The sequence below is a fragment of the Desulfosarcina variabilis str. Montpellier genome (assembly GCF_048565275.1).
Lineage (GTDB): Bacteria > Desulfobacterota > Desulfobacteria > Desulfobacterales > Desulfosarcinaceae > Desulfosarcina > Desulfosarcina variabilis.
Genome location: NZ_CP159846.1, coordinates 3,807,991 through 3,923,333 on the forward strand (window position 1 = coordinate 3,807,991; position 115,343 = coordinate 3,923,333).

At 52.6% G+C, this 115,343-nt stretch carries 92 protein-coding genes; 44 read left to right on the forward strand and 48 right to left on the reverse strand.

Going from position 1 to position 115,343, the window contains the following annotated elements:
• Positions 1-209: 209 nt before the first annotated feature.
• The 4 genes from Dvar_RS17185 to dksA all read right to left on the reverse strand — a co-directional run bounded on the left by Dvar_RS17185 (position 210) and on the right by dksA (position 4,221).
• Positions 210-1,295 (reverse strand): PAS domain S-box protein, encoded by a 1,086-nt coding sequence (locus Dvar_RS17185; protein ID WP_419662911.1) that lies wholly within the window; start codon positions 1,293-1,295, stop codon positions 210-212.
• A 21-nt stretch (positions 1,296-1,316) separates the two neighbouring features.
• A complete protein-coding gene (gene disA, locus Dvar_RS17190) occupies positions 1,317-2,378 on the reverse strand; it encodes a DNA integrity scanning diadenylate cyclase DisA (protein ID WP_419662912.1) in 1,062 nt (353 codons plus the stop codon).
• Between the two features lie 225 nt (positions 2,379-2,603).
• Complete coding sequence (locus tag Dvar_RS17195; protein ID WP_419662913.1) at positions 2,604-3,731, reverse strand: DUF418 domain-containing protein; 1,128 nt, start codon at positions 3,729-3,731, stop codon at positions 2,604-2,606.
• A 124-nt stretch (positions 3,732-3,855) separates the two neighbouring features.
• Positions 3,856-4,221, reverse strand: a complete 366-nt coding sequence (dksA, locus tag Dvar_RS17200; RefSeq protein ID WP_419662914.1) for an RNA polymerase-binding protein DksA — start codon at positions 4,219-4,221, stop codon at positions 3,856-3,858.
• 425 nt (positions 4,222-4,646) lie between these two features.
• On the opposite strand from dksA, the gene Dvar_RS17205 reads away from it, so the two are divergent.
• Entirely contained in the window at positions 4,647-6,065 is a 1,419-nt protein-coding gene (locus Dvar_RS17205) for a radical SAM protein (protein ID WP_419662915.1), read from the forward strand.
• Between the two features lie 103 nt (positions 6,066-6,168).
• On the opposite strand, the gene Dvar_RS17210 is transcribed toward Dvar_RS17205, so the two are convergent.
• Complete coding sequence (locus Dvar_RS17210) at positions 6,169-6,441, reverse strand: HU family DNA-binding protein (RefSeq protein WP_419662916.1); 273 nt, start codon at positions 6,439-6,441, stop codon at positions 6,169-6,171.
• Positions 6,442-7,151: 710 nt separating this feature from the next.
• On the opposite strand from Dvar_RS17210, the gene Dvar_RS17215 reads away from it, so the two are divergent.
• Entirely contained in the window at positions 7,152-8,960 is a 1,809-nt protein-coding gene (locus tag Dvar_RS17215) for a GNAT family N-acetyltransferase (RefSeq protein WP_419662917.1), read from the forward strand.
• 101 nt (positions 8,961-9,061) lie between these two features.
• On the opposite strand, the gene Dvar_RS17220 is transcribed toward Dvar_RS17215, so the two are convergent.
• The gene (locus tag Dvar_RS17220) at positions 9,062-9,913 is read right to left on the reverse strand and encodes a hypothetical protein (protein WP_419662918.1); all 852 of its coding nucleotides are present in this window, start codon (positions 9,911-9,913) and stop codon (positions 9,062-9,064) included.
• A gap of 18 nt (positions 9,914-9,931) precedes the next feature.
• Positions 9,932-10,660, reverse strand: coding sequence for a hypothetical protein (locus tag Dvar_RS17225; RefSeq protein WP_419662919.1), 729 nt, complete (start codon positions 10,658-10,660; stop codon positions 9,932-9,934).
• A gap of 228 nt (positions 10,661-10,888) precedes the next feature.
• Between Dvar_RS17225 and Dvar_RS17230 the strand changes: the two genes are divergently transcribed.
• The 5 genes from Dvar_RS17230 to Dvar_RS17250 all read left to right on the forward strand — a co-directional run bounded on the left by Dvar_RS17230 (position 10,889) and on the right by Dvar_RS17250 (position 14,799).
• Entirely contained in the window at positions 10,889-11,524 is a 636-nt protein-coding gene (locus tag Dvar_RS17230; protein ID WP_419656557.1) for a hypothetical protein, read from the forward strand.
• Positions 11,525-11,590: 66 nt separating this feature from the next.
• Positions 11,591-11,887 carry a CHC2 zinc finger domain-containing protein gene (locus Dvar_RS17235; protein WP_419656558.1) on the forward strand — a complete coding sequence of 99 codons (297 nt, stop codon included), beginning with the start codon at positions 11,591-11,593 and terminating at the stop codon, positions 11,885-11,887.
• A gap of 16 nt (positions 11,888-11,903) precedes the next feature.
• Positions 11,904-12,458: a DNA methylase gene (locus Dvar_RS17240; RefSeq protein WP_419656559.1), complete on the forward strand. Its 555-nt coding sequence runs from the start codon at positions 11,904-11,906 to the stop codon at positions 12,456-12,458.
• Complete coding sequence (locus tag Dvar_RS17245) at positions 12,449-14,125, forward strand: integrase (protein WP_419656560.1); 1,677 nt, start codon at positions 12,449-12,451, stop codon at positions 14,123-14,125. The genes Dvar_RS17240 and Dvar_RS17245 overlap by 10 nt, the downstream gene beginning before the upstream one ends.
• A complete protein-coding gene (locus Dvar_RS17250) occupies positions 14,122-14,799 on the forward strand; it encodes an ATP-binding protein (RefSeq protein WP_419656561.1) in 678 nt (225 codons plus the stop codon). Before Dvar_RS17245 ends, Dvar_RS17250 begins: the two co-directional genes overlap by 4 nt.
• 265 nt (positions 14,800-15,064) lie before the next feature.
• Here the strand turns inward: Dvar_RS17250 and Dvar_RS17255 are convergent, their stop codons facing one another.
• Positions 15,065-16,618 (reverse strand): TonB-dependent receptor, encoded by a 1,554-nt coding sequence (locus Dvar_RS17255; RefSeq protein ID WP_419662920.1) that lies wholly within the window; start codon positions 16,616-16,618, stop codon positions 15,065-15,067.
• 620 nt (positions 16,619-17,238) lie between these two features.
• Here Dvar_RS17255 and Dvar_RS17260 point away from each other — a divergent pair.
• The gene (locus Dvar_RS17260; protein ID WP_419662921.1) at positions 17,239-17,391 is read left to right on the forward strand and encodes a hypothetical protein; all 153 of its coding nucleotides are present in this window, start codon (positions 17,239-17,241) and stop codon (positions 17,389-17,391) included.
• Positions 17,392-17,587: 196 nt separating this feature from the next.
• On the opposite strand, the gene Dvar_RS17265 is transcribed toward Dvar_RS17260, so the two are convergent.
• On the reverse strand, positions 17,588-18,073 hold the full coding sequence (locus Dvar_RS17265) for a pyridoxamine 5'-phosphate oxidase family protein (RefSeq protein ID WP_419662922.1): 486 nt from the start codon (positions 18,071-18,073) through the stop codon (positions 17,588-17,590).
• A gap of 847 nt (positions 18,074-18,920) precedes the next feature.
• Between Dvar_RS17265 and Dvar_RS17270 the strand changes: the two genes are divergently transcribed.
• The 8 genes from Dvar_RS17270 (at position 18,921) to Dvar_RS17305 (ending at position 37,797) form a co-directional block, all read left to right on the forward strand.
• Positions 18,921-21,800 carry a hypothetical protein gene (locus Dvar_RS17270; protein ID WP_419662923.1) on the forward strand — a complete coding sequence of 960 codons (2,880 nt, stop codon included), beginning with the start codon at positions 18,921-18,923 and terminating at the stop codon, positions 21,798-21,800.
• Positions 21,801-21,984: 184 nt separating this feature from the next.
• The gene (locus tag Dvar_RS17275) at positions 21,985-28,356 is read left to right on the forward strand and encodes a HEAT repeat domain-containing protein (RefSeq protein WP_419662924.1); all 6,372 of its coding nucleotides are present in this window, start codon (positions 21,985-21,987) and stop codon (positions 28,354-28,356) included.
• Positions 28,353-30,215 (forward strand): hypothetical protein, encoded by a 1,863-nt coding sequence (locus Dvar_RS17280; protein ID WP_419662925.1) that lies wholly within the window; start codon positions 28,353-28,355, stop codon positions 30,213-30,215. The genes Dvar_RS17275 and Dvar_RS17280 overlap by 4 nt, the downstream gene beginning before the upstream one ends.
• A 2-nt stretch (positions 30,216-30,217) precedes the next feature.
• Positions 30,218-31,519 (forward strand): reverse transcriptase family protein, encoded by a 1,302-nt coding sequence (locus Dvar_RS17285; RefSeq protein WP_419662926.1) that lies wholly within the window; start codon positions 30,218-30,220, stop codon positions 31,517-31,519.
• 346 nt (positions 31,520-31,865) lie between these two features.
• Positions 31,866-32,096, forward strand: a complete 231-nt coding sequence (locus tag Dvar_RS17290; RefSeq protein WP_419662927.1) for a hypothetical protein — start codon at positions 31,866-31,868, stop codon at positions 32,094-32,096.
• Positions 32,083-32,403, forward strand: coding sequence for a type II toxin-antitoxin system PemK/MazF family toxin (locus Dvar_RS17295; RefSeq protein WP_419662928.1), 321 nt, complete (start codon positions 32,083-32,085; stop codon positions 32,401-32,403). The genes Dvar_RS17290 and Dvar_RS17295 overlap by 14 nt, the downstream gene beginning before the upstream one ends.
• 104 nt (positions 32,404-32,507) lie before the next feature.
• A complete protein-coding gene (locus tag Dvar_RS17300) occupies positions 32,508-32,738 on the forward strand; it encodes a type II toxin-antitoxin system HicB family antitoxin (RefSeq protein ID WP_419662929.1) in 231 nt (76 codons plus the stop codon).
• Between the two features lie 1,195 nt (positions 32,739-33,933).
• Complete coding sequence (locus Dvar_RS17305; protein ID WP_419662930.1) at positions 33,934-37,797, forward strand: DUF3857 domain-containing protein; 3,864 nt, start codon at positions 33,934-33,936, stop codon at positions 37,795-37,797.
• Positions 37,798-38,116: 319 nt separating this feature from the next.
• Here Dvar_RS17305 and Dvar_RS17310 read toward each other — a convergent pair whose 3' ends face one another.
• The 6 genes from Dvar_RS17310 to ilvY all read right to left on the reverse strand — a co-directional run bounded on the left by Dvar_RS17310 (position 38,117) and on the right by ilvY (position 42,268).
• Positions 38,117-39,574, reverse strand: a complete 1,458-nt coding sequence (locus Dvar_RS17310; protein ID WP_419662931.1) for a transglycosylase SLT domain-containing protein — start codon at positions 39,572-39,574, stop codon at positions 38,117-38,119.
• Between the two features lie 124 nt (positions 39,575-39,698).
• Positions 39,699-40,118 carry a putative transposase gene (locus tag Dvar_RS17315; protein WP_419662932.1) on the reverse strand — a complete coding sequence of 140 codons (420 nt, stop codon included), beginning with the start codon at positions 40,116-40,118 and terminating at the stop codon, positions 39,699-39,701.
• Between the two features lie 276 nt (positions 40,119-40,394).
• Positions 40,395-40,640, reverse strand: coding sequence for a glycosyltransferase family protein (locus tag Dvar_RS17320; RefSeq protein WP_419662933.1), 246 nt, complete (start codon positions 40,638-40,640; stop codon positions 40,395-40,397).
• On the reverse strand, positions 40,637-40,927 hold the full coding sequence (locus Dvar_RS17325; protein WP_419664127.1) for a glycosyltransferase family protein: 291 nt from the start codon (positions 40,925-40,927) through the stop codon (positions 40,637-40,639). Before Dvar_RS17325 ends, Dvar_RS17320 begins: the two co-directional genes overlap by 4 nt.
• Positions 40,928-40,959: 32 nt before the next feature.
• Entirely contained in the window at positions 40,960-41,322 is a 363-nt protein-coding gene (locus Dvar_RS17330; RefSeq protein WP_419662934.1) for a hypothetical protein, read from the reverse strand.
• 70 nt (positions 41,323-41,392) lie between these two features.
• A complete protein-coding gene (ilvY, locus tag Dvar_RS17335) occupies positions 41,393-42,268 on the reverse strand; it encodes an HTH-type transcriptional activator IlvY (RefSeq protein ID WP_419662935.1) in 876 nt (291 codons plus the stop codon).
• Positions 42,269-42,485: 217 nt separating this feature from the next.
• Between ilvY and Dvar_RS17340 the strand changes: the two genes are divergently transcribed.
• Together Dvar_RS17340 and Dvar_RS17345 are read left to right on the forward strand one after the other, a co-directional pair.
• The gene (locus tag Dvar_RS17340; protein ID WP_419662936.1) at positions 42,486-43,724 is read left to right on the forward strand and encodes a 3-isopropylmalate dehydratase large subunit; all 1,239 of its coding nucleotides are present in this window, start codon (positions 42,486-42,488) and stop codon (positions 43,722-43,724) included.
• Positions 43,725-43,742: 18 nt separating this feature from the next.
• Positions 43,743-44,219 carry a 3-isopropylmalate dehydratase gene (locus tag Dvar_RS17345; protein WP_419662937.1) on the forward strand — a complete coding sequence of 159 codons (477 nt, stop codon included), beginning with the start codon at positions 43,743-43,745 and terminating at the stop codon, positions 44,217-44,219.
• Here the strand turns inward: Dvar_RS17345 and Dvar_RS17350 are convergent.
• A complete protein-coding gene (locus tag Dvar_RS17350; protein ID WP_419662938.1) occupies positions 44,216-45,379 on the reverse strand; it encodes an ATP-binding protein in 1,164 nt (387 codons plus the stop codon). The genes Dvar_RS17345 and Dvar_RS17350 overlap by 4 nt on opposite strands.
• Before the next feature lie 415 nt (positions 45,380-45,794).
• Here Dvar_RS17350 and Dvar_RS17355 point away from each other — a divergent pair, with 415 nt between their 5' ends.
• From Dvar_RS17355 to Dvar_RS17370, 4 genes are all read left to right on the forward strand, one after another.
• Complete coding sequence (locus Dvar_RS17355) at positions 45,795-46,835, forward strand: hypothetical protein (protein WP_419662939.1); 1,041 nt, start codon at positions 45,795-45,797, stop codon at positions 46,833-46,835.
• A gap of 362 nt (positions 46,836-47,197) precedes the next feature.
• Entirely contained in the window at positions 47,198-47,848 is a 651-nt protein-coding gene (locus Dvar_RS17360) for an outer membrane beta-barrel protein (protein WP_419662940.1), read from the forward strand.
• Positions 47,849-47,896: 48 nt separating this feature from the next.
• Positions 47,897-48,082: a hypothetical protein gene (locus tag Dvar_RS17365; RefSeq protein ID WP_419662941.1), complete on the forward strand. Its 186-nt coding sequence runs from the start codon at positions 47,897-47,899 to the stop codon at positions 48,080-48,082.
• 37 nt (positions 48,083-48,119) lie between these two features.
• Positions 48,120-48,863 (forward strand): DUF4397 domain-containing protein, encoded by a 744-nt coding sequence (locus Dvar_RS17370; protein WP_419662942.1) that lies wholly within the window; start codon positions 48,120-48,122, stop codon positions 48,861-48,863.
• Positions 48,864-48,886: 23 nt separating this feature from the next.
• Here Dvar_RS17370 and Dvar_RS17375 read toward each other — a convergent pair whose 3' ends face one another.
• Positions 48,887-49,285, reverse strand: a complete 399-nt coding sequence (locus Dvar_RS17375) for a hypothetical protein (RefSeq protein ID WP_419662943.1) — start codon at positions 49,283-49,285, stop codon at positions 48,887-48,889.
• A gap of 131 nt (positions 49,286-49,416) precedes the next feature.
• Here Dvar_RS17375 and Dvar_RS17380 point away from each other — a divergent pair, with 131 nt between their 5' ends.
• The 5 genes from Dvar_RS17380 (at position 49,417) to Dvar_RS17400 (ending at position 57,280) form a co-directional block, all read left to right on the forward strand.
• Entirely contained in the window at positions 49,417-50,727 is a 1,311-nt protein-coding gene (locus Dvar_RS17380) for an ATP-binding protein (protein ID WP_419662944.1), read from the forward strand.
• A gap of 135 nt (positions 50,728-50,862) precedes the next feature.
• The gene (locus Dvar_RS17385; protein WP_419662945.1) at positions 50,863-51,579 is read left to right on the forward strand and encodes a response regulator; all 717 of its coding nucleotides are present in this window, start codon (positions 50,863-50,865) and stop codon (positions 51,577-51,579) included.
• 116 nt (positions 51,580-51,695) lie between these two features.
• Positions 51,696-53,252 carry an ATP-binding protein gene (locus Dvar_RS17390; RefSeq protein ID WP_419662946.1) on the forward strand — a complete coding sequence of 519 codons (1,557 nt, stop codon included), beginning with the start codon at positions 51,696-51,698 and terminating at the stop codon, positions 53,250-53,252.
• 169 nt (positions 53,253-53,421) lie between these two features.
• The gene (locus tag Dvar_RS17395; RefSeq protein ID WP_419662947.1) at positions 53,422-55,047 is read left to right on the forward strand and encodes an ATP-binding protein; all 1,626 of its coding nucleotides are present in this window, start codon (positions 53,422-53,424) and stop codon (positions 55,045-55,047) included.
• 217 nt (positions 55,048-55,264) lie between these two features.
• Entirely contained in the window at positions 55,265-57,280 is a 2,016-nt protein-coding gene (locus Dvar_RS17400; RefSeq protein ID WP_419662948.1) for a serine/threonine-protein kinase, read from the forward strand.
• Positions 57,281-57,558: 278 nt separating this feature from the next.
• Here Dvar_RS17400 and Dvar_RS17405 read toward each other — a convergent pair whose 3' ends face one another.
• Positions 57,559-59,613, reverse strand: coding sequence for a molybdopterin-containing oxidoreductase family protein (locus Dvar_RS17405; protein WP_419662949.1), 2,055 nt, complete (start codon positions 59,611-59,613; stop codon positions 57,559-57,561).
• A 580-nt stretch (positions 59,614-60,193) separates the two neighbouring features.
• On the opposite strand from Dvar_RS17405, the gene Dvar_RS17410 reads away from it, so the two are divergent.
• Positions 60,194-60,838, forward strand: a complete 645-nt coding sequence (locus Dvar_RS17410) for a methyl-accepting chemotaxis protein (RefSeq protein WP_419662950.1) — start codon at positions 60,194-60,196, stop codon at positions 60,836-60,838.
• Between the two features lie 2 nt (positions 60,839-60,840).
• On the opposite strand, the gene Dvar_RS17415 is transcribed toward Dvar_RS17410, so the two are convergent.
• From Dvar_RS17415 to Dvar_RS17450, 8 genes are all read right to left on the reverse strand, one after another.
• Positions 60,841-64,539 carry an ATP-binding protein gene (locus tag Dvar_RS17415; protein ID WP_419662951.1) on the reverse strand — a complete coding sequence of 1,233 codons (3,699 nt, stop codon included), beginning with the start codon at positions 64,537-64,539 and terminating at the stop codon, positions 60,841-60,843.
• 426 nt (positions 64,540-64,965) lie between these two features.
• Positions 64,966-65,955: an alpha-ketoacid dehydrogenase subunit beta gene (locus Dvar_RS17420; RefSeq protein WP_419662952.1), complete on the reverse strand. Its 990-nt coding sequence runs from the start codon at positions 65,953-65,955 to the stop codon at positions 64,966-64,968.
• Between the two features lie 14 nt (positions 65,956-65,969).
• Positions 65,970-66,935 (reverse strand): thiamine pyrophosphate-dependent dehydrogenase E1 component subunit alpha, encoded by a 966-nt coding sequence (locus Dvar_RS17425; RefSeq protein ID WP_419662953.1) that lies wholly within the window; start codon positions 66,933-66,935, stop codon positions 65,970-65,972.
• A 28-nt stretch (positions 66,936-66,963) separates the two neighbouring features.
• Positions 66,964-67,743 (reverse strand): SDR family NAD(P)-dependent oxidoreductase, encoded by a 780-nt coding sequence (locus Dvar_RS17430; RefSeq protein ID WP_419662954.1) that lies wholly within the window; start codon positions 67,741-67,743, stop codon positions 66,964-66,966.
• 10 nt (positions 67,744-67,753) lie between these two features.
• Positions 67,754-68,455 (reverse strand): GntR family transcriptional regulator, encoded by a 702-nt coding sequence (locus Dvar_RS17435; RefSeq protein ID WP_419662955.1) that lies wholly within the window; start codon positions 68,453-68,455, stop codon positions 67,754-67,756.
• 152 nt (positions 68,456-68,607) lie between these two features.
• Positions 68,608-69,936 (reverse strand): TRAP transporter large permease, encoded by a 1,329-nt coding sequence (locus tag Dvar_RS17440; RefSeq protein WP_419662956.1) that lies wholly within the window; start codon positions 69,934-69,936, stop codon positions 68,608-68,610.
• The gene (locus Dvar_RS17445) at positions 69,933-70,436 is read right to left on the reverse strand and encodes a TRAP transporter small permease subunit (protein WP_419662957.1); all 504 of its coding nucleotides are present in this window, start codon (positions 70,434-70,436) and stop codon (positions 69,933-69,935) included. Before Dvar_RS17445 ends, Dvar_RS17440 begins: the two co-directional genes overlap by 4 nt.
• Before the next feature lie 260 nt (positions 70,437-70,696).
• Positions 70,697-71,755: a TRAP transporter substrate-binding protein gene (locus Dvar_RS17450; protein ID WP_419662958.1), complete on the reverse strand. Its 1,059-nt coding sequence runs from the start codon at positions 71,753-71,755 to the stop codon at positions 70,697-70,699.
• 180 nt (positions 71,756-71,935) lie between these two features.
• On the opposite strand from Dvar_RS17450, the gene Dvar_RS17455 reads away from it, so the two are divergent.
• Positions 71,936-72,415 carry a PPC domain-containing DNA-binding protein gene (locus tag Dvar_RS17455; RefSeq protein WP_419662959.1) on the forward strand — a complete coding sequence of 160 codons (480 nt, stop codon included), beginning with the start codon at positions 71,936-71,938 and terminating at the stop codon, positions 72,413-72,415.
• Between the two features lie 11 nt (positions 72,416-72,426).
• Here the strand turns inward: Dvar_RS17455 and Dvar_RS17460 are convergent, their stop codons facing one another.
• The gene (locus Dvar_RS17460) at positions 72,427-73,413 is read right to left on the reverse strand and encodes a bile acid:sodium symporter (protein WP_419662960.1); all 987 of its coding nucleotides are present in this window, start codon (positions 73,411-73,413) and stop codon (positions 72,427-72,429) included.
• Positions 73,414-73,506: 93 nt separating this feature from the next.
• Between Dvar_RS17460 and Dvar_RS17465 the strand changes: the two genes are divergently transcribed.
• Entirely contained in the window at positions 73,507-74,331 is an 825-nt protein-coding gene (locus tag Dvar_RS17465; RefSeq protein WP_419662961.1) for a nitroreductase family protein, read from the forward strand.
• Between the two features lie 646 nt (positions 74,332-74,977).
• Positions 74,978-75,106: a hypothetical protein gene (locus Dvar_RS17470; RefSeq protein WP_419662962.1), complete on the forward strand. Its 129-nt coding sequence runs from the start codon at positions 74,978-74,980 to the stop codon at positions 75,104-75,106.
• 209 nt (positions 75,107-75,315) lie between these two features.
• Here the strand turns inward: Dvar_RS17470 and Dvar_RS17475 are convergent, their stop codons facing one another.
• On the reverse strand, positions 75,316-76,299 hold the full coding sequence (locus tag Dvar_RS17475) for a hypothetical protein (RefSeq protein WP_419662963.1): 984 nt from the start codon (positions 76,297-76,299) through the stop codon (positions 75,316-75,318).
• Between the two features lie 104 nt (positions 76,300-76,403).
• Here Dvar_RS17475 and Dvar_RS17480 point away from each other — a divergent pair, with 104 nt between their 5' ends.
• From Dvar_RS17480 to Dvar_RS17495, 4 genes are all read left to right on the forward strand, one after another.
• On the forward strand, positions 76,404-77,084 hold the full coding sequence (locus Dvar_RS17480; RefSeq protein ID WP_419662964.1) for a hypothetical protein: 681 nt from the start codon (positions 76,404-76,406) through the stop codon (positions 77,082-77,084).
• Between the two features lie 61 nt (positions 77,085-77,145).
• Positions 77,146-78,249, forward strand: a complete 1,104-nt coding sequence (locus Dvar_RS17485) for a GGDEF domain-containing protein (RefSeq protein WP_419662965.1) — start codon at positions 77,146-77,148, stop codon at positions 78,247-78,249.
• 234 nt (positions 78,250-78,483) lie between these two features.
• Entirely contained in the window at positions 78,484-80,694 is a 2,211-nt protein-coding gene (gene katG, locus Dvar_RS17490; protein ID WP_419662966.1) for a catalase/peroxidase HPI, read from the forward strand.
• Between the two features lie 220 nt (positions 80,695-80,914).
• Positions 80,915-82,027: an AI-2E family transporter gene (locus Dvar_RS17495; protein WP_419662967.1), complete on the forward strand. Its 1,113-nt coding sequence runs from the start codon at positions 80,915-80,917 to the stop codon at positions 82,025-82,027.
• Positions 82,028-82,116: 89 nt separating this feature from the next.
• Here the strand turns inward: Dvar_RS17495 and Dvar_RS17500 are convergent, their stop codons facing one another.
• From Dvar_RS17500 to Dvar_RS17575, 16 genes are all read right to left on the reverse strand, one after another.
• Complete coding sequence (locus Dvar_RS17500; protein ID WP_419662968.1) at positions 82,117-83,715, reverse strand: acyl-CoA carboxylase subunit beta; 1,599 nt, start codon at positions 83,713-83,715, stop codon at positions 82,117-82,119.
• An 11-nt stretch (positions 83,716-83,726) separates the two neighbouring features.
• Positions 83,727-84,275, reverse strand: coding sequence for a hypothetical protein (locus tag Dvar_RS17505; RefSeq protein ID WP_419662969.1), 549 nt, complete (start codon positions 84,273-84,275; stop codon positions 83,727-83,729).
• A gap of 191 nt (positions 84,276-84,466) precedes the next feature.
• Complete coding sequence (locus tag Dvar_RS17510; protein ID WP_419662970.1) at positions 84,467-85,339, reverse strand: 3-hydroxyacyl-CoA dehydrogenase family protein; 873 nt, start codon at positions 85,337-85,339, stop codon at positions 84,467-84,469.
• A 54-nt stretch (positions 85,340-85,393) separates the two neighbouring features.
• Positions 85,394-86,602, reverse strand: a complete 1,209-nt coding sequence (locus Dvar_RS17515) for a thiolase family protein (RefSeq protein ID WP_419662971.1) — start codon at positions 86,600-86,602, stop codon at positions 85,394-85,396.
• 334 nt (positions 86,603-86,936) lie between these two features.
• Positions 86,937-87,437, reverse strand: a complete 501-nt coding sequence (locus tag Dvar_RS17520; protein ID WP_419662972.1) for a hypothetical protein — start codon at positions 87,435-87,437, stop codon at positions 86,937-86,939.
• Between the two features lie 63 nt (positions 87,438-87,500).
• Positions 87,501-87,905, reverse strand: a complete 405-nt coding sequence (locus tag Dvar_RS17525; RefSeq protein ID WP_419662973.1) for a hypothetical protein — start codon at positions 87,903-87,905, stop codon at positions 87,501-87,503.
• 36 nt (positions 87,906-87,941) lie between these two features.
• Complete coding sequence (locus tag Dvar_RS17530) at positions 87,942-88,259, reverse strand: acyl-CoA dehydrogenase C-terminal domain-containing protein (RefSeq protein ID WP_419662974.1); 318 nt, start codon at positions 88,257-88,259, stop codon at positions 87,942-87,944.
• A 3-nt stretch (positions 88,260-88,262) separates the two neighbouring features.
• Positions 88,263-88,727, reverse strand: coding sequence for an acyl-CoA dehydrogenase family protein (locus tag Dvar_RS17535; protein WP_419662975.1), 465 nt, complete (start codon positions 88,725-88,727; stop codon positions 88,263-88,265).
• 118 nt (positions 88,728-88,845) lie between these two features.
• On the reverse strand, positions 88,846-90,678 hold the full coding sequence (locus Dvar_RS17540; RefSeq protein ID WP_419662976.1) for an aldehyde ferredoxin oxidoreductase family protein: 1,833 nt from the start codon (positions 90,676-90,678) through the stop codon (positions 88,846-88,848).
• A 14-nt stretch (positions 90,679-90,692) separates the two neighbouring features.
• On the reverse strand, positions 90,693-91,961 hold the full coding sequence (locus Dvar_RS17545; protein ID WP_419662977.1) for an iron-containing alcohol dehydrogenase: 1,269 nt from the start codon (positions 91,959-91,961) through the stop codon (positions 90,693-90,695).
• A gap of 11 nt (positions 91,962-91,972) precedes the next feature.
• Positions 91,973-93,646, reverse strand: a complete 1,674-nt coding sequence (locus Dvar_RS17550; RefSeq protein WP_419662978.1) for a fatty acid--CoA ligase — start codon at positions 93,644-93,646, stop codon at positions 91,973-91,975.
• A 24-nt stretch (positions 93,647-93,670) separates the two neighbouring features.
• The gene (locus Dvar_RS17555) at positions 93,671-94,435 is read right to left on the reverse strand and encodes an enoyl-CoA hydratase-related protein (RefSeq protein WP_419662979.1); all 765 of its coding nucleotides are present in this window, start codon (positions 94,433-94,435) and stop codon (positions 93,671-93,673) included.
• Between the two features lie 571 nt (positions 94,436-95,006).
• Entirely contained in the window at positions 95,007-95,786 is a 780-nt protein-coding gene (locus tag Dvar_RS17560; protein ID WP_419662980.1) for an SDR family oxidoreductase, read from the reverse strand.
• A 23-nt stretch (positions 95,787-95,809) separates the two neighbouring features.
• The gene (locus Dvar_RS17565) at positions 95,810-96,568 is read right to left on the reverse strand and encodes an SDR family oxidoreductase (RefSeq protein ID WP_419662981.1); all 759 of its coding nucleotides are present in this window, start codon (positions 96,566-96,568) and stop codon (positions 95,810-95,812) included.
• Positions 96,568-97,587 carry an electron transfer flavoprotein subunit alpha/FixB family protein gene (locus tag Dvar_RS17570; RefSeq protein WP_419662982.1) on the reverse strand — a complete coding sequence of 340 codons (1,020 nt, stop codon included), beginning with the start codon at positions 97,585-97,587 and terminating at the stop codon, positions 96,568-96,570. Before Dvar_RS17570 ends, Dvar_RS17565 begins: the two co-directional genes overlap by 1 nt.
• 1 nt (position 97,588) lies before the next feature.
• Complete coding sequence (locus Dvar_RS17575; RefSeq protein ID WP_419662983.1) at positions 97,589-98,377, reverse strand: electron transfer flavoprotein subunit beta/FixA family protein; 789 nt, start codon at positions 98,375-98,377, stop codon at positions 97,589-97,591.
• A 201-nt stretch (positions 98,378-98,578) separates the two neighbouring features.
• Here Dvar_RS17575 and Dvar_RS17580 point away from each other — a divergent pair, with 201 nt between their 5' ends.
• The 8 genes from Dvar_RS17580 to Dvar_RS17615 all read left to right on the forward strand — a co-directional run bounded on the left by Dvar_RS17580 (position 98,579) and on the right by Dvar_RS17615 (position 105,715).
• On the forward strand, positions 98,579-99,289 hold the full coding sequence (locus Dvar_RS17580; RefSeq protein ID WP_419662984.1) for a histidine phosphatase family protein: 711 nt from the start codon (positions 98,579-98,581) through the stop codon (positions 99,287-99,289).
• A gap of 58 nt (positions 99,290-99,347) precedes the next feature.
• Positions 99,348-100,553, forward strand: a complete 1,206-nt coding sequence (locus Dvar_RS17585; protein WP_419662985.1) for an acyl-CoA dehydrogenase family protein — start codon at positions 99,348-99,350, stop codon at positions 100,551-100,553.
• 179 nt (positions 100,554-100,732) lie between these two features.
• Positions 100,733-101,476, forward strand: a complete 744-nt coding sequence (locus Dvar_RS17590) for a TetR/AcrR family transcriptional regulator (protein ID WP_419662986.1) — start codon at positions 100,733-100,735, stop codon at positions 101,474-101,476.
• A 1-nt stretch (position 101,477) separates the two neighbouring features.
• The gene (locus Dvar_RS17595; RefSeq protein WP_419662987.1) at positions 101,478-102,545 is read left to right on the forward strand and encodes a phosphotransferase family protein; all 1,068 of its coding nucleotides are present in this window, start codon (positions 101,478-101,480) and stop codon (positions 102,543-102,545) included.
• A 51-nt stretch (positions 102,546-102,596) separates the two neighbouring features.
• Positions 102,597-103,463 carry an alpha/beta fold hydrolase gene (locus Dvar_RS17600; protein ID WP_419662988.1) on the forward strand — a complete coding sequence of 289 codons (867 nt, stop codon included), beginning with the start codon at positions 102,597-102,599 and terminating at the stop codon, positions 103,461-103,463.
• 6 nt (positions 103,464-103,469) lie between these two features.
• Complete coding sequence (locus Dvar_RS17605; protein WP_419662989.1) at positions 103,470-103,862, forward strand: DUF1330 domain-containing protein; 393 nt, start codon at positions 103,470-103,472, stop codon at positions 103,860-103,862.
• 12 nt (positions 103,863-103,874) lie between these two features.
• Positions 103,875-105,023 (forward strand): NAD(P)H-dependent flavin oxidoreductase, encoded by a 1,149-nt coding sequence (locus Dvar_RS17610; RefSeq protein ID WP_419662990.1) that lies wholly within the window; start codon positions 103,875-103,877, stop codon positions 105,021-105,023.
• Between the two features lie 53 nt (positions 105,024-105,076).
• Entirely contained in the window at positions 105,077-105,715 is a 639-nt protein-coding gene (locus tag Dvar_RS17615; RefSeq protein WP_419662991.1) for a CehA/McbA family metallohydrolase, read from the forward strand.
• Positions 105,716-106,078: 363 nt separating this feature from the next.
• Here Dvar_RS17615 and Dvar_RS17620 read toward each other — a convergent pair whose 3' ends face one another.
• The 3 genes from Dvar_RS17620 to Dvar_RS17630 all read right to left on the reverse strand — a co-directional run bounded on the left by Dvar_RS17620 (position 106,079) and on the right by Dvar_RS17630 (position 111,736).
• The gene (locus tag Dvar_RS17620; RefSeq protein WP_419662992.1) at positions 106,079-108,511 is read right to left on the reverse strand and encodes a hybrid sensor histidine kinase/response regulator; all 2,433 of its coding nucleotides are present in this window, start codon (positions 108,509-108,511) and stop codon (positions 106,079-106,081) included.
• On the reverse strand, positions 108,472-109,683 hold the full coding sequence (locus Dvar_RS17625) for an amino acid ABC transporter substrate-binding protein (protein WP_419662993.1): 1,212 nt from the start codon (positions 109,681-109,683) through the stop codon (positions 108,472-108,474). The genes Dvar_RS17620 and Dvar_RS17625 overlap by 40 nt, the downstream gene beginning before the upstream one ends.
• A gap of 460 nt (positions 109,684-110,143) precedes the next feature.
• Positions 110,144-111,736 (reverse strand): arylsulfatase, encoded by a 1,593-nt coding sequence (locus Dvar_RS17630; RefSeq protein WP_419662994.1) that lies wholly within the window; start codon positions 111,734-111,736, stop codon positions 110,144-110,146.
• Positions 111,737-112,127: 391 nt separating this feature from the next.
• On the opposite strand from Dvar_RS17630, the gene Dvar_RS17635 reads away from it, so the two are divergent.
• Positions 112,128-113,681: a phospholipase D family protein gene (locus tag Dvar_RS17635; protein ID WP_419662995.1), complete on the forward strand. Its 1,554-nt coding sequence runs from the start codon at positions 112,128-112,130 to the stop codon at positions 113,679-113,681.
• A 263-nt stretch (positions 113,682-113,944) separates the two neighbouring features.
• Here Dvar_RS17635 and Dvar_RS17640 read toward each other — a convergent pair whose 3' ends face one another.
• The gene (locus Dvar_RS17640; RefSeq protein ID WP_419662996.1) at positions 113,945-114,652 is read right to left on the reverse strand and encodes a 2'-5' RNA ligase family protein; all 708 of its coding nucleotides are present in this window, start codon (positions 114,650-114,652) and stop codon (positions 113,945-113,947) included.
• Positions 114,653-115,343 lie beyond the last annotated feature (691 nt).

Here is a 115,343-nt window from a genome sequence, read left to right on the forward strand (position 1 = left end):
TACATTCTTAATCCAAGAAAAAAGCGATTGATAGACTATCTCAATTGGTTCGAATACCCCAGGACTAAGAGCCTGTTTTGGACGTCTGGATCAGGCCCGATAACAAGGCGGAAAGTGGCTCAAAAGCGGAGCATATATGTAATATGTGAGCATTTTGAGACACTTTCCAACGCCGTTAGCGGGCCTTAGACGGATTTACCAAACAGGCTCTAAGAGGGTGGCTCACCACTGCCGCCATAATCATCCTTGCTTGACGATGAGGCCTCAATATCGAGAATTTTTTTCCCGTTTACATACTCCTTCGTGGCATATTGGGTGATATTTTGAAACTTATGAATAATCGTTGCCAATCGTTGCACATTGTTTTTCAGCAGTTGGTACAATCTGCTCTGACGTGTTGGTTCATCAGCGTCAGGGGCCAATTTTTCAGTGCATGTGAGCACAACCTGAAGGGGGTTGTTGAGTTCGTGCCCCACGGCACCGGCCAACTCCAGGATTGAAAGGAGTTTTTCTTTGGCAAGACGTTCCAGTTCCGCTTTCTTGCCTTGTGAAATATCCATGAAGTAACACAGCCCAGCGCGTTTGCCTTTATACTGGATGGACGTCGAGGTCTCCAGGATCCATTTGGTGTGTCCCTTTTTGTCGGTGATGCAGAACTCATAGGGAAACAGGCGCTTGGATTTGAGCATGTCAATGGCATTGGCTCGCACTTCCTCGCGATACGCTTGCTGCACGATAGACAGCGGATCGCTGCCGATCAATTCTTCTTCGCTGTACCCGGTAATTCGAATAAATTCAGGATTGACAAACCGTAGCTTGGCATTTTGGATGATGTAGCAGCCGATCAAGGCGTTGCGAATGCTTCGTTCGAATTCCTTGTCCGCCTGTTTGCGCCAGGTGATGTCACGAATGAACCCTTCGATTGATACGGGTTGCCCGGCATGATCCCGGACCACCGTCCAGCGATCGTGCATGACCAGTATGGACCCATCATTCTTCAAAAGTCGATATTCAATGTCTCCGCCCCGATTGTCAGGCTGTAAAGAGACTGCGCGGGCATGCTCCACTTTTTCTCGATCATCAGGGTGGATGCGCAGCAGAACGCTTTTGGGCGATAAGATATTTTTCCCGTGCTCTTCAATGGCATACAGACTGAAAAATTGGCTGTTAAAAAATGAAAACGTCTGCGATTCGATGTCGAATTGATAGATGGCATCCTGGGATCGATCCGCCAGCTGGATGAAATCCTCAGATAGCTGTCGGATCATGGTATGGTCTTGGATGATTGAAGGCATCGGTTCTAACCCGGATTCACTTCAGCGATACATGCTGCGGTTGCGTACATGCTGAATCCCTTCGATGATGGATTTCGCTCTTTTCTCTCCGATTCCCTCGACTTCGAGCAGAGCCTGCTCATCCGCCAGGCAAAGGTTGACCAGATCGTTGAACTGTCCGACCACATTGTCTACTGTACCCGGAGGGATTTTGGACACTTGATGCAGCAGGCGGTACCCTTTGGGCCGAACGATTAGATCATGCAGACTGGTTTCTCCGGTTGACGGCCAGCCCAGAATCTGGGCGATGCGCTCATGGTCGTCAGGCTTGACGGTTTTGAGTTTATCAATCATCCGGTCTACATCAAAGGGCTTGACCGGTTGGCGGCAGTAATCCTTGACGAACAGGTGTAACAGGGTGTCAACATCATCGTTGACGCTGTTGAGTCGCATGACCAAGAGGCGGCCCTCGCTCCCGGTTTCGACGACATAAGGCTCGGTTTCCTCGAGCAGGTGCATGATGCCGATGGCGTCGTTGATCAATTCAGTCACTTGGATCAGCTGCACCTGATCCAAAAACTCATCCCGTTCAATCGCCAAGGCTTTCTTGTCCAGATTGGACTTGTAGCGTTCCACCATACCGATGGTCTGGCTGATTCGTGCATGGAGGGTATTGATGTCGTTGATCTGGTACTTCTGGTTTTTAAAGTAGAGCGTGATCACCTTTCTGCGTCGTGAAATCGTCAATACGAATTTCGACGTCTGACGCGCCATGCGTTCGGCAGCCCGGTGGCGCATGCCGGTCTCAAACGTGGGCAGAGAAGGGTCGGGCGCCAGTTGCACATTGGCGGCAAGAATTCTGGAAACACTTTCATCCAGGATGATGGCGCCGTCCATTTTGGACAATTCGTAGAGTTTTTCAGGTGAAAAGCCAGCCCCGATGTAAAACCCTCCCTGAAGGATGTTTTCCTGGGCTGTGATATCGTCGAGAAAGACGATCAAGGCACCGAATTCGGCCTTAACGATTTCATCCAGCGCCCGACGCAGCAACGTACCCGGTGCGACCATCTTGATTTTGTCGATCATTTCCGGGGAGATTCTCATAAGGGGGCTTCCCATCCACCAATGGTGCCGGAGGTATCACTGGCACTAAAAATCAGTTGGTAAATCCGTATGGGGACTATCTTTGAATTGAGCAACATGCCGATCTCAAACAAAGATGATACCATCGGTGAACTCGATAACCCAGGAATTTTTTAAATTGTTGGCATATTTTCAATCCAGGTTGAATCGTGGCGTGAATTAAATTCAGGAATGCACAGTCGTTATTTACCGTCCTTGCTGCAACGGTTCTTGTTTAAGCCTCAAAAAAGCGCACATCAGCTCATTGACTGCCATTTCCAGGGGGCCCCGCCTAAAATGGCGCATCCACCTGTCAGCGAACACGATACCGGCCAGGATAAAAACCGCCGCAAAGCATAAGACTTGATTGCTGGAGGCCGCCTTGTGCTGGGTGACGACCCATTGGGACCAGGCGCAGCTGATTAAGATATGGGATACATAAAACGTCAAAGACAGGCGACCAAATGCCACCATGGGAGAGGGATGGTTGGACGGTTGTTGCCGTTCAGGCAGTAGCCGTAACAATGCGATCATTGCCAGGCCTGAGGCGCTGGCGGAAAAAAGAAACAGCGGCCCCACCGGAAAGGCTTCCGACTGGCTCAGTGCGCGCCACCAGGGCATTTCGATATCAATCCATCGACCCGTTATTGTTTCTGCGTTGAGAATTACCGAAAGAAGCTCCACGGTGATTAAAAGGATACTGCTGCCAATAAAAATGATTTTATATTTCCACCTCACCGGCAATCGTTCCAGCCGTCCGAGCAGCATGCCAATCAAAAAGAAGCAAAACCAGGGAAACACCGGGTAGTATTCGCCAAGAAAAAAATAGTTGACGATATGTGACAGCGGTTCCCGGGTGAAATATCCCTCAAAAAAATCCCCACCCTCGTATTCATAGAACGCCAACACACAGAAGGGGATGGAAATCGCCACCACCACCGCCAAGATTTTTTTCAAGTGGTTGGTTCGCTTTTCCAAAAGAAGGACCCCTGCCAGTAAATAGGTTGTATAATAATGGAGAATGTCTGCATTCCACACGGTCAGAAGAAGAAGTCCGACCATATATAGCAATGCGGCGCGGATAATCATGCGTCTAATCAGCAATGGTCTGGTGGTTTCCGGTGCCCGATCATAGGCCATCACCATCCCGGCACCGGTCAGCATGACGAACACCACTGCCGCTCGACCACATAAAAAAAGGGTAAAGGAATTCATCCACCAGGGCTCAAGCACCCGTATGTCCATGATTACCTGTGTGTTTACGACGATCATACCCATGATGGCCAATGCACGGGCGTGGTCGTAGGCAATAATTCGGTTTGGAAATTTTTCCATTGAGTACAACTTTGTTTAACAGACCGTTACCCCCACTGTTGCAACAGTGGGGGTAACCTCTGACAGAAATCTGTGCCGGACTTTCCTTTAAAGCAGAACCCGAAATTCTTCTTTTTTTTATGCGTCAATATCCAATGGCTTTTTCAAGGCGTTCGCGACGTCTTTTGCAGGCAATGCAAAAGCGGGTTACCGGCCTTGCTTTGAGACGTTCTATCGAAATGGGTTCTTCACAGTCTTCGCAGATTCCATAAGACCCGTCTTCAATTGCCTCCAGGCTATCCCTGATCTTTTTAATCAGCCGGCTTTCGCGGCTACGAATGTTATACCTGCTGTCCCGATCAATCTCCTGCGAGGCCCGATCCAGCGGATCCGGCTCATTCTCTTGGGTTGTTGTGACCAGTTCAAGGACTGTGGTTCCGGCGTTGTCCAGCAAGCGATCTAATTCATTTTCAAGTAGCTGACGAAAGTAATCCAAATGCTTTTGATTCATGACCCCTCCATAGATACTACCCAATGGTATACCGCCGTTGACATCAATGAATCGCAATGGTTCATGGCGGCCCTATTATGCTGTGTGTCATCAGCAATGATTGGGCCAATCTCCAGATCACACAGAAATTATCACCAATGTTCCAACTTTGGAGTTATATCTGAATCTATAGTGTTATGGAATGCACCGGATGGATAGCGATCCAATTCCTGTTTAAGAAAATCGGACCAGAAAGTTCCGAAAAGATGACCGGCAGGTTCTTTATGAAAATATTTAACGTATTGTAATAATTAATCATTGGAAGGATCTGGGGTCGCTTTTAGTTTGGTACGAGATTTGCTCATCAACTTTTCTCAATGTGAATGATCAGACGTTCCGGTATGATTTCGATAACACGTTTCTTAGGTAGTGTTTGAGAAGAAAGCATGTCATCAACCAATCAAGAAATGGCCAACCGAAAAGCGTATGCTGCGGTCTACGATTCAATGCAATGGCTGACTCCGCAAACGACGGCGACGGCCATTGAAGCAAGAGAAACCCTTGTTGGATCCATTTTCCGTTTTCCAGAATCCAAATGGGCCTTTTCCAATACCAAACTGTTTACCCATGCACTTTCCCCAGGGTGCTGGCTGTGCGGACAGGGGAAATGGTCCTGCCTATTTATCAATGGTATTTGCAATGCCGGCTGTTTCTATTGTCCATCCTCCCAGAATGACCCCGGGGTTCCCATGACCAACACCATTGCTTTTGAAAACCCAATGGATTACGCCGATTATGTCAACCGGTTCAACATCCAAGGGGTCAGCTTCAGCGGGGGCGAGCCGTTCTTGACCTTTGAACGGGTCCTCTCTTTTTTGGAAACCCTGAAGGCCTGTGTCGATCATCCCGTTTATACCTGGATCTATACCAATGGCATTCTGGTCACGCGTGACAAACTCGTGGCCCTGCGGGAGAGGGGGCTTGATGAAATCCGTTTTGATATCAGTGCCGATCGTTACCGGTTGGATGCCCTGGAAAAAGCCTTGGGTGTGATTCCGCATGTTACGGTGGAAATCCCGGCAATTCCGGAAGACCTGCCGGTGAGTAAAAAAGTCATCGTCGCGCTTGATCAATTGGGTGTGGATTATCTCAACCTCCATCAGATCCGCTGCACGCCTTATAACCGCGAGCGTCTTGCCGAAAGAGGCTACACCTTTCTGCATGGCCCCAGCGTAACCGTGCTGGACACCGAACTGGCGGCTCTGGAATTGATCCGGTATGCGTTGGATCGATCCATAACCCTGCCCATCAATTATTGCTGTTTTTCCTATCAGCACCAATTCCAATCGACGGGGGCCAGGAGACGCAGTGCTGAATTCATAAAGGCCGACTACGAAGACATCACCCCCACCGGGTTTATCCGGCGGCTGACAATCAGCGGCGCGGCAAAGGCCATTGCCGGGATCGGCAACACGCTGGCTGCCCAAAAGGTTGATCCCTCGTCTTACAACCTGTCCGCCAAAAAAGATTGTCTCTTTTTTAGCGCCGGATTGTGGCCGCTAATCGATTTTTCCCAGGTTCGGCTCAAGGTCAGTTACAGCCAGGCGGTCGTCAGGAACAGCGTCAGTTATTACCATCCGTTCAAGGAAATGGTGCTGAACAACGGAAAAACCGTTGTTGTCGAAAAACAATCCTGCCTGGCTGGAGTCTGGCTTGACGGGGATCGGTTACATCGCTTTTGGCCTCTGATCAGATCTCAAGACGGCACCCGGCTATATAGTGATATAGAAGAACCAGCGCTACAGTGGTACAGTGATATTCTTCCTTTCGAGACGATTCGCCCAGGGTTAGCGCCATATCAATAATGATATTGGGTGGGGCCTAGCGGTAAAACCTATGAGGGGTAACGCTACAAACGTCCGATCGCCTTGTGCCACCGGACGTTTGGTTTTGCTTTACATCTCCTTGTCAGACCGTTTCCTTGAGTTTCTTGCCGGCTTTAAAGCGGACCACGTTGCGGGCGGGGATGTGGATCGCTTCACCGGTTACCGGGTTTTTGCCCATGCGTGCTTCGCGGTGGCTTGTCAGAAATGTTCCGAAACCGGTCAGCGTTATTTTGCCGCTTTCTGTTTTCAGGGCATCGGTGATTCCGTTGATCAGCGATTGGATCGCATCCTGAGCAGCCTGGATTGAAATTCCTGCATCTGTGGCCATTTGTTTGGTTAATTCAGTTTTGGTCATTTATTTTTCTCCAATGGGTTAATCGGTATCTGCATCATGTCTTTTCACTATGACCTTCCGAGTAAAAAGAGACCTTCTATTTCCTGTTAGTTTAAAAAACGGAACCTCCTGTTCTGATAATTTTCCGATGGCCAGGCAAATTCCTGCCTAAGAGCCTGTTTGAGAAGGCTGGATCAGGCTCTAAACAGGCGTTGGTGGTGTGGCTCGAATCATGCCACTTGTTTTTTATTCAGCAACGTATCGTTAAAACGTGCCATGCGTGGCACCGAATGTTCGCCCAGATGCTGTGCGGCACCAAACGGCGTTATCGGTGAATCAGTTTCTTGCACCATCTATTCCAATCGTCCGTCCACCTGCCGATTCTTCAAGGCTGCACGGGAAATTTAGGTAGTGCCCATCCAGAAATGGCCAATTTGCCCGATATCGGCGTTGCGCGAAAAATTTAATCCTCGGAATATTAGCTATATGCCTGTGGTTAAATTTTTCGGGCGCCTTGATCTCAACCAAATTTTCCTATTTCTGGATGGACACTATGTATGACACGGAAAGCCTGAAATTGTCTTGCTGGTTGTCATTGTCCGATATATTCTGAATGTTGCGCTGGTTTGAGTAATGGGTGAATGGAATAATAACAACCAAAGAGGTAACATTTCTGAAAAATGAAGGTCGATTTGAATTGGAAAGACCAGGTTTCAAGCCCGGATAAAGTGATGCAAAAAATCAAGCCGGGGATGAGGATTTTTATCGGCACAGGCGTGTCGGAACCCTTGACCCTGGTTCGCTATTTAAAAGAATCAGACGCCGGCAACCTTTTGGATCTGGAACTGTTCCAATTGGTGAGTCTTGGAGAAGCCATCGAGATAAACGCCCGGCACTCGAATAAATATCGACTGAAAACATTTTTTAGCGGGTGGGAAGCCCGCGAAGCCGTTTCTGATGGGTTCGCCGATTTCATACCCAGCCGCTATTATCAAATCCCCGCTGTATTCAAATCCGGCCAGATTCCCATTGACGTCGCCTTCATCCAGATTACACCACCGAACGAGGCCGGCTATTGCTGTCTGGGCGTATGTGCGGATGTGGCCCTGCCGGCGATCGAACAGGCCTCTTTGGTGGTCGGTGAAATCAACACACAAATTCCCTGGACCTTTGGGGAAACCTTCGTTCCTTTTTCAAAATTTGATATGATCGTCGAAAGCACTCAGCCACCAATCTATTTCGATCGATGGAAAGTTGATGAGACCTATAATCGTCTTGGCGCCAATGCCGCATCTCTGATCGATGACGGTAGCTGCATCGGATTCTCGGTGGGCCCGCTTTACGAGTCGTTGGGACGCCATCTCAAATCAAAAAGAGACCTCAGTATCCACACCCCGTTTTTTTTCGACAATCTGATGGATCTTGTCAATTCCGGTGCGGTCACCAACCGCCATAACCGTGTCTCTCCGGGAAAATCCCTGACATCCTATGCCATTGGCACCCGCAAGCTGATGCACTGGCTGGACAAAAATCCGCTGGTGGAATTCAGAAGCATCGATCAGGTATTCAATCCCATTCACATCAGCCGCAGCCCCAAGGTCGTGGCTGTGCTGCCGGCCCGCGAGATAGACTTGTCAGGGCGAATTACCCTGCATACCGGAAAAGGCAATGTGGGCTCAGGGCCCAGCGAAGTGGTCGATTTTTTCAATGGCGCATTGATATCCGAAGGCGGCCAGGCTATTTTTGCGCTTACCAGCCGCAACCGTGAGGGAAAATCCAATATTCTGATTTCGGTTCGCAACCAACCCAACCAGTTCAGCCTGTGGGAGTCGGTCACCACGGTGGTAACCGAATACGGATCGGTCAACATGAAAGGCCGTTCCGTTCGGGAACGTGCCCAGGCGCTGATCGATATCACCCATCCTGATGATCGATCGGAATTGGTGGCAGAGGCGAAAAAGAGAAAAATTCTCTACAACGATCAGATTTTTCTAACAGAAAGTGTTCATCTGTATCCGGCTGACATCCAATTTCGAAAGACGTTCAAGGACGCTACGCAGATCTGTTTTCGGGCCCTTAAACCTTCAGATGAAGAAAATATGCGTCAGTTTTTCTACCGGCTCTCCAACAAATCCGTAGAGTACCGTTTTTTTTACCCCATCAAAACGATGTTTCACTCAGATATACAGGAGTATGTCAACATTGATTACCGCTATTCCCTTTCGTTGGTCGGGTGTGTCGATCATCCCGATTATGATCGGATTATCGCTGAAGCGCGTTTTGACCGGCTCAGTTTAAAGACGCCATATGCCGAATTGTCGTTCATGGTCGATGAGCAATACCAGAATATGGGCATCGGTACCTGTCTTTGCGAAACACTGACGCAACTGGCCAAAGAACGGCAATTAAAAGGATTTACCGCGGACCTGTTGATTAAAAACAAAAAAATGCGCCATGTTTTCGAAAAGATGGGCTGGAACATAAAATCCAAACGATCCGGCCGAATCGAACGGCTTACCATGGATTTTTATAGTGTTTAAGATAATGTTTTTGGCAAGGCCAGAGGGAGGAAACTGTATAATCAATATCGCGACGACCGATAACGCAGTCCAAAAACATTATCTTGAATGCTATAGCGCCATTATTCACACACCATCGTAAAATAGATAAAATCGGTGCCATGGCGTTCATCCGCCGTGCTCTGGGGATCGGTGGCATTGTCCCTGACGACCAGATAGACATCGTAAGTGCCGGTCTGGAGAGATGAATCATTCTCTTCTCCTTTTAAAGAGAATACAACGTTTGGGAAAAGCTCAGAGGCATTAACGCCATCTTCCAAAAGATCTTCAACTTTATCTTCATCCTCTTGAACATAAAGCTTGTTATCGTTGGTCTTGCTGATGGTTACATACCAGCGATAAACCAGTGTGTCATTTTCACCGGGTGCCAGTTCTTCGGTAATGGCGGTAAATGCTACATTTTCAACATTTTTTGGCAGGGTAAATGTCTCACCGCTTACAACGGTTTCCAGTATGGTCTGGCCGGCGCTGAGATAACGAACCGCCACACTTGAAATAACCGGATTTTTAGCGGTCGGATTCTGGGTCAGGCGGAAAAGTTTCTGAGCATTTAAGCGCTTCTGACCGACCGTTATGCTGGCATAAATGGGGAGGTCGTACCATGTATTATCCCCTAAAGCGTCCAGTGGAATCGGGTAGTCAAGTTCCTGATTGTAGTCGGAAACGCCGATAGGTTCAAGTTCAGCATCATCGATGGCCCATTCAACCGTATTGGCCATATCCTGCTCAACCGCTTTGCCGCCTACCAGCATTCTCATGCTTACCGTATCACCCGGCATGGCTTCGGGATCTTCTACTTTTACGGCCAGGATACGCGCTTCTTTTACGAAATAAGGATCCAAAAGATCGCTGTTATCACAGGCACCCAGCAAAAACATCAGGACAATCAGCAACGGTAATGTGATTTTTTTCATTTCAAAACCTCCTTGGGGCTAAAAATCAACTTTTAGTCCCAGAAAAATGAGCGGTACATAAGAATCGATGGTAAGCGCATCTTCGCTCTCGGTATAATCTGTATTATATGCCTTGGCATAGGCATTATCCGTCTGCAGGACATTGCGTATATCAAGATAGGTACTGAGAACGAAGTTGTTGAAAATCCAGTATTTATCTATCCTAAAATCCAATCGCTGGTAGGGTTTCAGACGATCTTCGTTGATGGCGCCGTCGTATAGCGGATAGTAGGTGTCTGTATCCACATCATAAACCGTTTCCGTATCTGTAAGGTCCGTATACGGATTGCCCGAGGTATATTGATATTTTAAGCCGAAGGACCAGTAGCGATTGGGCTTGTAGCTTAACACCGTGGTAAAGTTGTGGGGACAGTCCGAATCAAAATAGCGTTCATCTTCGCCGGGACCGTCTTTTCTCTTTGAAACCGAGTAACCATATGAAATCCATCCGAAAAAATGATCCGTCATTTTATGGCGTAAAATAATTTCTCCACCATAGGCGTGGCCTTCGCCGACATTTCCATAACGGGTGGGATCGCTGTCATCGATACGCACCACCATATCATCAAAGCTTTTATAGTAGGTCTGAACATCAAGGGTAAGGATTGGGGTGAATTGATGCTCCACCCCTAAGACGCCGTGGATGGATTTTTCCGGTTTAAGACCTTCGGTGCCATAGGGCTCTACGCATTCATCATATAAAGGCATTTTGGAATAAAGACCCGTGGCTGCTAAGCGCTGGCGAATAGTGTAACGGAAGGTTTTACAAAATACAGTAACAAATTTATACCCCGCTGGCAAAGCTACCCCGCTGCTGTGCGATCCGGATATCCCGCCCGGGAATGAAATGGACATACCCCGCACTTTTGAAAAAATATCCCCCCTGTATTATGAAGTGAATCACCACAAAACACTAATAAACAGGAGGGATAAGCGATGCCGCCGACAGCGACATACAATGATATTAGAGCATATCAGGAAAAAGTAGAAAAGGATAAAATCACACCGCACAGCCTTCCGCCATGCCCGCGCTGTCAGGTTGAGTCCAGATTTTTCAAATTGCATGCATACCGCGAACGCCGGTTTTTGATTATCGTTGAGTTGCTTGTCGAAGCCGTGCTTTGCACATTGGTGCGCTTCAGGTGCCCGGATTGCGGAAAGACCATCACGTGCTATCCGGATTTTGCCATTGCTAACAAGCATTACACCCGCCAGAGCATTGAAAGCTTCAGCCGCGCCTATGTGCAAGATGATCACAAGACCTACGAAGATGCGGTAATGACCGATGATGGTGTCCCCGAACGGCCGGTCAGCGGCCAGGCCCTGGCACCATCGAGCGTCCATCGCTGGATCAGCACATTAGCCGATCTTACCTGCGATGGGATAAAAAAATCACTTCCAAAAAGCAGCGTTGCACAGTCTTTTGAAAATCTGGATCTGATACAAATCCCTGAAAGAAAGTACAAAACCCCCAAAAGGAAGCATTGCCTTTTTGTCTGCTGGTGGTTTTTCAAGACGGTGGCGTTTTTGAACAAATCGGATTTCACCGACTTTGCAATAACATCTGTGTGAACTTGATATACGGTGCCTTCATAACGCCCCAACTTGAACGGGCGAGCACAAAAGGAGGCTGCGATTATGGGTTCATACACGGATGGTTTTTTAAAAAGGCTGCGCAATGAGATCGATATTGACCAGATGATCCACACCTTGGCACTAGAAACGCGAACCGGTACAAACTACCTCCGGTTTCGCTGTCCGGTTTGCCACGGATTTCACACGGCGACCAACCCAAAAACCAACCTGGCTAGATGCTTCGAGTGCAAAATTAATTTTAATCCCATTGATTTGGTCATGGCGGTCACCGCCCAAAGCTTCGTGGAAACGGTTGAGTATTTGAAACCTCATCTGACCGATACCCGCACAAATGGATAGGAATCGGGTACAGAAAATGGCTCTGTCCAAAAGGCGCCTTTCGCAGCTGGAATCGGTGATTAAACAATATCGACAGGATTTTTATGCCGTTGGAAAAGCGCTCAGAGAGATCCGCGATGGCCGGCATTATCACAAGCTGACCTTTAACAGCTTTGAAAGTTATCTCAGGCGTCGATGGGATATGGGCCGCTCTACTGCCTACCGGCTCATTGAGGCCGCTGCGGTGATCGATAACCTGTCGCCAATTGGGGAGGTGTTGCCCAAAAACGAATCACAGGCCCGGCCCCTCACCCGGATAGATGCCTTTAGCCAAAGAAGGGTGTGGCGCGATTTTTTAGAAACCGGCCAAACGCTCACCGCGGTGAATATCAAAAAGTTCGTATCGGCTCACTTGGGTGAGCAAAAAACCAAAGCGGCCTTTCGCGAGGTCATCAGCACCGATTACCAAAAAGCCGTGCGTGCGATGCTCTGTCAGATCCGCATTGCGCAAAATGACGGCTGGAGAAAAACGTCACAAAAAACCGCTTTGTATTGGAACAATGTGATGAAAGAGAAAATATTGTGGCGATAGAGCAGGACATCTCAACGCTTTCTTTAGATGATCAATTCATGATCTTGCTGCATAAAAAGATTATGAACAAGACCGGTTCGGCCAAGCGCCGCGCCAAAAAGTATTATGTGGACCAGTATAAAAAAACAGGTATCATCCCCAAGCCACTGCTGCTTGCCGGCCGCGGCATCATGGAGGGCCGAAAATGCAGCGGACGGCCGCGTGCGCTGTCTTGTGACGTAAAAAACCGCTTTATTCAAATGGTCAAAGCCGCCTGTGATGCCGATGACGACAATTTTATCTACGTTACCCGAAAGGCGCGAAAGATCACGATCTTTCATCAATTTCTGGAAGAAGAATTTGAGAAAAAGATCTCCATACACGCCCTTTACCGTCTGGTTCGCCAGGAAAACCTGCATCTGTATTTGAAAAAGCCCGATTTTGATGAACTGCCGGCCAAGGGGTTTTTCAACCCCGAGGACATTTTTGATTTGGTGCAGGTTGACGGCTGCAGCTTTCAGTACATCAAAATCAAAGATGAAAACGGAAAGTGGCGTAAACCGCAGGTGATCGAATTTTATGATACCGGATCGCGGTATATGTTCGTATTGGAACTGTATTTTTCGGAAACCAGCCTCAATGCGCTGGATCTGTTTACCCGGTTTTTACTGTACGGGCCGTTTCCCAAAAAACGCATCCGGCTGCGTCCGGATCGCGCCAAAGGGTTTTTGAACCTGAAGCGGCCTATCCACGAACTGAACATCAAATACTCGCTGCCCGATGGATTTTATATGGAGCCGGACTTTACCGGCCCAAGGTCACCGAAGCACAAGGTGCATCTGGAGTCGAGCCATCGCAGTCTGCATCATTTTGAGATCCGTATCATTAAAAAGTTTGCCGACAAAATCTTAAAAACCGAACCGGGATGGGCCTTTAAAGGCAATAAAAAAGAGCCCATTGTCGTTACCTTTCTGGACATCAGCCTCGATCAGTTAAGACACAGCCGGATGCTTGAATTGTATCGCCGGCAGCACAATGAAAGCCTTCACCGATTTACCGAGGCCGGTAAATCGGTAAAATGGGTACCCAGGGAAAAGCTTGCGGCATATTTGTCGGATCAGGATACCCTGGCATTTGATCCGGATCACGTGCAGGGCTTTATCCGCTATGGATTTGATAAGCGAAAAGCCGTTGTCTCCACGCAAAAAACCATCACCTACGACAAACAGAAATATACCGTGGTTGTGGGGGCTGAGAAATTCAGTTCGCACAAAAGCACGCCCGTTCAGGTGTCTTGCTGCAACAACAAACTCTATATTTTTGAGCCCCAAAAAGACGGCGTTTTTTTGGGCGAGGCATTGTGCCAGCAGCGGTCGGAAAAACCCAAATCCGTGGTGGAAAAGTCAGAAAAAAGGCTGAAACAAAATGAGGTTGAACAGATTGCTGCATATCTTGAAGCCAGGCAAATGAGCGTTGATATGAAAAGCCTGATTGCCTGCTACCGAAACGGACTGACGTTTGATATCGCAAAGGCCGTCTTTGAAAACAACACGAAACGCTATGATCGGCTTGTGGCCAAGCTAGACGAGCCAGACAGAGCCGGTTTTGTGCGCTTCAACGCATTTGCCATCGATTATTATCGGTATCGGCGAAATCAGCTTGCACCGGGCAAGGCGAGTGGGCCATGAAAAAAAAGCGCAAAGAACACTTCATCAATGACAAGCGTCGGGTATCGTATCTGAGCAGCGTCTATACCCGCATGTACCGGGGCAAAAGCGTGTTGATTGAGGGCGCCTACGGCGCCGGCAAGACCCGCTTTTTACAATTGATCCAGCCGAAAAAATTAAAACCGGTTTGGCTCGAATCACTGGACAACAAACATGAAATCCTGGCATCAATCCTTCAGGAGCTAAATTATGAAGGTGTGGCAACCCATTGGCACACGTCCCGGAATCTGAAAAAAATCTGCAGCCTGACCGGTTTTTTTATTGTAATCGATGAGGCCAATGATCTGGATCGCCGGGTCTGGCCGTATTTTAAAAGAATTATTGATGCATACATCCCGATGGTTTTTGCAGGCTTGCCCAAGGTCAGAACGTATCTGGCCAGTGAACATCCGGATATTCTCAGCCGTTTAAAGGTACTGACGATTTATCCTATCATCGTTGAAGACTTTATTGCCGAGTATAAAAATTTTTCTTCGGAAGCCATTGAGCAGATATATGCCGCCACCGACGGTGATATGCGAAAATTTGAAGAAATCTGCATAGAATGCCAGGATAAGGCCAAGGAGCTCAAGTATAGCCTTGTGGATATCAATTTAGCCCTGACAGTCCTCACCGATCTTCCCTCCAACCATTGATCCGACTTTAGCCGATACCGATCCAACCCCCTTCATTTTAAGCTTTAACCCGAGGATCTGAACAAAATCCCCATCATTTAGATTGCATACTTCCGGGGGCTTTTGACCGGAATCAGTCAAAAAATGAAAAATGACAGAAAACCGAGCCGGTTTTTTGCATTTGGATGTCATCTTGTAAGAGAAGTAAACTATCGATATCTTAGGGGCATGCAAAATGCGAGCATTATTATTTTGCGAACATTGGCGTTACACTATTCGCCAGCGCTTAGGCTGCTTTTAAAAGCGTATTGTCGGTGAGTTGATAGTTTACACCCAATCGGGGATCCAGCAGGGTCTGTTTATTGTGGGAATCGTAAAGTGTGTGAATACCGGGCGTCAGGTTGAAACGGCCGATCTGGATTTCATCCATGATGAACATGGACGGGTAGAATAAGGCAAAATCCTCATTCAATATTACTTCTTCCTTATACTCGGCATTGGGAATTTCGCCTTCCTTTTGATCGACATAGGAATGGGAATCAATGTCGGCATCGTTAAATACCAAGCCGATACCCCCTTTCAAGCGATGTGAATCGCTGAGTTGATATTCGATTTTCTCATTCAGTTCCCAGGTATTGAAGTATTGTTTATAATAGGAGCGATCCCCTTCGTAAATGTAGGTATAGTTTGTGCCGACCATGGGAGAAAAAAGAGACCTGAAACCACCGCTTCGGTAGTCCCACTCACCAATCAGGTTTAAAAAGCGCTCTTTCCAACGTACGTGGTTGGAGGTTCTTTCAGATACGTGGTCAACATCGTCTTTCATTTCGAGGGCATCGCTTTTGCCCAGGACAATAATTTTGATATCATTGTTTTTGGCAAATTCGTGCCGGTAAATAGCCGACCCGTCATAGTAACTCGGATATTGGGCATACTCCAGGCCGGTATTATCGTCCACCGTATCTTCCATGGCTTTGACATATGTATCGATAAAACCGCGCTTCAGGCTGAATAAAAAACTGTCTTTTTCGCTGATGGGCCCTTCCAGCATGAAAGAGCTGGAAAGAAAACTCAGGTTGACATAGCCTCCAAAACGATCCGTACGGGGATCCTTGACATTCAGGTCCACCACGCCGCCCAAGGCATTCCCGTACTCGGCGCTGAAACCTCCGGCGATATAGTCAATGGATTCGATCAGCTCCGGTTCAATAATGCTCTCAAGCCCGCCAAAGTGATAGAATCCGCCGGAAATAGAATGATTGTTCACCTGAAAAAGGCTATCCTCCTGGGCAGATCCGCGAATGACGATGCCGTTGCCGTATCCGTTGAAAACGGAAATGGAATTCACGCCGGGCAGGCTGGTAACGCTGGATAGGACATCCCGGTTGGAGCCCGGAATCTGGGTGGCTTCTTCGACACTGAGTTGTTGATTGGAAACTTCATTGCTTATCTTTTTGCTACGCACGGTTATTTGGAAGGCGCTGATGGATTGGGGCACCAGACGCAACACCAAATTCTCTTCGCTTTGCGTTTCAATTTGAAGCGCCTGCTCAAATTTGTCATATCCCGGCGCAGAAACGATAATTCTGTATTTTCCCGGCTCAAGCCGGCACTGGAACTTGCCTTTTGCATCAGCGGTCAATGTCTCAATGATCTCTTCAGAGGAGGCGTTGCGAATATAGATGGTGGTACCTGCAACAGCCTTGCGGGTCCCTTTTTCCAGTAACATCCCGTTAACCGGCACGGGTTGAGAATCAAGCGGCAGGCTATCTGCAGCACAGATACCGGCGGTCAGCACAATAATCACAAGTATCAAAGGCATCATCTTTGTCATGGTCATCAATTCACTTTACGGATAAAGAGGTTAATTTTGAGTTGGCATGCGTTAGGGGATCTGTTTTCGCAGCAACGGATCGGGTAAACATATTTTGGGTGCAGATAAACGCCGTCATGGATTGCAGGTTTACGACGCTCTTTTTCACCTTGTCTTGTTTTATTAAAGACACATTCACCTCATCGTGCCTGTTTGAGAAGTCTGGGTCATGGTATGGGAATATCGATGGCTTTCCCCCCAGCATTGCAAAAGGGGGCGTTTGCGACCGGAACCATACAGGAGTGGGGAAATCGCGTCTGTAGAAAATTTGTACGAATTTGTAAGCAAATGTATTGAGCCTGAAACCAATGCTTTGTTCATGGTTACCCCAATGTTGCATACAGAAGATTGAGAAAAATTGCCAATTGCCATGGCCACCTTCTATGAGATACACCTGAGAAAAGAAAAAGTTCCATTTTTTAATTGGAATAACAAACCGGAAGGCATGAATTTTAGCAACTTTAAAAAAGAGAGATTCCGTTGTAATTCAAGATAGTAGGGCAAGGATTGTCACTGTGTTGAACCGATTTAACCCCAACTATTGAGGAAAAAGATCCACGGCAAATAGGGGGCAAAAGGAATGCAAAATGAATCTTTTTCTCGTTGAATCCAACGCTACAGCCGTGTATTGCCCGGGATTGGCGACCGGTATCGGCCAGGTGCCGGCTGAAACAGCCGCGCAGGAGATGGCCAGCGCATACCGGAAATTTTTGGCATCCACGAGGAATTGGAGCCAATGAAGCGCTTTGCTATCTAGTGTCGGTTCAGAAATAGGCCAATTTGGTTGAGATCAAGGCGCACGGCCCAATCTTAGCCCGGGTTTAACCACAGGCGCCCCACAGGAAGTGCCCTTGGGGTGCATGTGGTTGATATTCTGAGGATTAAATTTTTCACGCAACGCCGATATCGGGCAAATTGGCCATTTCTGAATGGGTACTATTTCGTCATCGGCCCCAACCGAACCGGCTCAAAACGCTCAAATCGAATGTCCCTGACGGTTCGGATATCAGCCCATAATGTCTTGTAACCTTTCGTCCATTTATATCGTTTCACCCGGTGGCGCCACACATTGATTTCTTGTGGGGTGGCCTTGCGCGATGGTTCCACCGTTCCATACAATCGAACGCCTGGCCAGGCGTCAAATTTACCTGTGAATATCGCCTTGACCCACAAACCGAGTCCCATGTGAACGGCGGAGATGCAGACCCGTGGATCGGCTTTGAGATTGCGGCTTGTCTGATCGGGGAACACATCGCTGTAGTATCCCGTGCAATCATCCTTCAGGATCAGGGAGGCATATGGGGCCATGTGCGGGCTGCCATCCGGGTTGACGGTCGCAAATGTAAAAAACCGACTCGATTGCCTGCTTTTTTCAAAATGCTCGACGATTTTTGGCCAACTTTGGATCAGGTTGTTAGACATGGGGGCGCTCCTCATTTTAGAGATTCACTTTAAAGTAAAAATCGTATGGAAAAGAAATAAAAAAATCGGAATTAATATATAGTAATTTTTTAAAAAGTCAAGCTATCGTTTCCCACTACCAGGGTAACCGCATTTGGATCGTTTTGATTTTTTTCGCGGGCATGGCCCGTTCCTAAAACCGCCAACAGCTTGGCCATGTGCGGTTTTTTGTAGGAGCTGGCCATGCCTGCGACCCTATTGTTGCAGAATTCGGTTCCAAATGCGGTCATCCTGTCCCACTGCTGATTTATTTTGGGCCAATCAAGCCGGAGAAATTCTCACCGAAAAAAATCTCACTAAACTCTGTTTGCTCTTGTTAAAATTCTCATTGGCTGTTATAATAATTGCCACTTTGAATTACTTGGAAGTTTATATGACTGTCATTGTAATATGTTACCATTGAATTGCTTTTTTTCGGAGAACAGGTCTAGCTATTGATGGGCGGCGTTGCGCCGTCTGAGCATATTGCATTACACTCGTCACAAGGAAGACTGTTTCAGACTCGCTGTCGCACTTATACCCCCCTCCGCGGCTGCGGGTCTGGCTCAACCCCGCCGATCGGGGTTCCGCGAGCCGCGGAGGGGGGTATAAGTGCGGCGAGTCGGTGAGCCTTCCATTGTCCCAGGTCATGTAGTAGACATCTTCTCCAATGCGAAGAGAGCTGTATGAAAGTCATTTCTGCAGCTCTTTTTTTTATGATCCATGCTCGTTATTTGCCCCATTGTTGCAACTTTGGGGAAGATCCCAGGAAAATTTTTTACCATAAAACGTGATCACGTCCGAAAGGACACGATCCTAAGGTGTCTTGATGTCCATTCAAGTCAATCTAGAAGATATTCAACATGCTTGGGATGCAAAGGATCCGCAGCTTCCCCTTTTGATTGATCGGCTGTCCCGACAGCATGATCAACAGCCGACTACGGCGCGCAAGGACACACCGACCTTTGACGCGTTTCTCTCCGTGATCAATAGTGAGATGTTCAGACGACAGTCAAGGGAGGAAAAAGCGCTCTATCGCATGGCGCAGATCAAGCTGCTGGAATCGGACCAGGCCGAAAGCCCTTTATCTGACCGGCTGCGGCTGCATGAAATCGTTCTGACACTCTGGCAGGACGACAGCTCATTTGCCCGCAGCTGCCTGTTTGAAGTGATTGCCAGCGTAAACCTGACCTATGGCCCCTGGCGGGCGTTGAAACGGATTTATAAAGAAGCCGAAGCCCAAGGCGATACGCAAATCATGGGAGCCCTGGCGGCGCGTTTTGACATGGCTGTTGCCAATCAAGACCATCAAGTCAGCCATAGGACCCTGGGCTACCTGTGCCGCCGGGCCTGGCGCTATCTGCGTCGAACGGCCGAGGGCCTGCCGGTCTTTTACGCCGAAGCGGCCGCCGATTATCTGGTCTGGTATACGGACCAAACCCGATGGAACAACACCTGGATCGCCAATCACATCTTGTTTCACGAACAGGGCCGCTACACGCGCAAGACCTTCTGGGTCGATCACCGCGCCAATCGGGCACGGATCAACAAACGTGCTTACGCCGAACTGTGGCGCCGCACCCCCAGACCGTTGTTTGCCTTGCTGGAGCGCGCCCGCAGTGAGCGGATCCGCGAGTTTGCCGTCCAGGCGCTTAAAGCCGATTTCAAAACAACCCTGCGTGACATCGAACCCGCCTGGGTGGCCCGGATCATCCGCATCAAAAGTGCGACCCTTCATGAATTTGCGGTCTGGATGCTCGAAAATGCCCCCCGCCTGGAGCAGGCAGCGTTTCAGCGGCTCGGGCTGCATGAGGCCGTGCTTTCCCTCTTTGATTCACCGGTTGGCAGTGCCCGTGTGTACGCGGCGGACTATGCCCGCACCCATGCCCGCGACCTTGGGTTGGATCACCTGATCCGTCTGGTGCACAACACCCACGAGGCGGTGAGAAAACTGGCCTTTGATCTTCTCTCGGCCAAGCATCCGCGCAAGGATGTGGGACTGGCCGCTTGGGGGAGAATCCTTGAAACCCGATACGGCCACGACTATGCGGCCAAGATACTCAGCCGGCATTTTGGCCCGCGCGATCTGACGCCGGCCTGGTTTAAAACCCTTTTGCTCTCACCCAATGCCAAAACCATCAAATTCGCCAAAGCGCTGTTGCCGCAGGTCCACCCCTTTAAAAAACTTGGCGCTGCTTTTTTTACCGGTCTTTTGCTTGATTTGGTTGATGTCTATCCGAATGACGAAGAGCGGGCCACCCATATGGCTGAATTTGCCCTGGACCAACTGGCCCGGTTCGATCTCGATGCCCTTGATGAGCAATTTTTGAAACAGATGTTTGTCCATCCCATGGCGCACTTGCACATGGCGGCATGGTTTGATGAAGGCCGGCTCAAAGCCGAAACGCTGGATATCGGTTTTTACAAATCCCTGGCCTGTTTTCCCGACTGGCAGAAAGATCCCTGGCTCAAGGCCCTAAAACACAAGAAAGACGCATGGAGGGCGGTGATCGAATTCAATGCAGAGCTTGCCGCGTGGGTGCGGCAGTGGCTCTCGGACGTCCGTAAATTTTCTCCCGATGATATCGGATTCGATTGGCTGATCGGGCTGGTGGGCCGTTCGGAGCCGGACTATCATCAATTTGCCGTCGACATGCTGATCAAAGCCTTTGCACCAGCTGATTTCGCCCCGTCTACAAGCAAATTGGAAGCCTCATCCGACACCGCCCTAGCCGGATGCGAGCGTTTGTGGGCCATGGCCACCGGCAAGGGAAAAGAAGATGATCCGATCCGAAAGTTCGCAGTGGCGTACCTACGGCGCCGGAATCCCGACATCTGCCTGGCTGAAACCGATCGGCCCGTGGATCCGGGGGATGAAATTCCCGCCGCCTTCTTGACCTTCGAACGCATAAAGCCGCTTTTTACAGATGATCGCCGGCTGCTCAGGGATCTGGCGCTGGAATACGCCCAATGGGAATTTGCCCGCTGGGATCCATCGCCCGAAGATTTGATCGCGCTATGCGAAGCGCCCGACCCGCGTATCCGTCAGTTTGTCGCCAAGGCGCTCTTTGCCGACGATACCCAGCAAAACAGCCGGTTCAGGCTGGATGCGAACCGGTTCTCAGCAGCGTCGGTCTATGCCTTTTGCGAATCCGCAGATGATGGAACCCGGCAGCTGGGCATGCTGCTGATTCGCAGCTATCCGCAATTCCAGGTCCCCGAGGCGTTGTTTTGTCTCACGGAAAGCCCGGACAGGCGGATGCGTGCCTTTGTCATTCGCACCATCTGGTCCCTTTACCGTCAAACAGGCATCACGTCCCATTGGCAGCCGCTGTCTGAAACCAAAAGTAAGGCAACACCGGATTCGCTTGGCCAAGCACCGACCGAGTCACCACGGCCGGTCAGACCGTTTGCCGGTCACGGGGAATTACGTGATTTTCTGAGGCGCATCCTTTTTGAAATTCCGCCGGCACGCTATCCCAGGCAAAAAGAAGCAGTGACCCTTTCAAGGCTCAAACCGCTGCCCACACGCAAAGCCAAGCTGGCCATGATCGATGTCATGCGGGATTTGGCCGTGGAAGACGAGGCCTTTGCCCGGGTGATACTGCCGCTGCTGGAAGAATTTATGCTGTCCAAGGGTAAAAGCGAAATGGCCGCCTGCCTGGTGGCGGTGACACGGATCAAGGTGAGTCATCAGGTGGCTCTTTAACAGCTACAGTTTCGGGAAATTTGCCTGACTCGTCATGCCGGACTTGATCCGGCATCCAGGGATTATCCGAACGCTGCATTTAGTGCCCGGCATATGCCGGAATGACGCAAAACTTGGAAAATAAGAGAATATGAGCCCGGATCATCTCATTATAGCCTGCCATCATTGCGGGACAAAAAACAAAGTGCCCAATAAGCACCTGCAGGACCGACCGCTATGCAGCAAATGCCAACTCCCGCTGCAAACCGAAGCGCTGACCGCACCCATGGCCGTTGGCGGCACACGCGAGAAATATCTTGCCTATCGCGGTGCGATCAAGGCCATTGCCGGACGGGACAAAGACCTGTTTTTTGTCACCCTGCACGCTGAAAAACAGCCCACCGGCCTGTATCGGTTGAACACCGAGAAGCATACGCTCAGATTGCAGTCGCTGCCCTGCGGCGCCACAGCATTGGCGGTGTCCTCAAACGCGGTTTTTGCCGCCGGAGCAACCGGTGCGATCTTTGACTGCAGCAGTGACGGCGAGCCTGCTTTGCTGGCCCATCCGTTTGAGACATCTCCCATCGCCCTGGCGCTTTTGGGTGAGGATCGGTTGGCGGTCATGTCCGACAATGCCATTGGTATTGTGGATTTCAAAACCGGAAAACTGACACAGACCCTGGCGCTGCCGGAAAACGAGCAGGGCACCTGTATGATCGCGGATTCCACCGGCTGTTTTCTGGTGGCGGGCACCAGTCAGGGAACGGTGCTGGTCTTCGAAGCAGAGACCCAGCCAAAATTTGAACTCAGCGATTCCGCCAAGCTGCACGGCGGTGCGGTGACGGCATTGCTCTTTGAAAAAGGCGAGACGCGGTTTCTTTCCACGGGCAGTGACGCCAGGCTTTTATCCACCCATGTGCGCGGAACCCTGGAAGCGATTGATCGCGGCAAATCCGTCGGGCATGACAAACCGGCGGTTGCCATGACGACGGGGCCCCACCGTTTTTATACGGCCTCAACCGATAAAACGGTAAAGGCTTGGGCGGATACGGGCCGTCCCGTAACCTTGAAAGAGGGGATGATCCGGCCCGTGGCCCTGACCACCGTCAATGTCTATTCGCGCTGCCATCTGGCCGTGGCCTGCAGCGATAATTCCATCCGGCTGTTTCTTCTGGATGATGACGGAAAACCGGGTGAGATCAAACTCAAGTATCAGGATGCGGTGGATCGGGCCAGGTATGAACTGGAACAGAAAGATCCCTTGCGGCGTGAGGCTGTTTTGGATGAATTGGCCGGTTACAACGACCGACCCTCCCTGAAGATTATCGCCAAGTGCATCAGCGCTGACACGGACGCAGGCATCAGACTCAAGGCCGCCACCCTCATAGCAAAATCCCGGCATCCCAAGGCCGCATCACTGCTGGAAGGTCATCTGGGACACCCGGACGAAGCTGTTCGCATGGCTGTGTTTGATGGCCTGGTGACCCATTTGACGGAAAACCCGTTAAGGCCGGTGGATCTGGCGTTTGCCGCCGGCAAGGTGGATGTGGGTATTGCCGCCGTGGATCACCTGGAGAAAATGGCGGCCAGGGACGATAGGGCCCAACAGCGCCTGGAAGCAGCGCTTGATCTGGAACTTTTCGAGGTGAGAAAAGCCGCCCTTTTCGCCATCGAAAAAATTCTTCCCGCAGACTCGCCCCAGGCGGATATGCTGGCTCTGGGATCGCAGCACTGGGATATGCGCAAGCTGGCCCTGATCCGCTTTTTTAAGCGCGGCATGCTGAAAGATGCATTGGTGCAGGCCGCCTTGCGCAATTTCATGGAAGATGAGCGCCCGGAGGTGAGACAAACCGCCTATCTGCTCAGCCTGTTGACCGTTCCCAGATTGGCCAACCATCTGCGCGGCATTGATGCGGACCTGCACCGCCGGCTTTTTGAGATTGAAACCGCCGACCAAATCCAGACGCCTGATCTGCCGGCACCGCCCAAGATCCAACCCAAGCTGACCGTGGCAGACCGGCAGCCGCTTTTCAAGGCCATGGCCTGCAGGGCAACAGACATCTGCCTGGCCGGCGCATACGCCATGGCCCTGATCGGCGACGAACGGGCCTTTGGCCTGCTCATGCAGCTCAGCCGTGAAACGGACGCCGGCATGCGCTGCGATGTGTGCCGGGCGCTTATGCATCTGGGTGATCCGCGGGGCATCAAGCGATTGCGGGTCATGATCCATGATCCGGCCGCCGATGTGAGGGATGCTGCTTTTTCCGCCCTGGCCGCCCTGCATGCCAAGCATCCCCTGGCCGCCGTGGATGCGGGGTTTGCCACCCAATTTGAAGATGTGCGCCGCCGAGCGCTGGACATCCTCATCCAGGTCGTGGCCAAAAATCCAACAAAGCCGGACCCATTTGCAAGAGATCTTTTGCAAAAGGCCTTGAACGACAATGCCGTGGCCGTGCGCAGTGAAGCCTTCAAAGCGGCCCTCAACCTTCAGATCGCGGGCGGACAGGCGCATACCTTAAGCTTTGTGCTGCACAGTGTTCACAGCGACATTCGCAGAAATGTGCTCATGGAAGTGATCGCTGAGAAGAAAAACGCCTGGGCCGCTGCTTTGCTGACCGGGTTTTTCAATGATCCGGATGAAACCTTGCGCGCAGACGCCTTTGACGATGCCGTGGACAAAAAGAAAAAAACACCGTTGGCGGTGTTGACGGCGGGCATGGATGCCGAGTTTGAGGATATACGGCTGAAAACCATAGTTGAACTGGTCAAGCATCAGGATAAGCCCGCCCGCAAAATGCTGCTCAAGGCCTTGAACGATAAAAGCAAGCCGGTTCGTCAAAAGGCCCTGGAGAATCTTTTAAAAAAAGGCGTGAAAAAAGTCCTTTCCAAGGCATTTGCCAGCGACTACCTGGATGTTCGCAGCCGGGCCGCGGAAATTGCCGCCGGCTTCGGCGACCCGGATGCGCTGCAGCCACTGCTGGATCTGTTGGCCGAAAGGCAGCCGGAAGAGACCGAGGAGAAAAAGGCATGGACCGACACCATAAAGACCGCGTTAAGCGGCCTGGGTCGGTTGGGGACACCCGATGCCATCGACCCTGTGCAGCCGTTTTTGTCCCATGCAGACTGTGCGATCCGGTCCGCGGCCATCACGGCGCTGATCCGCATGTCCCGGCCTGGAAAGGAATCGGCGCTGAAACAGGCTATCAAACATGCGGATGCGCATGTTCGCCTGCGGGCCGCTTTGGGGTTGGCCTATTGCGGCAATCCCCTGGCTGAACGGCTGCTTTTTTCCGATGAGGCGTCCGGAACTATTTCAGACGAGGAACAGCTTACCGCAGCATTTATTTTGAGCGTGGCCGGCGGTGAGAATGCCAAGGCCGACGCCCATGAGAAAGACCATGGCAATTTCGACCGATTGCTGCTCTATCTGGACCATTCAAACCCGCACCTGCAGCAAACCGCCTTTCGACTGTTGATGCTGGCCGAATGGGAGGCCGGCGCCACAGGGGCTGCCGGTGAAAAAATCCCGCAACACTGTATCGCCTGTCTGGCGGCACTGGATCCAAAAATACGATTGGCTGCCGCCGGGGCCCTGACGCACATTGTGGATGATTTTGCGGGGTACATCGCCAAACAAATCAATGAACGAGAAAATGAAGCCCCTTGGACGATTCCAACAAAGAGCATCCAACTGTTGAGAGAACTGCTCTTTAACGCCCCCCTGCACGTCCGCGTAGAAGCCCTGCAAATCATGCTTAAGCTCAAAGAGAAAAAACAATCCCACTGGGAACAGGCCTGGACGGTACTTCTCAAGCGCTATCCCGAAGCGGTTGCCGCTGCCCGTGAGGGCAAGACATCTAAAAAGCCCAAATACAACCGCAAAAAACTGCTGCAGCTCGCCTTTGGCGCCTATGTGGGGCTGGTCCGGAACCAGAGCCGTTCGGGGGCCCAAAATGTTCTGCTCAACCGGTCGGCCATGCTGCGCATTGCCGACATGGCCGAAGGCGATGCATCCATGACGGCCGCCGCCAGGCCGGTTTTCATTCAGACGCTGGTCAGTCCCAACAAGGATGTGCGTCTTTTGGCCTTTGAACAGTTGGGCCGATTAGGCATGGACAACAAAGAGCGATGCGCCGAAGCCTTGCAGGTGGGACACAAGGACCTGGGCGTCCTGGGCCTGAAACTGCTGATGCAGGAAAGCGCCCGGCAGGTTGGACAGGCGCTGCTGGAAAATATCATCCTGATGAGAAAAGACGGGCTGGAGGTGGAAGCGGCCAAACTCCTGGCCGAACAGATGGGCAGGCCCGCTGTGGCGGAAAAAGCCTTGCAGGCCGTGTCCGAATCCTTGCGCAACATGGCGGTCAAATGGCTCATTGCCGACTATGATCAGGACCCAAAGGCGGTCAACGGATTGCGAGGCGCCACCCAAAGCCGTTTTTCCGCCATCCGGCTGGACGCCGCGTTGGCCCTTGGCGAGAAAAAAGATCAGACGGCCTTTGACACCCTGGCGACGCTGTTGGACAGCGCCAGGGAGGCGGCAGAACAGAAGAAACTGGTGCAGGCCCTTTTACGCTTGGGTGACCGGCGCACGCCGGATCTTCTGCTGGACCGGCTGGAAACGGACCCCATGGTCACGGCCGACAGCGATCTGTTGATCACCGCCGCCGGAAACTGCCGGCAACCGGAAACCGTTGAGCGGCTGATGACCCTGTTTAAGGCAGCCAAATATAAGAATAGCGCCTTTAACGCCGTGTTTACCATCAGCGGATTCGATCAGCAGGACTATCAATATCCCCGCCATGGGGATGTATTGGCCCGCCTGCTGGCCGCCACCATCCAGCACAATGAGAACAATCTCACGCGCAAGCTGATCAAAAGCGCACGGCTGGCCAGAGAAAATGACGTGGATGCCTCATTTTCCGTCCTGGCCCGGATTGCGGACAACGATGTGCGTCATGAGGCCATCGCGGCCATGGGATGGCGTCTCAAATTCCGCAAAGGCCCGGCCCAGCCGCTGCTCGACGCCCTGGACCATAAAGATCCGGCCACCCGGTTTCTGGCGGCCGATGCACTGGCCGGGGCCGGACGAACGGAAGGCATTCAGATTTTGCTGGCGGCAGTGGAACTGATGGATGATGTAAACGATCGCCGCCGCGCCGTGCGCCGGTTGGGTGAACTGGCCGACCAGCGGGCGCTGGATCTTTTGCTGCGTCTGGCAGGTGATGATGCGCATGCCCTGCAGGATGATGCCACCGAGGCCATTGGGCATATGGGCCAAACGGACCAGGCGGATAGAATTTTTGACCTGCTCCAGCGGGCATTGGCAACGGGTTACCGTTCCCAGCAGGAGATGGCGCTCAAAGGGCTGCGCTGGTTTGGAACCCAAAAGGCTTGGGCCCTGATTCGCGAGCAGGTGCAAAACCAATCGGATTTTTATCTTTGTCAGACCGCCATTGACCTTTTGGGAGAAAACAACGATGCCGCCACTATTGATCTGCTCTTAACGCTGATCAAAGACAGCGGCCGTTATCGATGGATGGCCGAGCGCGCCTATGGCAGCGCCCGAAAAATATTGGGTGACGATTCTCTGGAACCGGATTATGCCATGGTGCAGAGCCGTTTCCCGTCCGCTGCCATGGATTCACTGGAACGGGTTTGTGAAAAGGGCGAGCCGCAACATATCCTGGCGATCCTGCATAATTGTTCGGTCTCCATTCAAAGCGAGCTGGTGACCGGCCTGCTGCGAAAATCGCCCCTGCCGGTGGCGGCGGCCGCAGATGCTCTGGATGTATCCTTTGAAGCAACGGTTCGGGCCGCGGCCCAAATCGTGGGACGGGCCGCCACGGGCAAGCCTGAGGCAAAGACCCAATGCGTGGCTGCGCTGACCCGCTGGCTGGAAACGTGGCGGGCCAGACGGCAGGAGATGCTTGACAATGGCTACGATGATAAACCCCTGGTAGAATCCTTGACGCCTTGTCTGGAGCAGCTGATCTGGGCAGCGGGCCGCAATGATGCCGCCGAAGACATTTTGCTGGAGATGGCCACCGCCCACCTGGACGATGCGTATTTTCATCCCATTCGCAAAGCAGCCATCGAGGCCTTGGGCGCCTTGCGCCCCACTGAAAAAATTGCCCAAACAATGCAGGCTGTGGCGGTCGATGCCGAGCCTTCCCTGAGGCAGCGGGCGGCGGCTATTTTAAGCGGTTTTGAAAAAGACCTGATCCGCCCCATGGATCCAAAGCGGTTAACTGACCACCATAGCGTGGCCTGCCTGCAATCGCATCTGGATGAGGATACCCTGCATGCTGCCTTGGGCAGTGTGCATTACCAGGGCGTGGTGGTTCCGCTGATGATCAAGGAGAAAAACGTGGATGCCCTGAGCCGGATTGCCGGGGACTGCCATTTGCCTGAGGTTGAACGCTCCGGCGCCATCGAGGCCCTGGCCAGAATAGACGCTCCGGGTGTCCAGGCGGCCCTGATCGCCATTGGTGAGAACAAGCAAGAAGAGGAAGACTTGCGCAAATGCGCCTGGCGGGCGTTGAAGCGATTCAAGCGAGCACAGAAAAGAGCAATATGACAGAAGACCAAGACCAACACAACAAAGCGGACAGTACACCTGATCATACCATGGTGGATATGGGCTATCCGGGCAGCAGCGCCGTGGCGTCGCGTGGCAGTGCCGCCGACATTTCGCTCTTTACCGACACTCATCGTGCCCCGGTATCATTCAACGGCAAAATCAAGGATCCCATGCGGTTCCGTGAGGCTGCCGCCGCCCTGTATGCCATTGTGTCCAGCGATTACCGCTATGTCCCCAAGGATCGCAGCGCTTATCTGGCCTACTCCCGTCTGCGCCGTGAATCGGCGAATCTCAGCGCCTGGGAGGCCCAGCAGGCGTATTTCGACTGGCTGGCCCGTAATGATCCCACCGCTTTTCTGATTCTCGATCCGGTAATCTGCGTGCACCCGGACAAGATATTGCTTGAGGTGTTCAGCAAGGACGAGGGGGCCTATGCCTGTTTAGGGATCGGGATGGACGCGTTTCAAACCGATCAGGCCGCCGCATTCGGCACCACCAACATGGATTTCAGCCGTCATCTTTATGATGGCATTCAGAAAATACGCTCCCATAAAGAGACGTCCATTTCCATCGGCAGCGACGCCCTGACCCTGCAAGCCGGCGACGAAAAAGTGCTGGAAAAGAAAATCAGCCTGCCCGATTCATGGCTGCGCGGTTTTCTGCAGGTGCAGTCGGCGGCCACACTGCCCCATGATACCATCCGCATCGCGCCCATGGATGTTTACAACATGCTGCGGCACCTACGGCTGCACAAGGACGTCAAGAGAAAACGCCGCGCTTTACGCATTGAACTGGTTCCCGGAGCGTATCCGCGTCTGGTGCTGGAGCCGTGGGAGACGGCCATCGAGACGTCTCAAGAGATTTTTAAAGGCCGGCGATCGAAAGTGGTCCGGGTCTGGGGGCGGCGGCGACTGATGCTGATCCGCCGTTTGCTGCCCTTTGTGGATACCATTGACGTGCATCTTTGCGGCAGCGGCCTGCCCAGTTTCTGGGTATTCAAGGCGGGCGATGTTACCCTGACCCTGGGCCTGACCGGCTTTACTTCCGCCAACTGGTCGCGGGCCTTAGGTTTCGACTTGCTGCTGCCCAGAAAAGTCGAAGCCACGCAAGACCTTGAGGCGGTGCTGGCGCATCTTGAAACCGTGTGGCTGGATTCTTTCTCAGCCATTTCAACCGCCACCGGCCTTTCCGGTGCCACCCTGCTGAAAACATTGCAGTTGGGATGTCAGCAAGGGGCCGTCATGTACGATATCGCAGCGGATGTCTACCGCCTGCGACCGCTTTTGGGCCATACCATTGCGCTGGGTCGCCTTGAATTCAGAAACCAGCATGAACGCCGGGCCCATGATCTGCTTCACCGCAAGGGCGCGGTCACCATTGAATCCATCAATCGCATTTACGGTAGCGGAATTGAACTGACCGGCAGCGTCAGGGTCAGTGAAGACAAACGCGAGTACCGGCCCTTGATGCTGATCGACGACGACGGCCAGGTTGTCAACGCCCAGTGCACCTGCACTCACTACCGCAAAAAGGGATTGACAAAGGGGCCTTGCCCCCACCTGATCGCCCTGCGGCTCAAGCATGCCCTTGACGCCCTGAAACAAATGAAAAGCGGACAGATCTCCCGGGCGGTAACCATGGAAACCCGCACCTACTTCAAGCGCCGCGGACAACAGGAGAATGTCTGCCAGATCACATTGAACAAAGAACGCCTGAAAATCCGGTGGGGTACACAAGGCGAGGGCATGCGCGTTTCCAACGTGCATTTCAATACAGTGGATGAAGCTCGCAGCGCATATGGCGATCATGTGGCGCGTCTGGAACAAAACGGTTATTTGGATGCAACGGCAGGATGATTATGAAACGGCAATCTGATCCGGTTACCCTCTGGCGGGAAATTCGTAATGCAGGCGGCATTGATGCCTATATTGATGAGCAGTTGAAAACGCACGGCTACCTGGTTGAACGGCGCGCGACCGATTCCATGAGCAAGCGTGAACTGAGTGAGTATAAAAAAAGCCTCAAGGCGGAAGCGGCTGAGAAAAAACGGCTCAAAAAAGAAGCCTGGCAGGCTTACAAGCAGAATAATATTCTTCATCTGGGGGAGGGGATCTACTGGAACGATGCCGATACCGCTGATCGATATGATCTGCCCAAGGCAGCCGAACGGGCGGCTGAAAATGAACTGCCGGTGCTGGATTCACCGGCCGGGTTAGCCCGGGCGCTGGACATTTCCGTTGCCGATTTGCGCTGGCTGGCCTTTCACCGCGATGCCGCCACCCATATCCACTATTATCAATTCTCCATTCCCAAAAGGGACGGCACACAGCGTCCCATCTGGGCACCCTTGCCAAAGCTGAAAAACGCCCAGCGCTGGATTCTGCGGCAGATTGTGGAAAAACTGCCCGTGCATTCGGCCGCCCATGGATTTGTGCCCCTGCGCTCCACGCTGAGCAATGCCGCCACCCACACAGGCTCGCAAGTCATCATCAAAATGGATCTGAAAGATTTTTTCCCCACCGTTACTTTTCCCAGGGTCAAAGGCGTGTTCAGAAAAGCGGGCTACACCGAGCAGGTGGCCATCCTGCTGGCGGCCCTGTGTACCGAGGCCCCGCGCGAAAAGGTCGAGCATGCCGGCACAACCTACTACATTGCCATGGGGCCGCGCTGTTTGCCCCAGGGCGCGCCCACCAGCCCGGCCATCACTAATACGCTTTGTTTGAGCCTGGATCGGCGCATCAGTGCGCTGGCCCATAAAAACGGCTGGCGCTATACGCGCTATGCCGATGACCTGACCTTAAGTTTTCCCGTCAAATCCAAAAAGGCGCCGGCAACCGGCAAAATCGCCGGCCTGATCAAACGCATCGCGGCCGACGAGGGGTTTCTCATCAACCCCAACAAAACCCGATTTGTCAGGCCCTCCGGGTGCCAGCGGGTGACCGGCCTGGTGGTCAACGACGACCAGCCGCCACGGGTGCCGCGTAGCGTCAAGCGTCGCATCCGGGCCGCCATCCACAATCTTTCTCAAGGAAAAGAATTGAAAAACGGCGATACCCCACAAACCCTGATGGGATACGCCGCCTATATCTACATGAGTGAGCCTGAATTGGGCCGCAGGCTTCTGGATGCGCTGGGAAAAATCAATCGTGAGGCGTCCTGAGGCGCCTTTTTTTTATAATAATCCACGGTTCCATAAAAAATCATAAATTCCAATTTGGCGTCCTTCCGGTGTAAGCAGGAATCATGTGCTTTCAATAGGTTGTTGATGCCGGATCAAGTCCGGCATGACGCGTCAGGCATTTTTAGAGTCAATCAGAATTATGCGATCAGTCGTTAGCGGGTTGGTACGCTTACTGCGTTTTCTGTAGGAGCGGTCCATGGCCGCGACAAAGGATTTTTCATCGATTTGTCCCCCGCCCGTGCTCCGTGTGGGAGCATCAGTTCCTGTTAATTGATTCCTTGTGCTACACGTGTTATTGTACGTGTAGCATAAGGAGGTGCTTCCAATGCAAAAGAAACTTACAGTGACAATAGACGAAGAGGTCTACGAAGGTTTGCGAACAGTCATTGGACCGCGAAAAATAAGTCGTTTCATTGAAGATTTAGTTCGGCCCCATGTTATAAAAAAGGATATGTATTCTGCATATAAAGAGATGGCTGCTGATCAAATAAGGGAATCCGAAGCCCTTGAGTGGTCCGAAGGCACAATCGGAGATTTGGGCGATGAAGAGAGGTGAAGTATGGTGGATTAATTTCGAAGCTTCCACCGGGGGTGAAATCCGTAAGCAGAGACCTGCCGTTATCGTAAGCAATGATGCCGCCAATCATTATCTTAACAGAGTTCAGGTTGTTCCTTTAACGAGCAGTGTTGACAAGCTTTACCCCAGTGAAGCCTATGTGACGTTTCGAGGTAAAATGGCCAAGGCAATGGCAGATCAGCTCACGACGGTGAGTAAGAAGCGTTTAATCAATCCAGCCGGGTCGATCTCTTCCATTGAGATGGAAGGCATAGGCAAAGCCATCACTACCCAACTCGACCTTTAAGCCAGAACCGGTAAGGATTGATACGGCCAGTAAGGTTGTTTTCAATCCGAATACACAATTGCTACATCAAGAGAAGAGATACTAAAACATGATACTATTTCATCATGAACAAACAAGCATTTCAGGATTCAGTAGATGATTATCTCGATTTCTGTGCTGAACGAGGTGAGGATCCTGAAAAGCCTTACTCTGGAATATTTGTCGTACGCGTTGAACCTGAAATACATAAAAACATTACCATTGAAGCCCGCAAAAAAGGAATGAGCCTAAATGTATGGGTTAAAAACGCTTTATCGAGAGCGTTAACCGACCACACCCAACCTCCGACTCCATAGGACCGCAAAAAGCGGGCGACCTCGGTTCCGGCAAATTCATCAATCCGCATTTCATGAACTTGACAATCTGACCCCAAATGAATTTTATAAGGAAGCGTTGTTCAAGGAAAAGCTATGGAGTGAATGATATGGTAAGTTGAACTGGGCATTGGATGCAGAACTTGAAGATCAGCACGATATGTGCGAGGCTTTCGCCGAATACCTTCACCGCCGGCATCCCAAGTCGGCCTGGCATACCCTTTTTGGGAAATAAAAAAGCGAGAAAAGAACTGGCCTGTGATTGCAGCGATACGGGCCGAAGACTTCGTTCGCCAACCCTCGCCCAAAACGTTTGCCGACTGTAAGCGGCCGTCGGCAGGATCAAGACTTGGCCTGTGGTATGCGAATCCCAGCTACAGTACCTGGAAAAAGGCGAACTGCCCTGGAAACAGAAGCATTGGCCCCTTCCGAATTCCGGCTTGGATGTACCACAATCAAAACGCATTGACCTGGCTATTCTTGAAAAAAAGCTTGAACGGTTATTGCATTCTGTTGGAGGTCTTGGACAGCCTGGAAGATAAACCGATCATTAAAAAAAGCATTGATCTGATGATGGCGCCCAAAAGAAGCAGGAATATTCTGTACAAAAAGTTCAATTTCTGATCTTTTGCTCTTGAGCCCCGCTAACATATCGTATATTGATTCAATCAACAATAAACGTCTGATTCAACCATCCGATTCCTCCGACTCTACCTGCACTCACATCGCCAGCGACAAATCAATGCCGATTCTGGAGCCATTTTTCTGGTAGCACATTCAGAGACTCATCATCCGGGGCATGTCATGTGTTAACACCCCATGGTTTGTTTATTTTACTTCCAAAGCAATCAAAAAAAGAGTCTATTTCATATTTTTGATTCCCCCTTTGATAACAGTAGCGTTGATTAATTCCATCGCGGACGTATTTTACCGTTTTTAGGGATTTTTATATTTAATTCCTCGAATGGACAAGGGATACGCATCCGAAGGTGTAAACTGCGACCGGAAGGCGGGCCACTGTCCGGGCCTCCTGCGATTGCAAAGGTAGACGCGTTAGGTTTGGGGAACGCTATGGTATCATATGAAATTGAATTTTTTGTGAGGAACCCTTCAATGCTATACGGCTTCTCCAGAAGATGGTACCTTGGCAGGCACTATTAACTTTGAAGGTCATATAATGAAAAGACATTGTACGTTACTGCTGGCTTTATCCCTGTTCCTGATCCCCCGGATGCTGGGCGCTGAAAACACGCAGGTTGAATGGCGGCCCGTCAACTATGAACAGGCAATGGCACTTGCGGCCGGGGCCGATGCCCAGCATTATCCCAATTCCGATGTGGTGGATCTGGTGCGCAATGCCTTTGTGAAATACCAGGCCGACGGCCGTTTTGACAAATATTATGAGCTCTACGCCAAAATTTTAAGTGAAAAGGGCCGCAGGGAATTCAGCAGTGTTTCCTCATCCTTTACCATTCCTTACAATCAAACCGAATTTAAGGTGGTTGAAGTCATTCGCCCGGACGGCCGACGGGTTGCCGTTGACCTGGAGCGCAATTCCCGGGTAACGGTTGAACAATCCCAGATGGACACCAATATCTACAATCCCAACAGCCGTGTCCTGAGCGTGACCCTTCCCGAGGTGCAGATCGGGGACACGGTTCACTTCATCATGTACGACCGGTTTGCCAGGGTCAGGGTGCCCGGCACCTTCAGCGATTTTGTGACTTTTGAAGGTGAACGTCCCATTATTCGTGCAGACTATACCGTGGCGGCGCCCAAGGCCCTGCCCCTGAAAAGCATTGCCCTCAAATCCGAGATTGAGGGAAGCGTCAGTTTTACCCAGCAGCATATAGGTAACCAGATCATCTACCGGTGGACCGCCCGTGATGTGCCCAGGGCCTTCAAAGAACCGGATATGCCGCCCCTTTATACCCAGGCTCAGCGTCTGCTGGTCAGCACGGTCAAAGACTGGCAGGCGCTTTCCCGGTGGTACTGGCAACTGTGCAAACCGGCCATTGAAGATGACACCCCAGAGATGGCGGCAAAAGTCCGGGAAATAACGGCGGGAACAGACGATCCCATGGAAAAAATGCGGCGCATATTCCGGTGGGTGTCCCAGAAGATCCGGTACCTGGGCATTACAGTTGAGGAAGAGGCCCCCGGCTATGAGCCCCATCCCGTCAGCATGACCTTTAACAGCCGGGCCGGTGTCTGCCGGGACAAAGCCGCACTGCTTGCGGCCATGCTGCGCCTGGCAGGATTGGACGCCTATCCCGTGCTGATGATGAACGGGCCCCGCAAAGATGAGGAAGTGCCCCAGCCCTACTTCAACCACGCCATCACTGCAGTTCACCTGGAAGAGGGATCCTATGTGCTCATGGATGCAACCGATGAGAATACCAAGGAACTGCTGCCCGCCTATCTCAATAACCAGAGTTACCTGGTGGCCCTGCCCCATGGCGATATACTGCGCACAAGCCCGGTGGAACCGGCTGAAAAGAACATGATGCAAATCCGCTCCCATGGCCGGCTTAAGGACAACGACCTCCTGGTGGATGCGACTCTGGATTTTAAAGGGGTCAACGATAATGCCTACCGGGGTTTTTTTGCCCGCCTGAATGTCCACGAACGGCTTGGATTCTTTGAAAAAATTATCAAGAACAGCGCGCCGACAGCTATTTTGGAGGCGCTGTCCGTCTATCCGACCAACATGCAGGATACGTCAATCCCCCTCAAAGTAAGGCTCTCACTCCAAGTCAAGGACTATGGAATTGAAGCTGAAGATATGACCGTGCTGCCCGGCCTGCGGATGGGAGAGAGCTTTGGGATGCTCAATTATATCCTGGGGGATATGGGGCTGAAGCAACGCAAGTACCCCCTGCTGACCGGCCATACCTGCGGGGTGGATGAAACACTGGAAATTGATCTGCCGGACGGGCTGCAGGGCAAGATAACCCTGCCCGGCCCCGGTGAGGCCAGCCATGCTACCCACACCTGGCAGCAGAATACGGTCCTGACCGACGGACGGTTGATCAGCCACCAGCGGTTTACCCTTGATGTGACCGAATTCCAGCCCCCGGATTATGCGGCATTACAAAAAACCCTGGCCGCCGTGGCCGCTGCCAGGGCCGGAAAGACCTTGATCAGCACCCCGGCGGATCCCATCTCAGGCAACAATGACGCCGTTATTCTTGAAGATATCAACCGCTTTGAGGTTGAACCGGACGGGGCCTGGACCGAGATTAAAACACTCAAACTCAAGGTCCTCAACTATGCCGGGCGCAAGCGTTTCGGGGATGTGCACATCGCCTTTAATCCGGCATGGGATACGGTGACGGTTGAGCGGGCCGCCGTGACCACGCCCGACGGGCGTACTCTGGAAGCCTCGAAAAAAGAGATCAACCTGATGGATGCGCCCTGGGCCGGCATGGCCCCGCGCTACCCCGCATCAAAAATCATGGTCGTCAGCCTGCCGGGCATTACCGAGGGCTGCGTGATTGACCTGAAGGTGCGCAAAAAAAAGACCGGGCGCCCCTTCTTCAGTATCAACGAAAACTATATCGCCGACGATCGCCCGGGAAGCAGAACACGGGAGCGCCGTTTTTATCTTTTTGCCGACGGCGTTTTCGGCAGGGATGTGCCTGTGCATAACAAACGGGTCGAGATTGTGATGCCGGCCGACACGGCACTCCACGTCCTTGAGGTTGATCCGGGATCTGTGATCAAATCGGCGGTGAAGACCGGCCCGGACGGTTTTCGGGAATACACCTTTCAAGCCACTGATATGGCGGCACAACTGCCCGAAACCGATATGGTTCCGGGCTACAGCCGCCACCCGGTGGTGCATGCCTCAACTGGAAACCCGGAAGAATTTGCCCGAAAGCTGAACCGGATGCTGGTTGAAGCGGCAGCGCCTGATCCCAAAATAAAAACCCTCGCCATGGAACTGGTCAAAGGCATCAATGATAACAGGGACCGCATCCGCGTAATCCGGGACCATGTCTCTTTAAATGTAAACACCATTGATTGGGCCATCTTTGATATGCCCCGGATCTCTCCTGCTGCCGAAACTCTGGGGAGCGGCTACGGCAATTCCTGCGACCGGGCTGTCTTGCTTTTCAGTCTGCTGGAGGCGGCGGGACTCAAACCGGAGTTTGTGCTGCCGTCTAGCCTGCCGGAAGCAGGGTCCCTGAATCAGCCGTTTGTCAAAGCCCCCAGCCGGCAGATCTATGTTGATCTGCTGGTAAGGGTGAACACCCGGGACGGCTGGATTTACCTGGGAGACACGGACCACTACGCCGCCCTTGGTACAACCGGCTATGACGGCCACCCCGGCCTGAGACTCAAAAACGGCCAAAGAATCATGATCCATGGATTATCAGAAGATTATGCCAACCGCATCGAAACCCATGTGCAAGTGGATCTCGATTCAACGGGCAAGGTCCAAATGACCATTGAGCACCGCTACCGGGGGACAGCCTATGCCCGGATGAACAAGCGTTTCAGTGAACAGACGCCTGAGGAACGAAGGCGCTATCATGAGGAACTGATCTCCGCCCTGCGCATGGGCGCACGCCCGACGGAAAGCTATGTGACGGACTTTGACGTCTATCCGGGTGTCGAGCGCTTCTCCATTGAAGTGGATGATTTCGCTGCGCGCCAGGACGGGTTTGTGGCCCTGGATCTCCCTTTCATGGTTCGCGGAATCGAGGGTGCAGAGCGGGATGAACGGTTAAGTCCCCTTTTTAGAGACACGCCCGAATCCCTTAAAACCGAAATCTGTCTGCATATCTCCGATACCCTGAGCTTCACCCGGGTGATCCCGGCTGAAAAACGGGTAACCCGGGTCCCGGAGCTGGGCCAGATCACGATGACCCGGAATATCCGGGGGCAGGAGATGACCATTGAGCAACAGATTGATCTGGATGCAGGCGTGATCAACCCCCGGATCTATCCGCAACTGGTCAACGCCCGCCAGGAACTAGCGGATGCCGCCAACCGCACTTTAATTTTAAAAATTGAGGGGAACCGTCACCAATAAACAGGAGACGGCTCCTCAATGCCTTAGCGAATAAAATCTGAAAACTACTGCCCTCTCTGACTGATAAGGCCGATGCTCTTGAACCGTTTTGAATGTCCCGGTGATACCGCTGTTCCAAAAAAAATCAACGTTAAGGGGCAAAAATCGCATTGTTTTCGGTCAAGAGAATTAAAGGTCGGTTTGCAGGAACGAAAAAAGATGGGCGGTTTCCAGGCCATCATGATTACAGGGATGAAATGACTTCGACACCGGTGGCTATCAATTTGCGCGTAAATTCAGTCGTTTATTGGAAAATAGAGGATCTGTTCTGGATATAGACCTACAGGGAAGCGGCTTCCTTTTTCACTTCTCTTTTCAAGTCGAGTTTATCAATAATTAGGCGGTACGCCGTATAGTATTTATAAATGTTGCTTACATACTGCACCGTCTCTCTGCCGATCCGCCTTGCGGCAACAATTTCGACATTGCGAAACCAGATGTTTGGATCGAGCCCCACTTTTTTCGCTTCACTCCTCAGCCTCCTGACTTTTGCGGGTCCGGCGTTGTAACTGGCGAAGGTGAAAAGCATCTTATTCTTTTTACTCATTGATTCTTTTTCAAAGTATCGACTGTAAATAAATCTAAGGTATTTCGTGCCGGCATGAATGTTCGATTCCATTTTTTCAATGTCGGGAATGCCCACATTCGGATCTGCAGCCGTGCTGGGTAAAAGTTGCATGACACCGATCGCTCCCTCACGACTGCGTTTGTTTTGATCAATTCGGGACTCTTGATAGGCCAGTGCAGCAATTAAAAGCCAATCGAAATCGTATTGATCCGCGTATAAATTAAAATAGCCGACAGCCTCCTTAAATCTTTGAAATTCCCTTTCATTCAGAGAATTGCGGACCCATTTCGTGTTTTCGAGATAGCGCCTGAACAGGATGTTGCCGATCTGGGTTCCCTTTTTATGTGCTCGCATAAATCGATCGATCATTTCCTTTAATTCAGCGTTGTCCTTACGAATCGCCCATGCGATCTGCCCACCTGTTCTCAGCTTAATCTCTGGATGCACGGTCAGGTCCTTGAAAATTTGCACCCAGAATTCAGCTTTATGACTGTCAATGGGAATCATTTGGATCAGATTGGCGTTCATCATCTCCAAAAGATCCTCATCTTCGAACAATTCATCCGCCATCACCAATTTCATTGGCACCTTACCCGCTCTTTCAAACGCCTCGTTGAGACTCAAAAGGCTTTCATAGTAGCTGCTCGATTGCCTAACATGGATTTTTTTGCCCGATAAATCTTCGATTGTCAGGATGGGAGGCGCCAATGGTCCGGTAACGATGATTTCGTCAATGTTGGATAGATAAGGAACGGAGAAGTCAACTGTTTTGAGTCTTTCCGGCGTTACGGTTAGATTTCCGGCCGCAATGTCTCCCAGCCCCTCAACCAGTGCGGGTAACAGCCTATCCCGTTGGGTTGGAACGATAATGACCTTGATGTCCAGTACCTTCGTATTGATCTGCTTGTTCAGAAAATTTTCGAATTGTTTTAGCATCTCGTAAGTAAGGCCTCGCTGGTCGGCACCGTCGAGAAAATAGAATGTCTTACTGTACGGAACCAGGGCACGAATGGTGCGCCTTTCGATCATATCATTGAAATTTCCGGTCCACTTCTGTTTAAGTTTTATCAGTGATTCAGTTGCCTCAGTTACCGGAATGCCCGTGTTGGATATAAAAAGGATTAGTGCAATGACGTACCCAGTTAGTACCGTTTGTTTATGAGTGCGCATTTTTACACCTCAAAATTCCGATTTGCTGCCTTTCAGTCAGATTGTCAAATCCGATTGAAAAGATGCTCTGTTTTCATTGCTGGGGGAGCCCCAGATCTTGATGCCCAATGCCTGCGTTAAAGCGCTATCTCTTAACATTGGTATTGCAGTCATCAGTGGTTTTCAATAAAAATAATTTGTGAGCCCTTACTCGGGATGGATCTTTAACTGATCCGGTTCTTCTGCTTTGTGCAGCCATCGCGGGAGGGCTTTTTTTTCTGGAACCGCCTGGCCGATGAACGAGGTCGCATTCAATACCATACCTGCAAAGCGTCATGAAGGCCAGCACCAGTAAGATTTGGAAGATGGTGTAATACCCTCGGCTCTTTCCCAAAAGCTTTTCGGCACCTTCCAAAATGCCGTTGGCCAAAAGCGCAGGCATGGCACACAAAACTTCTGCCTTGGGAACATCCAGGCAGGGCTCGCATCGCACTTGCGCTTCGCCTTGACCGATCGAGGCTAAAGCCCGATCCATAACCCGAGTGCAGGCCGTACCCATGCCCATAGAATTATATTTTATGAGTTAAGATGACCGATAGCTGGGGGGGTAAAAGCATTGGATTTCAGCACAAAGCATCGACAATCGGTTTTATTTACAGCTTTGTATTTGTTGTCATCTTGGCGCCGAAATTCAATGGCTCTTTGCAGGAGATGGCTTGCCCAACTGAGAAGTAGATTTTGCATGCGATATGACAAAAAATATCTATCGCCACATGCAGGGAGCTCATCCTCGGGTACCCGGAAATGAAGTCGTTAATGTGTGCGATCGAGCGGGTATGACTCAGCCGCCCTTGCGCCGTCGCCGAAATTCGGCTGCTTCGGCACAGTCGTCAGCGGTCAAATCGGCCAGACGCGCCAGGATGGCGTCGTTGCCGGAGGCTGGGTAGTTGTCCAACTTGCCGGCGAGTTCGGGCAGCCGATAGAGGAAATTGCCGATTGTTTCAGGGCGGATTTGGCGCATGCTCAGGCCGTAACCGAGCAGGGTGAGAAAATGGGCGTTGATCTCCTGCTCGAACTGACCGATCATAGGCAGGGCCAGATAGGGCTTGGCTTGCCCAGGTGCAGGGCCTCCGTGATCAGGGTGAAGCCGGCCGTGGCCATAACCCCGCGGCAGGTGGCCACGTCCTGCAGAAAACCATTTCGGCTGGGCGGTTTGAAACACAGGTGGCCGTCGACGCCCTCGCGCCCGCTGCCGTAGACGACGAATTGCTCGCGGGGGAATTCCTTCAGCATATCGATGAATGATTCGAAACCGGAGGTCAGATAGACCAGGAAGTGTGACCCGGTCTCTGGCCTTAGGGCTCGCGCAAAAATAACTTCACATTTTCAGCGCCCATCCATCCCGCTCAGCGGTGTTGCGAAAACACGGAATATGCCTGATATTCCTTTGTCTTCGCGCCTTGCTGAGCGGGCGCCTGAACACTGACAATTTGTGAATTTATTTTTGCGCGAACCCTTAGCGCCAGGACCGCGTCGCGTAGAATGGGCGGGAAAATAAATGATAATTTCTTATCAGGCAGTATTTTAAGTGGTGAAATGATCGGCATCGAAACACCACGCGACGGCATCAAGATGCGCGCCTTTTTGTTGTCGTCCCATACACCTCGTGCATCTTGAAGAAGCTTTCCCATTCGATCATGGATTTTTGGCGCCTTCAATCTGCTTCTGTCAAACACGGTCCCGCATTTCTCACAAATCATTAAATTCATTCTGTCCTCCATTGAATATCGGTCAAGGCCCTTGCTGATGATGTTAAAATAGGTTTTGGGATTTACTGATTTACTCGTGGATCTGCCAAAAGGCCCGGATCAACCGAGAATTCATCCTGCGCTTCTGAATACAAATACCCACATCGTAAGGCGTCAGCGCAGGCTTTATCTTCAGCGGGGTGATACGGTTGCGAAGTGGACTGTTGTCGATGACCAGTCCGGGTACAATCCCCACCCCGCATCCTAAACTAACCATGGACAAGATGGCCTCGTTACCGGAGACCTGGGCATAAATGTTGGGTTTGATGTTTTTCTTTTTAAACCAGGCGTCGATTTTCTTGCGGGCCATGCCGCGCTCCGAGAGAATCATGGGAACGATATCCCAAGGGATGGGGCGTTGTTGCAAGGCATCGGAATATTCCCAGGTGACCTTGGGGGCGACCGCATCCAGGCCAACCTGGGTCAACATTTTGAATAGCAGGGGGTGGCGAGGTTCTTGGGGCTGGGGCGCGACAGCGATATCAACCTCACCGTCGATCACTTTCCTGATGGCAATCCCCGCATCCCCAGTTTGAAGACGGATATTCACCAGTGGATAGGCGGTTTTGAAAGCGCTGAGAAGATCCGGCAGAATCGTCAGACTGGCCGTCACCGAACAGTAGATGGTAATCTCACCTTTTAGAATTTGTCTGTCATCGGCAAGTTCATCCAAAACGGTTTGCCACTGCTGCAAGGCATCTTTTGCATAGTCTCTGAAAATCATTCCTGCGCGAGTCAGTTTTACCTGGCGGTTGTCCCGTTCAAACAACCGGCGCCCGACTTCGGCTTCCATACGCTGGATCTGCCGGCTGAGAGCCGACGGGCTGATGTGGCAGGCCTGTCCGGTGCGTCCGAAGTGAAGGCTCTCGGCTAAATGAAGAAACAGTTTTAGACTCTGGTGATCCACTTTACGCTCCTCAAACAGGCTCTTTAATATGGTTGTTGCAATATATGCAATATAATAATGCAAACATATCACTTTACGCAACATTAACTATCGATTAAATCATGTTTGTCAGCAAGTACCTGTTCGAAAAGAGAAACGATTTTTCAAAATTGCTTTGCTAATTGCCAACAGCCAACAGCCAACTGCTTAATTGAAGTAGGAAGGAGCATGAATAACCATGGGAAAAACAATCGTGGAAAAAATTCTCAGTCATGCCGCCGATAGCGACGATGGTGTTGCCGGTGATATCGTAAATGCCCGTGTATCCCATCTGATGACAAATGATGCCGTGGGAGAGCTGACGGTCAATGCCTTCACCGGCATCCGGAATGCCGCACCCTGGGATAAGAATCGGATTTCGGTAGTATTGGATCATTACATACCGGCCACTACGGAAAACGCCGCCCGTGTCCATAAGCTGCTCAGGGACTTTGCCCGTCGCCACGGTTTGCATCTTTTCGATCATAAAGGCGTCTGTCACCAGGTGATGGTGGAAAATTTCGTCCTACCCGGTGATGTAGTCATCGGCACCGACTCGCATACCTGCACGTATGGGGGCCTGGGGGCCTTTGCCACGGGCGTCGGTTCAACAGACGGCGCAGCAGCCATGGCTACCGGCAAGATATGGCTAAAGATACCAGAAACCATCCGTATTGAGCTGAAAGGGTCACTGCCGGATCACGTGCACGCCAAGGATCTTGTTTTATACCTGATCGGTCGTTTGGGGGCCGATGGCGCCACTTACAAGGCCTTGGAGTTTTCAGGCGAAGGCGCAGCCAGGATATCCAATGCCGGTCGCTTTACCATCTGCAACATGGCCATCGAAGCCGGCGCCAAGACCGCTGTTTTTGCGCCGGATGCGGTTACGCGAAGGTTTCTGGGACAACGCAGTGACCAAGGACTTTTTTTTGCCAGTGACCCGGATGCGGTCTTTTCCGATACGATTACAATTGATCTGGATACGTTGGTTCCTCAGGTGGCTTGCCCTTATTCCGTGGACCAGGTGGCGCCGGTAAATAAGGTGCAGGGACAAAAAATCGACCAGGCGTTTATCGGCTCCTGTACCAACGGTCGCATAGAGGATCTGCGAGTGGCCGCCCGCGTGCTCCAAGAAAAGAATGTCAACTCTCGTGTACGTCTTTTAATCGCCCCAGCATCTTCTGTCATCTATCACCAAGCGATGAGGGAAGGCTTGATGGAGATATTTCAAAAAGCCGGTGCAGTTATGTGCAACCCTGGATGCTCGGCCTGTTTCGGTGGTCAGGGCATGTTGTGGGAAAATGAGGTCTGTATCGGCACTCATAATCGAAATTTTGTGGGTCGTATGGGGCATAAGCATGCAGAAGTCTACCTGGCATCACCGGAGACGACAGCCCTTTCCGCCATTGCCGGCTGTATCACCAATTCCCCATCATAAAACAAGGAGACATTTAAAATGGAGAAAATAACTGGTAAGGCATGGAAATTTGGAGACGGCATCGATACGGATGTCATTATTCCGGCACGTTATCTGGTGCTGCCGATGGAAGAGATGAAGGCCTATGCCATGGCCCCCATCCAGCCTCGATTCGCTGCTGAGGTGATGCCGGGTGATGTGATTGTGGCCGGCAAGAATTTCGGTTGCGGCTCAAGCCGTGAACAGGCCCCGGCAGTTCTGAAAGCGCTTGGCATAAAGGCCATCGTGGCGGCCGGTTTCGCCCGCATTTTTTTTCGAAATGCCATCAATCTGGGACTTGTGGTGATGGAATGCCATGGGATCGGCGATCACATCAAGGAAAAGGACTCGGTCCACATAACACCCGAATCGGGCAGTATTTATTTGCCGGAGAAAAACATAACCTTTGGCGGTACCCGCTTACCGGGCTTCTTGTTGGATATTGTCGAGGCCGGAGGATTGATTCCACTATTTTAAAAAATAGCGTGCTTCAGCGGATTGACGACATCGTAATCCTTGCGGGGAATGCGCAGGGTCTCTGGGGTGCGGCAGGCCAGAATGTTGCGGGTGGTGGCAGCAAAGAGGGGGCTGACTTTTCTAAAATTGAGCTTTTTCGGATCGATCTGTTCCGAGGATTTGGCTTCGATCAGGTAGATGGTGTTGTTCATTTCAATCAAAAAGTCGATTTCAACGTTGTTCTGGTCTCGGTAGAAGAAAATGTTTTTTTTGCCCACCTCGGGATGCTTAAGCAGTTCCGTAAAAACGAAGTTTTCCCAGATACTGCCCTCGTGAATGTGTCCCTCCAGGGCTTTTGGGGTGCGAATGTTTAGCAGGTTGCAGAGAATTCCCTGGTCCGCAAAAAAGAGTTTGGGAGATTTGATCAATCGTTTGCCGAGGTTGGCGGAATAGGGCGGAAGCAGGTGAATGAGGCCGCTGGTTTCCAAGGTATTGATCCAGGACTTGACGGTTTTGGCGCTGACACCGACATCCTTGGCCATTTCCGCAAAATTGACCAATTGCCCCGCTCGAATGGCACAGGACCGCATAATACGCTGAAAGTCCAATAGATTTGACACGTTGATGATCTGTCTTAAATCCCGTTCAAGATAGGTCTGAATGTAGTCATCGTAAAACTGGGCCGCATCGATCGTTTCATAGGCCCAGATTTCTGGGTATCCGCCGCGCCACAGCAAATCATCAAGCAAGGGGAAAAAGCCTGAATGCCTCAATTCCCCAGCGCTGAGGGTCTGTAGGTGAAAAATACTCACTCTTCCGGCCAGCGATTCACTGACATCCTTCATCAAGGAAAAATACTGGCTGCCGGTTAAGATCCATTTTCCGAACTGCCCCCTGTCGGCATCAATACGAATTTTCAATTCTCTAAAAAGGTTGGGGGCATATTGAATTTCATCCAAAGTAACCTGGGGCGTGGCGTCAAACTGTCGTAAAAATGATTCCGGATTTTCTTGGGCGCTCTGGGCCACGGCGATCCGATCCAAGGTCACATACTCCGAATTGGGAAACAGCCTTCTTAGCAGTGAACTCTTCCCGGATTGGCGCACGCCGGTTAGAAGTAGGGCCGGTCGGGTTTCAAGGACGGCGGAAATTTTGTCTGATAAACTTCTGGGAATCCACATATCTCGAAATACAAAAAATAAAAATTAAGTTAATCAGGAGTTATATTCCTGATTAACTTATAATATGAATGCAGTTTTGTCAATCTATCGCATTAAGATCCTTTCTAAGCCCACGCTTGAATTGGCGGCTATCAAGAAATTCCAATATCCTATATTTCTCCGCACCTCGAAGACTTCAACATACTGATTCCTTTATGTTAAGTAGTCACCCGATCCCGCAATTGCAAAACCGGCACCCGGTTTGCAAAACCCTCCCCCCGGTATTCATAACTATTTATAATGGTAAAGAAAAATGTTCCCGGTCCGGTTGCCCAAAAAACAGCAATTGACACTCTATGATGTTGTTATTATAGTGTTTTTTTCTGTTGTTGGAATCGTTATTGCCTCTGGGGCCCCAGCACTGGGGGGCGACCGGGTGTATGACAATTTATACAAAGACCTGTCGACAATAGCAAACAACGGATGCAGCTCTCAGATGGTCGGGCTGGATGAAAACCTCGAATCGGTGGCTTCCGACTCCGACTATCGCCTGAATCTATCATTTGTCGGGCAACCGTTATCGGTGGGACTGACCAATGAACGCGTGGCCGGTCTTGAACTGACTGCCAGCCCGGTCGCGGCACTTTCCATTGAAGCCTTTGGCGGCCTTCCGCTGGATGCGGTCGATCGGAGAGGAATCGTCGAAAACCTTGTTTACGGCGGAAGAATCGGCACCCAGCACCTGTCCTTGGGCCAGATCGGGCTGTCGGTGATATACGATAATGCAGAGGACTACTCGGAAGAAATTACGGACATGGACCTGACGATCGGCCCATGGCTGGCAATTAACGGTTCTTCGAGGCATACGGAGAATGTATGGCGCGAACACCGCTATTCCGCCACACTTGGCTGGGAAGCCTTCACCCTCTCCCCCCTTTACGAATACTTTTTCATCGAAGACGATGCCTGCCGCATTGAGACGGAAAGCCACCGGTTCGGTTTTTTAGCTGATACCGATGAAACCATATACGTCACCGGAACGGACCTGGGGTGGGAGAAGAACGATCACCTCAATTTTGGTATCCGTACACGCCATTTCACTTATGAGCAACGGGATGAAGAGGCCCTATACTACGGTGGCCTATTCTCCCTGAAGGCGTCTTCTGGAAACAGCCTGAGCTTTGAAGTCGGCACTATGCAGGGGAAACAGCCCGAGACCATCTATTCACTGGTTCAGGCCGAAGCCACCATTAAGGACATCTTTGGTATAAAAGGCGGGTTTTGCGGTCTGACCGGCCGGTATATCGACTACGATCACCAGGTGCAAGATCGCACCATGGCCATTCATACGGCCGTAGAAACCGGATTGAGATTTCTCGGTGGACGCGTGGAAACCAAGCTGTCCGGAATCTACCAAGAAGATCCATATTTTGAGGATCATTTCGAGGGCATGCTGACGATCGCCTTTGTTCACTGATTGATACCAACCATGAAATAACAGACGCTGGTCTTTCGTAAAAGTCCATTCGCCGCAAAATAAATCCCAGCGATGCAACATTGGGGTTTACCTTGACGCCTCCAATCCTAAACCATCGGCAAAATCCAGACTCTCCAGAAGCGCTTTATGAGAAAAAATCCGTTTCGTTCCATTTTAAATGGTCATTAACGAGATAATAACAATCGATCCTGATCGATGCGTTGGCGCTCGATCGATACAAATGCTTACAAATTCATACAAAAGGTCCACAGACACCAAGGGGGAGATTGTATAATACAGGCGCATGAGATTTTTTAATGTGCGGATTGAATCATTAACCCCTCTAAAGATGGAGGTTCACGATGAAATGGTTCAAACAACTGGTTCTAGGAGCGAGTATCATTTTTATCTGGATGGCCGGTTTTACGCCCTCAGTCACGGCAGGACCGGATAGCTACCGCAATTATGGACAGATCCGGGCGGGGGTTTTCGATTTTTGCGGTGATCTGGACGATGACGATTATGACCGCAATGGGATTATTGCCGTGTCCTACGGCCGGAATTTGACGCCTTACCTGGTAGCGGAAGCCACTGTCGAAATGTTCAGCGCAGAAAAGGATGCCGACGGTCTTACCGAGCGGGGACATTATGATCGGGAGGATCAAATTGATGTATTTACGGTTCTGGGCACGCTAAAAGCACAATGGCCGGTGGGACCGGTGACGATATTCGCCGGCGGCGGGGCCGGTTACTATAGCGTGACCCTCGATTCGGAAATCGATCCGGAGTATCGAGATGATCGCGCTGAGCAGGAATGGGACGGTGTTTTCGGCCTGCATGCCGTAACCGGGGTCAACGTCGATATCTGGAAGCGGTTTTTCGCCGGTTTCGAGGGAATGTACCGCTGGACCGACGATGTCGATATTAATGAATCAATAGCGGGCATTCCCGTTCGTCTGGAGGGCGATCTAACCGGCTACGCCCTCACCCTGACCGCAGGTTTCCGTTTCTGAATCGGCGAGATATGAAGGTTTGAGCTTAAAATCGAAGACGATTATCTGGTGGAGGAGATAACCCGCTCTGAAAACGACACCTTCACTAAAATTCTCCGGCCGGTCAATGCAACGGAGGCGATCGTCGAAGGTATAGGAAGGAACCTGGGAGAAACCGTACGCATTGTTAATGATGATAAGGGTAATGAAATATTGACTTTTTCAGGGCTGCGTTTCAAACGTGTCGATGGCTAACTCCCAAGAGCATTGCAAACAAAAAGGAGTCAGTAGGATGAAAAATAAGATTTGCCACGTTCGGCAACTCATGATTATGGCCACTTTCTCAATAGCTCTATTCGCCTGCGGTAGTGACGATCTTGACTTGGATATTGGCACATCATCAACCCGGGTGAGAACTATTAACCTGTCTCCGGATACGCCCGAGGTAGATGTCCAATATAAACTGGTCGGGGCCTATGAGGTCTTTGTCGGGCTAAACTATAAGGAGGCCACCGAATATTCCGAGGTAAGAACACGGACGACCGTGACGTTTAAAAATCCCCGCGGGGATGAGATTGCCAAACTCGATGATCCGGATTTCGACCGTGACGAATACAATACGGTGTATTTGGTCAACTTGTCCGGCAATCTGCAAATCATTCAATCGGAAGATAGCCGGCACGGCAATTCATCCTCGGCCAAGGTGCGTTTCGTGAACGCCTGCGCCGATGCGCCGGCGGTTGACGTAAAAACCGATTCCCCTTTCGGAACAACACTGTTTGCCGATGATGAATTTAAAAGAATCAGCGATTATGTGCTGGTGGATCCAGGGGACTACCATTTCGTCATTACCGAAGCCGGCAACAATGTGGATGCACTGGCCATATTTGAACCGGTAACCCTATCGGCAAATAAAATCTACACGCTCATTGCCCTGGGAACACTTGATGATACGGATAGCTATGGCTTTGGCGCCACCATCTATGATGAAACAGGCGATGGAAATGAATCGATAGATCTTACCATTGCCCCCTGATTTTATTTATCTTCGGGAACTGGCTATCGATAGGTTCGAAACGAACTTAGAAACAGGCCGATACCGCCAAATAAAAGGATCAGAATGATGATCAGGTCAAAGGCGGACATGCCGCGCATTCTGAAATGGATACTGGTGATGATGCCGACTCCCAGCATGATCAGGGACGCAAGGGTCAGGCCCCAGCCAAGGACACTGCGGGCGTCGTAGAAAATGAAGCCGATGCCGAAAATCAAAGGGATCAGGGTCATGCCGCTGGTCAGATAAATCCCGCCCACTGAAAAAAGGCGGTGTCCCAGATGAAAACTGTAGGAAACATGGATGGCGTTCAGGAACAGATAGCCGCCGGCCACCATCATGGCCAGCCCGATGAAAAAACGACCCAAACCGCCACTGGTACCGCCGGCGCCCCGAAAATTCATAATAGTTCGACCCCTTATGATCTGAATTGTCGATTAATACAAATGTTTTATACGATAAAAAGCAAATCGACTTACCATCAATTGATCCTTTATTGCAATCATAACAATCGATGCCCTTTTGATGCAACGAAATGAAGCGAGTCTTTTTTTCCTTTTTTTTATTTATGGTTCTTTTCCTGGTGGGGTGGCATTTCGCCAGTCCATTGATTGTCAATATACCGCTACAAAAAGTAATCGATCAATGGGTTGCCCCATATTGGCGAGAGATGACCCGAGGGGATTTCCATCTTATTCTGGAAAACCTCAAGACCATGCCGCCCGATCAGTGGGCCGGACACATCGAGCACCTGCAACCGGAATTCGGATACCCGATCTTTCTGGATGACATCAGTAAATTGTCGTTATCGCCGACAGAGCTGGAACAGTTAATGAGCGGTAAGATCGTTGTAAAGGGGGATCCCGACTTTTTTTACCAGCGTGTGCCTGGCAGCGAGAAAGCGATCACCATGGGGCCCTTTCCGGAACTGAATTCCCCGCTATGGATCAATGCCATCGTGTGGGCCATTCTTATTTTTTGTGTCAGTCTCATGGCCATCATCTGGGCCTTGCCGTTCTGGGTGAAACTCAAAAAAATCATTGTCGCGGCCCAGGCCTTTGGACGCGGCGAATTCCATGCCCGGGCCAATCTTCCCCGAAGCGCCGTGCTGGCGCCACTGGCCGGTACCTTCAATGATATGGCCGAACGTATCCAAAGACTGATCAGCTCCCACCGGGAACTCACCCGCGCCGTTTCCCATGAACTGCGCACACCCATTTCACGCATTCGTTTCGGACTGGAGATGGCGAATACGGCCGACAGTGAACCGGACCGGCGCCACTATATGGCCGAGATCGGCCAGGATGTGGACGAACTGGAAGCCTTGGTGGCGGAGCTGTTGATCTATGCGCGATTCGACCGGGAAACGCCCGAGCTCGACCAGGAAGCGCTGGCGGTGGCACCCTGGCTGATCCAAACGGTCAACGCTGCCAAGAATCGATTCTCACAGGTGAGCATTTCGTGTCGTATTGAACCTGTGGCTAAGGATCTTGCAGCAAAAATCGCGCCGTGTTACATGGCCCGGGCGGTGAGCAATCTGATTGCCAATGCCGGTAGGTATGCCAAAAGTCAAATTGTCGTCAGCCTTGAGAAAAAAGATAATGCGTGTATGATCCACGTGGATGACGACGGCCCCGGCATTGCCGAGGCCGATCGCAAACGGATTTTCGAGCCTTTTGTACGCCTTGACGCCAGCCGCGACCGGGATACCGGCGGTTCTGGACTAGGGCTGGCCATTGTCCAGCGGATCGTCACCATGCATCGCGGGACGGTGTGGACGGAGACCTCACCGTTGGGTGGCGCCCGGTTTACGCTTGGCTGGCCTTGCCATATTTCTCTTGATTGACAAAAGCGCAACAGCTAAAAAACCGAATAACGAATTTTGCAATGATCGATCCCTTGTTACAACGATGAGAATCCGTTTCCATCGATATGATAACAACTTATTCGCTACATAAAGGAATAGAAAACGCAAGGTTTCATGATGACTCACAAACGTATCCTGCTGGTTGAGGATGATCGGCGTTTAGGAAAACTGATCCGCTCCTATTTGGCCAAACAGGGCTTTGATGTGTCCATTGAAAGAAGGGGCGATGCCGCACCGGCGCGGATCGTCGGGGAGATGCCGGATCTGGTCATTCTCGATCTGTTATTGCCCGGCCTGAACGGGCTGACCGTATGCCAACACGTTCGTTCGGAATACGATGGCCCCATTTTGATGTTGACCGCCCTTGAAGATGACATGGATCAGGTGGCCGGTCTGGAAATGGGAGCCGATGATTACGTGAAAAAACCGGTTGAGCCGCGGGTGCTGCTGGCCCGTATCCGGGCGCTGCTGCGCCGTTTTGAGAAAATTACGCCGGCTAAAGAGCCGGTATCCGAGCCAACCGATGAACTGGTATTTGGCCGGTTGACCATCAACCGAGCATCCCAGCGCGTTGAGCTGAATAAAAAACCCGTCGAACTGACCACCAACGAATTCAACCTGTTCTGTCTGCTGGCCGAAAATGCCGGCCGGGTTATGGAGCGCGGCACCATCTATCAAGTGCTGCGGGGTATTGATTATGACGGGCTGGACCGATCGGTGGATCTCACTATCTCACATCTGCGCCGAAAATTCGAAGACAATAACAGGCGTCCAACCCGTATCAAGACCGTCTGGGGGCAGGGGTATTTGTTTGCTCAGGATGCCTGGTAGAATTTAATAGAGGTGGGTGGGACCCCGTGAGGCGAATCTTTTTCTCCTTTTTTCTGTTTGTCATGATCTGCATGATGGTGCTGAATTTTTCCAGCTCATTGATATTTGATAATCTTATGAGAAAGTATTTGCTACCGGAACTGCCGATTTATTCGAGTCTTTGGCGCGATCGGTTCCGAGGGGGGCAGCATCTTCTCATGGAAGACTTCAATGCGCTCCCACCTGGAAAATGGGATGACTATATTGAGCAGTTGCAGCCTTTTTTCGTCTATCCCATGGCCTTGGCAGATATCGGCCAACTACCACTATCGCCGGAGGAGCGAAATCAGTTGATGGATGGCCAGATCGTTGTCAGGGAAGGCGCGACTATTTTTCATCAACGCATCCTTGAAAGTGACAAGGCCGTCACCATGGGCCCCCTTGAGAGGGAGAACAATGATCCAAATTTTTACCGGGATCTGACCAGTGGCCATTACCATCTTTTTATGGAAGACCTCAAGGCAATGTCTCCCGAGAATTGGAAAGGGTATATCCGGAACCAACAGCCCTATTTTGGCTATCCCATTTCACTGGACGATATGAGTCAATTGGCATTGTCGCCAACCGAACATGACGAGTTGAGAGATGGTTGGATCGTCGTCAAACATGACGAAGATGGTATGCGCTTTCATAGACGCGTGCTTGACAGCGATAAGGTGCTGACCATGGGCCCCTCTGATGGGATAGGCGCCTGGAATTATGTTATCATATGGTGCACCTTTTCCATCATGTTTGGCTCCATGGCACTAATCTGGGCACTGCCGTTCTGGCTGAGGCTTAAGAAAGTCATCCTGGCGGCCCAGGCCTTCGGCCGTGGAGAGTTCGATGCCCGGGCCAATCTCCCCCGAAGCTCCGCCCTGTCGCCGCTGGCCGCTACCTTCAACGACATGGCCGGACGCATCCAAAGGCTCATCAACTCTCACCGGGAACTCACCCGGGCTGTATCCAACGAACTGCGCACGCCCATCTCACGCATCCGCTTCGGACTGGAAATGGCCAATACGGCCGACAGTGAACCGGACCGGAGACTTTACCTGGCTGAGATTGGCCAGGCTGTGGACGAACTGGAATCGTTGGTGGCGGAACTGTTGATCTACGCGCGATTTGAACGAGAAACGCCTGAGCTCGATCAGGAAGAACAGTGCCTGGCCCCCTGGCTGATCCAGACGGTTAACACCGCTAAAAATGGCTTTTTACAGATAGACATTTCGTGTCGTATCGAACCTGTGGCAAAGGATCTTACGGCAAAGATCGCGCCGCGCTACATGGCCCGGGCGGTGAGTAATCTGGTCACCAATGCCGGCAGGCATGCAAAAAGCCAAATCATTGTCAGTCTGGAGAAAAAAGACCACATGTGCATGATTCATGTGGATGACGATGGTCCCGGCATTGCCAAGGCCGATCGCAAACGGATTTTCGAGCCATTTGTACGCCTTGATGCCAGCCGCGACCGGGACACCGGCGGTTCCGGACTGGGACTGGCCATTGTTCAGCGCATCGTCACCATGCATCGCGGAGCGGTGTTGATAGAGCCGTCTCCATTGGGTGGTGCCCGGTTTACGGTTCACTGGCCTTCTTCTATGTCTATTGGATCAGCAATGCACCTGCAATTACAACATTCAACGAGAAAATGATAAGATTGTAGGTTGGGTTGAGGAACGAAACCCAACTATAGACTATTAAAATGTTAGGTTTCGCAAGCTCAACCCAACCTACACGGGATGAAAACGGTTTAAATTATTGACATTGTTTATAAAGCAAATTCTTGGCGATTGATATTTTGTAACAATAGAGTGTGCGTCGATGAAGCGAGTCTTTCTTTCCTTTTTTCTGTTCGTCATGATCTGCATGATCGGGCTGAATTTTTCCAGTTCATTGATATTCGGTAATCTGGTGAGTAAGTATTTGCTACCGGAACTGCCGATTTCTTCGAGCCTTTGGCGGGATCGGATCCGAGGGGGGCTGCATCTTCACATGGAAGACTTCAATGCGCTCCCACCTGAAAAGTGGGATGAATATATTGAGCAGTTGCAGCCTTTTTTCGTCTATCCCATCACTTTGGAGGACATCGGCCAACTACCACTATTGCCGGATGAACGAAATCAATTGATGGATGGCCAGATTGTTGTCAGGGAAAAAGCAACGATGTTTTATCAACGCATCCTTGAAAGTGACAAGGCCGTCACCATGGGCCCCTTTGAGGGGGAGAAAGACGATCCAAAGTATTACCGGGATCTTACCAGAGGCCTTTATCATATCTTCATGGAAGATTTTAAAACAATACCTCCCGAAAATTGGAAAGGGTATATCCGGAATTTGCAGCCCTATTTTGGCTATCCCATTTCACTGGAGGATATAAGTCGATTGCCATTATCGCCAATCGAACACGAGCAGTTGATGGATGGCTGGATCATTATTGGACAATACAAAGATAGTTTGCTTTTCCGTCGCCGTGTGCTTGACAGCGAAAAGGTGCTGACCATGGGGCCTTTTGATGACATCGGCGCCTGGAATCATGTTATCGTATGGAGCACCTTTTCAATCATGTTCGGTCCCATGGCGTTAATCTGGGCGGTGCCGTTCTGGCTGAAGCTCAAAAAGATCATTGCCGCAGCCCAGGCCTTCGGCCGCGGGGAATTCGATGCCCGGGCCAAGCTTCCCCGAGGTTCCGCTCTGGCGCCGTTGGCTGGTACCTTCAACGACATGGCCGCACGCATCCAACGATTGATCAGATCCCACCGGGAACTCACCCGGGCCGTCTCCCACGAATTGCGTACGCCTATTTCGCGCATCCGTTTCGGATTGGAGATGGCCAACACGGCCGATAGCGATCCGGACCGGCGCCACTATCTGGCCGAGATCGGCCAGGATGTGGACGAACTGGAGGCGTTGGTGTCGGAGCTGTTGATCTACGCTCGATTTGAACGGGACACGCCTGAGCTCGATCAGGAAGAAACGCACCTGGCCCTCTGGCTAATGCAAACGGTAGATACCGCTAAAAATGGATTTTCACAGATAGACATTTCGTGTCGTATCGAAACTGTGGCTAAGGATCTTACGGCAAAGATCGCGCCGCGCTACATGGCCCGGGTGGTGATCAATCTGATCACCAATGCCGGCAGGTATGCGAAACACCAGATCATTGTCAGCCTGGAGAAAAAAGACCACACATGCATGATTCATGTGGATGACGATGGTCCCGGCATTGCCGAGGCTGATCGCACACGGATTTTTGAACCCTTTGTACGCCTTGACGCCAGCCGCGACCGGGACACCGGCGGTTCCGGGCTGGGGCTGGCGATTGTCCAGCGGATTGTCACCATGCATTGCGGGACGGTGTGGACGGAGCCATCGCAGTTGTTGGGCGGAGCACGGTTTACGATTTGCGTGCCCCTGGTCGGCACGGTTTTGCCATCCCTGCCAAATTGAAAACGAAAAAAGGGGAACCCTGTTCCCAATCCCAAGGATGGTTGCCACTATTGTAAAATGGTGTTAATGATCTCTGTTGAGTTTTTTTGCCAACTTATCATTTTGGTAAAAAATGTCCGAGTCATAAGAAACGGACTTTCTGAACCGATAAGGGAAATCAGGCAGAACGCTTCAACGGACGGACAGGCATCGTTGAATAAGATCGAATGCAGCAGAAGTGGACTATCCTAAGACCATCAAAATAAAAAAGGGCCGTTCCCCATCATCCATGCCTGAAAAAGGAGCATTGTCCGGGAGCGGCACCGGAAATGAACGCATAGCCGTTCAGACCCACACCCCATCGCCTTCCACCATCCTTCACAAACGCTATCAGGTGATCCGTAAACTCGGGTTTGGCGGGATGGGGGCTGTTTACCTTTGCAAAGACATCAAGCTTGGGCGGCTGGTTGCCATTAAAGAGTTGTCCAGCTCCAAGGTTGGGAGAGACGCAGGGTATCAGCGGCTCATCGCCGAAGCCCGGGCGCTTGCTGCGCTGGATCATACCAACATTGTAAGGATTTGGGATGTGGTGGACAACCCGGTGCATCCGTTTATCATCATGGAATATGTGAACGGTGAAACCCTGGGGCAGTTTTTACACCGGGAGGCGCCGCTTCCCATCCACCGTGTCTATCCGATTATCCGGCAAGTCGGCGCCGGGCTTAATTTCGCCCATTCGCGGGGATTGATCCACCGGGACATAAAACCGTCCAATATCCTTCTTACCGCCGATGGGGTGGCCAAATTGACCGATTTTGGCTTGGCCTTCCGGAAGGGCCAGTCGGAATTGACCCGGACCGGTGTGGCCATGGGATCTCCGGGGTATGCTGCGCCGGAGCAGCTTCAGGATGCCAAGCGGGTCAATCATCGTGTGGATATATTTGCTCTGGGCGCAGTGTGTTATACGATGCTCACCGCTCAATCCCCCCAGGTTATCCATCTGGATAAATTGCATCCGCATGTTAAGCTGTTTTTGGCCAAGGCCCTGGCGACGCAACCGGAAAAACGGTTTCAATCGGTTGCGCTTTTTCTGAAAGCGTTCGAACGCCTGGTGAAGGCCTCCCATATTTCGGCTAAAGGGAAATCGAGATCCTCAAAGGGCCAGGCCCCGAAGCCCCGGCCGGCCACCCCCCCGCCCAAAAAAGAGGCCGTCAAATCGAATTTTGAAAACGTTCCTGAGAACTTGAAGCGTGATATCCTCAAACAAATGCTTACCGGGAGCCCCCCCAGCAACCAGCAACGGGTCATCTGGCAGGAAGTGTTGAATTTGTCTGGAGGCAATACCGTCAAATTGACCGACCTGATCGGTTTTATTCGTGAACACAGCCAGGCGGCCGTAACCCGTCAACAGTTGATCCTGGTCCAAAAGAAACGGCAGTTGAAGAAATTTCAGGTGGAAGTTAAAAGCACCCTGAAGAACAGCAGCTGGTCTCTGGACGGAAGCGCCATCCACCGTCTTAACGAGCTGGGGCGTATTATGGTCGGATGGGGGCCGGACAGGGTCAGGCAGGAATGCGACCGGATCGGTTTTCATGGAAGACTTGAAAAAGCGATGATTGATGGAAAAGGGCGACTGACCCGGCAGTCATACCATCAATTTATAAATGAGGGCCGCAGCATTGGATTGGATGCCCCAAGGATCGATAGGGTTCTTGATGAATACAGAAAATTGCTTGGCTTGAACGGCGGCAACACGAATGTGACCATCGCGGATCTTTTCTCCCGGATGCATCCAGGGGATACGACGTTTGTGAATCACCTTGGGGGAAAAAGCGCTAAAACCGACCTGCCATCCATGCCGCACATGGTAAATGGGATCGATGATGCGGCTGAGTATAGATCCATCAGTTCAAAATTAAAAAAGAAACTGCCGTTTTTGGTACCGCTTGCGATCCTGGGTGCCTGTTCCACTTGGACGGTGTCCGCACAATACCTGACCGGTGGCAAGTTGATCGCCGCCGTGACCGGCGGCTTCGTGTTTGGCGCAACCGGGCTGCCCCTTGTATTGTGGCTTCTCTATCAGGCCGTGCGTCTGATTTTCAATGTATTGCGGGTCGCGGCCTGGATGATTGCGAGTGTGTTGTTTATCCTGCTTTCACTTTTTACTTATTTAATCTTTCGCTATGGTCTGGATAGCGGGCTGCAGCAAACGGACGCGTTGATCAGGCATATTATACACGAGTTTTTACTTTGAACCTTCCTCCCCCCCTACCGAGTTAGTGTCCGTCCAGAAATAGGAAAATTTGGTCGAGATCAAGGCGCACGAAAAATTTTACCACAGGCATATAGTTGATATTCCGAGGATAAAATTTTTCGCGCAACGCCGATATCGGGCAAATTGGCCATTTCTGGATGGGCACGAGTTAAAAATGAAAAAGGGTGCGCCTTGCCTTAAAAGCCAAGCTGCGCACCCTTTTTACACCTTGTTTCGGAAAATCGATTATTTTGCTCTAATTAAGCGAAAATCCATTGTTAGGACAGTTTCACCAACCGGCAGGCCACGCCACGCATGGTAATGTAACCGGAGACCGGGTCTAAGAGTTCCGCATCCAGAAGGACGTTGCAGTTGGCATCGGCCCAGCCATGGGGGACGGAAACCACGCCGGGCAGAATGTCCGGGGTAACCTTGGCGCGCATCTTGATGCTGCCGCGCGGGGTTTCGATACCGATCATTTCACCATTGAAAATATTGTACTTGTCGGCGGTGGCCGTGTTGATTTCCGCCTCGGGTTCGGGGCGGATCACACGCAGGGTGGTATCGCGCATCTGGGCGTCGATGTATTCGACGGTCCGGGCGCCGGTGTTGAGCACTTCCGGGTATTCCTTGACGATTTCCGGATTGCTGACCTTGCTCTGTTCGGGCTCGACATGCACAGGAATGGGATCGGCACCCAACTCGGCCATACGGTCCGAGTAGAGCTCGACCTTTTTGCTGGCCGTGAAGAATCCTTTTTTCTCGTGGAGCCCGTAGGTCTTTTTACCGAAGTAGAGGCCTTCGGGATTGTCTTTCAACTGCTGCATGGTGATGCCGGAGGTGGAGAAGAAATGCTCGGCCACTTCCTCGTCCGAGTTCCACGGGAAGTATTCGCCGTATCCCATCTTGCGGGCCAGCTCGCTCCAGATCCACCAGATCGACTTGCTTTCATACAGCGGCTCGATCACGGCTTTGCGCAGCATGATCCAAGGCTCGCAATAGGAAATGCCGTAGGGGAATCCACCGATACCGGTCTCTTCAAAGCAGGTGCAGGCGGGCAGAACGTAGTCGGCCATATTGGCGGTTTCGGTCATCATGGGATCCATGACCACGATCAGGTCCTGGTTCTTCATGGCGGCGTTGAAGCGTTTGGTATCGGCAAAGGTCACGGCCGGGTTGCCGCCCGAGCAGATGAAGGCCTTGATCGGGTAGGGGTTGCCCGTGATCATGGTATCGCACATCAAAGATGAGGACCCGTAAGGGGGCGGATTTTTGCCGAACTGATGGAATACGGGAAATTCATCATAACCCAGGGCATTGCCTTCGATGTTATCGGGCAGGCGCATGTCGGCCAGGCGAACCATGGGGCAGGTGACCCAACCGCCAGGACGTTCGACATTGCCGGTGATGGCTTGCAGGATCGAGTAAAGCCGGTGGTTCTGCAGACCATTGGTTCCCTGGTTCATGCCGCCCACGCCTTCGACGATGCAGCCGGCTTTGGCATTGGCGAACATGCGGGAGATCATGCGGATTTCCGCAGCGCCCACACCGGTGACCTTGGCGGCCCATTCGGGTGTGCATGCGGTGACGGATTCGGCCAGTTTGTCAAACCCATGGCAGTATTTTTCGACAAACTCTTTGTCATACAGCCCTTCCTTGATGATCACGTGGATCATGGCCTGGCCGATGGCAGCGTCCGTGCCCGGGCGCGGCTGCAGGAAAATACCGTTATTGGAGATGGGAATACGACGCACATCGATGGTGATCAGGGATGCGCCGGCTTTGACGGCATCACGAATGATGCGGCCCATGGGAAAGTAACTTTCATCCGGGTTGCGGCCCCAGAGGATGATACAATCGGCGTTGGCCGGTTCTTCAACCGGATAGCGGCCAAAGGTGATCTGGCGGGCCAGGATGCGGGAGCGGAAGCAGTTGCCTTCAGCGTTGAAGAAGTTGGGGCTGCCGTAGGCACCGCGGAAGCGCTGGTTGAAAGCTGCCATTTCAAAGTGTTCCACACCGACGGAACCGGTATAGGTGGCCAGGGTTTTGGCGCCGTATTTGTCCTTGAGTTCCAGCAGCTTGTCGCCGATTTCCTGCAAGGCCTGATCCCAGGAGACAGCCTGGAATTTGCCGTCGACCTTTTTCAGCGGGGTCTTGACGCGGTTGGCGGAATAGACGTACTCGGGTACCCGGGCGCCCTTGGGACAAATGGCGCCTTTGTTGAGCCAATGATCTTCAATGCCCTCCACTTTGACCAGCTTGCCGTCTTCAACATATGCATTGATACCGCAACAGTTGATACATAGGCCACAATCGGTTTGAATGACTTCCATCGCTTGCCCTCCAAGAATGTTGAATGTCGTTTTTCGTGGTCGTGGAGTTCAACCCAAGACCCATTTTTTGATCACGCGGGCCGGTCCGGCCGCGCATGAAAACCTATCCATTTCTTAGCGATCTATTGCTTTGATTGCAATTGGATATTCACAATTGTTGAATGGTTGTATTATGTTTAAATTCAATAAATTGAATGTTAATATCTACGGTTTGATATTTTTGAATTAACCGAAACGAACAAAAAATTACCATTTTTATTCTAAAAATTCTCTATAGAGAACCATCGTTCTCTACAACTACCCAGATATTTGCGCTTTGTCAAATAAAAAATGTTCGACCAGGAAAATCTTTGATTTGAAAAATGATAGGCAGAATACCGGGAGAGATTATGCCAAAAATTCACGTTTTTCACTTTGCCCACGACCATGAAGCGCCGTGAGCATCAAGTGCGTTACAGAGCGGTCTTTTATTAAAAAATCCTTTTGGGGTGAATGGGTTGCTTTTTAGGATAATGAGTCGGAATGGGATCGAATAAAGTCTATTGTATAATAAAGGTAAAATCGCTGACTAAATCCGAGGGTGATCGCACAGAACGCCGAAAAGGCCAGGGGCATCACCGATCAGGCTGTGTACAAGGCCAGCGAGGCCTCCGGCCAGATGGACGAGCTGGGAGAGGCCGCTTCGGGTATCGGAAAGGTGGTCGAAACCATCACCGAAATCTCCGAGCAGGTCAACCTGTTGGCCCTTAACGCCACCATTGAGGCCGCCCGGGCCGGAGAGGCGGGCAAGGGCTTTGCCGTGGTGGCCAACGAGATCAAAGAACTGGCCAAGCAGACCTCCACCGCCACCCTGGAAATCAAGGAGAAGATCGCCCACATTCAGGGCAGTACCAACGTCACCGTGAAGGGCATCGAGGAAATCTCCGCGGTGATTAACAGCGTCAACGACATCGTGGGAACCATGTCCACGGCCGTGGAAGAGCAGTCCGCCGCCACCCAGGAGATCGCCACCAACATTGGCCAGGCCTCCCAGGGCATCCAGGAGGTCAACGAGAACGTCAGCCAGAGTTCCACGGTGGCCGCCGAGATTACCCAGGATATTGCCGTGGTTAACCAGAGCGCCGGGGAAATGTCCAACAGCAGCGACCAGGTGAGTGCCAGTGCCAATGATTTGCAGCGTTTTGCCGGAGAGCTCGACCAGATCGTTTCAAGCTTTAAATTCTAATTTCAGGCGTCAAGCACCGACCTTACCGCAGTGCCGATTTTTTCAATGGTATAGGGCTTTTTCAAGTACATGGATGCGCCTATTCGAAGGACCTCGCGGATGCGGTCGGTTTCGGAAAAGCCGCTGGCAATGATCGCCTTTTGGCCTGGATGACGGCGGATGACCTGTTGGTAGGTGTCCAGCCCATCAATGCCCGGATCCATGATCATATCCAACACCATCAGATCAACGGTGTTTTTACTGAGATACTCGACTGCCGCTTCCCCGCTCTCGACAGCAAGTACGCGGTATCCCAGGGTGGTTAAAATGGCCGAGGCGATTTCCCGCTGCTCCCTGACGTCATCCACCACGAGTATGGTTTCCCCATTGCCCATATAGGTGTCCATGGCCTTGGGGGTGGTATCTTCAGCGGGTTTGCGGGTGACGGGAAAATAAAGTGTGAAACGACTCCCCGTATACTTGTCGCTTTCAAAATCAATGTAACCTTGATGATCCTTTACCGTTCCCCAAACCACGGACATGCCCAATCCAGTGCCGCTGCGACCCATTTTCTTTTTGGTATAAAATGGCTCGAAAATTCGGTTGAGGTCTTCAGGCGGAATGCCTGTTCCCGTATCCCTGACCGTAAGGGCGATATAGTCGCCCTCGTTGACCACATCGTATCCTTTAATGGGCTGCTCAATATAGCAGTTTTCTGTGGTGATGATGATCCGACCGGCTTCCACGATGGCCTCGGCAGCATTTGAGACCAGGTTCATCAAGGCTTTGATCAGATGGACGGGAGAGCCGGAAATGTTCATCAACTCCGGATCCAGATGGGTTTCAATAAGAATATGGGGATGATAGGAAAGCAGTTTGCCATGCTCAGGACTTTCCAGGTAGTCTTCTACAATCTTGTTCAAGTTGATCACTTCGGCAACGGCCACCCCACGGCGGGCCAGGGTTAACAGATCCTGAACGATGGTGGCCGCCCGTTTACCAGAATTGAAAATGGTCTTGATGGGTTCTTTGAATTTACTGTCTTCGGGTAGTTGAAGCAGCAGCAATTCCGGATAACTGACAATACCCGAAAGGATGTTGTTCAAATCGTGGGCCACCCCGCCGGCCAGGGTACCGATGGCCTCCATTTTTTCGGCACGCCGCAGACGAGTGGTGAGTTTTTCTTTTTCTTCGATGGCCTGCTTGCGATTTTCTGCACCGATTGCCAGACCAATGATATCGGCGATGGAATTGGCGAAATTGATTTCGTCTAAATGCCATTCTCGGGCGTTGTTGATTTGGGTGAAACTGACCATCCCTGCCATTTGTCCACCCTCGTTAACACTGGCGATCAGCATCGAACGGATATTGCGTTGGGCCAGGTAATCGTCTGCCAGGTCGGCCAGGCGATCGTCGTTTAACGCATCGCTCGCGGCAATGGTTTTGTTTTCGCGCAGTGTCGCCATGAACAGCGGATAGTCGATGATGCGAAAGGAGTGCGCTTCAGGAGCGTGGCGCGTGCCGCTGATAACCAATTCCCGGCACTTCAGGAAAATGCCCTGTTCATCCAGCAGCCAAACGCCGCATCGGTCCACTTGCAATGTTTGTGCGGCCAAAGGAACAATCGTATCAAGCGCGATGGTCAGATCTCCACTGTATATTTGTTCATTACCGGCCAGATGGAGCAGGGCGTTGTTCTGCTCTCGCATTCGCGCTTCACTTTCCTGCTGAATTTTTTCGACCCGTTTGCGCTCGACGATTTCCTTCTCCAGTTCGTGGGTGCGCTCTTTGACCATGATTTCCAGGTTATCCCGGTTTTTGGACAGTTCGTCCTGGGCCTGTCGCCGCTGGATGATCTCTTTTTCAAGCTGGACATTGACATCCTCAAGCTCGGTTTTGGAACTTTCCACGTCGTTGATATAGGTCTGGACGGAGTCGGCCATTTCGTTGTACGCCTTTGCCAGCTGACCCATTTCGTCACTGGTTTGCTGTTTCAAACGGTAGCTGCGATCTCCCTGCTGGAAACGGCGGATGCCTCTGATGATGGTAGTAATGCGGGTGGTCAATACACCGGCCATGAAAATGGCGATGAAGATGACGAAAACCACCATTAGCAACGTATACAAGGAAAGATGGCGGAAAGCATTTTGCAAGGAGGCGCGCATGAGGGTGAGATGGTCTTTCTTTTCAATCTCCAGTTTTTGGGTAAAGCCGGCCTCGATGTCGCGGATGGTTTCCGCGGTCTCCATGGCACTGCGATGAAATTCGTCCACGTTGGCGCCAATGGTAACAAAGCCGAATCCTCGCGGGTGCTGGCCATACATGCCCGTGTGGTAGGGAATTGCCGCCGCCGTGGTCAATTTCCACAGCCCACTCCAGAAAATAAGAAAAGAACCGGAACCGCCGTTTTGGGTCAGATTATGCCAGCCGGTGCATTGGGGGGCAAAATTGAGATAGCGGCAATCCAGTCCAAACATTCCCCTTTGGGTTAAGGGTTGTGCCGGCTTTTTGGAGAGGGCCTGCTGTTTGAATTGAGGCGCCTGGGACTGGAAGATGTCCATGGACATATCGCTTTGCTGCCACATGGCATACATCTCTTGATCCAGCCAGGGCACGCTTTGCTGGCCGGTTTCAGGGTCGTACCCTACGATAAAGTAATCCCGGGGGTGGGAGATGTTACGTCCTTTGTAGTCCCAGATGAAGGCATAGTTGCCACTGCCGGCATCGGAGATGGCTGAATAGCGATCGGCCGTAGGAACGACGTGGTCGGTGAATTCCATGATATGGGTGTGATCCAGTGCCAGCGTTACATAGCCGGCAATCCGGCCGTCTTTCACCACCGGTGTGCCCCAGCGTACCAACCCCTGGAAACGGATGCCGACCGGATTTTCCTTGCCGGCATATCCGGACTTTTCCGGAGCAAAGTCGATGCCCAGCTTTTTTGCTTTCGCCCGATTATACGTGCCGATCATATGGCCCTTGACATAGGGCCCGATCACTTCGGAAACGTAAATTTTTCCAGGTTTCAACTGCTTCAGGGTTTCAAAATAGGTTTCCGCACGGCAGTAGGTATTCGCCGGGTCGGCAACATTACGACGGGTCACAGGGAGTTGCCGGGAGGTCCCCACTTTGACGATTTCATTGCCGGAAGGGTCGATAAACGTCATTTCGAGGTAAAGCGGCCGGTTTTCAAGGATGCCATCCCGATCCGGCGGACGATAGTGAAAATCCCGACGGTTGTCATCATTTTTGGCCTTGATGATCGGTTCATTGGTCATGTCCGGTACCTCACCGGGGACCCACTTTTCGCCGCGATCATCCATCACCCATGGGCGGTGCAACATCACCGACCGGAACCGTGAATCGAGAAATTGGCGATATAACGCTTCATTGGTCGGTATCTGTGCGGCCAGTAAAATATCCCTGTCCCTGTCATAGAGAAAGGCGGCCACCTGTTTGGCCGTATCGGTGGTCAGTCGTTCAATGGCTTCACGGGACTTGACATCCAGGGCACGAATGGAATTTTGTGTGGACAGCTCTGACACGCCGCTGACCACCTCGTGGGTATTGGCAATCATGCGGGTGGATCGTTGTTCAACCGTATGGGTTAGTTTGGCGATTTCATCCCAGGCAAACCAGGCCAGCGCGATCAGTGGGAGGACCTTGATCAGGATGAAGATGGTGATCAGTTTGGTTCGAATTCCAAAAGAATAGCGACTCATTGATGTTTGGGTCCTTCTTTCGCTGCTTTCTGCCTTGCCGTCCAGCCTGATGGAAGATTGTCAGACTGGTTCGCAATCGAAGTGGTCAATCATGTGGCAGTGCGGTTCAACGTCGTGGTCAAAGGCAATCGTGCTGTTCATTACCCATTGAAAATATTCATATCATGTTAAGGTCGTCGAAATAAAGGGTTATCCTGACTGCTCGGTCTTCCATGGCCATCCTTTTTTCGGATGGGTGTAATTCTTTTACTTATCGGCAGAAGATGCTTAAGAATAAAGAGAAGGATGTCAATCAAGACTTAACGAGTGCAGAAAAAAGTATCGCCATCGGAATCGAAAAGCATTGCAAGTGATAGGCTTCGATACCGACAGCGATAATGATGAAAACCGGATAGGGGAGTCGTCGTGATGAGGATCGTCTGATATTTACGCAGATGCCCGTTCAATGATCGCCTGAACTGCCGCGATTACCCGGTCAACGCTGGGCAGGACAAAATCCTCCAACGGGGGGGAAAACGGGATGGGGACATCTGCGGCCCCGACACGTTTGATCGGCGCCTTCAGTTCATCGAACAATTCGTCCTGAAGCCTTGCCGCCAGTTCAGCTCCAAACCCACCGGTCAGGCACGCTTCATGAACGATTACCGCCCGGTGGGTTTTGCAAACGGAAGCGGCTACGGTGTCCATATCCAGTGGTTTGAGGCTCCGTAGATCCACAATTTCCGCCTCGATTCCCTCTTCGGCCAGGCTGACGGCGGCTTCACGGCATAAGTAATAACTGGCGCCATAGCAAAAAAGAGTCACATCACGGCCTTCCCGTTTTACCGACGCCTGGCCCAGGGGGATCAGATAATCACCCTCGGGTACCGGTCCTTCCTTAGCAAACAATTTTTTGTGCTGGAAGAACATCACCGGGTCATCGTCCCGGATGGCCGCTTTGATCAGCCCTTTGACATCGGCCGGTTCACTGGGCACCACAACTTTAAGACCGGGCGTATGCACGAACCAGGCTTCCAGAGACTGGGAGTGTTGGGCCGCGGCGCGCAGACCCGCACCATCCGGACACCATACCACCATGGGCAATTTGACCTGGCCGCCGAACATGTAGCGAATTTTGGCTGCCTGGTTGCAAAGCTCATCCATGCCGCAGGTTACGAAATCGGAAAAATGAAAGTCGACGATGGGTCGCATTCCGGTCATGGCCGACCCCACCCCGCAACCGGCAATGCATGCCTCGGAAATGGGGGTGTCAATGATGCGATCAGGAAATTGTTCGGGAATACCTTGAAACTGGCCGAAGATGCCGGCATGGGCGACCAGGTCCTCACCTAAAATGAAGACGGTTTCGTCCCGCTGCATTTCTTCGATCAGGGCTTCGGCCAGGGCAGCGGCGCTGGAAAGAATTCTATTGGACATCACGGTTCCTCCGTTTACATGTGGCAATACAGGTCTGTCAGTGCATCTTCAGGCTCAGGCAGGGGACTGTTGTTGGCAAAGGCAAGGGCCTCATCCAGTTCGGCGCGTACCGCCGTATGGATCTGGTCTGCCTTTTCATCGGACAGGATCCCTTCACCGGTCAATATTCGGGCAAAGCGCACGATGGGGTCTTTTTCCCGCCAGGTGTCGATTTCCTGCGTTGTGCGGTATTTTTGCTGATCCCCTTCGAAATGGCCTTTCATGCGATAGGTCATGTTTTCCAGGAACGTCGGGCCTTCGCCGTTGCGGGCGCGCTTGACGGCGGCAGTCATGGCATGGCGGACGGCCAGCACATCATTTCCGTCTACCTTTTCACCGGGCATGCCGTAACCGGCGGCCCGGGTGCACAGGTCGCCCACCGAGCAGGCGTATTCCATGGGGGTGGTCGAGGCGTAGCGGTTGTTTTCAACGACGAAAATGACCGGCAGTTTCCAGATGGCGGCCATGTTCATGGCTTCGTGAACCGGTCCGCGGTTGGAGGCCCCGTCGCCAAAAAAGGCCACGGCCACCTGGCTGGTTTTACGCAGTTTGATGGACAGGCCGGCACCGGTGATGATGGGCAGCCCTCCGGCCACCACGCCGTTGGCTCCCAGAAAACCGATGTTGAAGTCGGCAATGTGCATGGATCCGCCCTTGCCCTTGCAGTATCCGTCTTTTTTACCGTAAAGCTCTGCCGTCATGCGCTTGAGGTCGGCGCCCTTGGCAATCATATGGCCGTGGCCGCGGTGCGTCGTGACCACGTAATCGTCGGTTTCAAGGCATGAGCAGACCCCGACGCTACTGGCCTCCTGGCCAATGGACAAATGAATGAAACCGGGAATCTCTCCGGCGGCAAAGTGTTCACCCGCCATGGTTTCGAACTGACGGACGGTGACCATTTTGCGATATAATGTCAGCAATGTTTGTGTATCTTCTTGCATGCGTTCTCCTATTCTCTGGATGGGCACTTTATAGCATCAGCGAGCCGCCGTTACTGTCGATACACGCCCCGGTGATATTGACTGCCGCATCGGTAAGCAGAAAGCCGATCACCGCGGCCTGTTCCTCGGGCGTGGCCCACTGTCTTCTGGGCATTGCGGCCTCCACGGCCTTGATCTCCTCGGGGGGTGCCGTGCTGGCCGTCATGGGCGTCAGGGTGGCGCCGGGACAAAAGGCGTTGACGCGTACGCCCTGGGGGCCCAATTCGCGGGCCATGTGCCTGGAAAGACCGATCATGCCGTGTTTGGAAACCGTGTAATGGGCACCGCCCAGAATGCTCGATGAGCGACCGGCCAGGGATGCAACATTGATGATCACCCCTGTGCCGCGCTGGATCATCTCGGTTGCCACGGCTTTGCAGAAAAGAAACGGCCCACGCAGATTGATATGCATGACCTGATCCCATTCCTCAATGGTCATATCGGTGAAGGCTGTGCGGCGCAAAATGCCCGCACAATTGACCAGGAAGTGGATATCTCCGAACCGGGCGATGGTGTCTGCCACCACCTGATCAATGCTTGCTTTATCTGCGGCATTGGCGTCCATGATCAGGGTTGGGGTGCCGCTTTGCTGGTCGATGGCGCGCTGGGTGTGTTCAAGTCCCTTACCATCCAGGTCCACTAAACAGAGGCCGGCGCCCATACTGGCCAGTTGCAGGGCAGTGGCCCGGCCGATGCCGCTGGCGGCACCGGTGACAATACCGATGCGCTCTTTCAGTGAATAAGTAAAGGGCCGGGGGGCGTGATCCATTGTAATGCTCCTATTTTTTGGGCTGCCACCGTTTGAGGTCAAACGTAATGGCATTGTGAATGATGTCATCCTGGTTGTGCAGACGGGAGATCAGCTCACGGGTCGTGCGCTGCATATGTTTGCGCATGGCTGCAACGGCCTGCCGGGGGTTTTTCTGCTCCAGCGCCTTGAAGATGTCCTTGTGGTGCTGGTGGGCAAGGGTCAGGGCATCGGACGTGATGATGTTCAGGTGCTGAATGGCCCAGATCCGTTCCAGGATTCCCCGGCCGATCTCCTCCAGGGCGATATTGCCGCTGGCCTCTAATATCTTCATGTGAAAATTCTGTTCCAGCTTCAGACAGCGGGAGATTTCTCCCTTGCGGATCCATATGGCGGTTTTTTCCAGGCTCTCGGCAATTTGTCGGCACTTTTCCGGGGTGATGCGTTTGGCGGCCTGTTTGGTGGCCAACAGTTCGATGGCCGTGCGCACCTCGAACAGGTCTTCGATTTCATCGATTTCAATCGATTTGACAGCGAACCCTTTCATTGGCGAGCGCACCACCAAGTACTCTTGTTCCAGCCGACTGAGTGCCTCGCGCACCGGTGTGCGGCTGATGCCGAGCGCCTGGGCCAGATCCTGAATGGACAGATGGGTGCCGGGTTTCAAGTCGAAGCCGATGATCCATTCTTTGATCTGCCCGTAGGCTTTGTCAGTCAACGATACTTTGGGCATTCTCGTTTTGTCCTTGTAGGCATTGAAGGCAAAAGGAAAAGGTTATCGCCGGTGAACGAATGGTTTGGATCGCCGGCCAATGCGGCATAAACCGTTTGGGGGTGGCGGAGGCCAAAAAGAGGTTTATGCCGCATTGGGGCGATAACCATGCATCAGCCGGCACCCAGCGTTGTCCGGGGCAGCCAGAGAATGATTTCGGGGAAAACGATGCACAAAAAAACCGCCACGGCCTGGAGCAGAACAAAGGGAATGACGCCCCTGTAAATGTCCATGGTCCTGACTTCCGGCGGTGACGCGCCTTTGACGAAAAAAATGGCATAGGCAAAAGGCGGCGTGAGAAACGACATCTGCAGATTGAGGCAGATCAGCAGCCCAAACCAGAGCGGATTGAAGCCCAGACTGGCTGCGACGGGAAGAAAGATGGGGACCACAACATAGAGCAGCCCCTGCCATGAGATAAAGAATCCCAGGATGAACAGCACAAACATCATTACAAAGAGCACGAACCATTTGCCCAGCGGCAGCCCCATGAGCAGGCTTTTGATCAATGCCCCGCCGCCAAGATAAAGAAAAACCGAGTTGAACACCGATGCGCCAATGATAATGAAAAACACCATGCCAGTAACGATCAGGGTTGTGTAGGCGGCCTCTTTGAGATTGGAATAACTGAGCTTGCGATAGGCGGCGGCGATGAGCATGGCGGCAAACGCGCCCACGCCCGACGCCTCGGTGGGCGACGCCACGCCGGCGATAATCGATCCCAGTACGGCCAGGATCAGAATCAGCGATGGGACCATCTGTTTGGCCGCCCGGAGCCACAGTTGGGCGCCTTTGACCGAGCGTTCTTCTTCTCGAATGGCCGGCGCCATGGCCGGCTTGAGCCAGGAACCCAGGCCGATGTAGAGAAGATAGAGCACCGACAGTAAAATCCCTGGAAAAAGAGCAGCGGCAAAAAGCTGGGCCACGGACAGATTGGCCATGGGACCATACATGACCAGCATGACACTGGGCGGGATGAGAATGCCCAGTGATCCGCCGGCACACACCACGCCGGTGGCCAGCCCTTTGTCATAGTTGCGCTTGAGCATGGACGGAACGGCCAAAAGGGTCATGGTCGTGACCGTGGCGGCAATCACGCCCGTGCAGGAGGCAAAGATGGTGCAGGTAATGACCGTCGCAAAGGCCAGCCCGCCGCGCACCGGTCCGAACAACTCATACAGACTCTGGTAGACGCCTTCGGCCACCTCACTTTTTTCAAGGATCGTCCCCATGAAAACAAACAGCGGGACGGCGATAAGGATTTCACTTTCCATGGTGCCGAAGATCTTCAGCATGGACATGGTAAAGATGACCGGCCCCTGGAAGATTAATCCAAAGGCAAGGGCCAGAAAAAACAGGGCAAAGGCCAGGTGAATCCCTCCGATCACCATCAACAACAGCAACCCCATCATGATCACGGCGGCGATCTGGTCCGGACTCATTTCGGTTTTCCTTTCTTCAGTTCATTGATATTTCTTAAGATCTCGGCCACGCACTGCAGTGCTAAAAGAAAAAAACCGATGGGAATCAGACTTTTGCTGGGCCCTGCGGGAAAGAACCAGTTGGTTGTGGACAGTTTTTCTCCCGAGGTCCACGCATCGGCGGCAAAGGCGATCCCGGCCCAGGTGAGCAGAACGGCCGGTGGTAGAATAACGATAAGGGTGTTGATGATGTCGTAGATCTGCTTGGCCCGCTCGGACAGACCGCCGTAGACGATATCGATGCGGATATGCCCGCCCCGCAGGAGGGTGAAGGCGCCGCCTAAAAGAAATTGCGCCGAAAATAGCATCCACAACACGTCATATCCCCATACCGTGGGAGAGTTGAGCACATGACGCATGAATACCTCGATCATCACCACCACCATCAGCGGGATGACCAGCCAGGCGGCAAGCGCACCGGTCCATTCACTGATGGTATCGATCAGTTTAACGATTTTCATACAAACCTCGATGGAAACACTTTTGTTTTGCGGTTACCCATAGCGCGTCAGTGATCATCCGATTCAAAATGGTCCAAAGATGCGGAAAATAAGTGTTAAGTGTTAAGTGAAAAGTGTTAAGAGAAGGAATTCTACCGATTTGGATATCAGATAGATCCAATCCACCACTTAACACTTGAAAAGTAACACGATCTTAAAAAAGTCTTTTGAATCGATTCCGTTTGCCAACTTCACTGTTGTAGAGATAACCGTTCTATATTTTAGTCGAACTTGGTCAGATCGTTATAGGGCTTATACTTCTCAATAAATGCCTTCTGGGATTCCCACACCTTTTTGAAGAACGGATCTTTCTGGGCTTTTTCGTCGATGATCTGCAGGCTCAGCTGACGGGCCCGTTCCTGGTCCTCGGCAGACAGCTTGGTGGTGATGACACCCGATTGCTCGATTTTTTGGTTGAATTCAATGGAGCTCTGCCAGAAATCCGCATAGCCTTGGAATGTCGCTGCCATGGCGGCTTTTTCCACGATGGCCTTCAAATCCTCGGGCAGCGCTTCCCATGATTTGGTTTTGATAAGCAGCTGGAAAATGTTGTTGGACATATGGATCGGGGGCCCGAAGCGATACTTGCAGACTTCATGCAGGCCCATGGTGTAATCGTAGGAGGGATCAAGAAATTCGGTGGCGTCGATCATGCCGCGTTGCAGGGCCGGCAGCACTTCACCGCCGGTCAGCAGAACCACTGAGGCACCCAGTTTTTCCCACAGGTCCATGGACAGGCCGGCAGCACGGATTTTCAGGCCTTTGATATCATCCAGGGTTTTGATCGGTCGCTTGGACCAGATTTCTTCGGGTGGGGTCAGCCCCAAGGGGAATACAATCAGCTCGTTGCCGTACATTTCCTGTTCGAGCTCTTTGCCGCCGCCACCGTAGAGCCACAGAATCAGGTCGTTGAAGGCCAGGATTCCTGCGGGCAGGGTATAGAAGAGGTCACCAGCGGGATATTTGCCTTTCTGCCAGGCCGGGGTGTTGAGGCCGAAATCAAGCAGGCCGTCTTTGACCGCGTCGTAGATCTTGTTCGGGGGAACGATTTCGCCGGCATCATGAAGCGTGATCTGCATCCGCCCGCCAGTCATTTTTTCAACTAAGTCTTTCCATAGCACAATGGTATGTTTTCCCAGCGGAGAACTAACGCCGAAGCAGGACTGACCTTTCCAGCGAATTTTCTTTTCCCCTGCGGTTGCCGGACCGACCACCAGCATGAATGAAACGGCCAGTGCGATAGCCATGATGAAGATGGTTGATACGCGTTTGTGCTTCATCTGTTTCTCTCCTCCTTGTCCTCGTTAATAGATGATTGAACGTGCCTCACACTTAAGCGAGCGGCTGGATCGTGTCAATTAAAAAATACCAAAAAATATTTTATCTTGTATATTATATGAATCCATGGTTCTTACGGGATCGGGATGACCATCAGGCAACCAGATCCGCAAGGAGGAATTATGGAATCCATCAGAATCCAGGCGGTCATGTCCGAGGCGGGAAAACGGATTGTCGGCCGATTGCTTCCCGGAACCGATCTGATCACCGGCATCGAAGCCATGTGTCAACAACACCAAGTGACCAGTGCGACGATCGTATCGGTTATCGGCAGTTTAACCCAGGCGCAGCTGGTGTATGCCGTGCCTGATGAAACCGGCAAAATCGGCATCCGCTATCATGACCCGCTGACCGTTGGCGGGCCACTCGAAATTTTAGCCTGTCAGGGGATTATCGGACAATCCGAGCAAGGGGCGCTGAGTGTACATCTTCACGGGCTGATCAGTGATCCGAGTATGCGGGTGGTCGGCGGCCATTTCCTGAACGGGGGCAATCCGGTGCTGGCAACGGCGGAAATTCTCATCCAGCAGTGCAGTGACGTGCGCATGATTCGCGAGCAGGATGATGAAACCGGTTTTCCGCTTTTCAAGTTCTATGAATAGGGTTTGTCGCTTTACTTTCGCAGGCGTTCGACCAGATAGCCGTCCATCATCAGATGCACAACATGATGCAGAACACACACCAACAGGGCGATGCCGTATTGGGGAAACAGTGACATCTGCAAAATAACCGACAAGGGGAGCGTTTTTTGACACCCCATGAACAAAACGCTTTCCCACTGTCCGTGCTGCCGACCGGAAAGGCATATCAATCCCCACCCGCATAAAAGCAACAGGCCGTGATAGGCAAAGACCATGATTACAATCAAGGCCACGGTCAGGCCACTGCCGACCAGCAGCGCATGGGTTTGAGACATGGCGATCCAGACGATAAACAGGATCAGGCATTGGTTGAAAAGGGTGAGTTTGCGTTCAATGCGATGGTACAGGGATGCAAAAAAATGCTTGAGCAGCATGCCGACTGCCAGCGGCGAGACAACCAGGATGCCGATCTTGATCATGATGGCGGCTTTGTCGATGGATACGATGGCTGACTGACCGATCATGGCCAACAGTAACGACAGGACAACGGGGATGGTAAACACGGAAAGGACGTTGGCCACGATGGTGATTACCAGTGCGTGGGCCGGACGCCCGCCGGCGGCCGCCGTCATGACGACCCCGCTGCTGAGCGTGGACGGCATCACGGCCACCATAAACAGGCCGATAACGATACCGGTCCCCATGGGAAAAAGACTGAACAAAACAGCGATCAACGGGGCCGCGATAAAGATGACGACTAATGCCAGCAGTATGCCGCTCACATCCATCAGCCCCTTTTTAAGCTGCTCCGGACTCAAGGCCAGCCCGGAGAAAAAGAAAATCAAGACAACGACCAGATCAGGCCCCCGGTGCAGTTTGAGCCATTTTCCCCCAGCGGCCAGAATGCCCGATCCATCGACGACGGTGATCAGGCAGATGGAAAAAAGGGCAGTTAAAAACCAGTAACGGTTGATCAACGAGAGTATGACAGATAATGATGGACGCATGTTTTTTTTCATTTTGATGTTCGTCTGAATAAAAAAAGCCCTTATAACCGGATCTAACGAATCGTGCAATGGTGGGGATGGAAAATTTACCTGAAGGAGGGAAGCATGGATGTACTGCGGGTTGATAAAGAAAAGTGCAAGCAGGACGGCCTTTGTGCGGCGGATTGTCCGTCCGGGGTGATCTATTTTAAACCGGGACATTATCCGGAACTCAAACGTGGCGGGCTCGACATCTGCCTGCGCTGCGGGCATTGTGTGGCGGTCTGCCCCCATGGCGCCATGGATCATGCCGAAGTCGCGCTGGCTGACTGTCCGCCCATTGATCCGGCACTGGCGCTCTCACGGGAACAGACCGAACAGTTTTTGCGCTCACGGCGCTCGGTGAGGCGCTTCAAGTCCCGTGCCGTGGAAAAGGCGGATCTTGAGCAGCTGATCGAGATCGCACGTTACGCCCCCACAGCGGCAAACGCCCAAATGCTGCAATGGCTGGTGATCAGCGACCAGAATCGGTTGAAAGAAATTTCCGCCCGGGTGATCGAATGGATGCGTGAACTCGTGCAGACTTCCGGGGTAGGGCTAATGCCGTATATGCCCAATTTGATCAAAGCCTGGGACAAAGGTTTTGATTCAATTCTGCGCTCAGCGCCCTGTCTGGTGCTGGCCATGGCGCCGGCCACATCGAGCAACGGCATGGTGGACCTGACGTTGGCCCTGTCTTACCTTGAACTGGCCGCCCCGCAGTTTGGCCTGGGAACTTGCTGGGCCGGCCTGCTGCAGAGCGCGCTTTTATCCGTGCCAGCGTTGAGACAGGACCTGGGGATCCCGGCTGATTATTGCTATCACTATCCTTTAATGATTGGCTATTCGGCTGCCCGCTATTATCGGTTGCCCAAAAGAAAGCCCCCCCAAATTACATGGTGGGCACCTTGATCGGTGTTTAAAAAAAGGTAAGCGTTCACGGGGTTGAAATGATCAATTGATTGTAAACCACTGGCCTGTAAGCGTTTACAGGGTGCCACAGATGCGCGGCGCCGGGTACGCCGACGTATTAGGCATACTTCAAGTACCCGGGAACAAAGCAGATGCGGTGCCCTGTGAACGCTTACAAAAAAAAGAGAGGCCGGTGGGGCAAACACCGGCCAAAACAAAAGATCAACAAACAACGCCGACAAATTAGCACATGGATGGTGAAATAGCAACGGCATGATACCGTGCCGCCAGGGCAACCGCATTTATAATAATCCATGCTGGCTCACATGATAATAAAAATAGGCTAAAAATTCGTATGACTATAAAGCTTTTAAATGATTGAAAATATTCGGTCGATCGGGTCGTAGGGGCAGGCCCCTGTGCCTGCCCTGGTTTTGAAGTCGGGCCATCCTCTTGTTGTGTGGATCGGCTAACAAAAGCAAGGGGAGGGTTAAAGGGCAACCACTGGGGGTTGCCCCTACGGTGGCCGTGATAGCCACAATGCCGTTAATGGGCTTCAACCAGGTATCACCATGTCATCAAAGAAAAAACAGGGTTAAACGATGAAAAAATCTAAAATGCCAAAATCCAATCGCCGGTGCCTGTGATGGGACGAGATCTGGTGCTCATTGCGGTCTGTATGGCAGGCATCCTCGGCGGTGTCTGCGTGCCGGACATGGCTGCGGTTTTTTCTCCCTATGTTCTTCAATGCATGATGGTAATTCTCTTTTTCTAACGTGTTGATCGTGGTTTTCGCGGCTCGTTTTTTTGGCCCTACCGAACCGCTGATGGCTGCTGCGTATCTGCTGCCACTCAACGTCATGCTGCTGCCCATTCGATTTGTGGTCGGGCGCGAGACAAAATACCGCCACCGTTAAAAAAAGAACCGGGCTGACCAAAAAGCCAGCCCAGTGAGGATTGAGGAGCGAGGAGAAAAGAAAAATGTCAGGTTTCCTGGCGGATAGCAATATCACTGTGGTATATGACTGCATGCAGTGCTTCAGCGGTAATAAAAAGCCCGGCAGCCGCCCTTGAAAAACAAGCCGCCTCGCGCTGAGCAAAAAAAGGGGTGTCCTGGGGCAAGGGCAGGGGAATCACCGTTGGTGTCGGGATGGATTGCCAGGAGTCAGCGGTTGTTCGATCGAACAGATAAGCGTGCTTGTAGGTCAGTATCACCATTTTCAACCCGTCCGGCGACAGGTCCATGGCTGTGGGCTGGCTGCGGAATTGACCGTAGGGATAAAAAAGGTCGTCGGATGTGGGCGCTGGAATTCGATCCATTGCCGCTACGGGACGTGCCACAACAGGTTCAGCCGGGTTTTCCGGCTTCAGTGGCAGACTGAACAATAATGGGGGCGTGTCCCGTTTGGTCAGAACCAGGATTTGGCCGTTTGTCGGATCCACGCCCACTGCTTCGGCATCGTGGTTGCGGTCAGGGTATCTGAAAGTGACGGTCCAGGCCACATTTGCGTCGGCTGCCGAGCTGACGGTCGTCCTGGAAAATACCGGCTCTTCAACGATATATAATCGGTAAAGACCATAACGTTGGCGATTGTCGCCCACATCGGCCACCAGAATCATGGCCCGATCCTGCCATTTGAATGTGGCCAGGTCCTCCCAGTCCCGGTTGACGGCACCGGCAATTCTGACTTGTCCCCGGTCACTGCCATCGATGCCCATGGCATACAAATATGGCCCGTCACCGCTATCGTTGATGGCCCACAACAGATCATCGCGAATCATCGACATATCGATCCCCGAGCATTCCACAAGCCGATCCGATGCAATGGTACCGGTTTTTCTGAAATTACCGGCCTGGCGGCCGGGTGAATCCACGGCTGGCGGATCGCTTTGTGGAAGGGACTGGCAATGGATGAATGAAACGGTGAACATTATGATCAGACAGCTGAGTACCGTTATTCTACGCATGGTCGATCTCCAAAAAGGTATGCATCCCGGGTTATTTCGATCTATACTTAGCCGATATCGGGGAAATTAGCCATTTATGGATGGGCACTATTTAGCCGTATCAAATGAAACCCACCCAGCCCATGACTCAGGATCGCATTATCCTTCAGATCGAACAAGGTTTATTGGACATATCCCATCTGCCAATCAGCGAAAAAGCCAATCAACGGCTTCTGCCTGTGCGTATACCGATTAGAAAAGGAATGCTGGGGTGGCGCTTATTGCTGATCCGCAGGGAAGATCAGAAACAATTCGCCAAGGTGCGATCCATAAAAGATCTCAGGAAATTCAAAGCCGGATTTGGTTCGCAATGGGGTGATCTCAACATTCTCAAAGCCAATGTTGGCAATGTCACTACGAGCTTGGATTATGAGCTTTTGTTCTGTATGCTGATCGCCAAACGCTTTGATTACCTGCACCGTGGCCTTCATGAACCCTGGGACGAAGTTGCAATCAGGAAAAAACAATACCCCAATCTGCACATTGAAGAGACACTGGTGCTTCATTATCCCATCGGTGACTATTTCTATGTGGGCAAGCACAGCCCAGCGTTGGCGAAAAGAATAGAATCGGGTTTAAAAGCCCTTATTGAAGATGGTAGCTTTGATCGCTTTTTCAACAAAGAATATAGAAAGGTGATTGAAAAGGCAAAAATACTGTCAAGGCGACGAATAGAACTCCAAAACCCGTTTTTGCCTTTGGATACGCCACTGGACATAAAAGCATATTGGATAAATTTTAAATAGTTGCCTAAACGTTCCGATGGTTATAACCTTGGGGGAATATAACGCGCATGATGAGGTGATCGTGTTACTCCGGCTGCTTCCAAAATATGACCTGAAACAACGCATACGGGCGAAACGCGCACTCCAGGCCATGGCCGGAGCGGGGATACAATCGCTGGTATCGATACTTTTGTTTTTTGCCGGGGCATTCAGGCTTGAACTGCAAGGCTTTGCTCTGTTGATGCTCTTTTTATGGCTGAGCCACATATCGCTCTATCTGGCCATTCGCCTTGGGTTCAACAAGCGCTTTGCGGATCCAAGCATGACCCGCGAGATGGTAATCTGGGCCGTTGTGGTACTTCTGATCAATGTCTTCTTTATGGACCGGTTTCGTCCGTTGATAATGATGTTTTTCCCCATTGTGCTCATTTATGGCGCCTTCTGGATGACCACCCGGCAATACCTGGCTACGGCGGCCTTGATGGTATTCGGGTATGTTGCCGTGATGGCCGGCATCTATTCCATTAGATCCCAGATATTGGTCCTTGGTGATGAATTGGTTGTCGGTAGTGTTTTCATATTGGTGATCATTGCCTTTTCCTTTGTCAGCAATGAAATCAGTTTGTCTCGCAAAAAACTGCGCCAACGTAACGCGGAACTGGCCACAGTGATGGGAAAAATAGAGCATATGGCCATTACCGACGAATTGACCGGGTTGATCAACCGGCGGCACATGATATATATGCTGGAGCGTCAGAAATCACTGGTTGATCGTGGGGGGACCGGGTTTTGTATTTGTTTTTTCGATATCGACCATTTCAAAACCATTAATGACGCCTTGGGCCACCATGTCGGCGATATCGTCCTCCAACGGTTTGCATCGGCAATAAAAAAAGAACTACGCGCTTCGGATCTTTTCGCCCGCTTTGGCGGTGAGGAATTTGTGTTCATGGCCTTTGGCGTGGACCTGAACGGGGCGAAAATTGCCGCAAATCGGCTTCGCAAAACAGTTGAGCAAATAGACTTCAAAGACATTTCCCCCGGCTTGAACGTCACCATATCCGGTGGTGTGGCGAAATACCGAAGTAAAGAAAAAGTCGAAACGATCCTTTCTCGTGCCGACCGGGCACTTTATCTCGCTAAAAACAGCGGCAGAAATTGCATCAAGATGGAAAACGATGGTTAAGGATCGGGGATGAAATAAAATTCCCGATCCCAAGGGCGCAGGAAAGAAAAGAATACCCCACCATTGACGGATGAGTGAAAGACAACTTTTTAGTTGACAATTTCAAGACAAAAGCTATTTTTGATTTATTAATAATCATTATCCTTAAGTATGGTTTCTTTACAAAAGGGCACCGAAGCACAGTGTTCATGGCCTTACGGTGCGTAACATCAGCCAACAAAAGGAGAGAATGTCATGAATGAAGAAAGCAAGTGCCCGGTAACGGGCCGGAAAAGTAAACCCATTGCCGGTGGTGGTACCTCGAATAAGGACTGGTGGCCGAACCAGTTGAACCTCAAATTGCTTCACCAGCACTCCAATCTGAGCAACCCCATGGGCGAGGCATTTAACTACGCAGAGGAATTCAAAAAACTGGATCTCAAGGCGGTGAAAAAGGATCTTTATGCATTGATGACTGACTCCCAGGAGTGGTGGCCGGCCGATTACGGTCATTATGGGCCGCTTTTCATCCGTATGGCATGGCACAGCGCCGGTACCTACCGCATGGGCGATGGCCGCGGAGGCGCGGGGTCAGGCTCCCAGCGCCTTGCGCCCCTGAACAGCTGGCCCGATAACGTAAATCTTGACAAGGCGCGCCGTTTGCTTTGGCCGATTAAGAAAAAATACGGCAGGAAAATATCCTGGGCCGATTTGATGATCCTGGCCGGCAACTGTGCCATCGAGTCGATGGGATTGCCGACTTTCGGTTTTGCCGGTGGGCGCGAGGATGTCTGGGAACCGGAGGATGACGTTTACTGGGGATCGGAAGAGGAGTGGTTGGCAACCAGCGACAAGCCCAAGAGTCGGTACAGTGGCGACCGCGATCTGGAAAATCCCCTGGCGGCCGTACAGATGGGACTCATCTATGTGAACCCGGAAGGCCCCGACGGCAATCCGGATCCTGTGGCTTCCGGCCGTGATGTCCGCGAGACCTTCGCACGCATGGCCATGAACGACGAAGAGACCGTGGCCCTCGTTGCCGGTGGGCATACCTTCGGCAAGTGTCATGGCGCCGGTGATGCGGCACTCGTCGGACCGGAACCCGAAGCTGCTCCCATCGAGGAAATGGGGCTTGGCTGGAAAAGCAGCTTTGGCAGCGGCAAAGGCGGGGATACGATCGGCAGCGGCATCGAGGGCGCCTGGAAACCGAACCCCACCAAATGGGACATGGGCTATCTGAAGGTGCTGTTCAAATACGAGTGGGAACTGGTCAAGAGCCCGGCCGGCGCCAATCAGTGGCTGGCCAAAGACGTGGAAGAAGAAGACATGATCATCGACGCCCACGACCCGTCGAAAAAACATCGGCCGATGATGACCACGGCGGACCTGTCGCTGCGCTATGACAAAATTTACGAGCCGATTGCAAGGCGCTACCAGGAGAATCCCGAGGAATTTGCGGACGCATTTGCCAGGGCCTGGTTCAAGCTGACCCACCGTGACATGGGCCCCCGCTCGCGGTATCTTGGCCCGGAAGTGCCGGCAGAGGAGCTGATCTGGCAGGATCCCATGCCCGCTGTCGATCACCCGCTGATTGACGAAAAGGACATCGCCGATATCAAGAGCAAGATCCTCGCCTCCGGCCTGTCGATTCCGGATCTGGCTTCGACCGCCTGGGCGTCGGCGTCAACCTTCCGCGGTTCAGACAAGCGCGGCGGAGCTAACGGAGCGCGCATTCGTCTTGCCCCGCAAAAGGATTGGAAGGTCAACCAACCGGAACGACTGAAGACGGTGCTGCAGACCCTTGAGAACATCCAGAAGGAATTCAATGGCGCGCAGTCCGGAGGCAAAAAGGTGTCTCTGGCGGACCTGATCGTATTAGGCGGATGTGCGGGGGTTGAGCAGGCGGCAAAGAACGCCGGCATTGATGTGACCGTTCCTTTCACACCGGGTCGCACGGATGCATCGGAGGCGCAAACCGACGCGGTCTCCTTTTCCGTACTCGAGCCGAAGGCGGACGGCTTCCGCAACTATCTTAAAGCCAAATACAGCGTGTCGGCAGAGGAGATGCTGGTGGATCGGGCGCAACTGCTGACCCTGACGGCTCCCGAGATGACCGTTCTGATGGGCGGCATGCGCGTGCTTAATGTCAACTATGGACAGTCTCCGCATGGTGTTTTCACCAAACAGCCGGAGGCGCTGACCAATGACTTCTTCGTCAATTTGCTCGACATGAACACCGTCTGGCAGGCCAGCTCACAAGACGAAGACGTTTTTGAGGGACGCGATCGCGCAAGCGGTGAAATCAAGTGGACCGGCACCCGTGTCGACCTTGTCTTCGGTTCGAATTCACAGCTCAGAGCCATTTCCGAGGTCTATGGATGTGAGGATTCAAAAGAAAAATTCGTCAACGACTTTATTGCGGCGTGGGACAAGGTCATGAACCTTGATCGTTTTGACCTTGCTTGATCTATAAATAAGCATCCTGCATAATAATCAGGGCGGCATTTTCATCGGATCGGGAACGCCGCCCTAATTATTTTCCATCCAACGAATTCCCGCCTCCTGAACGGAACGTTTTCGCATTCGTTTGTGCTATCTTTTAATTTAGCGTAGAATCGAATCGGTAAAGCGCACCGAGCACCCATTTTAACCAAACCAACTTTTTTGCCAATTCAGTGAGGCCGTCATGCGTGATGACAGAGTGAACAAATTTGTGGTCGTGTTACTGGTCGTGTTCATTTCGTCTGTTTTTCTTTCAATGATCCGATCGTTTTTAATGGCTATTTTTCTGGCTGGGATTTTCGCCGCCCTGACCCGACCGATATACCAGCGGCTAAGCGTTTGGTTTGGCGGGCGGCGTTCTCTGGCGTCGGTGGTGACGCTGGTGCTGATCATCCTTATCGTCCTGGTGCCGCTGGCCATCCTTACCGGCGTTGTGACCGGGCAGGCCTTTAAAGTCAGCCAATCGGTCATGCCCTGGGTCAAGGCCCAGATCGAGCAGCCCAATGTGCTGTCCGATTATCTGGCATCGATTCCTTATTATGACAAGATCGCCCCGCACAGCGAATTGATCATCCGCAAGGCCGGAGAAGCGGTGGGCCGCGTCAGCCAGTTCATTATCAACAATCTTTCCTCTGCCGCCCTGGGCGCGGCAAATTTTATCTTCATTCTTTTCACCTGGCTTTACACCATGTACTTTTTTCTCATGGATGGAGAAAAACTACTGGAGAAAATCCTGTATTACCTGCCGCTGGAAGACCATGACGAGCAGCAGATGCTGGACCGTTTCACCTCGGTGACCCGGGCCACCCTGAAGGGTAGCGCCGTGATCGGCATCCTTCAGGGCGGACTGGCCGGCCTGGCTTTCTGGGCTGTGGATATTCCCAGTTCGGCATTCTGGGGCACGATCATGGTCGTTTTGTCCATTATTCCCAGCGTGGGCACGGCCGTGGTCTGGGTGCCGGCCGCCATTATATTGGGGCTCACCGGCGCCGTGGCCAAGGCTGTGGTACTGGCGATTTTCTGCGCCCTGGTGGTGGGCAGTCTGGACAACCTGCTGCGGCCGATCCTGGTGGGCAAGGACACCCAGATGCACGAGTTGATGATTTTCTTCGGCACCTTAGGGGGCATCTTCATGTTCGGCATCGTGGGCGTGATCATCGGTCCCATCATCGCCGCGCTGTTCGTTACCGTATGGGAAATTTACGGACAGGCGTTTGCCGATATCCTGCCCGATACGGGGTATGTGCTGCGCAAAAAGCAGGAGGCGGAGAATGGAGCGGATGACGGGAACGATTAGGGTTGTCGCCCGTTCACGCCCGTTGGCGGCCTATGCATCTGAAAAAATCACGGGGATGAGCATTTTTAAGGCGCTGGTTGGGGCGTGTGTCACCAACTGTCGATATACGGCAAAACCGTTTTTTCACCCATTGGCGGGGGCAGGGACGTTAAACCGCGTATTATCCACTTGCGCGTATCGGCCGGATCAATAACCGAATCGATTTCCATGTAAGCAGCCATGTTGAGCGCTTTGCCATTGGCGTAGCGTCTGGCAACCATGTCACTAAAGAACTGCTCTCGCATGGCGGTGTCCTGAATTGCCGCCAGTTCTTTTTTAAACGCGGCTTTGACCGCGCCTTCCACGCCCATCCCACCAAATTCTCCTGTCGGCCAGGCGGTGGTGAAAAAAGACTCATGGAACCCGCCGCGGGCCATTGCCATGGCGCCCAGCCCGTAGCCCCGACGCAGCACGATGCTGAAAAAAGGCACCTTCAGATGAGAACCGGCGAGGAACATCCTGCAGACATGGCGGACCTGGGCGCGCTTTTCGACGTCAGGCCCGACCATGAACCCGGGCGTGTCGATCAGGGAAAGCATCGGCAGCGCGTGGGCATTGCAAAGCTGCATGAACCGGGCTGCCTTGTCGGCATCATCCGGCTCGATGGTTCCAGCCATATGCTGGCAGTTATTGGCCATCAGTCCAAATGGGACCCCTTCGATTCTCACCAGCCCGGTAATCATTGCCCGACCGAATCCACTTCTCAGCTCGAGAAAAGAATGCTTGTCCACCAATGTCTGGATGATGGCGCTATCGTCATAGGTGCGACGCCGGTTTTCCGGGATCAACTTGCGCAGCAAGGTTTGATCGGCCGCGTTCCAGGTTGGCGTGACGCCCTGGAAATAGGAGAGATACTGTTTGGCAGCAGCGACCGCTTCCGCTTCGTCATCCACCCTGATGTCCACCACGCCGTTTCCATGCTGGACCTCGATGGGCCCAACGTCCTCGGGGGCACAGGTGCCAAGACCTCCCCCCTCGATCATTACCGGTCCGCCCATGCCGATATTGGCATTTCCGGTGGCGATGATAACATCGCAACACCCTAAAAGCGCGGCATTGCCTGCAAAACAATAGCCGGAGACAATGCCGATCAAGGGCACTTTCCCGCTCAATCCGGCAAACCAGGCGAACGTCGGCAGATCCAGCCCGGCGATCCTTACACCCTCGGCGTCGGTATCTCCGGGCCGTCCCCCGCCGCCCTCGGTGAAAAGGATCAAGGGCAGCCGCAGTGTGTCCGCAAGGCCGAGAAGGCGATCCATTTTTTTGTGATTGAAATAGCCCTGGGTGCCGGCCAGCACGGTATAATCATAGGCCATGACCATGCACCGCGCCTCCTGGTCACCGAAAAGAGGCGCGTTTACCGTTCCAATGCCCGTGATCAGGCCGTCTGCCGGTGTTCGGGCAACAAGCTCGTCTACCGCTTTCCTGCCTCGCTGGGCGGCGAGGGTGAGTGCGCCATATTCTATAAAACTGTCTTTGTCCAGCAGGTCGTCAAGATATTCTCGAGCGGTCCGCTGACCCTTGAGACGGCGGCGCTGAATCGCTCTTGGGCGCTGATCATCCATTCCCGCGGACAGCCGCTGCAACAATTCCAATAATTCATCACGAGGGGGCGGGGTTTGCTTTTTGCGGGGTGTTGATGATTCCAATGCATACCCTCCTATTTATGGATGGGCACTGGTTCCGTTTCCTGCCCGGCCGATGAGCCATGGGCTTTGGGCGTGAAACAGACGGCCATTAATCGAGTGATGCCCATGATGCCGCCGATGACCCCGAGCCCGCCCACCAGTTCGATGCCCATCCACATCCAGGGATTGGGGGCCGGATCTTGAACTTTGGCGGCCAGCGCGGCCACGAGAAAAAACATGAAGGCATAGTTATTGAAAAGTACGGGAACGGTCTCACCTAAAGCAACGATAAGGTAGACGAACAGGCAGACATAGACGAGCTTGGCGGGCAGGATGCCAAGGACGGGGGCGGCAACCTTCAGAAATATGCCGATCAGCACCAGGTTGAGGATGCCGAACAGCCCGCCGATGAGAATGTGTGGTGCCCGGTTTGGATTCATGTGGGATTCGAAGAAGAAAATCATCACCATGAATGCCGGCCAGGTGGCCAGGTGCAGGTGATGCAGAGCCAGGTCGATAATAACAATCAACACCATCAGGAATATGCCGAATATCAGCCTTGTTTTACTCACCGTTGCCATTGAATTCTCCTCGGATTTCGATTGTTGCCGGCTATTAATCTTGATCAATCCGGCTCAACAACCACCTGGAGCAATATAAAAATGGTTGTTGAACCGGACCGTGCGATGCGATTGGTCCGCACCGCATATGGATCTGTCAATGATTCACAGGACAGATGACCGATCGTCCTGCCCCCTGATGGATAGAAACATTATCTTTTGGCGTAGTCGTACCACCCTTTACCGCTCTTTTGACCAAACTCGCTTTTGAAATAACGCTCGACGGTCTGTGGTGAAGGATAGTCACCGGTATTGCCTGTTCGTTTAAACCGTTCCATGGCCATGGTGTAGGACAAGTCGATGCCGGTGAGATCTTCCAGACGGAAGGGGCCCATGGGATGACCGGCGCCGTACACACAGGCCTTGTCGATGTCCTCATAGGAAGCGACGCCCATTTCGAGCATCCATTTGGCCTCCTTGTTGATGACGCGGAAGATGCGGTTGAGCAGAAATCCGTCGACTTCCTTGCGCACATGCACGGGCACCTTTTCCAGCCGCTTGCAAAGCGCCAGAGAGATCTGCGCCGTCTCGTCGGCGACGTGGGCACCCTGGACGACTTCCACCAGTTTCATGACCAGCGCCGGATTGAAAAAGTGCAGGTTGACCACCTTTTCCGGGCGGCCGGTGACATCGGCGATGCGGGAGCTGACAATGGCGGAGCTGTTGGTGGCCAGAATGGCATGTGCCGGCGCGAACCGGTCAAGGTCGGCAAACAGCTTGCGTTTGATCTCAAGCACTTCCACGGCCGCTTCGATCACATAGTCCGCTTCCTGGACTGCATCTTCCAGATCCCCGGTAAACCGGATACGCTGCCGGGCGCTTTCTGCCTCGGCCTCGGTCATCTTGCCTTTTTTCACCCGGCCGGGAAGGTATCCGTTAACGAATGCCTCGGCTTTTTCCAGGATAGCCCCACTGATATCCGTGCAGGTGGTGTGATACCCCTTGATGGCGCACAGGGTGGTAATCTGGTGTCCCATGTTGCCGGCACCGACCACGCAAATATTTTTTATGTCGTCAACGTTCATCTATTTTTCTCCATCTTTTTAATAATGAGTAATTTGCCTGCTATCGTTGGCCCATCAGCACTGCAGGTTCTCGATCACGGAGGCCACCCCCAGCCCGCCGCCACAGCAGGAGCTGAAGAACCCGTAGCGTCCGCCGCGTCTGATCAGCTCACGCATGGCAAACATGCAGATGCGGGCGCCGGAAGCACCGTTGGGATGGCCGAAAGCGATCGCGCCGCCCATGGGATTCCATTTGTCCATGTCAATTCGTTCACCGGTCTGGTTCTCCATTTCCCTGATGACGGCCAGGTTCTGTACGGCAAAGGCTTCGTTGCACTCCATCACGTCCATATCGCTGATCGCAAGATCCGCCAGTTGCAGGGCTTTGAGAGTGGCGTAGGCGGGGCCGATGCCCATGATTTTGGGATCCACACCGCAGTCGGCGCCGCTGAGCCAGCGGGCCATGGGGGCATATCCCAGTTCCTCGGCCCGCTCGCGGGTCATCATCAACACAAAAGCTGCGCCATCATTTCTCCCGGATGCATTCCCGGCGGTTACCGTGCCGCCTTCTTTAAAGACCGGTCTGAGTCTGGCCAAATCTTCCAGGATGGTTTCCGGCCTGATGTGTTCATCCTTGTCAAAGACAATTTCAGGGGTTTTGCGCGTGGCCGGGATGACCACGGGAATGATTTCACCTTCGAATCGTCCGTCTTCCCAGGCCCTGGCGGCGCGCATCTGGCTGGTATAGGCAAACTCGTCCGACGCTTCGCGGGGAATGTCGTACATCTCCTGCAGATTCTCCGCGGTCACGCCCATGACCAGCTGTTCATCCTGATGCGGGGAGAGGGTCATTTTGATGGGGGCCGGCGGAACCAGTCGATAGGGCGGGTTGGACATGGAGAAACGGGCCGGAATCTGGCTGTAGGACTCCATTCCGCCGGCGATGATGATGTCCGCCGCACCGGCCTTTATTTTCCAGGCCGCGTGGTTGATGGAGTCGATGGCAGACCCGCATTGCATCTCGACGTAGGAGGCGCTGGTCTCATACCCCAGACCGGCTTTCAGGGTGGCCCAGCGGGCCGGGTTCATGGCCATGGAGCAGTGGGCCGCACTGCCCAGAAATACAGCGTCAACCTTGGTTTTTTCTGTTATTTGGGTTTTGTCTACGAGCCCGCGAATACCGATGGCGGCAAGCCGGGAGGCCCCGATGTCGCGGACCGTGCCGCCCATGCGACCGAACGCTGTTCTCACCCCATCCACAAATACTACGTCTCTGTCTGCCATTGGAACTCCTTTTGATAATTCGATGAATATGGTCAATGATATCTCCTCGGGGATTCGGGAGATGGTTGCGGGTTGCTGCCAATGGCGTATCGCAATATGCCTGCCAATTTTACCGGCAACGAAAGGATGGTGTAACTAATCAGTAATTCACGGGATTCTATGTCTTCTCATCTTTATTGGATGGTTGAGGTTTCTTCATCAGAAGAGAGTGTTTGTATATGCACCGCTACTGCAACGCATCAAGGTGTGGTATAATTATATGAAAAAATTCATTATTTATGTATGTTGAAGAAGATCTTCTACATGTTTAGAATCGTATGCACGGAAAGCTCGCCTAATCGCTGATAAAAAAACGACGCGGATCGAACAATCGCAAGCGGGTCAATTCGTCCTGGCTGGGGAGGCCCAGACGCTTTAGGTCCGGAGCGACGTCAAGGTCCCAGCCGACTTTTTTCCGGATGGCTGCCAGACAATCGGATTCGCCGGCATGGTCAGAGGCAGGCAGGTAATGCGTCAGCGTGAATGTTGGCTTCCCATCCGTTTTCTCGAACACGCCGACATCGGTAATCAGGGTGCTCACATTGTCTCCCGGAAAAGTGACATAGGGCACTTGGGGCAGTAATCGATCCTTTCCGGCACTCGTGACCACAATGGACTCCCGGCTGGTCGCCGCCACATCATTGGCCCCGCCGGATCCCACCAGGTAGGTGACACCGGGAATTTTGGTCGAATTGACGTTTCCCCGGACATCGATCTGACCGGCCCCGAGAATGCCCAGGCAACGACTCCCAGGGCCGCCGACCATGCGCCCCAGGATGGTTTCGATGTTGCTCAATAACGTACTTGAATGATTGTTTCTGAAAATCATAATCCGGAAAATTGGCGTTTTCGTAGTCGGTCAGTCCGTGCTGGGTGACGCCGTAGGGATGCAGTCCGAAAGGGGCCTCGCATACGGCCAACACAGATCTTGCGGGGATGCGCACCATGTGCGCGTTCCGGCGGACATAGTCGCTGGAAACAATCTTCTCGGTGCTGATAATGACGCCTTTTTGACCAGGCCGCCATGGATCATGGCGTGAAGCTGAAGGGTGACCCCGGTGGTGATGATCGTGGAATCCGGTTGCTGCCCCCAGAAGTGCCTGATCAATGGATTGAGCAGGGCGGCCCCGCAGGGCACATACAATTTCATCCGGGGCGTAATGTGCCGGGCGATGGCTTCCTGTGGCGTACAGCGCTTGTCTTCCCCATCGGTTGCCGGGATAACGAAGGTTTTTTTGATGAACGTTGCCAGCGGGTCTTGCATGGTCAGGCTCCTGTTCTGATTTTTTCCGGATATGTATCAATCGTTGAAAAGGGCCGGATCCATGTCTATAAGTAGATGATCCGTATCGAGCAGGCGGGTAACCATCGCTTTGGTCTTGGGCAGCTCATAGCGAAAGAAGTAGCGTCCCGTGACCAGTTTGCCTTCATAAAAACGGACATTGGCTTTGGAAGGTGCAGCCGAGAGACCACGGATCGCGGCCGTCATCTGGCGCAGCCACTGCCATGCAATGGTCACCAGCGAGAAGTATTCGAGGTAAAGGGTGGCGTCGGCCAGAAACGCGGTGGTTCCATCTGACTCGGCCCGGGATTTGAGACTGCCGGTGACCTGTTCCAACTCCTAGATGCTGCGTTTCAAGGTGTCGGCAAAAGGAGCCGTGCGCTCGTCTTTTTGCGCATCTGCAATCGCATCTCTTACCGTCTGGAGAAACAACTCGAAGGCCAGGCCATTTTTCATCCGCACTTTGCGGCCCAGTATGTCCATGCCCTGAATGCCGGTGGTGCCCTCATGGATGGGGTGGATGCGGGTGTCCCGAAAGTACTGCTCCACCGGAAAGTCATCGCAGTATCCGTATCCGCCCAGGCACTGGATCGCCAGGCTGGTGGAGATGACACTGGTTTCCGAAGGGTAGGATTTGGCCACCGGGGTAAGCAGATCCAGCAGGAGGGATACCCGCTGCTGCGCCTCTCCAGTCAGTACTTTTTCAAGATCCGCGTATTGACAGCACTGCATGAGCAGACAGTGGGCGCCTTCCACGTAAAGCAGAAATTGCAGGTTGCGTTTACTGACGAATTTAGTTGCCATGATCGTGATTCCTCTACTCGTAGGCGCAGGTATCCGGTCAGCGCCGGTTCGCTGCTTTGGGTTGGATTGACGAAACGTTTTATTGGTTTGGGTAAATGGTGACCGGTGAGCAAACAGCTTAAGGATACAAGTCGGATTCCACCTGGTCCAGGCCCAACGATTGCAGCTTGGCCCGGGTCGGCCGGCCGGTTTGCCAATCCCACTGGCGATGGGCATAGTAGTCCTTGAGCATCAATTCCATGTCCGGCGCTTTACCGGCACTGGTGCCTTCACCAAGCGTCGTGACGGCGATTTCCGGAAGTTGGTCGTGCTCGCGGGCCAGGCCCAGCCGGTTGCTGATGGCGCGTTTGAGATTCACCGAGCGGTCTCCGGCTTCCAGCAATGTCTCCGGCGTCATGTTCCATCCGGTGATGGCGTTCAGAATGCCGCACAACTGGGTGACGCCAAGATGGGCGAACTTGCACAGGGTCAGGGCGTCAAAAAGATCCGCCAGGCTCTGGAGTCTGGCCGCCGGTGCGCCTTTACCGGCCGAGGAAAGACGGTTTTTGGGAACCAGGTCGTATTCTTTGACCTTGTTGCCGAGCTCGATATTGAAGTACTCCCCTTTAAGATGGCAGGCACCGCGCGGGTTGGTGGCATAGGTAACGGCCTGGCCGTGAAATGCCCGGGCATCGTGCATGGGGATCTCGAGCCCTTTGACCTGCGCGGCTTCCTCGGGATCACGGCCCAGCGCCCGGGCCATGGCCAGAGTGCCGTCTCCCAGCAGCTTGCCGATGCCATCGCCGGTGGCGATCATCTCCACCAGACGGACGATGGCCTGTTTGTCTCCCCAGGGCACTTTGAATCCGATCTCTTTTTCGTCAACCACGCCTTTTTCAAAAAGATACATGAGATAGGCGATGGTAACGCCCGTGGAGATCGTATCCATGCCGTACACGTTACACAGGTGATTGGCCTCGATAATCGTTTTGAGATCGAAATTCATGCACAGGGGGCCGAATGCGGCGGTGGTCTCGTATTCGGGGCCATCGACACGATCGAGTGTCTCACTGACGCCTCTGACCTCACGGCCGCACCCCACCGGGCACCCCTGGCAGGCGTAATTTTCCACCGTGAACTGCTGGCGCAGGGCCTGGCCGCTGATCTTCTCGGCCGGAAATACGCTTTTGGAAAAATATTTGGCCGGCAGGTCTCCCAGGGCCATGGCCATATCGGCGTAAAAGAGGGTGCCGTACTCCTTCAGGGCCACGGATGCCAGATTCCCTTTAATGGTACTCATGGCGCTTTTGGCCATGCGGTTCAGACCGGATCGATCGAAAACTGCAGGCTTGCGGCTGCCTGAAACGGCAACGGCCTTGAGGTTCTTGGCCCCCATAACGGCTCCCAGGCCGCAGCGTCCGGCGGCCCGGCCATGATCGTTCATGATGGCGGCGAAGCGAAGTCGACGCTCACCGGCCGGTCCGATGCATGCTGCGGCGAACCCGTCGGCATCCAGGCTTTCTTTGAGTGCCGCCTGGGTCTGGTAGGTGTCCATGCCCCACAAGTCGGACGCGTCGCGCAGCTCGGTATGATTCTTGTCGATCACCAGCACCGCGGGTTTGCTGGCCCTGCCGGTGATAAAGATGCCGTCATAGCCGGCACCCTTGAGGCGAAAGGGAAATTTGCCGCCGCTGGTGGCCTCGCCCCAGAATCCGGTCAACGGTGAGATCGCGCATACGGCGTAGCGGCTGACCATCGGTACCTGCGTGCCCGTCAGCGGGCCGGTGGCAAATACCAGCGGGTTTTCGGGGGCCAGCGGGTCCAGGCCGGGTTTCACGTGATCATAGATCAGTGCGGCCGCCAATGTCGCGCCGCCGATAAACTTCCGGGTCAGCGCTTCGCTGATAGGCATATCCGTCATGCGGTCATTGTCAAGATCGACCTTTAAAAACCGTCCGTGGTAACCGTGCATCGTTGTCAACTCCATTAAAAGTCAATGTCCTTGCCGGCATGCGCAAAGCGGAAGATCTGCGCACACTCTTCTTCCGTTATCGGGCGCGGACTGAAGAGGGTGTCGATATCTTCCATGGTATATTGGACCAGCGTCTCCATCCGCGATTCCAACTCCTGGCGGTCGACTCCCATATCGGCCAGATTGCAGGGTGCATCCAGCTGCCTGAACAGCGCTCTCACTTTGTCCACCAGGCCCGCCAGCCGGGCTGCCGGGTCGGGGCCGTCGATGCCCAGAATCCTGCAGATTTCCAGGTGTTTGTCGGTAACCTTCTGGTAGTATTGGAATACGTAGGGAATGAAAACGCCCACGGCCAATCCGTGATGGATGTTGAAGATGGATCCCAACGTATGGCCGAAACTGTGGGTCAATGCGGCGCCGCTCTGACCGAAAGCCGTGCCGGCCAGACTGGACGCCAGCAGCATACGGTGACGGGCTTCGCGGTCGTTGCCATTGCGGTAGGCCCGCGGCAGATAGGTGAAAATCATCTCGATGGCACGCAGCGCCAGGGAGTCGGTGATCTCGTTGGCCGCCGGTGTGGCCACCGCATCCATGGCATGGGAGAGGGCGTCCAGCCCTGTGCCGGCCGTCAGCCGGGGCGGCATGGAGGCGGTGAATTCGGGGCAGAGGACCGCAAAATCAGGCATCAATTCGGGGTTGGAAACGGGAATTTTGCGGTGGGCCGCCGTGTCGTGAACCACACTAACGGCCGTGCATTCCGATCCGGTGCCACTGGTGGTGGGGACGGCCACGAGAAGGGCCCTTCTTCTCAACCCCAATGGGGTGAGCGGATTGACGCTGCCCAGATCGGTGATATCCGGCCGGGCGTACAGAATCCAGGCCGCCTTGGCACAATCAATCACCGATCCGCCGCCGATGGCAATGATCACATCCGGGCCGAATTCCCTCATGGCGCCGGCGCCGGTGTCGACGTTGGCCATGGGGACTTCCGGTTGGGTCTCGGACCAGACCGTGCTCTCGAAGCCGGCTGCCTCAAGGGTGGCCGTGACCTTGCGGGCCACCGTGCGTCCGAAGTCGTCGGTAACCACAAAGGCGCGTTTTTTCCTGCACAGCGGAGCAAAATGGTGGACGGCGGAGATGCTTTTCGATTTTCCCTGGGGGAACACGTTGGCCCCCATGATCAGTCGGGGCATGCTGAACGTTGTCGTCAAACCCCGGATCGCGGCTGAATTGCCCATGGGCAGCAGCAGCTTGATCATCGGGTGGGTAAACCAGTATCCCATGGTTGCTTCCTTTATCTGCCCGGAAGAAAGTACTCTCCGTCGGCATATTTTTGTCGAATGGTTTTCTTGTCGATTTTACCCACGCTGGTTTTGGGAATCTCCTCGAGGACGACGTATTTGTCTGGAACGGCATACCTGGGTATCAGTCCGTTGGCGGCTGCTTCGGCCATATGCTGCTTCAGATGGTCGATACCGATGGGCTCCTGAACACCTTTTCTCGGCACCACCAGCATCAGCGGGCGTTCGCCCCATTTGGCATCGGGCACGCCAATGGCTGCCGATTCGAGAACCAGCGGATGCCGGCTGATGACGTCTTCGAGATCCAGGGACGATATCCACTCCCCCCCGCTTTTGATCACATCCTTGATGCGGTCGGTGATTTTAAGATAGCCTTCTTCATCGATGATTCCGATGTCTCCGGTGTGCAGCCAGCCATTGTTCCACAGCTCAGCCGTCTTCTCCGGCGCTTTATGGTAGGACATCGTCAACCAGGGGGCCCGCAGCACCACCTCACCGGCGGACGATCCGTCGTGGGGCAGGGGCGTGCCGTCCGGGTCCACCACCTCGATCTCCACCAGCGGCATGGGAAGACCGGTTTTGGTGAGAATATCGATACGCCGGTCCATGTCCCATTCCATCATGTGGTCTTTGGGCCGGGCCACGGACACCACCGGACAGGTCTCCGACATGCCATAGCCGGCCACGATATCGATGCCGGCATCGACCGCCATTCTGGCCAGCCCTTTTGAAAGGGGCGCGCCACCAATGCTGACCTTCCAGTGCGAAAGATCGAGCTGCTGGACGGCCGGACTGGCGAGCATCATCTGCAGGATGGTCGGCACGCAATGGGAAAAGGTGACCTTTTCGGTAGTGATCAGGCGCAGCAGCATCTCGGGTTCATATTTGCCCGGATAGACCTGTTTGGTGCCCAGCAAGGTGGAAATATAGGGATAGCCCCAGGCATGCACATGGAACATGGGGGTCAGGGGCATATATACATCCCGTGACCGAAAGCCGCCGACGTTTTCATAGCAACCGCTGCCGACGGCGATGCCCAGGGTGTGCAGCACCAACTGACGGTGGGTGAAATGCACCCCTTTGGGATTGCCCGTCGTACCCGTGGTGTAGAAGGTCGTGGCCTTGGTGTTCTCATCAAGGTCGGGAAAGTCGAAATGGTCCTTGGCGCCTGCCAGCATGCTCTCGTATTCGGCGTCCACCGCAAGATCAGCGGCCTGGGGGCCGTTTTGATCGATCAAAGCGATGACGGTGCGAACGGAGGGGACGCTATCTTTGATCGCCTGCCAGATCGGCAGAAAGTCCGTATGGATAAACAGTACTTTGGGCTCGGCATGATTGAGGGTGTAGAGAATCTGGTCGGCGGACAGGCGCCAGTTGACCATCTGCAGAACGGCGCCCATCATGGGGATGGCGAAATAGCCTTCCAGATAGCGATGGCTGTCCCAATCCATGAACGCCACCGTATCGCCGGCATCGACACCCATGGCCGTCAGACCGCCGGCCAGCCGGTGAACCCGCTCGATCATCTGGCGGTAAGTGTAACGAAACTGATCGCGATAGACGATTTCCTGGTCAGGCGCCACCACCAGGGGGGTGGTGAGCAGCTTCTTGATGATCAACGGATAATTGTAGCACTCTCCGGGCTCGTACGAATTCTCATTCCTCATGCCTGGTCTCCTCCTTTTAAGCGCCTATTTTCCCTGAAATACCGGCTTGCGTTTTTCCACGAAGGCCGAGAAACCTTCCTTGCGATCCTCGGATGCACCCACGACTTTGGCGCCCTGGGTTTCCACTTCCAGGCCCCGCTGCTGTCCCTCATACGTGCCGGCGGCAACCGCTTTGAGCACGCAGCTGACGGCGATGGGAGGGCGCTGGGCAAGACGGTCGGCAAAGGCGAGGGCTTCGTCCATCAACGTTTCCGGGGCGCAGAGCTGGTTGACCAGCCCGATTTCCAGCGCTTCCTGGGCATTGACGGTTTTGCTGAACAGCATCATATCCAGCGCCCGGGCTTTGCCGACCACCTGGGTCAAGCGTTGGGTGCCGCCCCATCCGGGGATGATTCCCAGGTTGAGTTCGGTCAGACCGGCGAACACATTGGGGCCATCGGCCATGATGCGAAACTGGCAGGCCAGGGCCAGTTCGAGTCCGCCTCCCATGGCGTAACCGTTGATGGCGGCGATGACCGGTTTGGGAAAGCGGTCAATACGGGTCCACAGTTCACGTCCCTTGGGGCTGGTTTTAGAGGCGTTGGCCGCATCTTTGACGTCGAAGCCGGCGGAAAAGCATTTGTCTCCGCTGCCCGTAATCACCACGACTCTGACATCAGCGTAGTTTTCAACGGCGTCCACCGCCTCTTCAAAGGATTCCATGGTCGCCCAATCCCATGCGTTGGCCGGCGGATGGTTGATAGTAAGAATAGCGATATGGCCTTTTTTCTCCACAAGGACGTTGTTCATTGCTCCTCCAGAAAGTCGTCAGCATTATCAATTGTTGGTGAATTCGGTTGCGCTTTTCTCGCATTTTTTTGCGCGGGTCATATTCATTAACACACCGCATGGGCACTATCGATGCATGTTGGAGACCTAACAGCAATTTTTCTGCCAGATAGCCAAGATAGGGTGAAAAAGAAAATTTTAACAATGATTCCAGTGATTAATAAAGTCATCCGAACGGTTTCCAGAAAGTGTTGGGATTGGCGGAATATGTAGAATATTCTATACATTTTGGGTGAATATGTTGCTCAAACACTGGGCCACATGGATTCTTTGCATTTGATGAATATCCTCTACACGTATAGAATCCTCATCAGCTGTTGCCGTGATTGGGAGCGATGACCATCGTTGGCACCATATTTAACCATGAACTCGTAAAAAGTCTTTTTCAGACGGATTTGTAAAAAGCCCGAGATCAAGGCTTGCGAATCCTGAGGAATACCGCTATCGCGGGTGCCGAAGGCAGTGTACTGCTCGTACTCCGCAGTGACGAAGGATGAAGCGTAACGCCGATATCGGACTTTTTACGAATCCGTCAACTCTGCGTTTCCAGCGCTTTCTCCCTGTACCGTCGCTGCAGACGCTGCATGCCGCCAATCCAGCCGTCATAGTCCGATGTTTTGCGCTGGATGTAGGTGCGAACCTCGGGGTGGGGCAGGATCAGGAATCGCTTGTCTGCTAACGCATCGATGACATGCTCGGACACTACTTCCGGCTCGATGATCCCGTTGACTCCGGCGACACCGGCACCCCGGCGCGTCATGGCGCTGTGAACGGCCTGGGGACAGATCACGGCCACCTGAATGCCGCGGTCACCATAGGTGATCGCCAGATTTTCCGCGAGCCCTACGGCTGCATGTTTGGTCGCCGAATACGGCATCGATCCGATCTGACTGAGCAGGCCTGCCGCCGATGCGGTGATGATCAATGTGCCGCGGCCTTTTTTGAGCATTTGCGGAATGACTGCCCGGGCCGCATAGATGTGCGCCATCACATTGACTTCCCAGATTTTCTGCCACCGGGCATTGTCCACATCGATATCACCGCGGATGAAAATACCCGCATTGGAGCAGAACAGATCGATGGGGCCCCAATGTGCCTGGGTCTTTTCAACGACGTTCACGACATCCGCTTCCCGGGTCACATCACAGCCCAGTCCAAAGGCTCCGATTTCCTCAGCCAGTGCCGCTGCGCCGGCTGCATCGATATCCACCACCACCACCTTTGCTTCTTCTTCGGCAAACCGGCGGCACAGGGCCGCGCCGATGCCACTGGCGCCGCCGGTGACGACGACAACCTTATTTTTCAGATTCATAATATCTCCTTATACTAGTGGCACTATGCTAATGCACCGCCATCGCAGACTACTGCCGTCCCTGTCGTAAAACTCGCCGCATCCGAAACCAGATAAAGCACCGCCCCGGCCATTTCCATGGGCTCTGCGTGCCGTTTCAAGGGGATCCGGGACATGGCGTGCTGGTAAATCTCATCACTGTCAATCAATGCCTGGGATAACTTTGTTGCGGTCAGTCCGGGTAACAAGGCGTTCACCCGAATGTTCTTCTCAGCCAGTTCCTTGGCATAGGCTTTGGTCATGGCGATCACGCCGGCCTTGGAAATGGAGTAGATTCCCTGATACAGTGCCGGTGTCACGCCATTGATGGAGGCAACGTTGACAATGCTTCCGCCGCCGCCGGCGGCCATCAACCCGGCGGCATGGCCAATCAAGAAAAACGGCCCTTTCAGATTGACGCCCACGGTCTTGTCCCATGCCGCTTCCGAGGCATCGGTCATCAGGCCGAAATAGGGATTGGTGGCCGCGTTGTTGACCAGAATGTCAAGCCTGCCGTAGTCGCTTTGCACCTGATCGATCAGCCGTTCGATACGGGACAGATCTCCCATGTGGCAGGCAAGCACATCGGCTTTACCACCGGCGGCCCGGATTTTAGTCTGAACGGCGGCGAGTCCGTCCGTCTTGCGGCTCACAAGCAAACAGGTCGCACCATACTGCGCCAGGGCCAGGGCAATGGCCTCACCGATTCCCCGGCTGGCGCCGGTAATCAAGGCCACTTTGTTTTCAAGGCTGAATGAGATCATTATTTTTTCTTCCTCTCTTGATTGGGATTGCCGTCGTCTGTTTCGGTTTGACAGGCATCGACGACCAGGGGGATAAACTGCATCAAATCCTCAACAATGCACACGTCCGCATCATTGAAAATGGGGGCATGCGGATCGGTGTTGATGGCCACGACAAATCCGGCGCCGCGCATTCCCATGCGGTGCTGGACCGCACCGGAGATGCCGCAGGCCAGATAAAGGGCAGGACTGACCGTGGCCCCGGTGACGCCGATCTGGCGGTCGTAGCCCAGCCAGTTCTGATCGCAGACCAGGCGCGTGCCGCCGATTGCCGCTTTAGGGAACAGGGCCGCCAGCTGCTCGATCGTTTTCAGGTTTTCCTGGCTTCCGATACCCATGCCGGCGGCCACGATGACATCCGCGTTGTTGAAATCAGTGGAATTGGTGATGGGGTCCAGCACGCCCATCAATTGGGTGTCGCTTATGGTTTCATTGCCGTGCCTGATGGAGACGGTGCCGGGCCTCTGGCCACCGCGGTATGGCGATTGAAACATGCCGGGCAAGGCCGTCACCAGCGTGGTCGCAGTGGTTGCTGCATAGCAGCCCTTGACTCTGCCGCCATAAAGATCCTTATAGAAGCAGATGCGCCCTTCACGGCAATCGATATGATCCACACCGGTGATGCACCCGGCATCGATATCCACCGCCACCGACGGGACCCATTCCGCGCAGGTGGCGGTATGGCTCACGCACACATACGTTGGTGAAGCGTTCTGGATTTCGCGGGCAAGGATTCGCCGATATGCTTCGTGGGTGGGGGTTGCCAATGCCGGGTCGGCGATCACGGTTACGTCATAGCCACTGCGGGTAGCGATTTCTTCGGCAATACCGGTTTCGTTGGCCCCCAGCACCAGCACCCGGGCCGTGCCTTTGGCCAAATCCTGCAACCGATCGGCTATTCCCAGAGCCGCCTCGGCGTCTTCCCGGATCCGGTTGTTTATGCTCTCCAATACAATCAGAATGTCGTCAGTGGTTTGCATCTCAGGATAAAAATGCCCTTTCACGTAGAATGGTTGCCAATGCCGCGGCTTTTTCCTCCGGCGTGCCCTCCAGCATTCGTCCTGACCTCGAGCGCCGAGGCATGACCATCCCCATGCTCCGGGGCACCGGCGCCCCGGGTTGATCGCCCTCCAATGGCAGGCTGTGAACCGGCTGCCGGTTGGCGCGCAGCAGATTGGAAAGGGAAGGGTAGCGCGGCTGGTTGATGCCGGATTGAAGCGACAGTACCGCCGGCAGACGGAGTTTCAACTGCAGCCGGGCGCCTTTTTCGATCTCTTTTTCGATTGTCACGGCACAACGGGCGGGATCCAATTGCAGACTGACCACGGTCGTGGCGCATGGCCAATTCAAATGTGCCGCCAACCGCGGCCCCACCTGACCATGCATGCCGTCCTCGGACATACTGCCGGTCAGGATCAGTTCATAGTGTGTCGATTGCGCATACCGGGCGATGCCTGCCGCCACCGCTGCCGGGTCAGGGTCCGCATCAACCCGGGGGCGCAAATGGATCCCGGCCTGCGCCCCCATGCCGACGGCACGTTTGATCACGTCAAAGCATCGATCGGGCCCCGCCGTCAGCGCGTCGATGCGAACCGGCTGTGTCAATGCGAACCCCTCTTGAATCTGAAGCGCCGCTTCCAGGGCATATTCATCATAGCGATTCATGTGAAAGCTTGTGGGCTCGTCCATCGTGGCCCGGCCGCCGGCGGTTTCGGAAACCGTCAGCGCATCCATATCTGCTACCTGTTTGACACAAACCAGAATGTTCATGGGCTCGTCCATCGGGTGTGAAATTGACTTCCTGACCATCCTTAAAAGCGATGGTCTTCATTTAGGCCGCGTCAGGCAAGATGTCAATAAAAAAATAACGATCGTTCGTTATTATATATTGACATGGATCAGCCGGACTGCTATCTCACTTGCAACTGAGTAATTCAGCTTTTTTAATCGAGGTGAAGGTAAAGGGACGTCATGAGTGAGATCTATCTCTTCAGGCATGGTCAGGCCTGCTTTGGCACAAAGAATTATGACCGGCTATCGACCATTGGCCGGCGCCAGTCTGACATTCTGGCCCGGTTTCTGGCCCACAACGACATCCGCTTTGATGCCTTGTATGCCGGCCGTATGCGGCGGCATGAACAAACCGCCAGACCGTTTTGCTACCGGTATGGTGCCCGCCGTCCTGAACTGACCGAGCCTAAGCCCATGGCCGCCTTCAATGAGTACGATTCCAGTGCCCTGCTTGATGCCCGCAGATGCCTGGATGCCAGCCGGGAAGACGAGGCGGACCGAGGTGCCTTGCACAAGCAGGATAAAAAAGCGTTTCAGGCCTATTTTGCCGACACCGTCGCTCGGTGGGTGGCCGGTGATTTCGATGGGGATCCACGCGTTGAATCCTATGCTTCATTCTGCCGGCGGGTTCAAAAGGGCCTTGAGCAGATCATGGCGCGGCACGGCAGTGGTCAGCGGATTGCGGTGTTTACTTCCGGCGGGCCTATTTCCGTGGCCGTGAAAAGCGCACTGTCGCTCAGCGATGAGAAAACCGTCGCGGTCAGCTGGCAGATCGTGAATGCGTCACTGACCTGCCTGAAATTCAGCCGGCAGACGTTGGGATTGTCCATGTTCAACAGCGCGATGCATCTTTGGGAGGCCAGGGATTCGTCACTGATCACCTATCGATAATGTTTTTCAGAAATGACCCATTGAAACTATAGCTGCATTATACGAAAGAGGAAAAACAATGGATTTCACCATATCCGAAAAGATGCAAACGATTCTGGGGATGATGGATGAGTTTGTGACCCGGGAACTGGTTCCCCTGGAAAAGGAATTTCTGGCTCACCGGCTGGATAGCCTTCTGCCGGTGCTGGAAGAGAAACGGGCCATGGTTAAACAGATGGAGTTGTGGGCACCGCTGCATCCCGTGGAATACGGTGGGATGGGACTTTCGCTCAGCGAGAGCGCCCTGATCTTCGAAGCCCTCGGCCGGTCGCCGCTCGGCCTTTATACGTTTGGATGCAACGCGCCGGATGCCGGAAATATCGAAATCCTGCATCAATATGCTACGCCCTACCAGGTCGAAATGTTCCTGCATCCGCTGGTGGAAGGAAAGATCCGCAGCTGTTTTTCCATGACCGAGGTAGACATGCCCGGATCCAACCCGGTGATGATGGAAACCACGGCCATCAAGGATGGAGACGATTATATCATCGACGGTCACAAGTGGTATACGTCCTCGGCCGACGGCGCGGCCTTCGCTATCGTTATGGCGGTTACCGATCCTGGCGCCCCCCTCCATCGGCAGGCCAGCATGATCCTCGTTCCCACGGACACTCCCGGCTTTAACCTGGTGCGCAACATTCCGGTGATGGGGCACACCGGGCAAGGGTATTTCAGCCATGCCGAAATTTTGTATCAGCATTGCCGTGTTCCACAGAAAAACCTGCTTGGCGAGGAAGGGGCCGGCTTCAGCATTGCCCAGAGCCGTCTGGGGCCCGGACGGATCCACCACTGTATGCGCTGGATCGGCATCTGCAACCGTGCCCTGGATCTGATGTGCGCCCGGGCGCTTGAGCGCAGCATTGCGCCGGATCGTAAATTGGCCGGCAAACAGATTGTCCAGGCCTGGATCGCCGAAAGTGCCGCCGATATTCAGGCCGCCCGTCTCATGGTGCTCCACGCTGCCTGGAAAATCGATCAGGTCGGGGCCAAAGCGGCGCGCAAGGAGATTTCACTGATCAAATTCGTGGTCGCCAACACCCTGCAGCGCGTGGTTGACCGGGCACTGCAGGTCCACGGGGGGCTGGGAATGACCGACGACACGATTCTGGCTTACTTCTACCGGCACGAACGGGCGGCCCGGATTTACGACGGCGCCGATGAGGTCCACAAGACATCGGTTGCCAAACAGATTTTAAGAACCTATGAAGGCAAAACCATAGCGTAGCGTCCGTCCAGAAATAGGCAAATTTGGTCGAGATCAAGGCGCCCGAAAAATTTTACCACAGACATATGGTTGATATTTCGAGGATAAAATTTTTCGCGCAACGCCGATATCGGGCAAATTGGCCATTTCTGGATGGGCACTTAGTCTCGATATACCCTTTGCCATGATAGGAGCGGTCCATGCCCAAAACAGATAAAAAAACGAACCCCATGGGGGATGCCAGGGAATCAGAATTAAAGGATTTCAACCGCTTTGCTGAACAGGTCAATGCCCGCAAGCAAGAACACTTTCTGGAGCTGTTCGCCAAAAACCGCGAGTCTTTTCAGATCAAGAAAGAGAAAACCATTGCCAAGAATCTGGAACGGATTTTCGCCGCCACCCTTAAAATCAGCAATGAAAAGGGGTTTCATGCCATGAGCATGAGAGACCTGAGCAGGGAAACCAATCTGAGTACCGGTGCGCTGTACAACTACTTCAGCGGAAAAGAAGACCTGTTGACGATGATGCAGGCCCAGCGGCGGGCGATCACCCGGCACTTTCTGGTGACCGCCATCGATGCCGGAAAAACACCGGTGGAAAAACTGCGCGCGGCGGTCACCACCCACCTGTATCTGAGTGAGATCATGCAACCCTGGTTTTATTTCTCGTACATGGAAGCCAAAAATCTATACCCGCAGGAACGGCAGGCGGCAATTCAGTCCGAACAGAACACGGAAAAAATGTTTACTTCAATCCTCGAAGACGGCGTCCGGCAGGGCATATTTGAATGCGAGGACTGCCTGATGACCGCTAGTATGATCAAGGCAATGCTCCAGGACTGGTACCTGAAACGCTCGAAATACAGCAACCGAAAGGTTTCCGTGATCCAGTACAGCCGCTTTTTAATTGCTTTTCTTGAGAAAAATTTGCTGGCAGGGAGATAGAGTGGAATTTCGCGACCAACCACAGTCAGTCAGACCCGGAGAGATGCTTTGCGTCGACGCCATCGAAATCTTTTTAAAAGACACGATCCCCGGACTGCAAGGCAAATTAACATTCAAGCAGTATCCCAGTGGGGCGTCCAACCTGACTTATCTGGTCTCCTGCAAGAATCGCCAGATGGTGCTGCGATGCCCGCCTTCTGGGACCAAGGCGGCATCCGCCCATGACATGGGGCGCGAGTACAAGGTGCTTTCCGCCCTTAGTGGCCACTGGCCCTATGCGCCGCGTCCATTGGCCTATACCGATGACGACTCGATTATCGGCTGCCCGTTTTATGTCATGGAACGCATCGAAGGCGTTATCCTGCGCCGGGAAATCCCACCCGGCTTGTTTACTTCGGCTTCCCAGATACGCACCCTCTTCGAGAAATTCGTCGAGGTCCTGGTTGACCTTCACGCGCTGGACTACCAGCGCATCGGTCTGGGGGATTTAGGGCGGCCGGACGGATATGTCCAGCGGCAGGTGTCCGGATGGAGCAGACGCTATCGCGCGGCACGCACGCCCGATGTCCCGGATTGTGAGGCGATCATGAGTTGGTTGGCTCAGAAAATGCCGCCGGAAACCGACCGCCCCACCATCATCCATAATGATTACAAGCTCGACAATATCATTCTGGATGCAAACGATCCGCTGAAAATCATCGGCGTGCTGGATTGGGAGATGACGACCATTGGCGATCCGCTGATGGATCTGGGCAGCACGCTTGGATACTGGGTGGAGAAAAATGATCCGGCGGAGCGTCACCTGATGCGATCCATGCCGACCCATCTTGACGGTGCCATGGGGCGTGAGGCGTTTGTCCAGTACTATGGACGATTGTCGGGCCGGCAGATGGATCATTTCGACTTTTATCATTGTTTCGGAATTTTTCGCATGATCGTGATCGTTCAGCAGATCTACTATCGATACTACCACGGGCAGACCAGCAATCCACGGTTTAAAAAATTCGCCGATGGCGTTCCCGTGCTTGCGCGGATGGCCAGGCGGGTCATCGAGCAATCCGACCTTTGATCTCGGGTGGACCTGCCATACCAACAAATAGAATAAAACGGCGGCGACTCAATGAAAACACACCTCATCACCGTTTCACGCGGGACGTTCAGTGTTCGTGAAAGTGAGAATCAGGACGGCATCCCGGTGGTCATGCTGCATGGATGGCCGGAAAGTTCCTATTGCTGGGAGGCGGTGTCGGCCTTCCTCGATCCGAGGCTGCGGGTTATTGCGCCCGATCTGCGTGGATTGGGTGACAGCGAACGCACCCTGAACGTCGAGGCTTACCGGAAAGGCGCCTTGGCCAGGGATGTCATCGAGATTCTGGATGCCCTTCACATCGACACCTTCTTTCTGGTGGGGCACGACTGGGGCGGCATCGTGGCCCAGGAACTGGCATTGATAGTGCCCCAGCGGGTCGAGCGTCTAGTAACCATGAATATCGCCGTGCTCACGAACCCCAAGGGCACCGGTGAGGCGCGCAGGATCATTTTTGGCAACGGCGGCGTGGCCTTCTGGTATCAGTACTTCCAGCAGCAGCCGATGTTGCCGGAAACCATGATCAAAGGCAATGAAGCGGTGTGGATCCGCTATTTTTTCGGCAAGGCCGGGCAGGACGGCACGATACCGGCTGAGGCCATCGCCGAATATATCCGCTGTTACCGCATCGAGAACACGCCGGCTACGGGAGCGGCCTATTATCGTTCCATGGCCCTGGATGCCGACCACTGGGCCGGAATCGGGAAAAAGAAATTTTCCATGCCCAGTCTCTATGTTCACGGAAAAAAGGATTCCGTCATCATACCGGCGTTTCTGAAGCACATCGAGGACGGTTTCGATGACATTCAAGTGGCCTCACTTGATGCCGGCCACTTCGTTCAGGAAGAAAAACCCCGGGAGGTCGCGGATCTTTTGAACGACTTTTTTAATAGGAGTTGAATGGATATGGATGGCATCGAATCCAACGCGGACCAGCTTCAGGCGCTTGCAACAGAAGCCGACGACAACGATAACCCTGTTGTCATGCTCAATTTGCTCAAGTTCAAAAAGGATAGGGGACACGCAACCTATCTGCGCTACATCGAAAAAACAGGCCCATTTGTGAGAAAGGTGGGGGCTGAAGTCCTGTACTTCGGCATGGCCAACGAACTGCTTTACGGCAGTGAGACATGGGATGCGGTGCTGTTGGTCAAATATCCCTCGCGCAAAGCTTTTTTAAAAATGGCCACCGATCCGGACTATCTCAAGGCCCACGAATACCGCATACACGCCCTGGAGCGTGCGGTGCTCTATGCCACTGATCCGGCCGGCTACAAAACACTTCAAACCCATTTTTAACAGGAGGAAATCATGGCTAAACCGGTCTTGAGAACAAAACTGTGCGACATGCTCGGTATCGACTATCCTATTCTCAGTGCAGGGATGGGACCGACCCTGATTGGTGAAAGAACCGGCGCACCGGTAGAGCTGGTGGTGGCCGTCTCCGAAGCCGGAGGCCTGGGCGTGCTGGGCGGCAGCGGATTTACGGTCGATGAGTTGCGCGACGCCATCCGGGATATTAAAGTCCAGACCGATAAGCCTTTCGGCGTCGATCTGCTGCTGCCCAAGAGCGTCGATATGAGCGGAACCAATACGGACGCCAATCAGGTGCCGCTGAGCGACGTGTTGAAAAGCCTGCCGCAAGCCCATCAGGATTGGGTCAACAAAGTAAAAGCGGACATGGGGCTGCCCGACACCGAGGTGATGGTGCGCAGGAATACCACGGTCAGGCGTCCCAAAGAAGCCGTTCAGGTCTGTCTGGAGGAACGCGTGCCGCTGTTTTGCGCCGGGCTGGGCAATCCCGGGTTCATGGTGTCCGATGCCCATGCAAGGGGCATGAAGGTGCTGGGCATCACCGGCAACTCGAAAAATGCCAGACGCATGGCGGAATCGGGCATTGACCTGCTTGTGGCCCAGGGCCATGAAGGGGGCGGCCATACCGGGCGTATCGGCACCATGGCCCTATTGCCGGCGGCCATCGATGCCGCCAGCCCGGTTCCCGTACTGGCCGCCGGCGGCATCGGTGACGGCCGGGGGGTTGCCGCTTCCCTGGCCATGGGGTGTATTGGCGTGTGGATCGGCACGCGCTTTCTGGCCACTGACGAAGGAGGCGCACTGCCGGTCAATAAGCAGCGCATCATCTCTTCCACGGATGAGGATACGCGTGTCAGTACCGCCTATACCGGCAAAACCCTGCGGGCCAGTTACAACAAATATCATGACCTGTGGGCTGATTCGGGGTTGGATCCTTTGCCGTTTCCGACCCAGGTGATGATTTCCTCGGCACTGCTGGCAGCCTTTGTGGAAGCCCATCAGGATGACTATGTGGGGGGGCTGGCCGGGCAGGTATCCGGCATCATCCACGAGATCAAGCCGGCCAGGACCGTACTGGAGGAGATTGTGGAACAGACGGTGGAAATCCTTTCGCGTACAATGCCGGAAAGCGTAACGCTCAAGTAGCACGTATCTGAACCCGATTGGATCCTGACAACCGGTTTTCTCTGGGGACGAGCATGTTCAAAGTCGATTTACATGTGCATTCGGTCCTGGGTGGCGATGCCGCCACCCTTCCGGAGGAAGTGGTTCCTAACGCACGCCAGGCCGGCCTCGATGGCGTCTGCATCACCGAACATCACGACCATGGATTGAGCCAACCCTTCGATGCCATCGCCTGCAGCACTGCATTTCCCATTTTTCGGGGTATGGAATACCGCGCTGAAGAAGGTCACCTGCTGGTTTTCGGCGTGGCGGCGGGGAGAAGCGATCTCTGGCCTGACCTTCCCATGCAGCAGGCCATCGATTGGGTGAACCGAAAAGGGGGTGTGGCCGTCCCGGCCCATCCCTTTCAAACGGGTTTTCTCGGTCAATGCTTAGGGAAACGGGTTTTGCAGCTCGAGCATCTTGTCGCGCTGGAAACCATCAATGCCAGTGCAACCAGCGAAGAAAACCGCCTGGCCCGGCAGGCGGCCGAACAATTGGGCATTGCCGGGATTGGCGGTTCCGATGCGCACGGACCGGGCGCCATCGGCCGTGCGTATACGTCCTTTTCAGCACCATTAAGGACCAACGCCGACCTGGTTGCGGCCTTACGAAACGGTAGATATGCAGCCTGCGTAAATAACCATTGGCGACCCCGGTTCAAGTCAACCTGACCGGTGTCCACGTTTATCGGGAAAATCGCCCTGTGTGGTTTTCAACTTTCCATACGGTGCCCATCTATTATGAGGGGAAAAGATTTCCTTCTGTATATTTCGGAATATCAATACCGGGAAGATATTTAGATCTTTGATCTGAGTGAAAATTCCACCTTAAATTGAGCTAAAAAGTTTTTAATCATGTGAGGGCCGACCACCATATATTGGGGTCGGCCTTCTTGATATAAATTCCCATTTAGATAGCAGTAAAGTCAAGGTTCTAATTCATTGTTGAATGTCGAGTCTATCTCGAAAATAATAGCTATTGGGGTGGGCGGTCGGACAGATCGGTTGGTGATACATTAAATATCCACTGGGTTATTATTTCTCCAACGCCTCCTTAACGGCCAATCCCAACTTCTCAAGAGTAACCGGTTTCTTTATATATCTGCCGGCACCTAATTTTTGGGCTTCCTTCACATTATTTGATTTAGCGAATCCGCTTATGATGACAGCCTTCTGGTCAGGATTAATCGCTATTATCCTTTTGTATGCTTCACAGCCATCTATGCCCGGATCCATAATCATATCCAGCAAGATCAGGTCCACAGTATTGCCTTTGAGATATTCGACCGCTTCTTCGCCACTGCCTACGGCGACAGTTTTGTATCCTAAGGTGTCTAACATCTTGCAGGATATATCTCTTTGGCTTTCCACATCGTCAACCACCAATATCGTCTCTCCTTCACCCTTGAGATCTTCAAGGGACAGGGGCAGTTCCTTTTCTGATATTTCATCCCTTGTTAGCGGAAAGTACAAATCAAATATTGTTTCGTTCTCGTTACTTTTTACATCTACGTAACCTTCATGATCCTGCACCACATTCCACACAACGGACAGGCCCAATCCGGTACCGCTTTTGCCCATTTTTTTCTTTGTGTAAAACGGCTCAAATATCCTCTGCAGGTCATCGGATGCTATTCCGGGACCATCGTCCGATATTGACAGGATAGCGTATTCACCAGTTTTTACATCGTCATAGCCTTTTAAAGGCCTGTCTATATAACGGTTCATCGTCGATATGGTAACATTGCCTTCACCCTCGATTGCCTCCGAGGCGTTTGACACAAGATTCATAATTGTTTTTCTGATGTGAATATGAGAACCATTTATATTGAACAAATCGGTGTCGAAGTTGGTTTGAACTGTAACTGTGGGATGAAAGCTTTTTAGCTTATTGAATTCTGGGGAATCCAGATACTCTTTGACCAATTCATTTAAGTTCAGTGGCTTTTTGGTGGTGGCCACACCTCTTGTTATGGTCAGCAGATCCTGGACGATGGCAGCAGCCCTGTTCCCGGACTCCTGTATTGTCTCGATTGCCTTTCTGTATTTGCTGTCCTGAGGTAATTCCAATAAAAGTACTTCCGGATAGCTTACAATGCCCGACAGAACATTATTTAAGTCATGGGCTACGCCGCCCGCCAGAAGACCCAGGCTCTCCAGCTTTTGCGACCGAAGCATCTGTTCACTGATCCGCTTCTGGTCTTGTTCTTTTTCCATCAGTTCGAACTCGGAGCCCACCATCCGACCTATTGTTTTAACGAATTGCATATCCCAGTCGTTGATTTCTCGAGCCTCTCCGAAAAGATGAGCGCAACCGATTGTGCGGCCATTTCGGTCAGAGATGGCTAAACCGATGTAACACTCGGGTTTGTTGGCAACGATGCCCTTATAGGCCGCAAATTGTTCTGTGGCCCCGTGCTGGATTACGGTTGGCTCTGACCGGCCATTCAATAATTCGCAGGGTAAACCGTTGGCGAGATCGCCCAATTCAAGGTTATATCCCTCTGCCTCTGCCTCTGCCTCTGCCTCTGCCTCTGCCTCTGCAACTGCCATGATGCAGAAACCGGTGCCTTTCTCTTCGGCCCTATTGATCACGGTGTTGAGGCCCATCGCATCAGCAATCACCCTGGCAATGGCGCGGAAAAATTTTATACCCCGATGGGTCGTTCCGATCGTGTAGAGGCGCTCCAGCCATTGGGTATGCGAATTCAGCGAGGACATCATTTCGGCGATATTGTGGCTCAGAAATTCAAACTCGTAGATGCCTCGGTAATCAGGAGGGCGTTTTTCACGAACGGCTGCGATGATTTGCTGAACCGGATTGCGTAGCCCTCGCGCCAGTGCGAAAATCATGACAGAAAGTCCCAGCAGCAGGACAACGATTGTGAACGCATAAACCGCTTTGACCCGATCGATTAACGGGGTAAAAGGTGTCGTGTCGCTTATCAAATCGATATGCCAGACCCAGGGTTTGAAATCAAAATGATGGAAATAGTATACTTTATTTTCGATCCGAAGGTTCCAGGTTGTCGTTTTTTGATGGATTTTGGCGATATTGGCGAGTAATGCGGAATCGATCTGGAAAGATAAAAGCACCTTTTCTTTTCTCTCACGGAGGAGAATGCGCAGGTTGTGCCGTTTGGCGTAATCCTCGATAGCTCCCAGGGTCAGTGCCCGCCTGATTCGCACCATTTTTGCGTTGCCCATTTGGCCGTTCTGAAGAAGCGTCGTGAAATTGCTGTCACAAATGTCGTAGATTTCCCTGGCGGTGCGGGCCAGGGAAGCGCGTATTTCCTGTTCGGCGTAATCGGAGATGGTTCGAAGTACAAAAAAATAGAAACCTATGCCCACCGAGCAGACCACTAAGACGACCGGAGCGATCATTCGCAGCGTTAATTTATTAAAAATGGGCGCTTCAGAAGTCATGGTCAAAATCGTGCCTTGGCGGTCTGAATGGCTTCCGGCCATACGAGTTCTTTCTGCCCGTTTTGCCATTGGATGATGAACGCTTGCTGGCGAACCTGTTTTCCGGTCTGATTGACTCCGAATCGGCCGATTATTGTCATGATGTCGAGATTGAAAATCAATGCGCGTACCTTGTCCCGATCGATACTTCCGGTCTCTCTGATGGCCTCGGCCAGTACCTGTCCACCTGCATAGGCCAGACCGGCGTGGTAGCCGGGTGTTTCGCCATATGCCGCGATAAAATCGGTTTCGAATTTTTGAGCGCCGGGATAGTTGGCGCGGGGTTCCCAAAGAGAGGTCGTGAAGACGCCTTCGGCTTCTTCGCCGCAGCGGTCACGGAAAGCGGGAAATGTAGGACCCACCGAAGCGTATCGGGCCTGTGGATGCCATCCGACGCGTTTCAGGGATTTGACCATATGAACAGACTCATTGATGTGTCCGCATACAATCAACACATTGGCCCCTGATTTTCTGGCCTTGACCATGAGATTGTCGAGTCGCTCGGTCCCTTTTTTGAAGTATTCAAAAAGGGTGGTATTCAGCCCAAAACGCCGAGCCCAGTCCCGGGCGCCATTGGCCAAATCGACCGAAAAAGAGTCGTCGGCACTGAGAATCGCGATGTCATCCAGATCGTTCAATACCAGAAGCTCCATAAAACCGACAACGAATTTGCTGGCTGTCGTGTACACGCCGATCACGTTGCGGTAGCCTTTTTCCCACAGCCGGTCCGCCGCAGCCCCGGCTACCAGTATCGGGATGCCATGTTGCTCTGCTATTGGCAATACCGCTTCCGTGATCAGGCTCGAATAGGGGGCGAATAGAAAATCGACCTTTTCCGTTTCGATTAATTCCCTGTAGAGGCCGCGGGCGACCTCCGGCGAACTGCCGTCGTCTTTGAAGATAATTCGCACAGGCCTTCCGAGAAGTCCACCGGCAACGTTGACATGCTGCTCCCAAATTTGAAACCCTTTATGCAGGGCGTCGGACATGACTGCAAAGCGCCCGGTCAGCCCGAGACTTACACCGATCCTGATCGGTTCCTGGGCAATGGCGGTTGCTGTCATCAGCCTCCAAAACAGGCAAAGCAGCGAGATGACCACTGCGGATTTTCGGACAATCGCCATCCATCCTGCCAGATTTCTCGATTGCTGGACAGGTCTTAATGCGGTTCGCATTATGAACTCCTTTGGCATTCGGAACGAAAATAAAAACAACGCCTAATTGCGGTTCATGAGCAAACATCCGAAGAGGTCACGAACATTCATTGGGGGTAGCTTAAGTGTAACCATATATATCAGATTGTGATAGGAATGCAAACTCTCGGGGTGGGCAATCGGGCTGGCTTATCTGGGATAAATTGAGATTGGAGGCCGAATCAAGCCCTTGCCAGGTGCTGGGACAGATGCCCCTCGGATCAGTGGCAAGTATTTTCATGGTCACACAAGTACGTTCTGGCTATCCTATAAAAAGAGCCTCCACCGGACCTTGGCATAGCTTGCCAGGCCCCAAAAGTATCCAAGAAGACCTATAATTTGCATTTAGCAAATGTATATCATAAGCTCACCTTCGCTTCTTATCAGAGACACCCATGCTGTTCAAAATGGCGCGTACCGCTGTTTTCTAAAATTTGCGAATCTACTGTCTTGCTTTCTTGATAAACTCATCAACCACATTAGACATGTCAAAACTCTTGCCTCCTTGGACAGGGGGATATTCTGCAAGTGACTTGAGGTGTGTGGCCATCAATTCCCCCATCGGTTGGATTAGCCAGGAGACCTTTTGCATCAGATGGCCGTAAGAGTCTTTGTTGTCGTAGCTTTCGAAAGGATCCATCCTGAGGTTGAAGACCAGTGGGACCGTGCGTGGTACGACGTTGGCGTAGTAGTCCTCTTTGGTGGAAAAATGAAATTTCCACGGACCCATCCGCACAGCGGTAAGCTTTGATTCATAATAATAAAATATGTGGCTTCGCGCCGAGTGGTCGGTTTCCCCCTTCCAGTAGGGGAGGTTGTTGACACCGTCGATATACTGTTTCTTTTCCTTTTTCATCTTTTCGGCAACATTGTCGATGCCCGCCGCAGCAGCGAGGCTGGTGAACATATCCTGGTGGCTCTGGATACCGTTTAAGATCTGTCCGGGATTGATCACTTCTGGCCATCGCAGCATAGAAATCACGCGCACACCACCCTCGTAAGTCGACATCTTTTCCCCGCGGAAAGGTGTAGTACCACCATGGGGCCAGGAAGAGTGCTCTGGACCGTTGTCGGTGGAATACCAAACGATGGTGTTCTTATCGAGGCCGTTTTGCTTGAGAAAGTCGAGCACGCGGCCGATGTCGTGGTCGTGCTGTAGCATCCCCGAACCGTGGTAATCCGCCTCCGAGGTGTATTGTTCGGCTGCGTAGCGCCACGTGTCATTGAGACGCGTATATAGATGCATGCGGCTGGTGTTGAGCCAGACGAAGAACGGCTTGCCAGAGGTCTTGGACCGCTTCATGAAGTCTTCAGCTTTAGGAATGACTTCTTCTTCATCGAAGTTTTTCATCCGCTCCTGAGTGAGAGGCCCCGTGTCCTCTATCCTCTGCTTGCCCACCTTGCCAAAGCGCGGATCCTCGGTGGTATCATCGGTGTCGGTGGCGAAAGAGTGGATAACGCCACGCGTGCCGAACTTTTTCTCGTATGCTTCAAGGCTGCCCGAATAGGCCTTGCCGAATCGTTGGTAGTCGCGTTGTTCGGACTCTTCTTGGGTGTTGAGGTGGTACAGATTGCCAAAAAACTCGTCGAACCCGTGGACGGTGGGCAGGTGTTCATTGCGGTCTCCGAGGTGGTTTTTTCCAAAGTGGCCGGTGGCGTATCCGACTTCCTTTAGGACCTCTGCAAGACTGGGCGAGGCAGCCTGGAGGCCGAGCTTGTCACCCGGCTGCCCGACGGTGGTCATGCCTGAGCGAATCGGGTACTGGCCAGTGATAAAGGCGGCGCGGCCGGCGGTACAAGACGGCTGTGAATAGTGGTCGGTGAAGCGAACTCCTTCCAGGCCGATACGGTCAATATTTGGCGTGGTGTAGCCCATAACACCCATGCCGTAGGCACTTACGTTTTGCCAGCCGATGTCGTCGCCCCAAATCACCAAGATATTAGGCTTTTCCGTTTGGCAAAAAGCCGAACTAATGAGAAACATTAAAAAAAGAGGAACTAGGGCAACCGAATACAAAATGCGAACTTTTTTCATCGTTCGTTCCTTTCTTTTGTTGGCTATATTGCAGCAGAAAACTAAGGAACTGGAGGAATGTGCCATCAAAGACACAACAAGCTCTTTCTATTGATAATCACTAAACCTGTCATTACAATGAATAAACTGGAAACTATCCACGGCAGACACTGTGGGTTTTTGATAATAAATTAGGGTAAAGTTTGAAAATCCGTACCTGTATTGCTAACAGACACAGGTATGAAGCGGATTTGCCGTTGCCATGCAGCCAGTATTTCCGGCACCGTTTCAATTGCATGACCACCGGTTTTAAAAAAATTGCGGTATGATTAAAGATTCAAGATATGACTATCAATAATAACTTCCGAAACCGATCAATCAATAAAAAAATTGGTGCATTTGAGGACCTACCATGAGCGGTAATTCCATCAGTTTCATTTCATTTTGCCTTTCGATTCTCTTTACATTAACCGGCTGTGCGACCAGATTACCAACAGATGTACAGCGGATGCCGTCTGCGGCGATCACCGACCACAGCACCACCTACTTGGGCCAATTATTCGACAGCGCCGCTGCCATGCATCCGGCTGAGTCCGGCTTTACCCTTATCCGCAAAGGGCGTCCGGCATTCACGGATCGCATTGCCATGACCGCTCTGGCGGAAAAAAGCCTCGACCTGCAGTACTATATCTGGGAGGCCGACACCACCGGACGCATTCTTTCGCTTCGGTTGGTCGAGGCCGCCAACCGGGGCGTCCGTGTACGCGTGCTTATCGATGACAACACTATTGCCGGCAGGGATTCACCCATTGCCGCCCTCGATGCCCATCCCAACATCGAGATCCGTATTTTCAACCCATTTGCCCATCGGGGCTCCCGACTCTTCGGTTATCTGACGGATTTTAATCGCCTCAACCATCGGATGCACAACAAGGTCATCATTGCGGACAATGCGCTGGCGATTGTTGGGGGTCGCAACATCGGCAATCACTATTTCGGCGTTCACACCGATGCCAATTTCAGGGATCTGGATATTGCGTCGGCCGGACCGATTGTTAGGGATCTATCCATGGTCTTCGACCACTTCTGGAATGGGCAATGGTCTTACCCCATATCGACGCTGGTAAACCGAACCCACTCCAAGGACGATTTAAGCGACACCGTGGCCACCATTCAGACGTTGATTCAAGAGGAAGCGTATCCCTACCCTCTAAATCAGGACGTCGCTCAGCTTACGGGTCAGATGAGGAAGGTCCGCGATGACTTTATTTGGGCCCAAGGAGAGGTCATCTGGGACGACCCGCGGACTCTGCATGACGGAGAGGGAGCCTCGATAATCAATGAAAAGCTTTACCGAAAATTTCAGACCTTAGAAAATGAACTTCTCATCGAATCGGCTTATTTCGTGGCGGCCGACCGAGGTGTCCAAGCGGCCCATGAGCTTCAGAAGAGGGGCGTGAAAGTCCGCATATTGACCAATTCCCTGGCCTCCAACGACGTTGTGGCGGCCCATGCCGGGTATGCGAAGTATAGAAAGCCGTTGATCGAGACCGGCGTTGAACTTTACGAACTTCGACCGGATTCGGTCTCGCCGACCGTGGTGGAACAAAAAATTATCTCCAGTGGCCAGTCCAAAGCCGCCTTGCACACCAAGGCCATTGTTTTTGATCGAGAATCCATTTTCGTAGGCAGCTTCAATCTGGATCCCCGGTCGGCGAATATCAATACCGAGATGGGGTTGTATGTGAAGGACGCGGAACTGGCCCGTCAACTGGCCGTTTACATGGATGAAGGAGTACAACCCATTAACGCTTACCAGGTGGTGTTGGATGAAAATGAGAAGGTCGTTTGGCGCACTCAAATAGACGGTACGCCGGTCACCTACACGAAGGAACCCGAGTCTACATTCTGGCAGCGGTTCATGTCGGGATTCATTAAAATGTTGCCTGTCGAGGGACAACTTTGATTACCCAGATGATTTCAATTGTTTTGATGACATAGCAAGCGGTTAATGCAGGAGTATGGATTGATGGCCGACAAAACAAACAATTGATCTTCTGAGAACCGCGCAAGTACGTTCTGGCTATCTCACAAAAACACACCTAACCGAAAGTTGGGGTTACCAGCGGATGTATCTATCAAGAATAAATTGAAATTTGCATTTAGCAGCTTCAAATCCAGAAGAGCACCTGCTCTACTTTGTTTGACTTCTTCTATCCGGCTGAAGACTTAGTGGTCGCGATCCAGACGTTTTGATGCTGTTCCAAAGTTTCCGAGCTGATACGTCACGATACCCTTGGCACCAAAAGTGAACTTGCCGAATGGTTTCTTCTCCAGTTCTTTCAACCAGTCGAGTGGCGCAATCCCGATCGTTACGTGCGGATTGAATTTATCTCCAGTTTGGTTGGGTACGAAAGTGTTTACATATTCGAAGAGGATCGGATCAAACGGGGTACCGGACTTATCAGGAACGAATGCGGACTCACCCCCTCCTTTTCGCGCATAGACATTAACAGCTTCAATGAGCGCTTGCTGCAATGCATGTAACTGTTCAGTGGGTTCGACAACAATACCGGCCAGTCCGTTTTTACCGGTTGGAATATGGTAGAGACCAATTGCCGTCATTTCCAGGTTGCTCATGTCGAACTTCGACGTTACTTCATCCACGGCAGCCAGGACCTTCTGTAAATCGGATTTAGCGATGAACCGCTGGATCAGGGTTATGTGAGGGGCGTGTTCTTCGTCAAGTTCGAATCCTTCAGGGCTCTGCTCTCGCATCATGGCATTCCATCTTTCGGCTTCCTCTATCATCTTAGGACCTGGCTGAATCAGAACGTCAATGGCGATCAGATCGCTTTGGCCAAACGCGGGAGACGCGGATATTACGAATGCAACAATGAGTAGTATATGTAGCGCTCTGTGTATTTTTAGAAGCATGTCAGTTCTCCTGGGAATAGTGTGATCTTTTAAAAAGATTGCAATAAATATCAAGCTGTCAAACCTGATGATTACCAGTATTCCAAATCAGGAGAAAGTCCAGATTAATTGAAAAGAGCTTCCGAATCATACATTTGTGAAATCTTGGGTTAGATTCTCCTCGGATCAGCAGCAAGAATTTTCATGGCCACGCAAGTACGCTATGGCTATCCCACAAAAACGGATGCCACCAGAACTTGTTATACCTTGCCATAACAGCCGGCGGACTCTATTTGGGCGGGAATCTATATGTTGTGGTCGGCTATTTGGCCTTGATGTACAGATTATAAAAACAGCAACAGTACAGGAAATCTAAAAAATATCAACAGGCTGAAATCCTGCGATATCATGCCAGAAGGTGAAGATTTGGTCTCGATTTTCAACGGCCACAAGATGGTGCGGTTAGCTCAATGCAAGTAGACGTTTGTGATTACAACAACCTAAGAAGTAGAGGTCCGGGAGAGGTCCGGGGAGATGTCCAGGACGCCCATTTAAGTGCGGGCCACACCAACCCAACTGCAATTAAGGTAAAAAGGCTGAAGAAGGTGACCTGCTTGGGGTCTATTTTACGATTTTCAGAGATAAAAATCGTACTATAGGCTCATTTTCATTAGTTCAGTTCAAACCATTCCCCATCACCTCCTATATCGCT

Excerpts from the sequence above, each read along its gene's own strand:
- Dvar_RS17350 (WP_419662938.1), bottom strand. The coding sequence starts at position 45,379 with ATGTGGATTCCCAGAAGTTTATCAGACAAAATTTCCGCCGTCCTTGAA.
- Dvar_RS17235 (WP_419656558.1), top strand. The coding sequence starts at position 11,591 with ATGGGTTCATACACGGATGGTTTTTTAAAAAGGCTGCGCAATGAGATC.
- Dvar_RS17390 (WP_419662946.1), top strand. The coding sequence starts at position 51,696 with ATGAGAAAGTATTTGCTACCGGAACTGCCGATTTATTCGAGTCTTTGG.
- Dvar_RS17550 (WP_419662978.1), bottom strand. The coding sequence starts at position 93,646 with ATGAGGAATGAGAATTCGTACGAGCCCGGAGAGTGCTACAATTATCCG.
- Dvar_RS17290 (WP_419662927.1), top strand. The coding sequence starts at position 31,866 with ATGCAAAAGAAACTTACAGTGACAATAGACGAAGAGGTCTACGAAGGT.
- Dvar_RS17310 (WP_419662931.1), bottom strand. The coding sequence starts at position 39,574 with ATGCGCACTCATAAACAAACGGTACTAACTGGGTACGTCATTGCACTA.
- Dvar_RS17345 (WP_419662937.1), top strand. The coding sequence starts at position 43,743 with ATGGAGAAAATAACTGGTAAGGCATGGAAATTTGGAGACGGCATCGAT.
- Dvar_RS17285 (WP_419662926.1), top strand. The coding sequence starts at position 30,218 with ATGAAACGGCAATCTGATCCGGTTACCCTCTGGCGGGAAATTCGTAAT.
- Dvar_RS17540 (WP_419662976.1), bottom strand. The coding sequence starts at position 90,678 with ATGCACGGTTACCACGGACGGTTTTTAAAGGTCGATCTTGACAATGAC.
- Dvar_RS17330 (WP_419662934.1), bottom strand. The coding sequence starts at position 41,322 with ATGAATTTAATGATTTGTGAGAAATGCGGGACCGTGTTTGACAGAAGC.
- Dvar_RS17515 (WP_419662971.1), bottom strand. The coding sequence starts at position 86,602 with ATGGCAGACAGAGACGTAGTATTTGTGGATGGGGTGAGAACAGCGTTC.
- Dvar_RS17210 (WP_419662916.1), bottom strand. The coding sequence starts at position 6,441 with ATGACCAAAACTGAATTAACCAAACAAATGGCCACAGATGCAGGAATT.
- Dvar_RS17450 (WP_419662958.1), bottom strand. The coding sequence starts at position 71,755 with ATGAAGCACAAACGCGTATCAACCATCTTCATCATGGCTATCGCACTG.
- Dvar_RS17360 (WP_419662940.1), top strand. The coding sequence starts at position 47,198 with ATGAAATGGTTCAAACAACTGGTTCTAGGAGCGAGTATCATTTTTATC.
- Dvar_RS17185 (WP_419662911.1), bottom strand. The coding sequence starts at position 1,295 with ATGCCTTCAATCATCCAAGACCATACCATGATCCGACAGCTATCTGAG.
- Dvar_RS17585 (WP_419662985.1), top strand. The coding sequence starts at position 99,348 with ATGGATTTCACCATATCCGAAAAGATGCAAACGATTCTGGGGATGATG.
- Dvar_RS17305 (WP_419662930.1), top strand. The coding sequence starts at position 33,934 with ATGAAAAGACATTGTACGTTACTGCTGGCTTTATCCCTGTTCCTGATC.
- Dvar_RS17640 (WP_419662996.1), bottom strand. The coding sequence starts at position 114,652 with ATGCTTCTAAAAATACACAGAGCGCTACATATACTACTCATTGTTGCA.
- Dvar_RS17240 (WP_419656559.1), top strand. The coding sequence starts at position 11,904 with ATGGCTCTGTCCAAAAGGCGCCTTTCGCAGCTGGAATCGGTGATTAAA.
- Dvar_RS17560 (WP_419662980.1), bottom strand. The coding sequence starts at position 95,786 with ATGAATCTGAAAAATAAGGTTGTCGTCGTCACCGGCGGCGCCAGTGGC.
- Dvar_RS17480 (WP_419662964.1), top strand. The coding sequence starts at position 76,404 with ATGAAACCCACCCAGCCCATGACTCAGGATCGCATTATCCTTCAGATC.
- Dvar_RS17405 (WP_419662949.1), bottom strand. The coding sequence starts at position 59,613 with ATGGAAGTCATTCAAACCGATTGTGGCCTATGTATCAACTGTTGCGGT.
- Dvar_RS17545 (WP_419662977.1), bottom strand. The coding sequence starts at position 91,961 with ATGGGATACTGGTTTACCCACCCGATGATCAAGCTGCTGCTGCCCATG.
- Dvar_RS17470 (WP_419662962.1), top strand. The coding sequence starts at position 74,978 with ATGGGACGAGATCTGGTGCTCATTGCGGTCTGTATGGCAGGCATCCTC.
- Dvar_RS17600 (WP_419662988.1), top strand. The coding sequence starts at position 102,597 with ATGAAAACACACCTCATCACCGTTTCACGCGGGACGTTCAGTGTTCGT.
- Dvar_RS17195 (WP_419662913.1), bottom strand. The coding sequence starts at position 3,731 with ATGGAAAAATTTCCAAACCGAATTATTGCCTACGACCACGCCCGTGCA.
- Dvar_RS17465 (WP_419662961.1), top strand. The coding sequence starts at position 73,507 with ATGGATGTACTGCGGGTTGATAAAGAAAAGTGCAAGCAGGACGGCCTT.
- Dvar_RS17215 (WP_419662917.1), top strand. The coding sequence starts at position 7,152 with ATGCAAAAAATCAAGCCGGGGATGAGGATTTTTATCGGCACAGGCGTG.
- Dvar_RS17370 (WP_419662942.1), top strand. The coding sequence starts at position 48,120 with ATGAAAAATAAGATTTGCCACGTTCGGCAACTCATGATTATGGCCACT.
- Dvar_RS17225 (WP_419662919.1), bottom strand. The coding sequence starts at position 10,660 with ATGCCTTTATATGATGAATGCGTAGAGCCCTATGGCACCGAAGGTCTT.
- Dvar_RS17475 (WP_419662963.1), bottom strand. The coding sequence starts at position 76,299 with ATGCGTAGAATAACGGTACTCAGCTGTCTGATCATAATGTTCACCGTT.
- Dvar_RS17395 (WP_419662947.1), top strand. The coding sequence starts at position 53,422 with ATGAAGCGAGTCTTTCTTTCCTTTTTTCTGTTCGTCATGATCTGCATG.
- Dvar_RS17375 (WP_419662943.1), bottom strand. The coding sequence starts at position 49,285 with ATGAATTTTCGGGGCGCCGGCGGTACCAGTGGCGGTTTGGGTCGTTTT.
- Dvar_RS17590 (WP_419662986.1), top strand. The coding sequence starts at position 100,733 with ATGCCCAAAACAGATAAAAAAACGAACCCCATGGGGGATGCCAGGGAA.
- Dvar_RS17525 (WP_419662973.1), bottom strand. The coding sequence starts at position 87,905 with ATGCAAGACCCGCTGGCAACGTTCATCAAAAAAACCTTCGTTATCCCG.
- Dvar_RS17495 (WP_419662967.1), top strand. The coding sequence starts at position 80,915 with ATGCGTGATGACAGAGTGAACAAATTTGTGGTCGTGTTACTGGTCGTG.
- Dvar_RS17300 (WP_419662929.1), top strand. The coding sequence starts at position 32,508 with ATGAACAAACAAGCATTTCAGGATTCAGTAGATGATTATCTCGATTTC.
- Dvar_RS17635 (WP_419662995.1), top strand. The coding sequence starts at position 112,128 with ATGAGCGGTAATTCCATCAGTTTCATTTCATTTTGCCTTTCGATTCTC.
- Dvar_RS17260 (WP_419662921.1), top strand. The coding sequence starts at position 17,239 with ATGAATCTTTTTCTCGTTGAATCCAACGCTACAGCCGTGTATTGCCCG.
- katG (WP_419662966.1), top strand. The coding sequence starts at position 78,484 with ATGAATGAAGAAAGCAAGTGCCCGGTAACGGGCCGGAAAAGTAAACCC.
- Dvar_RS17535 (WP_419662975.1), bottom strand. The coding sequence starts at position 88,727 with ATGGCAACTAAATTCGTCAGTAAACGCAACCTGCAATTTCTGCTTTAC.
- Dvar_RS17610 (WP_419662990.1), top strand. The coding sequence starts at position 103,875 with ATGGCTAAACCGGTCTTGAGAACAAAACTGTGCGACATGCTCGGTATC.
- Dvar_RS17445 (WP_419662957.1), bottom strand. The coding sequence starts at position 70,436 with ATGAAAATCGTTAAACTGATCGATACCATCAGTGAATGGACCGGTGCG.
- Dvar_RS17255 (WP_419662920.1), bottom strand. The coding sequence starts at position 16,618 with ATGACCATGACAAAGATGATGCCTTTGATACTTGTGATTATTGTGCTG.
- Dvar_RS17320 (WP_419662933.1), bottom strand. The coding sequence starts at position 40,640 with ATGATCGGTCAGTTCGAGCAGGAGATCAACGCCCATTTTCTCACCCTG.
- Dvar_RS17605 (WP_419662989.1), top strand. The coding sequence starts at position 103,470 with ATGGATGGCATCGAATCCAACGCGGACCAGCTTCAGGCGCTTGCAACA.
- Dvar_RS17630 (WP_419662994.1), bottom strand. The coding sequence starts at position 111,736 with ATGAAAAAAGTTCGCATTTTGTATTCGGTTGCCCTAGTTCCTCTTTTT.
- Dvar_RS17420 (WP_419662952.1), bottom strand. The coding sequence starts at position 65,955 with ATGTCCAATAGAATTCTTTCCAGCGCCGCTGCCCTGGCCGAAGCCCTG.
- Dvar_RS17620 (WP_419662992.1), bottom strand. The coding sequence starts at position 108,511 with ATGGCCGGAAGCCATTCAGACCGCCAAGGCACGATTTTGACCATGACT.
- Dvar_RS17615 (WP_419662991.1), top strand. The coding sequence starts at position 105,077 with ATGTTCAAAGTCGATTTACATGTGCATTCGGTCCTGGGTGGCGATGCC.
- disA (WP_419662912.1), bottom strand. The coding sequence starts at position 2,378 with ATGAGAATCTCCCCGGAAATGATCGACAAAATCAAGATGGTCGCACCG.
- Dvar_RS17385 (WP_419662945.1), top strand. The coding sequence starts at position 50,863 with ATGATGACTCACAAACGTATCCTGCTGGTTGAGGATGATCGGCGTTTA.
- Dvar_RS17205 (WP_419662915.1), top strand. The coding sequence starts at position 4,647 with ATGTCATCAACCAATCAAGAAATGGCCAACCGAAAAGCGTATGCTGCG.
- Dvar_RS17430 (WP_419662954.1), bottom strand. The coding sequence starts at position 67,743 with ATGGATCACGCCCCCCGGCCCTTTACTTATTCACTGAAAGAGCGCATC.
- Dvar_RS17440 (WP_419662956.1), bottom strand. The coding sequence starts at position 69,936 with ATGAGTCCGGACCAGATCGCCGCCGTGATCATGATGGGGTTGCTGTTG.
- Dvar_RS17315 (WP_419662932.1), bottom strand. The coding sequence starts at position 40,118 with ATGGGCATGGGTACGGCCTGCACTCGGGTTATGGATCGGGCTTTAGCC.
- Dvar_RS17250 (WP_419656561.1), top strand. The coding sequence starts at position 14,122 with ATGAAAAAAAAGCGCAAAGAACACTTCATCAATGACAAGCGTCGGGTA.
- Dvar_RS17280 (WP_419662925.1), top strand. The coding sequence starts at position 28,353 with ATGACAGAAGACCAAGACCAACACAACAAAGCGGACAGTACACCTGAT.
- Dvar_RS17295 (WP_419662928.1), top strand. The coding sequence starts at position 32,083 with ATGAAGAGAGGTGAAGTATGGTGGATTAATTTCGAAGCTTCCACCGGG.
- Dvar_RS17570 (WP_419662982.1), bottom strand. The coding sequence starts at position 97,587 with ATGCAAACCACTGACGACATTCTGATTGTATTGGAGAGCATAAACAAC.
- Dvar_RS17270 (WP_419662923.1), top strand. The coding sequence starts at position 18,921 with ATGTCCATTCAAGTCAATCTAGAAGATATTCAACATGCTTGGGATGCA.
- Dvar_RS17415 (WP_419662951.1), bottom strand. The coding sequence starts at position 64,539 with ATGAGTCGCTATTCTTTTGGAATTCGAACCAAACTGATCACCATCTTC.
- Dvar_RS17575 (WP_419662983.1), bottom strand. The coding sequence starts at position 98,377 with ATGAACATTCTGGTTTGTGTCAAACAGGTAGCAGATATGGATGCGCTG.
- Dvar_RS17460 (WP_419662960.1), bottom strand. The coding sequence starts at position 73,413 with ATGAAAAAAAACATGCGTCCATCATTATCTGTCATACTCTCGTTGATC.
- Dvar_RS17435 (WP_419662955.1), bottom strand. The coding sequence starts at position 68,455 with ATGCCCAAAGTATCGTTGACTGACAAAGCCTACGGGCAGATCAAAGAA.
- Dvar_RS17555 (WP_419662979.1), bottom strand. The coding sequence starts at position 94,435 with ATGAACAACGTCCTTGTGGAGAAAAAAGGCCATATCGCTATTCTTACT.
- Dvar_RS17625 (WP_419662993.1), bottom strand. The coding sequence starts at position 109,683 with ATGCGAACCGCATTAAGACCTGTCCAGCAATCGAGAAATCTGGCAGGA.
- Dvar_RS17565 (WP_419662981.1), bottom strand. The coding sequence starts at position 96,568 with ATGATCTCATTCAGCCTTGAAAACAAAGTGGCCTTGATTACCGGCGCC.
- Dvar_RS17455 (WP_419662959.1), top strand. The coding sequence starts at position 71,936 with ATGGAATCCATCAGAATCCAGGCGGTCATGTCCGAGGCGGGAAAACGG.
- Dvar_RS17380 (WP_419662944.1), top strand. The coding sequence starts at position 49,417 with ATGAAGCGAGTCTTTTTTTCCTTTTTTTTATTTATGGTTCTTTTCCTG.
- dksA (WP_419662914.1), bottom strand. The coding sequence starts at position 4,221 with ATGAATCAAAAGCATTTGGATTACTTTCGTCAGCTACTTGAAAATGAA.
- Dvar_RS17505 (WP_419662969.1), bottom strand. The coding sequence starts at position 84,275 with ATGGCAACGGTGAGTAAAACAAGGCTGATATTCGGCATATTCCTGATG.
- Dvar_RS17510 (WP_419662970.1), bottom strand. The coding sequence starts at position 85,339 with ATGAACGTTGACGACATAAAAAATATTTGCGTGGTCGGTGCCGGCAAC.
- Dvar_RS17230 (WP_419656557.1), top strand. The coding sequence starts at position 10,889 with ATGCCGCCGACAGCGACATACAATGATATTAGAGCATATCAGGAAAAA.
- Dvar_RS17265 (WP_419662922.1), bottom strand. The coding sequence starts at position 18,073 with ATGTCTAACAACCTGATCCAAAGTTGGCCAAAAATCGTCGAGCATTTT.
- Dvar_RS17580 (WP_419662984.1), top strand. The coding sequence starts at position 98,579 with ATGAGTGAGATCTATCTCTTCAGGCATGGTCAGGCCTGCTTTGGCACA.
- Dvar_RS17220 (WP_419662918.1), bottom strand. The coding sequence starts at position 9,913 with ATGAAAAAAATCACATTACCGTTGCTGATTGTCCTGATGTTTTTGCTG.
- Dvar_RS17425 (WP_419662953.1), bottom strand. The coding sequence starts at position 66,935 with ATGCAAGAAGATACACAAACATTGCTGACATTATATCGCAAAATGGTC.
- Dvar_RS17340 (WP_419662936.1), top strand. The coding sequence starts at position 42,486 with ATGGGAAAAACAATCGTGGAAAAAATTCTCAGTCATGCCGCCGATAGC.